Origin of the sequence: Streptococcus sanguinis (assembly GCF_001078705.1) — a bacterium.
GTDB lineage: Bacteria > Bacillota > Bacilli > Lactobacillales > Streptococcaceae > Streptococcus > Streptococcus sanguinis_D.
Genome location: NZ_CDMW01000001.1, coordinates 367,145 through 481,773, shown reverse-complemented (window position 1 = coordinate 481,773; position 114,629 = coordinate 367,145). Strand labels below are relative to the sequence as shown.

Sequence of the window (114,629 nt, the reverse complement as noted above, 5' to 3'; positions counted from 1 at the left end):
AAACCTCCTTCTGAATTTGGTATAAAGTTATACTCTTATTCTAGTATATTTTTAGAAATGAGTCTATTTTATTTGCACATCTGCAACTGAGAACGGCAAATTCTTTCAAACTGAGCTTTGAGCTTCTGGGCAACACCGAAGGAATCTAAAAATTCCAAGAAAGATAAGCATTCCTCAATATCACTCAGAGCATAGCTATTCCCAACCTTGTAGGAATAAAGAGCCCTATGATACTTAATCAGCATCCGATCATAAAGATCTGTCTCAGGGATTTTAGAATGGTCAAGATAATTGAGGAATCTCATAGCAACTAGCAAATGATTACTCTCTATGCAGACGCTGATAACATTAAGCAGCATCTTGATAATACGCCGGCGATTCTCCGGTAGATTATTATAAAATTGGGTGCGATTAATCATCTCACTAGCAAAGGTTTCCAGTGTTTCCAAGGTCAATAGATCCACACTATTAGTGAAGAGCCAGAGCTCATAACGCCCCCACTCCTCAACGGAAAAGAGATAATCGGTCAGAAATTCTATATCTTTCTTGCTAATCTGAAAATCTGGACTGCAGGAAGACAATACTGCTCTAACAACAATTGTATTGAGCCTATAGTTCTTCTTCTCAGGGAATTTTTCAGCCAAAGCTTCTGAGCTAGCCAAAATACTTTGGAGCTTGACAACATTGTTTTCCTGATAAGCATCAGCTACTTTTTTCGAGAAGAGCGCATCATCTGCCTCAATGTAGTTATGGTAAACATACTGGAACTCGTCTAGAGAAACAGCCATATTCTTCAAGCAGCAATAGAAAGAATCAAGCGTGATACCGCTGACTCCCCGCTCAAAACGGGACAATTGAGCCACTGAAATATCTCCGGCTGCCGCCTCTTTAAGAGACATGTTTTTTGATTCTCTAATGACTTTGAAAATTTTTCCAAATGTTTTCAACATACCGAACCCCCGGTTTCATATATGCAATAAAATTTTTTACTAAATTTAATATACTAGTAATATATTTCAAATATGTTACAAAAAAATTACTTTATATTTCCAAATAATACAAATAGATTAATTTGAAAGATAGGAATACTCAATATAGTGATTTTTTCTGAAAGTTATATGGTTTTCAAGAAAATATTGATTTTATAAGAATTTCAGAAGGGTTCAACCTGACAACTTGAAAACACTGGCTTTTTCAAAACTAGCCTCCTTACTTATACAAAAATAAACTTGGATGATCTAAGGTTTATAGATAACTGAAATAAAACTGTAACAAAATCTAAACGAATATTTTTTAGACATGAATGAAAGGAAGTAAAATGAATCCACCTAATGAACTAAAATAGATTTGACTAAAAAAAAGAGGGAATAGAATCATAAAATCCCCCTCTTCTATTCCTTTCCGTATCAATCAGGCCAATCAACCATGTGGTCATACCCTTCGTCTATGGAATAGCCTATACTACCACGATAAGAGTATTCTAGCAATGATACTGACCCTTCAGTCAAGTCTTGGTCACTGTCGTTCTTGTTTAACTGGACTAACTTTCCGTCCTTAATTTTAGCAAAAAATTGCTTTTTGCTAGTAACATTATCCTTGTCTGTCTCCTCTATCTCAAAGACATAGTTTCCTGTCTGAAAGAGGGAATAGTCCATATCATGCAAGAATTTTTCTCCTGAATCTGAAGCAAAGAGTCTTTGCTTCAGATTCAGCTCAATTCTAATACTGATCCAAACATCTTCTTTTTCTAGCAATTTCTCATCAGTAATATCAAAGAGAGAATTTAACTTGAAATCTTTTTCCTCAAAGCTCTTGGGTTTTGAGCGCTTAGGATTAGTTATGTACTCTACAGAAACCTCTGTATTCCCATAATGAGGAATGATATTAACACTCTCATCTATATTATCTAGACTTTTTTCTACATTTTCTTTCGTTTTGATTAGATTTTCTCGACTATTTTCCTTTTGGAGAATAACTCGCAGGATGGGAGAAGGTGTTGTTTTCGGATCAATAAACGCAGCTTCTTCAATGCCTCCTGCCTTATTGACTCGAACTTCTTCATAAAAAGAATGCTTGCCAATAGTTACTTTAAATTTCCCGATTGGGTATATATCATTAAAGTCTGGATTATTCGAATCTTCTTCCCCGTATCCACTTGGTACAGTCTCTACCTTAGCATCCATACCCCGCTTTTTGTACTCCTGCTCCAAGCTGCTGAGAACTCGGCTGGTTCGTGTTAGTTGGGGAATGATAGGCTGAAAAAAAGCTACAATCATGAGCAAAATTAGCATGCCATTAACCATATGCCCTGCCCAGAGCAGTGCCTTCTTTCTTTGTCCTTTGAGTCCATACCGAGCGTAAAGATAGCTGAGTAAAGACAAAATCGAGCATAGTGGCACAACCCCTATCAACCAGCGATAAGGTTCTATGGTTCGCGTATCTTTCAAAGCAGAGATGAATGGAAATAGCTGAAGCAACAGAGTCAGAATTAAACTGATTGGAGCCAGATGAAGCGAGTCCTTGCTTGTCTTTATACTCTGAATCAGCGAACGAAGGCTCAAAATCAGATAAATAAACAGATAGATTAGAACAACAAACTTAAAAATCATACTAAACATCATAAACTGCATTAATATGCTTGTCTTGCCTGAACTCAGAAATTCTATAGTAGATAGCATTAGAACTATAACTGCATAGCCACCCAAAGGGGCTATTATTATAGACAAAATCCAATTAACAATATAAAAAATTGCAAATAAATCTTTAGAGGCTTTTAGTTTTTTCATTATATTTCCTACTTACTATATTATTCGCCTATCATTATAGCACAAACAATAAAAAAACTGAGATTTCTCCCAGCTTTTACATATGCCTCAAGCGCTCCACCCGTTCTGAGATAGGAGGGTGCGTATAGAAGAGTTTCTTCAGTCCGCCTTCTTTCTTAGGGTCGCTGATATAGAGAGCTGCGCTGGCATCATCAACATGATGCTCCATAGGCTCGCTGCGATCCAGCTTAAGTAGGGCATTAATCATCCCTTGCGGATTGCGGGTCAGCTCTACACTGGAAGCATCAGCCAGAAACTCCCGCTGACGAGAAATGGCCAACTGCACTAAGGTAGCTGCCAAAGGTGCCAGAATGATGGCAATTAGCGATACGATAAGGAGAATAATTCCCAAACCACTATCGTTATCTCGATCATTACTACTGCGCCGTCCGCCACCAAACCACATCATACGACCAGCTAGGCTAGACAACATGGTAATAGCACTGGCCAAAGCCACAGCAATCGTTGAAATTCGAATATCATAATTGCGAATATGACTGACTTCATGGCCAATCACTCCCTCAATCTCCTCACGATTCATGATTTGCAAGATACCTGTCGTTGCTGCGACAGCCGCATTTTCAGGCTTAGAACCGGTCGCAAAAGCATTGGGAGAGGAATCCTCTACGATATAGACACGTGGCATAGGAATCTGAGCGACCATGGCCATATCCTGAACAATATGATAGAGCTCAGGTGCTTCCTGCTCAGAGACCTCACGAGCTCCGTTCATCGCCATGACAACCTCTGTAGACTGAAAAATCATCACTCCGGCATAAATCGCTCCAATAATCAAGGCTAGCAAGACACCACCAACAGCAGAGCGCAGCCAGAGATAGCCAATAGCTGCTCCAAGGAGAGCCAAGAGTCCGAAAAAAGCGATAAAGAGGAGCCAAGTCCTCCTTTTATTGCTGGCAATTTGATCAAATAGCATCTTAGTCACCTAGTCCAGTGCTGCCAAAGTCAACTTTTGGCACAGCCTTTTCTTCTTCTGGTGTCTTGAGGAAGTCCGCAGCTTTAAAGCCAAAGATTCCTGCAACAATATTGCTTGGGAAAGTTTCCAGCTTGACATTGTAGTTGCTAGTAACTGAATTATAAAGCTGACGAGAATAAGCAATTTTATTTTCAGTATTGGTCAGCTCTTCCTGCAACTTCAAGTAGTTGGTATTTGCTTTCAGATCTGGATAGCTTTCAGCTACTGCAAAGATTCCAGAAATCTGACGAGAAAGGGCGTCGCTGGCTTGCATGGCTTCGGCTGGTGAAGCAGCTGAAGCTACCTGGTTGCGCAGTTGGGTTACCTTTTCCAAGGTTGCCTGCTCGTACTTGCCATAGCCTTTGACCGTTTCCAAGAGGTTAGGAATCAGGTCATTACGGCGTTTGAGCTGCACATCGATCTGACTCCAAGCTTCCTGAGTTTGCATGCGGCTTTTAACCAAGGTATTGTACGCACCAACAACGAAGAATGCTAAAACCGCGACAATAATAAGAACAATAATAAAAGTCATGATATACTCCTCCAATTTTGATTAGACTTATTATATCAAAAAATAGTAGAAGTGTCTTTATTCTTGACATTGATTTAGAAAAGATGTACGATAAAGTAAAGAATAAACCGACTGTCAGTCGAATAAAGTTTTACTACCAAAAAGGATGCAAACATGGCCAATAAAAAAGACTTTATCTTAGATACTGCTCAGAAGCTTTTTATGGAGCAAGGCTTTGACCAGACCTCTATCTCCCAGATTTTAGAAGCGACTCAAATCGCCCGCGGTACTCTCTACTATTACTTTTCTTCTAAGGAAGAGATAATGGATGCCATCATTGAGCGAACCATTGAAAGAGCATTTACAGCTTCCCAAGCCTTTGCTGATAATCGTGGACTGACTATCATAGAGCGCTTGGTTGGCAGTATGGCTGCTCTGAATCTCAATCACCAAGAGGGAGAGGGAGTACTGCTGCATCTCAATCAGCCACAAAATGCGCTCCTGCACGAAAAGACCAATCAAATTCTTCTTGAACGAGCACCCCAGATTTTACTTCCCATCATCCAAGACGGTATCACTGCTGGAGATATGAGGACCGACTATCCCTACGAAAGCCTGGAAATGATTCTTACTTATTCGCTGCAAGCTTTTGGCAGCAGTTTTCAGGCTCTACCTCCAGAAAAACAGCAGCAAAAACTTCAGGCTTTTCTCTATCTTTTAGAAACTCTTTTCCACAGCCGGCAAGGCTACTTCAATCCCTTTCTATCTTTGATTCAGACTCAAAGCAGCTAGACAGCTAAGCACTAGATTCACTATTTACAATTACTTGACATTGCAAACATAAGGAGGCAACTATGAAACAATCAGGTTTTAGACTCTTTTTATTGATTTGGATTGGAAGTCTCATCTCGGAAATCGGCTCTGGTATGACTTCTTTCGCTTTAGGAGTTTATATCTTCCAGCTGACCGGTTTGGTTTCTGTTTCTTCTTTTGTTACGCTTTGTGCATTTCTGCCTGGTCTTTTGGTTACTCCTCTGGCTGGAATTCTGGCAGATCGCTATGACCGAAGATCGCTGATGGCCCTGGGAGATGGCCTGTCAGGCTTAGGCGTTCTCTGGATTTACTTTAGTCTGAAGAATCCTGCTTTGATTTTTATCTGTATCGGAGCTGCCATTAGTTCGCTCTTTTCAGCCTTGGTCAATCCGGCCTTTCGAGCTACGATTTCCGACTTGCTGCCGGAGGATCAGTTATCAAAAGCAACTGGTTTGTCCCAGATTAATGGCATTGCTCGCTATCTGATTTCACCAGCCTTGGCTGGAATGATTTTGGCGAGTGGACATATCAGCACGATTCTGTTGCTGGATTTTTCAACCATTTTCGTGACAGTAGCCTGCACCTTGCTCGCTCGTAGGGCCATTCACACACAAGTTTATAGCAGTGATAGTCGTTTCTGGGCGGATTTCCTTAAAGGTTTTCAAATCGTCTATAGAAAAAAAGGAATCTGGATTTTAGTCCTAGCTGGAACAGGCTTTTCCTTCTTTTTGGGAACAGTCCAAATCCTGCTTTCTCCCTTGGTGCTAGCTTTCGCAGACGCCAAAACAGCCGGCTTGGTCATGACCATCTCCAGCAGCGGGATGCTGATAGGAGGCTTGGTTCTGGGGATATTTGCTATAAAAAAACACTTCCATCGTATGCTCTGGCTATCTCTATTTCTACTGGGACTCTTCATGGTTGGGCTGGGAATGAAAGAAAACTTCATCTGGATTTGCAGCTTTGGCTTCCTCCTCTTTGCTGCCCTGCCTTTCGCCAATACAGCCATTGACTATCTGGTCCGCATTAATATTAACAAAGCCGATCAAGGCAAGACTTGGGGGACCATTGGGATTATTTCTCAGCTGGGTTATGTTCTAGCTTATGCCGGCATGGGTTGGGTAGCGGACACTCTTTTCAAGCCATCACTGACTTACTTTGGCTGGCTGGCAAATTCTGTCGGAAAAATCATCGGTGTTGGAGGAGGCAGAGGCTATGGTTTGCTCTTTATCCTATCCGGTATCTCTATCAGCATCGGTGCTTATCTGCTCTCCCGAGCACGTTCAGTAAAGGAGCTGGAATATGTTTCAACGCTTGATAAAAAATGATTTAAAAGAAAACAAAGTCAGCATGCTAGTCATCGGGCTTTTCCTTCTTCTGACTCTGACCCTAAGCTTTGCAGCTACACGCCTGACCGTCAGTCTGACTAGCTCGATTGAGCGCTTTGTAGAAACAGCTAAAAGTCCTCACCTGCTACAGATGCACAGCGGAAGCGTTGACCAAGAACGCCTGCAAAACTTCGTCCAGCAGCATCCAGAAATTGCCTCTTGGCAGCTGACAGACTTTGTCAATGTGGAAGGATCAGCCATCCGCATCAATGAGAAAAACTCACTTCAGGACAGCTCCCAGGATAATGGCTTTTCCAGTCAGAACCAAAACTTTGACTTTCTGCTGGATCAGAATAACCAGCCTGCCCAGCCTCAGCCAGGGCAAGTTTATATCCCCCTTTATTATTACAATAGCGGAAAAATCAAAATCGGCGACCAAATAAGGGTCGGCAAGCTACGGCTAACTGTCCAGGGCTTTATCCGAGATGCCCAGATGAATGCTGGCCTAGTCTCCTCCAAGCGCTTCCTCATCTCACAGACTGATTTGCAAACTCTGAAAAAAGAAGCATTTACATCTAATGAGAACCTGATTGCCTTTCGAGTGCATAAGCTTAGTCAGATCTCAGCTATCGAGCAAGCCTATAAAAATGCAGAGCTTGAGTCCAATGGGCCGCCCATGATTACCTATCCGACGATCAAGATGATTAACGGCTTCAATGATGCTCTAGTCATCCTAGTCATGGGGCTGCTGATTGTGACCATCATTGGCATCACCTTTCTCTGCATGCGCTTTGCCCTCTTGACCAAGATTCAAGAAGACCTGCAGCAGATTGCCGTTATGAAGGTAATGGGGTTGCCCCAAAGCTTTATCAGCAGGGTCTACCTGACCAAGTATTATTTCTGTCTGGCTCTAGCAACCATCGTAGGCTGGGGACTGTCCTTTCTTCTGAGTAGTCCTTTTAAAAAGCAGATGTCACTGTCTATGGGGCAAAGTCCGACGCCATTCTATAGCTATCTTTTGGAAATGCTAGTGGCTCTGTTGCTCTGTCTCTTAGTCTTCTGGCTGACTGCCCGGCCTCTCAGCTCTTTTAAGAAACTGACTCCCGTCCAAGCTTTAAGATTAGCTTCTTCCAACAGTCTGACCGAGACTCGTTCTACTCCGAAAATGGGATTACCGCCTATCCCCTTCTTAGACAGACCCTATTTCGCTCTGAAAATAATTCTCAGTCATAAAAAACTCTATTTGACTATCTTGTTCATTGTCAGTCTGATTAGCCTGCTTATCCTGCTGCCAGCCAGTCTCTATAGCACTGTGATGGATAAGAATTTCATCCAGTATATGGGAACTGGTCAGGCAGATGTGTTGGTTGATATTTCTCAGACTGAAGAAATCGATACCAAGGCTGCCCAGCTTCTGAAAGAACTGCAGGCAGACAAGGATATCGCAGAAATCAATCAGTACCAGAGCCAGAATTTCTCCTATCAAGACCAGCAAGGTCAGACTCAGCAGTTGCGGGTAACTCTGGGAAAACATGCAGGATTTCCAGTCAAATACAGCCAAGGCCGCTATCCTAAAAACGAGCATGAAATTGCCCTCTCCAAGCTTAAGGCAGAAGAGCTCAAGCTAAAAGTAGGAGACAGCCTGACCTTGACGGTAGACGGTCAAGCCAGAAAACTAAAAGTGGTTGGTATCTACTCAGACCTGACCTACGGCGGCAAGACCGCCAAGGCTGTCTTTGTGACAAAGCAAGCGCAAACACTCAATAGTCTGACGACCATCCACCTTAAAGATGCTAGCAACAAAACTCAAAAAATCAACGAATGGAAAAAACGCTATTCCAATTATAAATTAACCGACGTAGAAGACTTTTTCCATCAGACTTTTGATGACACTCTAGCCATGCTCCGCCTGATTCAGACCAGCGTTTTCTGGACAGGGCTCGGCATTGTCTTCATCCTAATGACTCTCTTTGTCTATATGATTTTCACCAAGGACCAAGCTGACTTGGCACTTTATCGGATGCTGGGATTTGGCAGTGAACGACTCAGGAGCCACTACCTGCTCGCCGTCTGCTTCATCTTGATGCTGGCTCTGGCAATAGCCGATCTGCTGCTCCTTAGTCTGGGGCAAGAAGTCTGCAGTCTGCTGCTCAGCAGCTTCGGTATCAGCAAACTCCAGCTCATCATCAATAAGTCCCTTACTTTTCTATGGATACCGCTGGCTCTGCTTCTTAGCGGACTCGCAGCAGCACACATCAGTCTCCGAGCGCTGAACAATCTGGAAATTGGACGTTATCTCAAGGAACATTGACCTTAAGCAGATAGCTTTCGAGCACTTAGTATTTATTTTACATCCGAGGAGAAGCCTATGTTATTAGAAGCACACAACCTCAGCAAAAGCTATCAGGAAAATCAGGAGCCCATTCTTCGTGATTTGTCGCTGGAGATTGAAAGCGGCCAATTCATCGCCATCATGGGGCCGTCTGGCTGCGGGAAATCCACTCTTCTCAATCTTCTGTCTACCATTGACAGACCTGACCAAGGCCAGATTCTTTACCAGGGACAGGACCTGCTAGCTATGAAAGACAAGGACTTAGACCGCCTTCGCAGAGAGGCTTTCGGCTTTGTCTTCCAGCAGGCAACCTTCCTGAAAAATCTCAATATCCTAGACAATATCTGCCTACCGAGTATTATTGGTAAGAAAAGCAGCGAGCGAAAGGCAGCCTATGAGCGAGCCAAGGAGTTAATGGCTCTGACCGGCATTAAGGACATTGCTCACCGCTCTATCCATCAGGTATCGGGTGGCCAGCTCCAGCGAGCCGGCATCTGCCGAGCTCTCATGAACCAGCCTCGAATCATTTTTGCTGACGAGCCGACAGGAGCGCTCAACTCTCAGGCTGGCCGTCAAGCTATGGAGCTCATGCAGCACTTCCACCAGCAGGGCGCAAGCATTCTCCTAGTGACGCACGATGCCAGTGTGGCGACCTATGCCGACAAGGTGCTGCTTATTTTAGATGGCAAGATAAAAAAAGAAGTTCTCTTTGACCAAACCACTAATCAGGATGAGCGGCGCCAGCTGCTCTTGGCGGAGCTCAATCAGATTGGCATATAAGAAAAGAGGCCCTTTGGCAGAATGCCGAGGACTTCTTTTTGTGATATAATAGGATGAATACTGACAAACAAGGATGAAACTATGACACCGCAAGAATTTTACCAGCTCTTAGCCCAGCAGGGAATCGAGCTGACCGACCGCCAGAAAGACCAGTTTGAGCGTTATTTTGAACTTCTGGTCGAATGGAATGAAAAAATCAATCTGACAGCTATCACAGAGAAAAATGAAGTCTACCTCAAGCATTTCTATGATTCAATAGCGCCCGTTTTGCAAGGCCTGATTGATAATCAAGAGCTTAAACTGCTGGATATCGGAGCCGGGGCTGGCTTTCCCAGTCTCCCTATGAAAATCATCTGCCCCCAGCTGGATGTGACTATCATTGACTCGCTCAACAAACGCATCAACTTCCTCAAACTGCTGGCAGAGGAGCTGGAGTTGGACAAGGTTCACTTCTACCACGGTCGTGCAGAAGACTTTGCTCAGGACAAGGCCTTTCGGGCACAATTTGACCTAGTCACCGCCCGTGCAGTCGCTCGGATGCAGGTCCTATCTGAGCTGACCATTCCCTATCTAAAAGTGGGTGGCAAGCTCCTAGCGCTCAAGGCTTCTAATGCTCCAGAAGAACTGGAAGAAGCAAAAAATGCCCTCAATTTACTCTTTAGCAAGGTCCAAGACAATCTCAGCTATGCCCTACCAAACGGGGACCCCCGCTTTATCACAGTGGTGGAAAAGAAGAAAGAGACCCCCAATAAATACCCCCGCAAAGCCGGCATGCCAAATAAAAGGCCCTTATAAGAAAAGAATCAGGCAAGGATTGCCTGATTTTTTATGTCATCTTCAATAATTCAATTTGCTTCAGCCGTTCTTTTTTAACAGCTTCAAAATTACCTGGATACATCTTGTTTATCACGGTAATAGCAAAATCTGCTGCCCAAAGACCATGATATTTAACATGGGGACTAGCTACAAGCTGAGCCATAGTTCGGTAGAATCTCACTTTAACTACATCTTCTTCCTTTTTTGCTAAACGTGAAATCTCAAAGCTCAGATTTCTAGCGGCATGATAAGAAGTCTCCCCAGCTAACCAGTTATCCATAGCGATAAGAGCCTGTTTCATCTCTTTTGTAAATACAAAATTAGTTAGTTCCGAAAGATAAGCAGCATACACCTGGCAAAATCGCACTACTTCTTGATGTGTTTTTTCTTCATAAACTTTAATAAAGGCTTTCTTCAGGTCTGGCGCGTCCTCTATTTTGCCCAAAGGTCTTTGATAAGCGTAAATATCCATATTTTACTTTCCTCCATCCTACCTCCACGGGTTATAAAAGCGGCCGTGATTGACTGCGAAAAGGACAAAGCAGAGCAATAGAAAGGCGACTGCCAGTGTCAGTACCAGCATATCTCGTTTGCTTAGAGCCTGATAGGTATACCAGGTCCGTTTTTTATTTTTCCCGAAACGGCGCAGCTCCATGGCTGTGGCAATAGTATTGATGCGCTCTAGCGAGCTGAAAATCAGCGGAATGATAATCTGCAGATTTCCTTTCACGCGCTGAGCCAGTTTAGCTTTCTTGGATAATTCCTGCCCCCGCGCTTCCTGAGACATCCTGATGAGGAAGAATTCTTCCTGCAAATCTGGAATATAGCGGAGCGTCAGACTGACCGCGTAAGCAATTTTATAGGAAATACCAAGCTGATGTAGGCTGGAAGCAAACTGACTGGGATGGGTTGTCATGAGGAAAATCACTGCCAGAGGTATAGTAGAAACATACTTGAGCAGGAGATTAAAGAGGTAGAACAGCTCCTGAGCTGTTAGATTATAAGCTCCCCACCCGGTCCAGAGGACATCTTTGGCTCCATAGATATCAACACCATACTGAGGCGCGAAAAGATAGACCATCACTAAGTTAAGAGCAGCAAAGGATGCCGCAAAGACTAAAACAAATGAAATGTCTCGGATGCGGATGTGAGACAGCCGAAAGAGGCAGAGGGACAGCAGGGCTAGCCCCAGCAAAAATCGGGTATCATAGCTGATCATGGCTGCCACTGATACCAGAACGAAGAAGAGCATCTTGCTGGCACCGGACAGAGCATGAATAAACGTCTCGCCTGCATGGTAGCCGATTAATTTTCGCTGATTAAGCATGCTTGTCCTCCTTTTTTCGCATATAAAACTCGGTCAAAGCCAGAGGGTCCGTTCCAATCTTCTCAGCCAGAGCAAAGATTGACGTTTCCTTTAGATAAGCCGCCGTAATCAACTCTTGATCTGTCAGCACCTGCGCAGGCGCCTTATCGGCTAAAATCTGTCCATCCACCACAACCACTGCCCGATCTGAGTAATCCAGCATCAGCTGCATATCGTGCGTAATCATGATAATGGTATGTCCCTGCTGATTGAGCTCGTCTAGAAAGTCCATCATCTCTGTATAATGGCGCTGGTCCTGACCAGCTGTCGGCTCATCCAAGAGGATAATCTCCGGATTCAGCACCAAGATAGACGCAATAGTCACCCGCTTCTTCTGGCCGAAAGACAGGGCAGAAATCGGCCAACTACGGAATTCATAGAGTCCACAGGTCTTGAGAGCTGCATGGACCCGCTCTTCGATTTCCGCTTCTGCCAGTCCGCGCAAGCGCAAGCCTAGAGCCACTTCATCAAAAATCATGGCTGCCGAAATCATCTGATTGGGATTCTGCAGGACATAGCCAATCCGCTCTGCTCGCTCCTTGATAGAGTCTCCTTTGATATCCTGCCCCTGCCAGCTATAGCTCCCCTCAGTCTCGATAAACTGACAGAGAGCCTTGGCCAGGGTTGACTTACCAGCTCCATTTTTACCAACGATGGATATCCGCTCACCCTCGAAAATCTTCAGGCTGATATCTTGCAAAATAGGCTTGCCGCCGCTCTGGTAAGCAAAGGAAACATGTTCCAATTCTAGCAAGGGATCCTGAGACTCTTTATCAGAGTCAGACCAGTCCCTGCCCTCAAAGGTCACATCTGTCAACTGCAGCTGATCCAAGTGGGACAATCCCTCCGCTTTTTCTACATCAACCCCTAGCTGGCGCAAGGTGGTAATGTAGAGCGGTTCGCGGATGCCATTTTCAGCTAGCAGTTGGGTTCTGAGCAGGTCATCCGGCTGTCCATCAAAGAGGATGAACCCATCATTGACAAGCACTAGTCGGTCTACTGGCCGATAGAGGACATCTTCCAAGCGGTGCTCGATAATCAGAGTCGTCGTTTCCGTCTCCCGATGAAGTTGGTCAATCAAATCAATGGTATCCTGACCCGACTTGGGATCCAGATTGGCCAAGGGCTCGTCAAAGAGCAGAATAGGACTCTCATCAATCAAAACTCCAGCCAGACTGACGCGCTGCTTTTGACCTCCTGATAGATCCTGAGGCCGATGCTTTAAAAGCTCTGATAAATCCAGCTTCTCTGACCAGGTTCGGACTTTTTCGCGCATGAGTGACAGCTCCATCACGTCATTTTCCAGCGCAAAGGCCAGATCTTCTGCTACACTAAGCCCAATAAACTGGCCATCCGTGTCCTGCAAGACCGTGCTGACTAGATTGGACTTATCATAAATGCTGGATTCAAAGGCTGGCTGCCCCTTAATCAAGAGCTGACCGCTGGCCTCTCCTTTATAAATGTTGGGGATAATCCCATTGAGACACTGGCCCAGCGTTGATTTACCAGAGCCAGATGGCCCAACAATCAGAACCTTCTCTCCCTCGTAAATAGTCAGATTGATCTGCTTGAGGGTCGGCTCAGACTGGGCCTGATATTGAAAGCTAAAGTCTTCAAATTGGATAATTGGTTTTTTCATCTTATTTCTCTATAGTGTCAGAGCGATTTGAATCGCTAGATTGGCAATCTTATCTTTTTCGTCTAAGTCTGCATGATTGGCCAGATTGCGCATATCCCAAGCTTCCTCAGACAAGTGGTCGGCTGCATAAAAGAACTGGCAGACGGATATCTCTCGAAAGGCTGCCAAAGCCGCTACAGCTGAGCATTCCATATCCACACAGATAGCTCCCTCAGCCTTTCTCAGGCGAAGTTTAGCTGGCGTCTCACGGTAAATGCCGTCTGTCGTCCAGACCTTGCCCTTGCTGTGGGAAATACCACGCTCATCCAGAAAAGCCGTCAAAAAATCTTTCAAGCCAAGATTGACTTCCTGCTCACGGCTAGCTGGCTGGTAGTGATAACTAGTCCCCTCATCACGCAGGGCCTCCGTCGGGATAATGACGGACGTTTCCTTAATCTCCTCATCCAAGATGCCGCAAGTACCGAAAAGAACCAGCTTCTTCATGCCAAAAGCAATCAAGTCTTCCAGAATAGCTACACAAGCCGAAGCTCCAACCGGGGCATTGAAGAGAGCCAGTTCCCGTCCATCCACGAAAACACGATAGATAGGAATTTCAATATTTGCCATGCTGGTCGTCGTAATCAGCTCATGCTCAAAATCCGCCAACATCCGCGCAAAAGTCTCTCTGGCAAAGCAGGAAACAGCCGTCTCCGGAAAGACTTCTATGGATTCATTCAAGTCCTCTGGATTGATGATGGCCTTGCGACTTTGGTCAAATTCTTCAAGTATCATAGGCTTGCTCTCTTATCCCTTTCTTCCTGATGAAAGAACCAGCAGAACTCTGCTGACTTCATCTTACCATTGTATCATAAAAAGGCGGTCTGCTGAACGCTGCCTGCATATTTTCTACATAGCCAAAGCCATAGGCAGGCTCTATAGCTCAAGTGAAGTGAGCACTTTGTCCAATGATTTTCCAACAAAAAAAGACTGGGCATAACTCCCAATCTCATCTTACATAAGGGCCGTTGCAGCAGTAATCAAGCCAAATACAATGCCCGGCATATTAGCCGCTGCCAAAGGAATGTCCCGCTTCTCTTTAAATAGACCATAAATGACCCAGAGAGTACAGTTTAGAGCAGCTACTGAAGGCTGAATAAAGTCACCCTTATTGCCAGCTAGATTATTCATAATCTGTGGGATATAGGAAACATACATCATAACAGACATAAAAGTAGCCACCCAGCCCAAGATTAACATGTGTTTTTCTTTCATTTCGTTCTCCTTTTTATAAAACTGACCTCTATTCTATAGCTTCTTTTTGAAATTTTCAAGATATTTTCAATAATGTTATCAAAACGAAAAGAGTCACAAAATTGTGAGAACTGCTTACAGACCTAAAAAAGCCGCCTTTTGGCAGCTCTGTTAAGATTCAAAAAGTAAATTTTCCTAGCGCTAAAACTTCGGTTCTCCTTCGGGAAGTTGATCCAAAATGGCTTCCAGTTCCAGCCGATTGAGTGGCTGAATCCGGATCTGACTGGAATCCAGATAGGTGCGGTGAGTGTCTGGAATTTTCTCCAAAAAAGCTTTTAAATCCTTTGTTGTCAGATATTTATAGCCCTGGGGACTGCTAGCATCCTCTATCAGGATATGAAGATGCCATTCCATGTCTTGACTATCACCGCTCTCAATCATCTCTTTAATCAGGTAGCCCTTGGGCATGGGCTGAGTCGGAAGGACTGTCTCCACTCCTTCTGCCAGAACATAGGAACCCAGGTATTTCCCACCCTGATCCTTATAATACTTCGGAGTAGAAAATTGACTCTGAACCTGCTGCATCTCGGCCATCTGCCTGCCAAACTCCTCCACAGGATCTTCAGACTTGAAAAGTTCCAGAAGCTTTTCCTGCGACATGTACAAATCATGAACATAGCCCTCAAAAACATGCATAGGCGCAGCTGCAACTCTGGCATCGTTCAGGCCGTAGAGAATATCCGCTTCAAAATCAATATTAAAAATCCCATCAGCCGTGTAAGTGGTACCGTATTCATCAACAATATCCTGCTTCATCTTCTGAGCCAAACGACTCATGAAGAGAATAGCCCCTTTCCAGTCGCCCACCGTTGATGGTGTCAAGACGCGGACCTGGTAGGTTTCCCGGTCTGGCAGGTAATAAACTTCAAACCCGCGGCCTGCCCCTTCCCAATAGACAGCCAGAAAAGTTCCGACCTGATCCAAGGATTGATAAGCCTTATCGCCCTCGAGGCCTACGACCTCAAGGCCTTCTACTAAGGAAACCAGAGACAAGGGTGTCTCGACCGCCTTATAGCTAAACAAGCCCTTTCGGTTCTGAATGTAAAAAGAAATACTCATACCATGCTCCTTTCTAACGACAAAAGCCTTTCAGAAAGCGAGAAAATGCAAAATCAAAACTCAATACAGGTACAAACTAGCTTTTCTCAAAGACTTTTAAGGATAAACTCCATTCTTAAAACGGACTCTGGTATTAGTATAACATTTTCGGAAGAAAAAGACGAAAAAACCTGTATCCATGAAGAGGCTTTCCGGAAATTGAAAGCTTCATCAATACAGATTCTAAGAATATATTTGAATTTTATAAAAAGGTAATGAATAAACTTCTAAGAGAACAAAACTCATTCTGAGTACTTCTTACTTTTTATCCTGCTGCGTCAGCTCCTGATTATAGGCCAAGGCTAGCTTGATCCAGTAAGACAGTTCTTTTTGTCCTTCGCCATCTAAATCAATATAGCCATGATAAAGCCTGCCTTTCATCACTGTGACACTGGCACCATTTTTAGGCAGGACCTGCTTTTCCAGTTCCTTACCGATACGTACCATGACAAGCTCTTGACTTCTCGAACTCACAGTAACGGTCATCTTACCACGGACCATAAAAGCCAAACCACCAAACATCTTCTTCTCTTCTACCTCTTCTTCAAAAACATGAGGAGGAAGTTCAGTAGCTAAAATGGCACGGACTTGCTGGGCTAAGGATTCACTATAAGCCATCCTTTCACCTCATTTCATCACATCCCAGCCGATACCAAAGCGGTCAATCAAGCGGCCATAAAACTCTGCGAAAGCTTGTTCCTCTAAAGGATAGAGAATTTGCCCACCTTCAGCAAGCTTGGCAAAAAGCTCATCGGCTTCTTCTCTACTGTCTGGGCTCAGAACTAACCATTGATTGGGCTGATGATTGCTAGGGATGGAAAGATCATTGAAGACACCAACATCCTCACCATGCAGGGTTAGATTTTCAGTATCCAAGGCAATCCAGGCAACCTTATCTCGTTTTTCTGCAGGAAGGTCAGCTGGATCCAGCATCTCACTGGCTCGGGCAAGTCCCTTTATCTCTATCTGAAAAAGATCTGCATAAAAACGAAAAGCTTCTTCGGCCTGACCATTAAAACTTAAAAACACGTCTAATTTCATTATTGTTCCTCCAATTTTTTATATCTGAGAATAGATCTCTAGTATCAGTTTATCAATTAGGATAAAAATTTTCTTATTCTCAATTGCGCTTGTTTGGCTAGGGAACGCATGATTAAAACTGGAAGATTAACTGTAATAGGGGGATCGCTGGGCAAGGGCCTGCGCATGCTGATTTCCTCTTGATAGATGCTATCGCCTGAAAAAGTGAGAGGCTCATCGCTGCCCCAGCGAAAGTTATGCTTCAAGACATAGTTTTTAGTTAGGCGTAAATCCTCCAGCAATTCACAGGCCAAAAGATAGTAGCGACCATCGGGTACATTTTCAAAAGTAAACCGTCTCTCCTGACTCAGTGCTACTCCAATAACTGGCTCTTCTTTGGGTATGCGGGTTTTAAAAAGCCCGACACAGCTAATGCGTGGTTCATACCCCTCAGGATAAGATAGCGCCACAGTCAACCGATTGCCACTTTTACAGTCGGGATCCTGATGCAACAAAGCTCCCTTCTCATCCAGCTGTTTTACCATAAAATCATAAGCTTTGGTTGATTCCTGATAATATTTTTTAGGCGAAAGTCCAGTATGCCGCTTAAAAGTATTGGAAAAACTGCCTATACTATCATAACCAGCTTCCATAGAGGTCTCGGTCACATTTTGCCGACCTTCCACAATCTCCTGAATTCCTTTTTCCATCTTAAGAGCTTCCATATATTGCTTGATAGAAAAGCCCATCTTTTTCTTGAAAGTTCTGGATAGATGGGAAGAACTATAATAGAAATGCTGAGCCAAATCGGTCAGACTCAGCTCTTCATCTGCATGCTGACGCAGATAGGCTGCCACTTCTTCCATGATAGCTTTAGACATAGACTTGCTCCTTTCCCATTTATTTAAGCTCATTATATCACATCATAAAGAAAGGACAAAAAATCAGAACTGTGGAAAGAAAATCAGAAATCAAGTGATGCTCCGCAAGATGTCCCAAGAACATGAGGAAATAGTCTTCTTTCCCAAATCCCTTTCCAACAAGTCTTTTACATGTAAATAAATGATAAAAAACTTTAGACGATTCAAGCGTCTAAAGTTTTTAGTTTTTCTTAGGAATTTAGAAACTTGCCTTACCATCAAAAATAGTCAGCTTATGCAAATTTTCCATGTCTGCAATAATGGGTCTAGCTTTTGCAATGAGGTTTTGAAAAACTTCCAAGGTCAGACTATCATTGTGAGCCTGCTCGCTCTCCCAAACTTCGTAAATATAGATGCTGTTGGGTTCATCTGCCTTCTCACCTAAGATATAGCAGAAACAAGTGTCAAGATTTTGCATTTCTTTGACAACTTCTTGCATGTAAGCAGTAAGTTCCTGCACCTTTCCTTCTTGGGCCATTAATTTCCCATAAACGCAAAATTTTTCCATTAGGATTTCTCCTTATTACTGAGCCACCAGTGTTTCCAAGCTTTCTCCAATCGCAGCCAAACGCTCCATCACTTCTGCCTGGCTCAGGCCGTTTTCAGCAACATAGCGATTGCGAGGGTGAACACGGCATTCATGAGAACAGCCACGGAGGTACTTGTCTTCATTTTCTTCTGAAGTCAAGATGCGGCGGTTACACTCTGGATTGCCACAGTTGACATAGCGCTCGCAAGGAGTACCGTCAAACCAGTCTTTCCCGATCACAACTGGATCAACATGGTTGATATCAACCGAGATACGCTCATCAAAGACATACATCTTACCGTCCCAAAGCTCACCTTGAACTTCTGGATCCTTACCGTAAGTCGCGATACCGCCATGAAGCTGACCGACATCCTTGTAGCCTTCCCGTACCATCCAGCCTGAGAATTTCTCACAGCGAACACCACCGGTACAGTAAACAACCACGCGCTTGTCCATGAACTTCTCTTTGTTATCACGAACCCATTGTGGCAATTCGCGGAAGTTGCGGATGTCTGGACGGATGGCACCGCGGAAGTGACCCAGATCATACTCATAGTCGTTACGAGTGTCTAGGACAACAGTGTCTTCGTCCAAGAGAGCTTCCTTAAATTCCTTAGGTGACAAGTAAGCTCCTGTCGTCTCCAGCGGGTTGATGTCATTATCAAAATCATTGTCTTCCAAGCCCAAGTGCACGATTTCTTTCTTGTAGCGAACAAACATTTTCTTGAAGGCTTGCTCGTTTTCTTCGTCAATCTTGAACCAAAGATCTTCCATGCCTGGCAGGGAATGCACATAATCCATGTATTTTTGAGTGGTTTCATAGTCACCAGAAACCGTTCCGTTGATTCCCTCATCTGCTACCAGGATACGGCCTTTAAGACCGATAGATTTACAGAAAGCCAGATGATCAGCTGCAAATTTCTCAGCATTCTCAATCGGAACATATTTGTAGTAAAGTAGGACGCGAATATCTTTTGCCATAAGATTTCAACTCTCTTTTCTCTATAAAATTTTCTGAATTTTTTAATTCATGTATTTATTATAACGCGAGAAGAAAAGCTGGGCAAAATATTTGTTTGAAAAATAGCAGAGCTGGAAAGTTTAAGCGAGAAAGACAACTTATCACTCTTCTTCCAATTGATCCAAATACTTTTCAAAGCGCTTTTTTTCTTCTATTATCTTACAGAATTTCAGAAGCAATTTCCACAAATCTAAACATCAAAAAGAGAAGGCCAGTTTGGTCTTCTCCAAATCTTAGCTTATCCGCAACCTAGCTCTGTTGACAAAGAGCCAAAGTCTTCTCAGTCGCTATGGCCTGCTTAAAATATAGTCAGAGGCAGAGACCGTTATTTCCCATACCTGGCCCAAAACTTATTTTTTAAATGCTTCCCAATCCTTCATAAATTGGGCTATTCCATTAGTAGTCAGTGGATGCTGCGTCATTTTTTCAAATAAATTATCCGGAATGGTCGCAATGTGAGCACCAAGTTTTGCAACAGCTTCAACCTGTGCTGAATTACGAATACTGGCTGCGATGATTTCAGCTTCAAAATCATAAATATCAATAATCGTGCGCAAATCTGCAATCAGTTGATAGGCATCTGTTCCGATATCTTCCAAACGTCCAACAAAAGGACTGATGAAGGTAGCTCCAGCTTTCATAGCCATGAGTCCTTGAGAAACTGTAAAAATCAAGGTAACATTCGTTTTAATTCCCTCTTTTGAAAGGACAGAGACTGCTTTTAAGCCTTCCGTTGTCATTGGAATTTTGACAACAACGTTATCAGCCCATTTAGCAATATCCCGTGCTTCTGCAATCATTTCAGCTGCCGTCAAACCAGTAACCTCTGCACTAACAGGACCACTTACAATCTCACAGATTTCTTGAATAACCGTTTTAAAATCGCGGCCTTCACGGGAAATAATTGTTGGGTTAGTTGTTACGCCATCCACAACACCTAATTCATTAATCTCTTTGATAGCCGCCACATCAGCTGTATCTAAGAAAAATTTCATACCACATGTCCTCCTAGGCTTCTTCATTTAAGCCTTTATTACAAATAGCACTTGTCATCACAACAAGTAGAACAAATACAACAATGGTCATCATAAAGGCCATCCAGCCAAACTGACCAATTTTACCTAAAATACACATTGGAATTCGATAATCCTTGAGCCTAAAGATTAAAAGGGCTATCTTTTACGAATCAAGAAGTGCAAAAATTGCAAGTCACAACCAACTCAACTGAAACCTTTTCTACCCAAATCATATCTATATCTTAGAGGTCCAGACATCCAGCCGTCAGGGCAGCTGATTTTGCGCTATAGGCACAATCATCAATAACACGTTGGAACTGGCTGAGTCACATAAGAACCAAAGACACTTTAAACCATTCACATCTTTGGTTGATCTTGATTCGTTGGCAACGAACTTACCGACTCCTATTTCCTATTATAGTACAAATTTAAAGCGTTTTCAAAAAAAGACTAGAAAAATCTACAAAATTCAGATTCGCAAGAGCTGTTCTAACATTTGCTCTTGTCTTTTAGCTCGTCTAAATATACCGTCTTATATTGTAAGTAGATTTAGGAAGTCATGAATTGCTTAAATTTTCCAGTTCCCAGTGGACAACTGTATGATTCACCACTAGCAAAAAAAGCCGCCTAGTCGTATAGGCAGCTATTCTTTGATAGAAACTACTATGATTAATCTTTTTTGAGACTTCCTGCGCGGGTGCGGGTGCGAGCGTAAGCAGTCAGCAGGACAGTTCCGATGACTGCAACCGTCGCAGAATTCACCAGAATCGCTACAATACTTTGAGCAATAACCTTATTGACCGGCTCACCAGACACAATCACGTCACCAATCGGGCCGATTAGCCAAGCGATTGCATTGGCTCCAAACTGAATCAAGTTAAAGCGAATAATATCCTTGACTTCAAATTTTCCTTCTTCCACTTGGAAGAATTTTCTAAAGAAGCCAACCAATAGACCAAAGACCCCGCTGCCAGCAATCCAGAACCACCAAAGTCCGCCACCACTCATAGCGTCTTTAATGGCATGGCCAATGAAGCCCATCAGGAAACCAACGATTGGTCCAAAGATGACGCTAAAAAGAGCTTGCAGAGGGTATTGGAGCTGGATGCTGGTATTTGGTACAGGCGTTGGAATATTGATCATTCCGATAACCACGAATAGGGCTGCTCCAATTCCTGTTGCGACTACGTTTCTGATTGTATTATTTTTCATTTTCTTCTTCCTTAATTTTCAATTCTTTTGATTTCAATATGCCATTGGGCACCGACACCAACATTGTAGGCCTTAGCAAAGGAACCTTGGTTAATCGCTAAGCCGACCCGATAGAGGGAGTTGATATAAAGGATAGGCTGGCCGATGCGGACATCCGCAAAGGACTTGCCATAGGTTACTTGGTTTTGATAAACCAGCATGTCATTGTTGTAGATGGTAACCTCGAAGCGGTCGCCAAATTCCGGTTTCAAGATGCAGAATTCCTCGCGGGTGATAGAGGTCCAGAGAGAGCCGAAACGGACATCCAGGATATCAATAGCTCCGCTGACATAATTCTCCGCAAGCGTAGTCTCTACTACCTGAATTTCGACGATGTCTTCAACTTTAAGCTCCGGTCCAACCTCTTCAAAGCTGATATGGCCGCTGGCTAGCTTAGCACCCGTATAGGCATAGACATCACGACCGTGGAAAGTATAGGAATGTTCCGTATTCTTACGGCGATTTTCCACCTCAGAAATCTCCCGAATGGCCTCAATGCCGACATGCTTCTTGATGAAAGACAGGGTGCCGTTATCAGGCGTAACGATGTACTGACCTTTTTTAGTCTTGGCTACCACACTCTTACGCTTGGAGCCCACACCCGGATCCACTACTGACACAAAGGTCGTTCCTGCAGGCCAATAATTAACTGTCTGAAAGAGACGATAGCTTCCCTCAAAGATATTGTAAGGGGTGATATCGTGAGTCAGATGATGAATTTTCAGAGTGGGCGACTCTTCTAGCGCCACTCCGATCATGGCTGACACAGCTCCATCCACCAGACCAAAGTCCGACTGGAGTACGAGTATATTGTTCATGTTTTCTCCTTAGTTATATTTTCAATGGTATTTAGGCCGAAGCTGACTTTGAAAGTCTTGCTTTGAGGATCTTCCTTCCTAACAGGGCTCCAAGTAAAGCACCCAGTAAAATGCTGGCTACAAACCAAAGGACTAAGCTGGGTTCCGGCTTAAGCATGACTTGCTCGATATAAGCCTGAGTCTTTCCTCTGGCAAGAAGACTAGCTTCATACTGCTTGGGCGCCAGCCACATTAGGAAAATAGGACCCGCTGTGCTAAAGCTGAAAACCATAAAAGACAGCAAGCTTCTAACAGTCTTTTGATAACCGCCTGACCGAGCTATCAGATCCGCTAAAACACCGCAAATCAAACCTGGTAGAAAGGCTCCAAAGCCATGTCGGCTAAGCAGAAAGAAGAGACCTAGCAGACAGCCTAGGCCGCTGATTAGACCGAAGGTCTTTATTTTCTCAGTGTAGAAGATGAACAGAACTCCGCCAAAGAAAGCTGTAAAAGCCGGAGCGTAAAACATATTGCCTGAGCGGTCAAATAGAAGCCCAACCAAGACGCCTAAAATCATGGCTAGGAAATAAAAGAGGTAAAAGAAGCCAGCCTGCTTCAGTTTGTCTTTTCTTATAGAGTATAGCATAAGTCTTCCTTTCCCGCTAGTCAGCTTTACTGTAACTGCCGATCAGCTCCTGAATGAGCTCTATATGTGTATAATAATCAGCAATTTTCACATTCTCATCTCCGCCATGGTCTCGACTATTAGCATTGCCAAGTCCAAAAGCTGCCATAGGAACCTCCAAGGCTTCATATACCGTGTGCATCGGACCAGTTCCAGCTGAGGTCGGCAGAACAGAAATGCCCTCTTGGTAGTAATCTTTGGCTAATTCGATAAGATTGAGAATGGAAGGCGCACTCATGTCGCTGCGATAGCTCATCTCTCCCAAGGTATAGGTCAGCTTAACCGCTGGATAGCCATTGTTATCCAGCTGCTGATGAATCTTGTCTAACACATCCTCAGGCTCCAGACCTGGCACCAGACGAACCTCCATCTTGGCATGGGCATCTGAAGGCAAAATGGTTTTAACCCCTTGGCCTTGATAGCCTGATCCGAAGCCTTCAATATTCAGCGAAGGCTCAAAGTAAAATCGACGGAGAAATTCCTTACGTTCGTCCAATAGAACTGGCAATTTCAAGCCATAGACTTGACTCAACTCTTCAGGAGTCCGCAGGGCATATTCCTCAATCAAGGCCAGCTCTCGTTCATTTGGCTCTTGAACCTGCTCATATATGCCCTCAACCAGGATGCGGCCGTCTGGACTGCGTAAGCTGGATAAAGCATTGAGCAAATACCAAGAAGCGGAATTGATAACCCCGCCGAAGCTGGAATGGATATCTACATCTGCACTTTTGACCGTCATATCGAAGGTAACAATCCCCTTGTTACCGCCCGAGATTTCCAGCTGACCTAGATTGTTGCGGCTGCCTTGCTCCCAGACCAGCAAATCTGCTCCCCGCAGGCGTTTGCGATGCTTGGACAAATATTTATCCAAGTCTGTCGAAGCAGACTCTTCTGCCCCTTCCATCATAAAAATGATATTGACCGGCAAATCACCGTGCTCTCGAATATACTTGCGAACAGCCGTCAGGCGAGCAGTAATGTGCCCCTTGTCATCATCCACTCCTCGCCCATACATAACCCCGTAATGAACCGACAGTGTAAAGGGATCATTGGTCCAAGGCTGGTCATCATCTGCCGGCACTGTATCGTAGTGGTTGTAGAAAATAATGGTCTTAGCAGCAGGATTTGAAGAAAGAAACTCCGCCAAAACAAATGGAGCAGTATAGCTATCGTCAATCATGACCTTGGCACCTGCAGCTGTAAAAATCTCTCCCAAATAGTTGGCTACTTCCTGCAAGCCAACCTGCTGGGCAAAGATTGATTTTTTAGAGATCAAGGTCCGCAGCACTTCAAAATAGTGCTGGGCTACCTCGTCGTTTTCAAATTTCTTGATTAGTTCAGTCTCAGTTGAGAAAGGCATGCGTTACTCCTATTAACAGCAGATAAAGGGCTGGGGAAATAAGCTTCCCCGCCCTTATCGTATTTCTTGTATCAAAGTCTAGTCAGCCAAATGCAGACCGAACTTGATGGGATTTCTTACTTGATATCTTTTGCATCTGGCAGGTAAGAACCGCCAAAGAATTCTTGTGAAAGTTTTTCAAGCGTACCGTCCTCATAGAGTTCCTTGATTCGCTTGTTGACAAATTTTTGCAGGTCTTCCTGACCGCTTGCAATAATCGGATAGACATAAGGCTGCTGGTCGCTTGGAAGTTCAATCACTTCTACATTATCCAAGCCTTGGTCTTTGATAATAGACTCTACCGTTATGCGCTCAAAAATCTTATAGTCCGTACGGCCATCATTGAGATTGGCCAAGATTTGCTGAATGGTTCCATCCGTATAATTGATTTTTGTCGGTTTGTCGCTATGCTCCTTGTTGTAGTCCTCTAGTTGCTGAGCTGTCGAAGTCCCCTGAACAACCTCAGTAGACTTGCCGCCAATGTCATCCAGCGATTTGATTCCCTCACCCTTACGGACAACTAAAACTGTTGGATTTTTCGCATATGGACTAGCATAGAGATATTTGTTAGCCCGTTCTTCAGAATAGCTGATATTATTGGCACCGATCTGGTAGCGGTCACTGTCTAGACCTGAGAAAATAGAAGCCCACTTGGTCTTATTGAAATTGACTTCATACTTGTCTGAATCCTTAAAGATAGCACGAAGGACTTCGATATCGTAGCCAGTCAGTTTACCGTCTTTATCCTCGTATGAAAATGGTTTGGTCGTTCCCACTGTTCCGACTTCTACCTTTGTTTTCTCTGTTTTCTTCTCACTTGATGATGAGCAAGCCACCAAGGCACCAATGGCCAAGACACTGACGGCTGCCAGAGAGAAGTATTTCAAGGTTTTCTTCAGGTTCATATTTCGAATTCCTCCTAAAAAGTCTTTCTTTATCATATCAAATAAGGAGAAACTTGACCATTATATATTTTTTATGGAGGTGATAGCTTTTCTTTATCAGCCTTGAGGCAGCCATTCACTAAACTTTCTGCCTGTAGTGCTGCAAGAGAAAGAGTGCACTTTCTACATAGTAAGGAACGGAAACTTTGAAGGCTTCGTCGTCAATGACCATGCTGTCGTGATGGAGATCAGGAGCATTTTCCGCACCATTTGAGCCGATAAAGGCAAAGACGCCTGGAAGCTCCTCCTGATAAAAGGCAAAATCTTCTCCAGCCGAGGATGGATTGGCAGGTAGGACCTCTGCCAGATTCTGTGAGTGTTCATAGAGCAGCTCAGCCAATTCGGGGTCATTATAGGTGACTGGCGATGTAGGCGCCCAAGAAATCCTGACTTGAGCCCCAAAATTTTCTGCTGTATTCTCTACAATTCGAATAAAGTCTTCCCTGATGCGCTGCTGCAAGGTTGGATTAAAGCTGCGAATGGTCCCTTCGAAAAAGCCCGACTGCGGCAGCACATTCCAGGTCGCTCCTGCTTCGATATGGGTCACTGACAAGACAGTCGCTTCAAAAGGAGACACAGTTCGAGCCACCAGAGCCTGTAAGTTTTGAATCATGCTGGTCAAGGTCAGTACCGTGTCAACACCCAGATCTGGTCTAGCCGCATGACTGCTGACTCCTTCTACCTCAACCTTAAATTTCTCAACACCAGCCATCATGGCTCCAGCCTTGAGTGCCAGCTGCCCCGCCTTAAGCTGTGGCATATTGTGAAAGCCGATAATAGCAGCTACATCGTCCAGCAGACCGGTCGCAAGGACCTGACTAGCTCCCTGTGCAATTTCCTCAGCAGGCTGAAAGATCAGACGAATCGTCCCTCTTAAATCTCCTTCCATGGCCTTGAGTAACTCTGCTGCGCCTAAAAGGCTGGTCTGGTGAAAATCGTGGCCGCAAGCATGCATGACACCTGGATTCTGACTGGCGTAAGGCAGACCAGTCCGCTCCAAAATGGGCAGCGCATCAATATCTGCCCTCAGAGCAATGACTGGCTTGCCAGAACCAATCTCAGCAATCAAACCCGTTTTCAGACCAGAATCTAAAATCCTAATCTCCAAATCTTCCAAATAGCCTTTTAGGAAAGCCGTCGTCTCAAATTCCTGCCCAGACAGCTCTGGATGCTGATGAAGATAATGCCGCGTTTGCATCAGTTTATCATAAAATTTTTTCATGGCAGACTCCTTCTAAAATAAACTCAAAATAAGTACCAGTTATTGAAAATTAGAATAAGATATTTCTATAATAGGAAGTTTTTGTAACGTAAAACGAACAAATTTATCAGCAAGAATCTGCTTCGATAAATCTGTTCGTTTCTTTCTATTAATGACTCTTTATATGATTAAAGAATCATTTTTTCTTTTAATAAGAATTTCCACTAAATGCTCGAACAAGCGATTTGTAGCCAATACTATCAGACGTATCAACTACCCACTTGCCATTTTTCTTGACTAATTTAAGTTCATAGCCTTCATTTTCCATGTACTTACTTGTCACTAACGGAATGCTGTCAAATTGACTTGGGGCTTGTTCTAAGATGTATTTTTCAGCAGCAGAGTATGCATCATTATAGTTAGAGTAATCAGCCTTATGTTCATCTGCAAATTTTGAAACTAGATCATAAGTTCGAATATTTTCCAAGCCAATTGTCTCAGGACGAACATAGACAATTGCGCTTTCAGGGAAGAAACTCTTCACTTGATAGCTAATCTTAGCACGTTTTGCATTCGCCTTAGTATAGGCATCTACAAATGTACGCAACTCTGCTTCAGAAGGTTTGTAGTAAGTGAATTCTTCTCCAAATTGTGTTGTGAAAGCTTTTGTAAAATCACTCTTGGCCTTAGCTAAATCTCCACCTAGAATAAATTCATCTCCCTTATCGGCATCTTTATTTTTCTTCTTATCATCTTTTTTATCTGCTAATGGGGTAAGGGTCGCAGAATTGGGGTTGTTGTTGCTAACATTTCCCGCATTAGCTGAGTCAGCTCCGTTTAAGAAAACTTGATCAACATATTGTTTAGCAAGCTCTTCAATTTTTTCAACATTATCAGGATATTTAGCAGCATCAACTTTAATAGTGACATCTTCTTTTTCTTTCGCATCTATATCAGTATAGAGAGGAGAATAATGAAGTTCGTACTTTTCTTTCGGATCTACTTCAAAAACAACATAGCCACTGATACTCTTGTTTTTAGAAACTTGTTCAAATGACATTGTTTTAAATTTATCATTTGAATCATAAACATTAAGTGGCTTAATTTTTTCATCATCAGAATTATATAGTGTAATATCTCCCTCAGAAAGACGGAGTTTCTTATCGCTCTTATTCTTAATTTCAACATTTAAAGCAAGATATTTTGAATCTGAAGACTCATCATTTGGTAAGACATAAGTACCGCCTTTTATTTTAACATCTACATCGTTATTACCGGAAACTCCATTCTCAATTGCTTTTTTAGTAAAGCTACAACCAGTAAGAAAAACAACCAAGACTGAAAGAAATAAATATCGAAAAACCTTTTGCATGATTTTCTCCTTTTTATAATATAAAATATAACATCAAAAAGAGCTGCTAATTATATCTTATTTGTATTGAAAAGATAACCATTAGTTACCAAAACTATAAAGATAGTCTGTTAAGAAAGTTAAGCATCTCTAATTAAAAACATTATAATTTAAAATTTATTTTACCATATTTGCCTATTAGTGTAAACCCTTTTTTTACACTTTGTTTACAAAACGCTAATACAAAAGATATATTTGTAACATCTCATCAATATTTTTTCTCAAACTAAAAAAGCCGATATAAACTCAGCTTCTTATAATTATACTGTAATCAGAATCCATCTACATTCGTATAGATTTTTTGGACATCTTCGTCGTCTTCTAAAACGCTATAGAGTTTTTCAAAGGTTTCGAGGTCTTCACCGGTCAACTCTACTTCAGACTGAGGAATCATTTCAAGCTCGGTTACTTGGAATTCTTGAATGCCAGATTCACGCAGAGCCACGATAGCCTTGTGAAGGTCAGTTGGCGCTGTATAAACAGTGATGCTTCCTTCTTCTGCTTCAACATCATCAACATCCACATCCGCTTCCAGCAGCTGTTCAAAGACACTGTCAGCGTCGTCCCCAGCAAAGACAATCACGCCTTTATTATCAAAAAGATAAGATACAGAGCCGCTAGCTCCCATATTACCGCCATTTTTACCAAAAGCAGCACGGACATTAGCTGCAGTCCGATTGACATTTGAAGTCAGAGTATCAACAATCAGCATAGAGCCGTTTGGCCCAAATCCTTCATAGCGGCCTTCAGTAAAGGTTTCGTCAGTGTTTCCTTTTGCCTTATCGATGGCCTTGTCAATGACATGCTTCGGCACCTGAGCCTGCTTAGCTCGGTCAATAACAAATTTCAAAGCTGTGTTAGACTCTGGATCTGGATCACCTTTTTTAGCCGCTACATAGATTTCTACACCAAACTTAGCATACACTTTTGAGTTTGCGCCGTCTTTGGCCGTTTTCTTTGCCACAATATTGGCCCATTTACGTCCCATTGGAGATTCTCCTTTTGATAAATTACATTTTTAATCTTTCTTATTATAACACAGGGAATCAGAAAAATCACTAAGAAAAAATGATAGCTTTTAGAAGAACCAGCTTGGTTTCTTTAACTTTACACCTATTTCTATTCCATAAAAAATCCAGTCGCTAAAAGAGCAACTGGACGGTACATTCTATTTCCCGAAACCGGCAGGTCTGTCATAACGGACCTTTACCGAAATCCATCAAAAATATCACTGATCATTTTTCACAATAGATAAATCCGGTTTGCACCTGCTTAAACAGTCAAAAACATCCTCTATTCTGCCATCTAAAAAAGTGACATCTACTCGAACGGACTTGCCATGATAAGGCTTGACATATAGGTAGTCTCTCCGATAGCGCCTGACCCCCAGTCGAAAAGAAGGCTGCCCATCAGAAGTTCTGCCCCAAGCCGGCCGGTAAAGGACACTTTCCAGCTGATTCCAAGCAAAGCTATGCTTTTTCAAGAAAGCACCTCGCACGGTTAGGCCCCATTCTGTTCCCGCAAGAACAAAGCACTTTTTACTCAGCTTGCGTCCTGCATGGATTATTATAAAAATTTCAAGTAGACTGGCTAAAAGAAAGGTAAGGAAAGAAGGCAAACCGAATGAAAAAATTCCTGATCCAGGCATGGCTTTATCAATTGAAAACAAGAGCAAGCAAGCTAAAACGCCAAAAATGATGCCAGAGACCAAAAGACAGATGCCAAGATGACTATGGTCAAATAGAGTCCTCTACGGTAGCGAAATGCAAACAATAAAGGCATGACTTTTCCTTTCTCAGCTAATAGTTTTGCTTATGCTTTACTGAGGCGCCTTAAATTCATCTTCCTCTACCTTATTCCAGTCAGAATATTGAGTATCTGTTTGAACATCCAAACTGCCTTCTTCACCTTTATAAGATAAACCTAACTTAAAGTCTTTTAAGAATAAGGTCTTTTTATCCAAGCGTACTTCTAACGTTTTATCCATATCAGCCTGAGTAACACCTGTCAGCTCTAGTTTGAATTCTTCACCAAAGAGCCCCAGCAAGTCAGCATTTTTACTGCTTAATTTAAAAACATATTCATCACCGCTTTCTTTTACAGTGACATCATCAGCCATTTGATAAAAGCCATCCATAAGTTTGAAATAATCGGGCTGAACATAATAATCTGCCCCACTTCCCATTTCTTTCTTAGACCATGTTCCATTTTTAGAAGAACGAGTATACAAAAGTTTATCCTGTCCGCCTGGCATAATCGCTTCTTGATAGCTCTCTTGACCGCTCTCTTTTCCATCTATTACTAAATGCCCCTTGGCCAGCTCATCTGTGCTTTTGTCATACAGAAGGTCTCCGCTCATCGTTTGAGTTTTATTGGAACCATCTACAGTGATGGATAGTTTTACCTTCATTTTCATTGAAGTTAGATCTTCATTCGCAGTTTCTGCTTTCTCCAAGAGTTCTTCAATATCGTCAGAAGAAGTATTCTTTTGGATCTCACGGGAGCTATTCTCAGTCCCACCCTGATTCTTTTGAGAATGCTTCTGCCCAATCAAGCCACAAGCACCTAAACTAAGCGTCAGCAAAGCTGTAAGGGCCATAAAGGTAATCTTTTTGAATTTCATGAATCTTCCTCCTTTGAGACATGGATAGGAAAGATAAGCATTCAATCAGCACAGCAATGTTTTATTGACCGAATGCTAGCTTTCATACCTACAGTCAAACCACTAAAAAGCAAATCATGCTCCTTAGTGAAAACAAGTTTATTTGTTTATTATACCATTTTTTATTTACCTTCGCAAACAAAGCAAAAAGGCTGAACATTCAGCCTTACTTGTCTTTCATAATCGGAACTCGTCCAAAGTTCTGTTCCTTAAGTGCAGGATTGCCTAGCTGATAGACCTTGTCGGCCTGCTGGGTCAAACTATCCCATGGCTCCTTGCCGATACGGCTGACCAATTCAACTTTTCCCTTAAGCTGGGACAAATGCTGGCGCCCCTGCTCGGAAAAGCCTAAGATATGAATAGCTGACGGAATCTCTTCTTGCCTAGCTCCGACCAGGATATAGGTCAGCAGACGCCGGACCCGAGCCTTGGTATAGCGCTTGGTCGCCACCTGCTCAACCAACTCTTCTATAGTCTCACTGTTTTTCAAGGCCTCTCTAATCCTAACGGCAAACTCCTGATTGACCTGATAAAAGTCCGTCAAATCCGGACAGGTCACTATCTGGTATCGAAGATAAGGAAAGAGGTCCGACCAGGTCACCTTGGGTGCCATTTCAAGCAAGTGGTAGGCTGGAGTGAATTTCTTGAGAAAGTCTGGCTGATCCAGATTCTGACGAAGGGCAGTTGCAGAGGCAAATTCTTGATTAGCTGATAAGGAATGGTAGCCAGCTCCCTGACGTTGAATCGGGCACAGTTTTATATCTCTTCCCGCCACAGCCTTGGCATAAGCCAAGCCCAAGATATGATTGGGAGTAGAGCCTGAGAAATTGAGCCCTGCAAATTCCTGCCACATGGCCTGAGTCTTCTGGGGATAGGATAGGGAATCAGGTAGGCTAGCCAGATAAGCATCCATCTGCTCTGCCTTTTCACCATAGACCCTAGAGATACTTTCATAATCCAACACTTCCTCAGTTCCAAACATTAGATGATCAATGCCCAGTCTCTCTAAGATGTCCACTGCTCCCTTAGCGAAAAAATCTGCCGCCTGAACGCTGACCAAGAAAGGCAGTTCAAGAACCAAATCCGCTCCCGCTTCTAAAGCCATCTGTGCCCGAGTCCACTTGTCCACGATAGCCGGCTCCCCTCGCTGAACAAAATTGCCACTCATAGCGATAATTTTCAGACCAGAAGCCTGCTCCAGCAGATATTTGTGCCCATTATGAAAAGGATTAAACTCTGCGATAATACCAGTAACTGTCATCTCATTTCTCCGCCACAAAGAACCAGCGAGCGCTCTTGTCAGTTGGCTCCTTGTCCTCAAAGTCCGCGTAAACCTTGACATTCTTAAAACCAGCCTGCTCCAGCAAGATATCATAGGTCAGAATCTCATAGGTCCGCTCCTCATGCACCTCATCATGGCGCGTGAAGCGACCATCCTCATCTTGGACAAAGAAGGTCAACTCATGTACGATGGAATGAGGCGGTTCGTCCGCATAAGAATCCCAGACCATAGCAAAGGTTTCAGCATTTTCGTGATAGGAATAGCCAGGAAAAACCTCGTCAATCTGGTAAATCGAGTGCACGTCAAAGATAAAACGACCGCCCTCATTTAGATGCTGGTAGACTTGAATGAAAACCTGACCGACATCGACTTCGTCTTCCATATAGCAAATCGAGTCCGAATAACAAGTCACCAAATCAAACTGACCGACGCCACTCAAATCCAGCATATTGCCCTGGATAAAGGGAATATCCAAACCGGCCTCTCTGCTACGTTTCTCCGCCAAATCCAGCATTTCCTGACTAAGGTCCAACCCCGTTACATCAAAACCAGCCTGCTTAAAATAAATAGACTGGATGCCCGTACCACAGGCCAACTCCAGCAGCTTTTTCTTATCCTTGGGAAAATGACGCAGGCTGAAATCTGTCCACTTCTCATACAAAGAATCATCCATAATCGCATCGTAAACCGACGCGAAGGTTTCATAAGTTGCCATACTTTTCCTTTCAAAAATAGCCCAGCCAGCAGGCTGACTGAGCTAAATTCTGCTTTCTGCCTAAGGGCAAAAAATCACTTGTTTTTTTCTTCCAATAAGGCTGCAACATCCACACCAGTCGCTTCGTGCCAGAGTTTTTCCAGATTGTAATGCGCCCGCATTTCCTCAGAAAAGACATGGACAACGATGCCGCCCAAGTCTAAGAGCACCCAGCCGCCAGCTGCGTCTCCCTCAACATGATCAGCAGAAACACCCGCCGCCGCAGCTTTCTCACGGATATTTTCAGCGACTGCATCCAGCTGACGACTGTTCATAGAGCTGACGATGACAAAGTAATCTGTCACAGTAGTCAGACCTTGCAAGTCCAAAACCACAATATCTTCTGCACGCTTTTCATCAGCCGCCTTCACGACCAGTTCCAATAATTCTTGTTCTTTCATAGTTCCTCTTTAATTTTCTTCTATTTCCTTCAAATATCCTATAAAGGCATTGTAGGTCTCCAAGGTCTGCGGATAGATGGGCATCCCTTTGTGAGCCAAATGCTCCACAGTCCTTGCTGTTTCATAGGCCACAGCTAGATTGAGTGACCGCTGGGCCAGCTCTCTTGCCTTTTCCACTCCCGGAAAGTCGCGGTTGTACTCAATGTAGTCGGCAACATAGACGGCCTTGTCCAACTCAGACATGGTGCCACTGCCCACTGTATGAACTTCGATGGCTCTTAGAATCTCAGCATCTTTGATGCCTAAATCTTCCTGAATTTTATAGATGCCCACCATGCCATGCCAGACATTATTGCCCCAGTTTTTCAGGTCAGGGTCCAGCTGATATTTGTCAATCAAGGATAGAAAATCCTCATCCGAGACCTTTTTGGCATAGTCGTGCAGGAGTCCTGCCAGACCAGCTTTTTCGACATCAAGACTGAAGCGCTCCGCTAATTCACGGGCAGCCTTTTCCACACCTAGACAATGCCGCAAGCGTTTCTCAGACATGACTGTTTCCATCTTAGCCAGCAAGGCCTCACGGCCCATACTGATATAGCTTTCATAGGTCATAGGTATAGCCCTTCTTTCTCGATATAGTCTAAGACTGACTGAGGCAGCAGGAAATTTGGAGTCCGTCCCTGAGCCAGAAAATCCCGCACCATACTGGAGGAAATATCCATAAGCGGCACATCCACCCAGATGACAGGGTAAGAAGTCCCCGCCTTGTAGCGCGGCCGCTGAACACCGACAAACTGAACCAGCTCAACCAGCTCATCAATCCGGTACCACTTGGGAAGATAGTCCACCATATCCGCACCGATGATAAAGTAATAGTCCGTATCTGAATGATGCTCTGTCAGGAGCTTCATGGTGTCGTAGCTGTAAGAAATTCCCTTCCGTTCCAACTCAATGGTTTCAATTCCTAGGCCTTCGATGCCCTCAATAGCCAGCTCCAGCATTTTCAGCCGATGCTGCTCATCAATGGTCTCTTTCTTATCCACATGCGGCGGTTCGTACTCTGGCATGAGCAGGACCTGATCCAAGCCCAACTGTTGGCGGACCTGATCCGCCACGACCAAATGAGCATTGTGGACAGGGTTGAAATTCCCACCTAGTATGCCAATCTGCTTGCGTTTTTTATCTTTAACTTCTGGTTCTAATTCCACCTTGGTAAAGGGGGTCAGTAATTCAATAGCCATAGGCTGACATCTCCACAGAAATTTTTCCTTAAATTTGCTTGACTTTGACAGAGAGTTTGCGATTTTCCTTCTTGCTGGACTGCTTATAGAGAATCAGGATCCGGCCAATCTTCTGCACAGTATCTACTCCGATCTCTTCTTCCAGAATCTCCGCGACCTCATGGATATTCTCATCTGTATTCTGCAAGAGCGTAACCTTGATCAGCTCTCGTGCATCCAGTGCCTGACGAACGCTGGTTTTGATTTGGTCGTTGAGTCCATTTTTCCCAATCTGAATGATAGGTTTGAGACTATGTGCCTGACTGTTGAGAAAGGCCCGTTGTTTTGATGTTAGTGTCATGTTCTTCTATAAGGCTTGAGACAGTTGGGACCTGCTTTTCCCCCACTGTTCATAGCCTTTTCCTTCCTTTTTTAAGGGAATTTCTTCCCCTTGGTGTCTTGAGTATTATATAATAGCTTTCCGAGTGACAACTGCCACACCCTCTGGCGCCCAGCCGGCTACTCGGGCAGGACCACTGACGCGAATCCAGCCCAGACCAGAGAAGACAATATCCGTCTTGTCCTTGATGGTAAATTCATGCTTGACCAAGGCCGGAAAGTCTTCCTTTTCCTTGCCAACTGGCGGCACCAAGAGACTGCCGACATGCTTGTCATAAAAGCCGCTGGCACCTTCCAACTTGGTCCGGTGGAGCTTGAGCTCATTGTCAAAATAAGCCGTGAAGCCTTGCTTGTCGCCTGCCACAAAGTCAAAGCGGCCTAGGCCACCCAAAAATAGGGTTTGCTCAGGATTGAGCTGATAGGTTTTGGGCTTGATTTCCTTTTTGGGACTAATGTATTTGAGATTCTTAGCAGAAAGATAGTGAGCCATCTGGTGACGATGGATAATGCCCGGTGTATCATAGATATGACTGCCGTCTGCCAAAGGAATCTCGATTTTGTCCAGAGTTGTACCCGGGAAACGCGAAGTCGTAATAATATCCTTATCGCCCGTAATTTCCTGAATGATGGCATTAATCAAAGTAGACTTGCCTACATTGGTCACGCCGACGACATATACGTCACGTCCCTTGCGGCAATACTCAATCTTGTCAATCAAGTCCTTGATGGCCAGCTTGTTCTGAGCAGAAGTCAATACCACATCGACTGGACGCAGGCCTTCTTCGTGAGCCCGCTCCGTCAGCCACTGGGTCACCTTGCTATCCTTGACCGACTTAGGCAGAACGTCCTTTTTATTCCCAACCAAGAGAACATCGTTTCCAGCAACAAAGCGAGGCAGACCAGGAATAACTGATCCATTAAAGTCAAAAATATCGACAACATTGACGACCAAAGCGTCGCTATCTCCAACCTCATGCAGAAGCCGTAGAAAGTCATCATCCGTCAGCTGAACATCGCTGATTTCATTGTAATGGCGCAGGCGGAAACAGCGCTGACAATAGAGTTCACCTGTCTCCAAACCTTTTTCTAGAGCCGACTGGGGCGTATAGCCTAGCTTGCCCTTATCTTCTGTCTGAATAGTGGCTCCGCAGCCGATACAGAGAAGTTCTTCCATGCTTAAATTCCTTTTTTGTATTGAATTGGGCCGTATTTTTCAGTGATTTTCTTGAGCACACGGCGTTCACGCGCCCGATTGATCTGAGTCTTGATAGAGTCATGCTCGACCAGTGGTTTAACCAAAATCGAACGAATCCTGGCTCGATGTGCTGCCCGAATATCCGTCATGAGCTGGTCGCCCACCATGACCACTTCATTTTTTTCAAAATGAAAAAGCTTGAGCACTCGGTCAATTCCCCAAGTGAAGGGTTTCATGGCCCAGTAGACATAGTCAATTTCAAACTTTTCAACAGCCCGCTTGACCCGTTTTTGGTTATTATTGGACACCACGATAATCCGAATGCCCGCGTCCCGCAAATCATGGAGCCACTTCTTCATCTCTGGGGTCCCGTCAGGATTATTCCAAGCAATCAAGGTGTTATCCAAATCCACCAAAACCGCTTTGATCCCCTGTCTTTTCAAACTCTCTACTGTCAAATCGTAAACTGCCTCGACCGCAAAGTCCGGCATATAATCTTCAATCGCCACATCTCTCTCCAAAAATTCGTATTCTCATTATTATAGCATAAAATGGGCTTTTTGGCACTCTTGGTCCTATTTCTTCTAGAGTGGCTAGGTGATGTGCCCTTTTCTATTTTCCAAGCAAATGAAAACAGCTCCCCAAGCGGGAAGCTTTATTTTAAAATGGGCAAAATTCATGCTCATAGTCTAGGCCAGTGGCCATCTTTTTCTTTACGTAATTTTAATTCATAAAATTCTTGAAGATCGAGAATAATACCGGTAGCACCCTCTGCTTCATCTTTTTTAATGTGAAGAACCTTAGAAAATTTCTGAAAATCCTTCTCCTCAACACCTGGGGCGATACGAATATCGACAGATTGCCATTCACCATCTTTCTCTTCGTAGCCTACTAAAGCAACTAGAAAATCTGTTCCTATTTTATACTCACCGGTTAATAACATTGCTATATCATTAAAAAGACCGTCGTAGTAGGTAGGATTCGACACTGCAAACAATATAATATCTTCTCTCTTGAGCTCTCCATCGACACTAGCTAGGGGAATCTCATCTACACGCTCAAGCATCGGAAGAACGGTTTCATGTTTTAATGAAGCAATGCTTAAAGAATTGTTGTATGGAGAAGATGGATTCATAATTTTGCTATAGCTATTCACATACTCTGCGACTCCTCCCAAAAGGAACAAGAAGAAATAACTAACTACAAATAGTAAAGTACGTGTTTTTCCGAAAAATAAGAAACAAATTAAGGAACAAATAATTAAAAATAATACAAAGAGAATAATTGTATGAGGGTGGGAAAATACTCTTATGAGATTATCATATGCAATTTCCCACAATTTTTGATGATATAAATTTAGATATTCTTCCACTATAGGCTCTCCTCTTACGCATTTTTCTTTGATTTTGAACAATTATTTGAAAACTTATGGTTTACTAATTACATCATTATATCATCTTTCAAGCTTTTTGACACCTTCAGCCTCAAGGGTTACAAAAAGGACAAAAGATGATATTATAGTGGTGATAGTATAAATGTTCTGGAGGTTTGTATGGCAGAAAAAAACAGACAGATGCAGGCTGTTTCCCCTCTTTTGCAAAAGATTATCAACTGGTCGTCCGCCATTGGCGCTCTAGGAACGGTGGCCTTTTGTCTTTGGGCATATTTCGCAGGCATTCTCCAGTCCAAGGAAACTCTCTCAGCCTTCATCCAGCAGGCAGGCGTCTGGGGTCCACCTCTCTTTATCTTCCTGCAGATTCTACAGACGGTCGTACCCATTATTCCTGGCGCCCTAACCTCTGTCGCTGGCGTTTTCATCTACGGCCATATCGTCGGCACCATTTATAACTATATCGGCATTGTCATTGGCTGCGCCTTGATATTTTATCTAGCGCGCACCTATGGTCCAGCCTTTGTCCAATCCGTCGTCAGCAAGCGCACCTATGATAAATACATCGGCTGGCTGGATAAGAGTAATCGCTTTGAGCGCTTCTTTATCTTCATGATGATTTGGCCCATCAGTCCAGCCGACTTTCTCTGCATGTTGGCTGCTCTGACCAAGATGACTTTCAAAAAGTACATGCTGATTATCCTTCTCTGCAAGCCCGTCACTCTCATCATCTATACCTACGGACTAACTTATATCATTGATTTTTTCTGGAAAATGGTCTCCAAATAAAAAGAAGTTGAATGAAGTTCAACTCCTTTTTTATTTATCCTTTTTTTGTTTCTTATATATAATGATTCAACTAGGAGAGGCTGCAGGACTTTTTCTTTTTTTGCAGCCATAAATCTTTAAGGGAAATGAGCGAGACAGCTATTAAAATCATAGCAATCCCTACCAGGTCAACGACATAAAAGCTCTCCTTCATCAGAAAAAAGGCAAAGAAAACCGCTGAAATAGGCTCAATGGAAGCTAGAAGACTGGATTTGACAGGACCTATCAGGGAAGTACACTTAAGAAAGACCGTGTAGGAAAAGATGATTCCTTTCAAAACTTTTGACATCCCAAACCTCTTTATATATCTTTGCTTATTACAACACAAACCATAAAGAAAAATCAGCCAGTTTTGACTGATTTTCGTCTCATGATTAAGCAAAGATTTTATTCTGGCGATACCAAAATCTTGATCTGCGCCTTGTCCTGAGTCAGCTCAATAAAGCCTTCTTGCACAATATCCTCCAGCTTAATCTTCTTGGTCACAAGCTTGTCAGCAGAGAAATAACCCTGCTCCATCAGTTCCAGCACCTTAGGGAAAATATGCCGATAGGCGATAATACCCTTAAGCGATTTTTCTTGAATGGCAAATTCATTAGGGTTGATGCTAGCTTCTCGTTCCCAGATAGAAACCACCATACATTCTCCGGCCTTGTGGACAGCAGCTAAAGCTTGTCCCAGCACAACCGGCACCCCAGTCACTTCATAAGACACATCTGCCCCGCCACCAGTTAAACGATGAATAGCAGCTACCACGTCTTCGCCTTCTTCTGGACGCACAATGATGGCCCCAAGCTCCTCAGCCTTGGCTTGGCGTTCTGGAGATAACTCGACACCATAAATCTTAGAGGCACCGGCTGCCCGCAAAGCCTCAACTATCAAGAGACCGATTGGCCCCAAACCGAAGACCACCGCTGTATCGCCCGTCTTAAGAGCTGACTGACGGACTGCGTAAACAGCCACAGCAGCAGGTTCTGTCAAGGCTGCCTGCTCATAGCTAAGGCTGTCTGGAACTTTGTGAACAATGTCTCCGTCCAAAACACAGTATTTGGCAAAACCACCGTCTGCCGCCAAACCGACAAAGTTTAGATTAGGGTCCAGATTGTAATCACCGACAAGATTATGCTTAGCCAAAATGGGCTCAACTGTCACCCGGTCGCCAACTTTGACCCGTGTCACAGCACTGCCGACCTCAACAATCTCCCCAGCAAACTCATGTCCTAAGGTTACAGGCGCTTTCTGACCAGAGTAGACATGCTCTGTTTCTGTCGGAATAAAAATCGGTCCGTCCAGATATTCATGCAAGTCAGTTCCACAGATTCCTGTATACTTGACCGCAATTTTGACCTGATGCGGTTGGACTTCCGGTACATCCACTTCTTCAATACGGACATCTTTAGCGCCATACCAACGCGCAGCATTCATTTTTGCCATAAACATACCTCGCTTTATAATTTGTTAGTTTAATTGTAAACCCTTTCAGAAATCTTGTCAAAAGATTAGCTACATTTTCAAAAAATAACATACAAAAAACCAGCATCAGCTGGTCATAGACTTATTCTGCAATTCTAGCCGTATAAAAAGGCAGAAGGAAGAGGAAGCTAATACACAGAATCAAGAGAATCACACGGAGCCATCCGCCAAATAGAAGAGCCACCACTAAAGTTCCCAAATAAACAGAAAAGTTAGTAAAATTAGTTTCAATCAGCAAGGTTTGGCCTGCTTTAACTGTCACTGGCTTGGTTTTCATAGGAGCAGATCCCGCACGGACTTCTGCTTCATTAGCTGCAATTGGAAAAACAGCCTCTTCTCCGTTTTTGATTACGCCAACTTTCTGGCCATTAATAAAGATTGGAAATTTCCCAATAATCCCAACAAAACCTGTCTCGCGTTTAATTTTAATTTCTGACATAAAAACTCCTTTGTTTTTTCTATTATTTTAACATAACTAATGGCTAAATAAAAGGCTGTTATATTAAAAAAACTAAGCTATTAGTTGTCTATAACATAAGAAACATATGGTCGCCTCTATTCCTTATCTCTTAATTTGACTGCTTGATATATGACTTTTACTATTTTCAAATATATAAACATAATAAGGAATATTTGCTGAAACATTCTCACACCTGTCTACAATTACTTTTTTATTCACTAATCACTCCAGATCTACCATGATTGAATTCGTAATGACAAGTAATCGTTTTTTGTCAGAGAATTCTAATATCAGCTCAAAATGGCCTTTGCTATTAATCATCACATCTACATTAGTTGAACAATCTTTTTTAAAACCATACTTTTCTTTTAAATTATTAAAGTATTTACTAGTATCTACAGTATCATAATCAATCCTTTTCATACCTGTACCAGGATGTTTGGCCATATAATCAAAAATAGATAGCTTTTTAAAAAATTGAGGTTCTAATTTCAGATTTAAAACATCTAAATCATACTCTTGGGGAACCTCCTTATTATATTGTAATTCTCTGTTATGATAATGAACAAGAAACTCCGTAATTTGTCCCCCTTGCTCAATTGCATATTCTCCCGTATTATCAGGTTTTAAATAAACAATCCTTGATATTTTACTATTAGCATTTTCATCTATCATAAAAATTTTACTGCTATATAATTTTACATTTGAGAAATCCTTCTTTTCTTCTGCTAAAAAGTCAAAAAGTGGCTGAAACTCCTTCTCTAATTCGTACTGTTCTTTTGTGCGATTTTCTGGTATTTTCTCTCCACATGCACTTAATCCTATCATTATCAATATTCCAGCTAGTAGGAGAATAATTATTTTTGAGACTTGTTTCATATCTATAGCTCCTATGTTTTTTTCTATTTTATCATATTTATTCTCCACAACAAAAACCAGCCTCTTGACTGGTTTTCTACTTATTTCTACAATTTCTCCAACTCTTCATTGAGCAGTTTTTGTGCTACTTGTGGGTTAGCTTGACCCTTGGTGGCCTTCATGAGCTGACCGATCAGGGATTTAGCAGCATTCTTATTGCCGCCTTTATAGTCATTGATAGCTTTTTCATTGTTGGCAAATACTTCTTGGATGATTGGAAGAAGCTGGGCAGGATCTGAGATTTGAATCAGGCCTGCTTTCTGCACATACTCTTTAGCAGAGCCGCCATTTTTGGCTAGATGAACAAAGACCTTCTTAGCAATCTTAGAGGAAATCGTTCCGTCTGCAATCAGAGCAATCATCTCAGTCAGATTCTCAGGTGTCAGCTCAATCTCAGAGATAGTCTTGCCTTCGGCATTGAGGTATTGAGCCACTTCTCCTTGGAGCCAGTTAGAGACAGCCTTAGCGTCACCACCTGCGGCAACAGCTGCTTCAAAGAAGTCTGACACAGCCTTCGTCGCTGTCAGCTGCTTGGCATCGTAGTCAGACAGACCGTAGTCACCCACATATTTGGCACGTCGTTCTTTTGGAAAGGCTGGCAAGCTGCTACGTACTTGCTCAATCCAAGCATCCTCAATCTCAAAGATCGGTAGATCAGGCTCTGGGAAGTAACGGTAGTCCGCTGAACCTTCCTTAACTCGCATGAGCAGGGTTTCGCCAGTTGCTTCGTCGTAACGACGGGTTTCCTGACGAATTTGACCGCCACTGCGTAGGATTTCTGCTTGGCGTTTTTCCTCAAATGCCAGACCCTTACGGACAAAGTTGAAGGAATTAAGATTTTTCAGCTCAGTCTTGGTACCAAACTCTTTCTGGCCGTAAGGACGGATAGAAATATTGGCATCAACCCGCATGGAGCCCTCTTCCATCTTGACATCCGAAATACCCGTGTACTGGATGATTTCCTTGAGGGCAGTCAGATAGGCATAAGCTTCTTCTGGACTGCGCATATCTGCTTCCGATACAATCTCAATCAGCGGCACACCTTGGCGGTTGAGGTCCACATAAGAGTAGCCATCGCTGCCGTGGGTATTCTTTCCAGCATCTTCTTCCAAGTGGGCCCGCTCGATACGGATTTTCTTGGTCGTGCCATCTTCTAGCTCAATCTCAATCCAGCCATTGTAGCCAATCGGCTCATCAAACTGAGAAATTTGATAGGCTTTTGGATTGTCCGGATAGAAGTAGTTCTTGCGGTCAAAGTGCATCTTCTGGTGAATATCCATGTTCAAGGCCAGAGCAGCCTTGATACCATAGTCAATGACACCCTTGTTCATAACAGGCAGGACACCTGGGAAGGACCAGTCAATGATATTGGTGTTGGCATTGGGATCCTCACCGAAGTGAGCTGGAGCCGGTGAGAAAATTTTTGAATTGGTCTTCAATTCAACATGGACTTCCAGTCCGATAACTGTTTCAAAGTTCATTATTTTTCACCTCCAAAGATAACTGGCTGCTGTTTGTGATAGTCAGTCGTCGCTTCAAATGCTGCGGCTGCCTGATAGATGGTCGCTTCATCGAAGTGGTTCCCAATCAACTGCAAACCGACTGGAAGACCATCCGCAAAGCCAGCCGGGATTGAAATGCCAGGCAGGCCGGCCAGATTGACTGGAATGGTCAAAAGGTCAGCCAGATACATGGCCACTGGATCTTGGTTTTGACTGCCCAAGTCATAAGCTACATTTGGTGCAGTTGGACCTAAGATCAAGTCATATTTTTCAAAAACCTTGGCAAAATCCTGCATAATCAAGGTCCGAACCTGACCAGCTTTCTTGAAGTAGGCATCGTAGTAACCAGATGACAAACTGAACGTTCCCAGCATGATGCGGCGTTTCACCTCGTCACCAAAGCCTTCGCTGCGAGATTTGACATAGACATCTTCTAGATTTTCAATTCCTTCTGCGCGGTAGCCATAGCGAATACCGTCAAAACGCTGCAGGTTAGAGCTGGCCTCAGAGGAAGCAATAATATAGTAGACTGCCACGCCGTACTTGCTGTGGGGCAGGCTCACTTCTTCAACGATTGCACCTAGGCTTTCCAAGTGCTTCGCCGCTGCCAGAATCGTTTCCTTGACCTTGCTGTCAATTCCCTCACCCATGTATTCCTTAGGCAGGGCAATCTTCATACCCTTGATGTCTTGGCCAATCTTGCTGGTAAAGTCTGGCACTGCCTCTTGTGATGATGTAGAGTCCTTAGGATCATTACCAGAAATAACATTCAAGAGCTGGGCATTTTCCTTAACTGTCTGAGAGAAAGGCCCAATCTGGTCTAAAGAAGAACCAAAAGCAATGAGACCAAAACGAGAAACCCGTCCGTAGGTTGGCTTGAGGCCTACTACACCGTTAAAGGAAGCCGGCTGACGAATGGAACCACCCGTATCTGAACCCAGTGACAGACGGACCTGACCAGAAGCAACCGCAGTCGCTGAACCACCAGATGATCCACCAGGAACCTTGCTGCTGTCCCAAGCATTCTTAGTCGTCTTAAAGTGAGAGTTTTCGCTGGATCCACCCATGGCGAACTCGTCCATGTTGGTCTTTCCGACGATAATCATGTCCTTACCGTAGAGTTTCTCCACGCTGGTCGCATCAAAAATTGGCTTGTAATTGTAGAGTATCTTGGAGGCAGCCGTCGTCAACATTCCTTTGGTTGAGATATTGTCCTTAACTGCCAGCGGAATCCCACTCATGAGATTCTCGGCGTCAATGCCCTTGGCGTCTAGAGCCGCAGCCTGAGCCAAAGCTTCCTCTTCGCTGACAGTAATGAAACTATCCACAGCTGCTTCGCGTTCTTTGATGTCCGCCTGAGTTGCCTGAGTTAGCTCTACCGCAGAAATTTCTTTCTTGACCAGCAAATTATGCAGCTCTTCAATGGTCTTGTGATTAAAAGTCATTAGGCATCTCCTCCGTCATCTAGGATGGCAGGCACTTTGATGTAGCCCCGCTCTTTTTCAGGTACATTTTGGAAAAGCTCTTCCCGATTCCAGCCTGGTTGAGCCACATCTTCTCGCATGTAGTTGATATTGGCAGCTACATTGGAAGTGAAAGGCACACCCTCTGTGTCCACTTCATTAAGCAATTCGACCATGTCGACAATCTTGGTTAAGGTCGTCGCAAACTCAGCCGTTTCTTCTGGTGAAAAAGCCAGTTTTGACAGCTTAGCAACGTGACTTACTTCTTCTTGAGTAATCTTCATCTCTGATTCCTTTCATAAGATATGTGAGCTTTAGCGACTGAAAATAACAATTTCTAGATGATATCTTTATTTCCAAGCTTCAGCTCACCTTTACTTTGACAAGCCAGGGACGCTCATTTATTTGCCATCCGCTAGCTCTTTTCTTCAGCTTCTTCCTGCCATTCTTCAGGAATTCGCATCATTTCATTTTACCATATTTCAGGCTAATTCTTCAATTCCAAATGCAGTTCTTTGAGTTGTCTTTGATCAACCAAACTTGGGCTTTCCAGCATAGGATCAAAGCCAGTACCATTTTTTGGAAAAGCGATGACTTGGCGGATATTTTCTTCCCCAGCCAAAATCATAACCAAGCGATCTAAGCCCAGAGCCAAACCGCCGTGTGGCGGGAAGCCGTACTCCAAAGCTTCTAGGAAGAAACCAAAGTCCCGTTCATAGTCTTCTCGGCTCATGCCCAATAGCTCAAACATAGCCTCCTGAGCCTTCCGATCATGAACCCGCAGACTCCCCCCACCAATTTCATAGCCGTTCAAGACGATGTCGTAAGCGTGACTGCGGAATTGGTCTGGCTCCTGTCCATCTTCAAAGATTCCCTGTGTGAAAGGATGGTGCATGGCTTGATAGCGGTTTTGGTCTTCATTCCACTCCAGCAGCGGCCAATCCACAACCCAGAGAAAATGAAGCAAACTCGGGTCAATCAAATCCAAAGCTTTTGCGACTTCTATGCGCAGATGTCCCAAAGCTTCCTGAGCCCGACGCTTCTTAGCCATGACTAGCAGGATGAGGTCTCCCTCCTTGGCCTCAAAACGTGCCAGCAACTCCTGACTTTCAGCTTCAAAGGTACTAGCCAAATCACCAACTAACTGGCCATTTTCAATCTTGAGACTGGCAAAACGACTGCAGCCAAATTCCTTCATTTCCTGATAGTAGTGACTCAGCTGTTTCTTGCTAAAAGCACTAGCCGCATCTGGCACACAGATTCCCATCACTTCCTCTTGGTTATCCAAGGCTTTCTTGATGAGAAGCGAGTCATTGGACTGACACAAATCCGTCAAACTCTTTAGCTCCAGACCAAAGCGTGTATCTGGCTTATCAGAACCAAAGCGGCTCATAGCCTCTTCATAGCTGATAGTCGGAAAATCTTCTGTCAACTCTAAACCATGAGTTTTCTTAACAACAGCCTTGAGCATAGCTTCAACCAAAGCTCGGATTTCTTCCTCACTGGCAAAACTCAGCTCCAAATCCACCTGGGTAAACTCTGGCTGACGATCGCCCCGCAAGTCTTCGTCACGGAAGCATCGAACAATCTGATAATAGCGCTCGAGGCCAGCTCCCATCAGCAACTGCTTGAGCATCTGCGGGCTCTGTGGCAAGGCGTAGAACTGATTTTTAAAGACCCGGCTAGGCACCAAGAAATCCCTAGCCCCTTCAGGTGTTGACTTGGTCAGATAAGGCGTCTCCACTTCCAAAAAGTCCAAACCATTCAAATATTCCCGAATGGTTGAGGCGACCTGGTGGCGTAGTTTGAGGTTGTGTGTCATCTTCTCGCGCCGCAAGTCCAGGTAGCGGTATTTTTGACGCAGGTCTTCCCCTGTATAGGCATGTTGAGCCAGCTCAAAAGGCAGGGCCTTGCTGCTAGCAATAACCTCAATCTTCTCTGCCCTCAGCTCAACCTTACCAGACTTGATGGCCTTGTTGACAAAGCGTTCTTCCCGCTGAACTACTTGCCCCGTCACTGCTATGACATCCTCTTTGCCAATGTCTTCCAGCTTAGCAAAGTCTTCAATCTCACCGCCAACGAAGACCTGAAGCAAGCCCTCGCGGTCCCGCAATTCAATAAAGGCTAGCTTGCCGTGATTACGGATATTGGCCACCCAGCCAGTTGCGGTCATGGTCTGTCCGACCTGCTCTAAACCATAGTTTCCGATAAAAATTTCTTTCATGTTCTTTCCCTCTCAAATCAATTAGTAGCTCCGTTTTGCTGTTAAAGATATTTGAAGCATTCTTCTATCGTCTTCACTTGACCTACTGCAAAATAAAAAGCTTTCGTCTCTAAAACAGACGAAAGCCGTGGTACCACTGTTATTCGCTGCCCTAAAAGGCAGCCTCTGAGCTCGTAACGTGAGCGACGTTTGTGCTTAATCACACAAAAGATTACGAAACATGTTCTTCGGTTTTTGCTTTCTTGGTGCTGCTCTCAGCTATCAGCACTCTCTGTACAAGTCAGCAAGCCTACTCTGCTTCTCTTTTACTCTTAAATTGTATCTATTATAGTCGAACCCAGGACATTTTGCAAGTGGTTTAAGGCAAATTTGTGATTTTCCTCTGACAGAGAAGCCACTGCCGGCTCTACCACCTGAATCTGATAACCAAGATTATAGGCATCAATCGCTGTATGCAAGACGCAAATATCCGTCAAGACCCCAGTCAAAATGACCGTATCTACCTTTCTTTCCCGCAAGCGAATATCTAAATCCGTACCGGAAAAGGCAGAATAATGGCGCTTATCCATCCAAAAGACCCGCGAATCTGCTTGATGCTTGTCATAAAAATCAGCCAAAGGACCATAAAGATTGCGCCCGCTAGTCCCTTTGATATTGTGAGGCGGGAACAACTTACTCTCAGGGTGAAAGACATCATTCTCATCATGGGCATCAATAGCAAAGAAGATATAATCGCCTCGGTCAAAAGCTGCCTCCGTCACTTGAGCAATGGCTTCAGAAATCGCCTGAGCGGGCGCTCCTGCTGTCAGCTTGCCCTCATCTGCGACAAAATCAACTGTATAATCAATGGAAATCAGTGCTTTTGGCATTAGTAGTCCCTCTTTTTAATTTCATCAAAGACATCTGGAATCAGGACTTTTAGATAAGTTCCTTTCATCCCCAGCGAACGGCTTTCAATAATCCCAGCACTTTCCAGCTTACGCAAGGCATTGACAATCACTGAGCGGGTAATCCCAATACGGTCAGCAATGACAGATGCTGTCAGCTGGCCTTCATTGCCAGTCAGCTCGCCCAGAATAGCTGAAACAGCTCTCAGTTCTGAGTAGGACAGGGTATTGACTGCCATAGTCACTGCTGTCCGGCGGCGGATATTTTTCTCATCCTCTTCCCGCTGGAAGTTAAGCAGCTGGATACCAACCACTGTGCTAGCAATCTCAATCAAAATCAGATCATCGTCCGCAAATTCCTTGTCATTGCGCCAGATAATCAGTGAGCCTAGACGAATTCCTGACACATGAATAGGAGCAATGGTTGTCAGCCCGTCTGGAAACTCATCCTTGGTCTCCACTGGGAAAATCGTCAAATCATGTGCAACCGGCAGATTAGCCTCTGTTTCATAGATCAGATTAGCTTCGTGAACGTATTCCTCTGGGAAATTCTTATCCTGGAAAAAAGCTTCCACACGGTCATTATTGGTCTTGTAGCGCATGAAATAGCCTAAAAGACGGCCCTTGCTGTTGATAATGCAGGCATTACAGTGGATAATATCAGCCAACTGACGCGTAATAGCATTGTAGGGCAGTTCTTCCTGCATCTGCTCCTCTGAGCGCTTCAAAATAGACGTAATTTTTCGTGTTTTTTCTAGTAAATTGGCCATGTTTTTACCTCGTATTTATTGGCTTCATTGTAACATAAAAGCAGTAAAATTTCAATAATTATCTGAAAATTTTTTATTGAAAAACAATTACATACAATTCGATAAAATAAAGAATTTTTCAAGTATATGACTTGATATATCAAGTCATATTAAACAAAAAAACAGTCAAATTTTTGACTGTTTTTGATTGATTTTGTTCTTTCTAATCAAGAGAACGTTTCTTGTAGAACAATTTCATAGCCATGATCAAAAGCATTTGGCCTGCCAGAAGAAGCCAAGAAGAGTTTTCTCCTGTCTTAGGTAAGACATGACCTGAGGCAACTGCCTGTTTATGGTTTACAGGGCTAGCACTTCCAGCAGTTCCAGTTCCAACAGTTCCACTTTCAGTAATTCCAGTTCCAGTAGTTGAAACAGTCGTATGTTGAGGAGCTCTTGCTTGTCCAGCTGGCTGAGATTGAACTAAGCGCTCCTCTGTGTGAGCCAAAACAGATTGGTAATAGCGAATATCTTCTTCCTTGTTTTGCTCAGCATAAGTTTGAGCTAGCAAGTCGTATGTCGCCTTAGCTTGTGCTTGAACCGCAGTTAAAACTGCTACTTTTGCTTCTTGATCTGTTTGAGCTGTAAGAGCTGCTTGGTAAGCTGCCTGAGCTACGGCTAGCTTGCTTTTAGCTTGTTCCAAGTTTTCTTCTGCATTTTCAAGATTTGACAATGACTCTTTAGCTGTTTGCAAGGCTGCTTCAGCTGCTGTAAGAGCATTTTCAAGTTTAGTCTGTCTTTCTTTTGCTGCATTCAAAGCCGCTTCTAGCTGATCCAACTTCTCTGATTCAGTTTTTAGAGCTTCTTGAGCTGCGGCAACTGTTGCTTGAACAGCAGTCAGAGCTTCTTGAGCCTGAGTTAATTTGTCCGCTTTAGTCTTGTCATCCAAGTTTGAGTTTTGCAGGGCCGCTTGTGCTGCTGCCAAAGCTGCTTGATCAGCTGCCAACCTCTCTTGGGCTGCGGCAAGAGCTGCTTGAGCCTGAGCAGTTGCTGACTCACCTGCTTGAGCTTGCGCCTGAGCCAGTTGCTGGTTGGCTTGCTCTAAAGCTGCAACTCTCCGATTATAAGTAGACTGGGCAACTCCCTTAGATGCCAGAGCCAGTTGATTAGCCTTGAAGGCAGCGTCATAAGCGGTTTGTGCCTTAGCTACTTCCTGCGGATCTACTTTTGCTGTTGGAGCTTTTCCTGTAATAGGGCTGGCATTGAAGTTCTTTTTGCTAGCATATTTGACTTGATCTTCTGACACCATGGTGAAATGAGCCATAGTGATGTCGCCTTCCATTGAGAAATCAACTCCCAGATAGTTTTTCTGGCGACCAGTATTGAGACCAGAGATAGAGGTAGCATGCAGCCATTCATAGCCATTAAACATGAATTCAACAACAGAATCGTAGATTCGTCTCTTCATTTCAGCTACACTCATTTGACTAGCATTTTCTCGCCAGATATAAGCGTTTTCATAGTACTGGAGACCTTTGCTTTCCTGGTCAGCACTTGTGGTCATCAAACCATATTCACGCGCTACGCGATTAATTCCTCGAGCGTCGTGATGGTATTTCTCCATCAAATCCCAGTTCCAGTTGTCTTTACGGTATTCTGTTGCCACCTTATCAGCGAAATCAATTGAAGATGGTGTCACAACTACTTCACCTGTTCCCATCTGAGCACGCAGCTGGTTGATGAGTTCTGAAGCAAACTGTGAAAGTTCCTGACGAACATTCTGTGGAATATTATTGGTATCAATCAAAGCTTTGCTATCTGTAGGATCTGCTACATAACGATTGAGAGCCTTAGCATTGGCATTAAGTGCAGCCAGTCTATTTTCAATCTCTTTAGTTTTTTGCTCTGATAAATTCGGTGCAATTAGCTCTCTCAAGGTTGCAATGTATTCCGGAGTCATAGACACACGGTTTTTATTGCTAGAAGCTTCAGTAGTAATTGTTCCAGCTTGAGCCTTTTTCAAAGCCTGTTGAGCTTGGTTCAAGTCTGACTGAGTCTTCTCAGCTGCAGCAGTTTTGTCCTGCAAGTTCTTCTGAGAAGCATCACGAGCCGTCTTAGCCTGAGTCTGGTTGGTCTGAGCTTTTGCAACCTCAGCCTGCTTCTGACTGTCAGTCTGACGAGCTGTAGCTACTTTTGCTTGAGCTGTTTCAACAGCAGACTGATCAGCTGCCACCTTATCTTGGGCTGCTTTCACATTCTTTTCTGCCTTAGCTGTAGCTTCACCGCTTAGGTTGGCCTGAGCTTCCTTCACGTCATTTTGAGCTTTAGCAAGGCGTCCTTCTTGAGTTTTCGCTTGCTCTTGAGCTTCTTTAGTCTTGGCTGCCTGAGCATCGCGCTCAGCTTCAGCCATCTTAGTTGCTTGGTCAGCTTTAGCCAGTTCTGACTTATTGCTGTCCACTTGAGCTTTTTGATTGCTCTCTTCTTGCTTAGCTGTTTCAATAGCTTCCGGACCAGCTTTATCAGCTGCCTCCTGTGCCCGGTTAGCTTCAGCTTGTGCTTGCTCGACCTGACTTTGAGCCGCAGCAGTATTTGCCTGAGCTTGAGCCAAATCAGCTTTCCCTTGTGCAACATTGCTGTCGGCTTCTTGTACAAGAGCCTGAGCAGCGTCTACCTGTTCTTTCGAAACAGATTCATCCTTCTGTGTGTTTTCTGCCTGTGGTTGGCTTTGACTAACGGGCGCATCAGAATAAGACTGATTATCAACTAATTGATCAGCCTGAACTCCTTCTGCGAGCACCAAAGACAATGCCGCTGCACTGACAGAAAAAGCACTAAGTGTCTTTTTCATTGTCAATATAATCTCCTCCACTTTTTCATCATTGTTAAAAACATTGACAAACACATTCTACCATGTTTGTCTTCTGGAAGGAAGACGCTAACACATTTTTTTAAGCATTTTTGGACAGATACATAAAAAATGTTGGACAAAATCCTAAAAAATGTCGGTAAATCTACCTATAATTTTTACCAATAGACCTCAAATTCGGTTTTCAGAGCATCTTAATTTTTTTATTTTTGCAATTCAAAGACAGCCATTAAACTAAAAAATATGTAAGATAGATAAGAAAAAGACCGGAATAATTTCCAGCCTTTTTATAACATCCACTTATTAACGGCGATATTGGCGCAAGAAGCGCGTCATTTTTTCTTGGATTTGAGCTAGCTCATCTACTCGAGGCAGATAAACGATTCGGAAATGATCTGGGTCTTTCCAGTTAAAGCCTCGTCCATGGACGAGAAGGACTTTTTCCTGCTTGAGGAAATTGAGCACAAACTGCTCATCATCGTCGATGCGATACATGTTACGGTCAATTTTCGGGAAAATATAGAGTCCGGCTTTAGGTTTTACAGCTGATAGCCCCGGGATATCCTGAATAGCCTGATAGATGAAATTACGCTGCTCATAGATACGGCCACCTGGCAAAAGCAGTTCATCCACAGATTGGTGACCGCCAAGTGAGGTTTGGACGACCTGTTGAGCCAAGACATTGGAGCACAGGCGCATGTTGGAGAGCATATTTAATCCTTCAATATAACCTTTAACATGATGCTTAGGCCCAGATAGCACCATCCAGCCAACCCGGAAGCCTGCAATACGGTGCGACTTGGAAAGACCATTCATGCTGACACAGAAGATATCAGGAGCCAGACTGGCCACAGGGGTGTGGACATTACCATCCATCACCATGCGGTCATAGATTTCATCCGCAAAGATAATGAGATTATTTTGGCGAGCAATTTCCACAATTTCCAGCAGCAGTTCCTTAGGATAAAGCGCTCCCGTTGGATTGTTAGGGTTGATGATAATGATAGCCTTGGTATTAGATGTGATTTTTGACTTGATATCGTCAATATCTGGATACCATTCTGCCTGCTCATCACAGACATAGTGAACAGCATTCCCACCAGCCAGACTGACTGCAGCCGTCCAGAGTGGGTAGTCTGGCATTGGCACCAGCACCTCATCCCCGTCATCCAGAAGTCCCTGCATGGACATGACAATCAGCTCGCTGACGCCATTTCCCAGATAAATGTCATCAATATCTACATTAGGAAAATTCTTAAGCTGGCAATACTGCATGATAGCCTTACGGGCTGAAAAAATTCCCTTGGAATCAGAGTAGCCTTCACTGTCACGTGCATTCATAATCAAATCATGAATGACCTCATCTGGAGCGGTAAAACCAAATTCAGCCGGATTCCCAGTATTGAGGCGGAGAATCTTTTCACCATTGGCCCGCATGCGCATAGCTTCATCCAAAACTGGACCGCGAATATCATAGGCAACATGTTCCAACTTGCTGGACTTGTCAAATTCTTTCATTCTTATTTTTCCTCTATTCATCAGAATGTTATCATTATACCACCAGAAAAAGCGATTGACAACAAAAAAAAATAAGCTCACTTTTCACGCGATTATGAAGCGATTTATAAGATAAAGAGCACTATTCCTTTTCTAACCCCTCAAAGTAAAGGAATCTTTTTCTGCTTGCAATTTTCTGACAGCATTTCCATTTTATCTTTACTTTTTTTCTGAAAAGGGTTACAATAGAAACAAGAAAATAGTTGCAAATCACTCGGACGTTATGGACTGATTGATTTTTAGTCAGCCCAATCATTCTGTGAATGATACGACGTCCTTTGCCGACCATTTTAGAGGAGGTAGCTCTATGACTCAGAAATATGAAAATATTATGGTTGCTGTAGATGGTTCTCACGAATCCGAACTAGCTTTTGAAAAAGGTGTAAACGTGGCTCTCCGAAACGGCTCTCGTCTCACTATCGCCCATGTCATTGACACCCGGGCTTTGCAAAGTGTCTCAACCTTTGATGCAGATGTTTACGAGGACTTGCAGGAAGATGCCAAAAAGCTGACAGCTGAGTTGAAAGAAAAAGCTCAAAAATCCGGTATCAAGTATGTTGACATTGTCATTGAGATGGGCAATCCCAAGACTCTCTTGGCTACAGATATCCCAGAAGAGCACAAGGTAGATCTGATCATGGTTGGTGCTACCGGTCTCAATGCCTTTGAACGGCTGCTAGTCGGTTCTTCCTCCGAATATATCCTGCGCCACGCCAAGGTTGACTTGCTGGTGGTCAGAGACCCAGACAAGACTTTATAAAAACTAGAGCAGATGACTGCTCTAGTTTTCTTGTTTATGCTAGATATCTTTTCACTCTATTAGCTTTTTCTTCAAATTCACTCAAATTTTTAAAATATTGGCTTTCCTCCGGCTTTCCGTCTGGAGTTAATATTACATTTTCTTTCGTTTGACTAATCCAAAGCTTATGCGATTGATAAAATATTTCAAATTCTTCTCCTCTGTCAATCGTTTTAATTATTTCTTGATATGTAATTTTGTCCATCTTAATCTTTATTCCATTTCTGAAGACTTCGTTTACATTAAGAATATTCACCATTATATTATTTTTTACCGTTCCAGTAAATAATCAGCAATTGTATTCGTCAAATCTGATATGACTTCATTAACTGTTTTTCTTGCTTCAAAGTCGTTATGCCAATAGTGAATATCTGATAAACCACCGCGTGGTGGAAAAAGTTCTTGATAAAGAGTAAATTTTTCCCTTGTACTTAGCTCGTCATTGGTATTCAAAGATTTTTTTAAATACTTTAAATCCTCTACTTGCGGATGAACGTTTTTAATTTTATATTGCTCAATTATTGATAACAAATTATCAATTGCTTTTAAAACTGTTTCTAACATACTATCTTCCTCCTCAATGAATTATTGGCCATGAATCTATGACCTCCACACCATCTAAATTCCATGGTGAATCAATGAAAATTTGCTCTTTATTGAGCCCACCTTGATAAATTCCTCCTTGACTCCCTACAGGACCGTCATAGATAGTAGTTCCTTTAGGAATCTTTATTTTATAGACTTTATCAATTGCAGACCGACCACTATAGGAACCATATGGGAGTTGAGGACCAAGCACCGGCTGACTCCCCACACTCGGAATTTCCCCTTTAATCCAGTCTTTTCCTTTGCCGATGGCTTCGGGGATTGTTGTATAAGGTTTATTATAATACTGGTTATACCCCACATAAGCAGAATACAAGGCAGCTCCCCAGCTAAGTTTTTCGGTGATAGGATAGAAGCGGTTATACCATTCAGCTGTTTGAATTTCTTCCGCTGTTGCTGGCTCAAGTGTATTCGGATTGATACCTTCTTCAAGAATGTAATGATTGAACTTCGCCATGTAATTCGGGTCACGCCAGCTAAGTATTTTCTGACTGTCCGTCAGGAAGTAACGGTCAATTGCATAGCTGTGATTAGCACTCTCAGTCTCTGATATGAATATACCGCTATATGAATCATCAAATTTTTTACCTTAAGGCAACTCCATAAAAATGTTTTCCATTTTTTAATTTTACACTATGTAAACTTGAAAACTCTTGACCTTACCGCCAACAACATGTTTTTGAACATCACTTTCCCACCAAGGAAGGACGTCTTCTTCCAAAATTTCTAAAAATAAGTCTTTAGAAGATAAGTCATCTTTTAAGAAACCATCATAATTTTCAAAAATAAAAGTGTATTCTTCAGCTTTTAACCATGATAAGTCTGTCAGCCAATCCGTAATAGATGACCAATTATTCGCATCAGGAAGGCCGACATGTTTTTCAAGAAAACGGAATAGCTCTTCTTTGTTTTGGATCTGATTCCCATCAAAAATTTCTACAAAGCCGCTGAAAGGCAATAGGTCTTGCAATTCAAGCTTTGTAATGTAATGAATTTTGTTTTTCACGATTTCAAACCTCTATTCTATTTTTTTAAATGTTTTATAATGGTCTTCTGTGTAGTAGACACTGCCATCACTTCCCCTTACAAACCTCTCGCCATCTCTTCCTTGGGACGGGAGTTTATTATTGACATCAAATTCTTTATAAGTGATTGGAGTATTGTGCTGATCAGTAGCTGGCAAAACATTATCAGCATTTCTGAATTTTTTCCCTGCTGCAGTTCCTTCTGTCTGACCTTTAAAATTACCTTCCCAACCTACCTTTGTATACTCATTGTAAGAATTTTGTGCATTATCAGGTAAACTAGAGTAATTTAATTTAGGAATTCCAGTATTCATTTCAGCATTCGGCATCACCGGCTGACTCCCCACGCTCTGAGTCCTTACCGCATCCTTAATCTGATAATACTCATTAATCTGGGCATCGGCCCTTTGTGTTTGTATATCCTTATTATAAGCCCGAGTACTCCAAGCTGCTGCCCCTACCATTAGGAAGTCATAACCCGCTTTTATACTCGGTGCGTACTTGGTATAGTTTGTAGCATAATTCAGGAGTTCCTCATCAGCCTCTTTGCCTGTGACTGGATCAATGCCAGTTCTAGAGATATATTCAAAACGTTTTTGCTCAAAGTTAGGATCGTGTTTGCTTAACAAATCTATGATACGAAAAGGGCAAGGAAAGCATCCTACCCTAAATTCTTTATACTATATCAATCTTCTAAAATCACAGGAAAAATATCTTCCCCTCTGTGCATTTTTTCTTCCATTTCTTTCCACTCTAAAACCAATTTATTAAGCTCATTTGTAGGAATAAAGCATGGACCACCTAATATTTCTTCCTCAAATTGGAAGTATACTTCCGTTATTTCGTTGCCAATTTCAATCCCTAAAAGATTACCATCAAAAGCATATTCTTCCATACTCCCAGAAATTACACTCTCCAAAGCTTCTCGAACATCCAGATAAAAATCCGTGACTTCTGTAATCATAAAGGTTGTTATAATTTTATAATCTTCTCTATTATACAATACCGTAAGTGCATTTCTGTTCTCAACACTTTTAAATAATTTATATTCTCTTCTTAACATCTATAAACCTTTCTACTCTGAAACAGTTGGATAAGCTGTAATAATTTTTCCATCATCAGTAAGAACCATTCTAATTTTAATTCCTTCCTTACTATTGCCGACATAAACACCTCTTGAACCTTCTTGATAAATCTTATTACTATATGCCTCATTAATGGCATCTACAACCTCCTGCGGGCTCATATGGTCAGGGAAGAAGGTTGATTTCCCTCCATTAGCTTTCTTAAAAGTTCCATTTACTTCAACTTTTGCCTCATAAATCCCAGCATCACTTAAGGTCGGCCCTTTCGTACCTTCGATAATATTTCCAGAAGTCCCTTCTACCATATCATAATGATAGCCTCCTGCTCGACCTTTTTTATTTATATCACCTTCAAAAATGTGAATCTTAGACTTCTCAGTAAAGTTATCTGTGTGTTTAAGATTCACTAAATCATCCATACTGTAGGTTTTAATCTCAACCACCGGCTTACTCCCCACACTCGAATTTCTCACCGCATCCTTAATCTGATAATACTCATTAATCTGGGCATCAGCCCTTTGTGTTTGTATATCCTTATTATAAGCCCGAGTACTCCAAGCTGCTGTTCCTACCATGAGGAAGTCATAACCCGCTTTTATACCAGGTGCGTAATTAGTATAGTTTGTGGCATAATTCAGGAGCTCCTTATCAGCCTCTTTGCCTGTGACTGGATCAAGGCCCGTTTCAGCGATATAGTCAAAACGTTTTTGCTCAAAGTTGGGATCATGTTTACTGATAGGATTTTGGCTATCCAATTCTTGATAGCGAGCAGCCAGATATATATCATTCGCCTCATCTATTTCGGATGAATAATAGTTATGATCTAGAATCGGAGCTATAGGACTAAATTTTAATCCAGGATAATATTCTTCCAGCTCCTTATGGTTCATTCGGTCAATCTTTGCTTTGAAAAATGGATCCACCTTCTGCAAAGTATACTTACTAATATTGGTTTCCCGAGGTAAATCTTTTACTTCTTCGTACCTCTTAACAACGGCTTTTTCAAGTTTAATCCTATATTCAGTCTTGCTTTGCTTATAGAATGGACTGTTTAAATCGCCACTCTCTTTTGCTAAAATAATTTCAGAATAATTATGATGTAAATCATCGTAATCCATCTCAGCAATTCTATCAAACTCTGTCTTCTTGGCATTTTGCCTCTTCACTTCCTCAATCATCTCCTGCCGCTTAGTCCATCCAGAATTGATGGTAGCTTTCCAGCTGAGATCAGCATCTCGGCGCGGAGGGAGATAAGTCTGAGTCGACGCATCCCAGCTCTGACCTGCCTGAGATAGACCCGTAGATGCGGCTGCCAAGTAAGACTCAGCCTCCGCGAAGATAGTTGGCGAACTCTCATTAAAAGCAAGCAAATTATCCAGAATCTCTTGGAAAACTTGCCTAGCACTTTCTGCAACAGCGATGGAAGCGCTGAAATCAACAATAGACATACCCTTATTATTTGAATAGAGTTGCGATTTGCGTTCCAACTCAGCCAGTTGCTGTTCCGCAAAACGAATTTTCTCTTCCAGTTCTGATTGGCGCTAGCTCTTACCGTCTACTTCTGCCGTGTAGTTACTAACAAAATTTTGACAAGCTAAGGCTATCGCTTCCTGATAGAGAATGACTCCCTGAACAATCGGGATGACAGTTCCAACAATATGATTTTTGGCAGAATCATAGGCTTTACCTGTTAGTTCATCCTCATTATGAAAAGCTGATAAAACGCTTATTAATTTGAGATTCTGCCCCAAACATTGTTCAACCGCTCGCCCAAGGCTTTCTGCCTGCGTTCGAGCAGCTTCTAAATACATATCAATACTCATCTTTACTCCTCGACAGCTAAGGCACGCTTCTCTTGGTATACTTCCTCTAGCTGATTTTCTGCATTTTGATGTTCTTTCCGCAGTTTGTGTATCTGTTCCTCTATATCAAGTTTTAACTGTCTGGTTCGATGAGAAAAATCTAGCTGACAGTCTGCTATCTTACTGTAATATCGGCTTCCTTCGAAATCATAAGACAGATCATGAAACCACGTCCCCATAGAATCCAACTGACATAATACATCTTCTTCTTGAGCTTTTGCCTGTCCCAACTTTTGATAGAGTTCCCATTCATGATCAGCAAGCCTCCGCTCCTTGGCCAACAAGGCAGTCCACCGCTTATCTTCCTGCATTGATTATTCCTCCAAAGTAGTCAAGGTATTCAGACCTAAATCTTTTTTAGTGACTGTCGGTTCCTTTTTAGGCGGTAAATAGTTAGTAGTCAGACTTTGACGAATCATAGCATCCTTATCCTCAAACTCTGCTTCTACACTATGAACATTCTGAATAATACTTGTAATGTGTGCCCCGAGCTGCCCTTGTAAGCTTTCAACATGTGAAATCCCTGCATTTGCATTAGAATTTCCAGCAACAGTTGTCTGCGAATCTCGAGTAATAGCTATCATCTGCAGGAAATTTGCATCCCCGATTGCTGTTGCATGACGGGCTGCTGTTGATAGGTCGCTCTTAACTTGGTATTGATCCATCCGTCCTCTCCTCTACATTTTTTTCTTATTGTACCATAAAATAAAAAAAGAGCAAAAAATTTCTGCTCTTCAAACATTTATTCTTTGCTTTCTTCTTTCTGCTCTATGGTACGTTGGTAGGCCTGAATCTGTCGTTCCAGTTCTTCTTTGATAGCTCCTTCGGGAGCGTATTTTTCTTCCCAATCATCTGGTTTTAGGATTTTATGAGTGACGGGGTCAAAGTGAGCCTTCCCGTCTGGGAAAATCTTGCCCATATTAGCCCGATGGACAATATCGAATAGTTGCTCTGGATCTACTCCCATCAGGACAAAGCTGCCATAAGTGAAGTATAGAGTATCAATCAAGGCATCTACCTGACCGACTAGAGAAACCTCAGCCTGACTCTTGGAGCGAACCTTATCAGCAGCCTTGTCAAGCGCTTGATGGAGGTAGGCTACAGAACTGTCAAAGTCTTCCTCTGAGTCACTAGCTGCTCGCAGAAACTCGACCAGCTCTTCCAGCTTAAAGCCTGCCCGATAGCGAGCGTCCTGAGGCGACCAAGCAATCGGCTCTTCCTGAGTGCTTTCATCCATAACACTATGGAACTCTTTTACCTTATTAAAGTGATGGTCGCTGCTGGTAAAGACCTTTTCTCTCGCTAGGATGCCAAAATGCTCCAAAGCCTTATGAATCCCATCCTGACTATTGCTGCTGGTTGTATGCTTGGCCACTTCCTTGACCGAGCTGGTTCCATTTCCCATAGCAATGGAGAGGCCAACTCCCGATAGCATTTCCAAGTCATTGTCAGAGTCACCGAAGGCCATGACCTGATGAATGTCAAAACCGTATTCCTTGCCAACTCGGCGAATCCCCTCTAGCTTAGACGTGTCTTTATTGATAATATCGACCGCATAGGGGCTACTGCGGGTAAATTTCAAATCTGGAAAGTCCGCTTCAATCTTACGGCTTTCTTCTGGACTGGCCAAAATCAAAGCTTGGTAAATCGGCTCCTGAATCAGCTGCAGGAGATCCTTTTCATGCTGGGGCAAGGCCTTGCTGATGACTTTATTAAAACCATGACTAACTGTTCGCGCCATTCGCTTAGGGATGAAGCGGCTAGTCCACTGGGAGAAAGGGCTCATTCCAAAGGACATAATCTTGGAGCCCAGCATAGCCTCAGCTGTTCCCAAGGAAATTTCTTTCCGATGCTTCTTAGCATAGGCGATTAAATCCCGCAAACTCTGCTTGTCAATGGGACTGGCAGAAATTACCCTGTCTCTTGAAAAAATGTACTGGCCATTATAGGTCACAGCAAAATCTAAGTCCAATTGCTCCATAAAAGGTTTGACAAAGAAAGGACCACGGCCTGTTGCCAAACCGACCAATATTCCTTGCTCCTTTAAACTCTGAATAGCCTTTTCTGTAGATTTCAAAACCGTTCGACTGTCATTGACCAGTGTCCCATCAATATCAAAAAAGACGGCTTTTACTTCCATTGATTTTCTCATTCTTTCCTTTTATGATACAATAAATTATAACACAAAAATGGCATACAATCACATGAATTGCAGAAAAGAAAAGCTGGAGTAATATCTATGCAACGGAATTGAAAACTCCATGAAAATATAATGTTAGTTTTCGGACCTGCATCATGACTACAAGGAGAAAAAGAATTTATGACAAAGAAAATCTTGGTCCTGCATACAGGAGGAACTATTTCCATGCAGGCTGACGGCTCTGGGGCTGTCGTCACCAATGCTGATAACCCTATGAACCATGTGACAGTTCCGCTTGAGGGGATTGAGACGGAAGTCATTGACTTTTTTAACATTCCCAGTCCTCATATCACGCCCCAACACATGCTCAAACTTTACCAGAAAATCAAAGCCAGTGCTAACCAATTTGACGGAGTAGTCATTACTCATGGGACAGACACTTTAGAAGAGACGGCTTACTTTCTGGATACTATGCAGCTGCCGAAGATTCCAGTCGTTCTGACCGGAGCTATGCGCAGTCCCAATGAGCTGGGGAGCGACGGAGTCTATAACTACCTGACAGCCCTGCGGGTGGCTAGTGATGAAAAAGCCAGTGATAAAGGCGTGCTTGTCGTGATGAATGACGAGGCACATGCTGCCAAGTATGTAACCAAGACCCACACGACCAATGTCAGCACCTTCCAAACGCCGACTCACGGACCGCTCGGCTTGATTATGAAGCAGGAGATTCTCTATTTTAAGACAGCGGAGCCTCGAGTCCGCTTTGACTTGAATAGCATTTCTGGTCTGGTGCCCATCATTCCAGCTTATGCCGGTATGAAGACAGAACTTCTGGACATGCTGGATTTAGACAAGATAGACGGCCTCATCATAGAGGCATTCGGTGCTGGCAACCTCCCCAAGGAAGTAGCTGACAAGCTGGCTGATATGATAGCAGCCGGACTGCCAATCGCTCTGGTCTCTCGCTGTTTTAACGGGATCGCTGAGCCAGTCTATGCTTATGAAGGAGGCGGCGTCCAGCTGCACCAGGCTGGTATCTTCTTCGTCAAAGAGCTCAATGCCCAAAAAGCCAGAATCAAACTGCTCATCGCCCTGAATTCCGGACTCAAAGGTCAAGAACTCCGAGATTATATGGAAGGCTGAGAGAAAAAGTCCCTATTTATTTTCTTTAAATCAAAAAGTGCTAAGTTTGCTTAGCACTTTTTTGATTCTTTCATATTCTAAAACTGGGCAAATCTCATTGAATTGCTGTGCTTAGAAGATAATCTCAAACAGAGACTCTAGAATTTCAAAAATATAATCACTTACCATAGGTCACCTCCATTTTCTGAGCTTGCTTAAATGTCTTCGGATAGCGGACTTTGATTGCAACTTTCATAGCTTTTACCTCGCTTATCATTAATTCTTTAAGAACAAAAACGAAACTCTTGGAGTGTTTAGCTTCAAGTTTGGTCCCTAATCTTTTTGTTCTTACTTGGATATAAGGATACAGCCCTAAACTTAAGAATCTCTTATAGATTTCTTAGGGAAAGCTTATAGTCAAAGAAGTCCAGCAATCTCTATCTACTACTTGAAATGAACAAGCCTTTTCAGTCGCATACAAAAAACTTCACCAATCGGGTGAAGCTTGTGATTTGTTAGGAGATTGTTGATGAAAAAATTCTAATTTATTCTGCTTCTTTGAGTAACTTATACCTCGTAGGTCTTCTAGTCTTCAAGCTTTGGCTACAGGATTTTAAGGGATGTTTACATTGTCATTGGTCCTACCTCTTTCTTTGATTTGACAACAGTATAATCCCTCAAACTTAAAGCCTACTTATAAATATCTTGTAGGAAACTTAATCCAAAGAACTCTTAATCTAGGTAATCTCGCTTGTCCAAATGAAGAGCAATCAAGTGCCAACTAGGATCTGTCCGCCAGTTCGAATCAGCTGTAATCTGGCTGGCAACCTTTCTGGCTTCTTCTAAAATCGGATAATCTTCTACGATGTCTGCCACTTGAAACTCAGGAATACCAGACTGCCGAGTGCCAAAGATTTCTCCGGAACCTCGCATTTTCAGATCCTCCTCAGCCAGCAGGAAACCATCGGTCGTTTCAGTCATGATTTTCATGCGGCGCTTGCCCGACTCCGTCTTAGGATTGGCAACAAGGACGGCATAAGACTGCTTGTTCCCCCGGCCGACACGGCCTCTCAGCTGATGAAGCTGGCTGAGCCCAAAGCGGTCTGCGTCCATGATGATCATCACCGTAGCATTGGGGACGTTGACTCCGACCTCAATGACCGTGGTAGAGACCAGAATATCAGTCCGTCCTTCCTTGAAGTCCTGCATAATCGCCTCTTTTTCCTCGCTCTTCATCTTGCCATGAAGCAGAGCCACTTGGGCCTGCCGACCAAAATAGGCTGTCAATTCTTCTTCTAAGGCAATGGCATTCTTAAGATCCAACGCCTCAGATTCCTCAATCAAGGGAGAAATAAAGTAGACCTGAGCACCCTTGTGGAGTTCTTTTTTTAGCCAGTCGAGGACTACTTCCAGCTGCTCATGCTTGACCCAGCGGGTGATGATAGGCTTGCGTCCTGCCGGCATCTGGTCAATAATGGACACATCCATATCACCAAAAGCTGTAATAGCAAGGGTTCTGGGAATAGGAGTCGCCGTCATCATGAGGACATCAGGATTGTCCCCCTTTTCCCGTAAAATCCGGCGTTGCTCCACCCCAAAGCGATGCTGCTCGTCAATGATGACCAAGCCCAATGCATGGTAACGGACTCCTTCCTGAATCAGGGCATGGGTTCCGACAATCATGTCCACCTGACCCTTTTCAATTGCTACCAAGGTTTCCCGGCGTTCAGCTGCTTTCATTCCCCCAGTAAGTAGGGCCAGCTTCAATTCTGGAAAAAGCTGAGCTAGGCTGTCAAAATGCTGCTCAGCCAAAATTTCTGTTGGAACCATCAGAGCTGACTGAAAGCCTGCTGTATAAACAGCATACATAGCCAGACCAGCGACTACAGTCTTTCCACTTCCCACATCCCCCTGCAGCAGGCGATTCATGTGCCCAGGAGACCGCAAATCCTGCAAAATCTCTGTCAGACTGCGCTCCTGAGCTGAAGTCAGCTCAAAAGGTAAGCTCTTCTTTTTCACGGCCACAGCATCCGACTGCCAATCAATTTTTAATCCATTGCTGACAGCCTTGGTTTCTCTCTTTAAGACCTGCAGCTGCATTTGGAAATAAAAAAGTTCTTCAAATTTAACCCGCCGAAGAGCCTGCTTGTAATCCGCCAAGTCCTTTGGAAAATGCATAGCCCGCACAGCCTCAACTCTGCTCACTAGCTGGTAGCGTTCCAGCAGGGGCTGGGGCAGATTTTCCTCTAAGAGCAAGTCCAATCCTTGGTCAAAGGCAGTCTTAATCAGCTTGACCAGACTGGCCTGACTAATTCCCTGAGCCAGCCGATAGACAGGCTGCAAGTCCTCTTCTACCTGAGCCAGAAGTTTCATGCCAGTCAGACTGGCCTTGGCTTTGTCCCACTTTCCAAAGACAGCTATATTAGCTCCCACTTCAATCTTGTCTGCCAGATAAGGCTGGTTAAAGAAATTAACTGCCAGAGCGACTTCCCCCTGCTTGATGGTGAAGCGCAGCCGGTTGCGTTTGTAGCCGTAATACTGGACATTGGCTGGAGTCACGACCTGACCAGAAACAACTGCCTTTTCTCCATCCTCCAAGTCTAGGACGTTCTTACTCTTAAAATCCTCATAACGAAAAGGAAAATAAAGCAGCAAATCCTGCAAGGTCTCTAGACCCAGCTTGGTAAATTTTTCTGCTGATTTCGGTCCCACACCAGGCAGAACCGTCAAAGGTTGGTGTAAATTCATAATTCCTCTTTCAGTTCTGATACTGCTGCGGTGCTGACATCACAGACAGGTGGCCAAGCTAGAACATTATCAAATACTTCAAGCGGTTCCCTGCATTAATCATCTTAGTCTTTATAGACCCTCGGTACACGGTCACTAATCAGGCAAACCACCTCATAGTTAATGGTGCCACGCTTTTCTGCCACATCTGTCGCCGTAATGGTCTCCGCTCCGCTATTTCCAATCAACACAACTGGAGTGCCAAGGGGATAAGCCTGAGGCAGGCGCACTGTAATCTGGTCCATGGAAACCCGGCCGACAATAGGACAGCGCTGACCATCAATCAAGACATCAAAGCCCTGCATATCGCGTGTCCAGCCATCCGCATAACCCAAAGGAATGGTGCCAATCCACTCTTGAGACTTGCTCGTATAGGTGGCTCCATAGCCAACATCTGCTCCAGCCTCTACTTCCTTGACATGTACCAATTCTGAGACCAGTGACAGAGCCGGCTTGAATTCATAAGGAAGTTCCAAAACTCTTCCGCTGGGGTTGAGACCATAGATGATATCCCCTAGCCGAACGGCATTTAGAACGGTCTCGCTGTGCCAGATAGAGGTGGCGGAATTACTAGCATGGACAAGAGGAGGAACACTGTCCAGCTCAGATAAGATCTGATGAAAACGAGCCAGCTGGGCTTCAAACTTATGGTGGTCCGCTTCATCTGCCGTTGCAAAGTGGGTAAAAATTCCCTCCGCGACAGCCCCAGCAGCCTGCAAGCGATGGATTGCCTCCTGAGCTTCCTGACTATCTCGAAAACCAATCCGCCCCATACCAGAGTCAATCTTGATATGAAAATTCAATCCAGTTAAATCTTCGTTAGCGGATAAAGCTAAGTCTAGCCATTCCAGACTAGCCACAGTCAGAGAAACTCTTCCTTGTCTAGCTAGCGGAAGCGCAGCCAAATCTGACACTCCTAGCACCAGAATTTTTTTTCCAATACCAACTGAGCGAAGCTCCAAGGCTTCATCGATATTAGACACACAAAATCCATCTACGAGGGGCTCAATGTGCTTAGAAACCTCAATAGCTCCATGGCCATAAGCATCGGCCTTGACAACAGCCCACTTCTCTGTCGTCTGAGGCAGATGGGCACTCAGTTGTCTAATATTAAAAGCAATGGCAGCTAAATCAATCACTGCCTTACTGGGTCTATGCAGACTAGCTTTCATCATTTTCCTCCAAAATAACGCTGGCCGTAACTAGCCCAGCAGCATGGCTGAGCGAAATCCAAACCTTGCCAGTAAAAGGTGACCGGCTGAAATAAGGTGCTCCCTGACGGTCGTTTAAAATCTCCAAATCCTGAAACCTAAGCTTACCGATACCGGTTCCCCAAGCTTTAGAAAAAGCCTCCTTGGCAGCCCAACGACCAGCCAGAAATTCAATTTTCCGCTTACCAGATAACTCCTCAAAACGAGAAAGCTCCGCCTTGGTCAGCACTTTCTTTGCAAAGCGGGCATTTTTCAGATAGGCTCGCTCAATGGCAGCCAGTTCTTCTATGTCAATTCCGTGTCCTTTTATCATATCATTATCTGGAAAGGCGACAAAACTCAGCTGGACCGCCAGCTGAGTTCGTCTTCACCCGACAGTTAGTCCTCTTTACAGGTCAAGACTGTCCCTTTCAATTTTCCTTATTTATCTAAAGTGTTGTAAATTTCTTCAATGAGCTGAACAGTATTGTCCCAGCCTAGACAAGGGTCTGTAATGGATTTACCAAAGACTTCCGGCTCATTTTGCCGACCATCTTCCAGATAAGACTCAATCATAAAACCACGAACCGCTCTCTTAATCTTTTCGTTCCAATCCCGATTCAGCAAGGTCTGACGCACAATCCTAATCTGTTCCAGATACTGCTTGCCAGAGTTATCGTGATTGGTATCGATGACGATGAAAGGATTCTCCAAGCTCATCTTTTCGTAGTAGGAAATGGCATCCAGCATATTTTCATAGTAGAAATTTGGGATATTTTTACCATATTCATTGGTTGCCCCACGCAGAATAACGTGTGCCAAAGGATTCCCAGAGGTTTCTACTTCCTGGCCGTGAAAAAGGAAAGTCTGCTTATTTTGTGCCGCATAGACAGCGTTAAACATAACACCCAGATTGCCAGAAGTTGGATTTTTCATGCCGACTGGAGCGTCAATACCTGATGCCACAAAGCGGTGCTCCTGGTCTTCAACCGAGCGTGCCCCCACAGCATGATAGCTGACCAAGTCGTCTACCAGCACAAGATTGGACGGATAGAGCATCTCATCAGCCGTCGTCAGACCAGTCTCTGTAATGACGCGGTAGTGCAGCTGACGAACTGCCTGCAAACCATTGATAAGACTAGGTGCTTTAGAAGTATCAGGCTGATGAACCAAGCCCTTATAGCCATCCCCATTGGTCCGCGGCTTAGCAGTATAGACCCGCATGACGATAAAAATCTTGTCCGCGACCTTCTTCTGCAGCTCTGACAAACGGCGGGCATACTCCAGCACAGCCTCTTCATTGTCCGATGAGCAAGGGCCAATCACCAAGAGAATACGCTCGTCTTCCCCACTGAGAATCTCAGCTAGTTCTTGGTCTCGCTTGTTTTTATGAGCCAAGGCCTGACCAGTCAGTCTGGTTCTGGACTTAATCTGCTCAATGTCAATCTTCTGACCTTTTTCAATAAATGCCATACTATTTTCCTAATGTATCATAAATTTCACGAACCAGCTGTTCTGTATTTGCCCAACCCAGACAAGGATCAGTAATGGACTTGCCAAAGACTTCTGGTTCGTCCTGACGACCGTCTTCCAGATAAGACTCAATCATAAAGCCCCGTACTGTAGCCTTAATCTTTTCATTCCAGTCCCGATTAATCAGAGTCTGGCGAACGATACGCACCTGCTCCAGATACTGCTTACCAGAGTTATCATGATTGGTATCAATGATGATAAAGGGATTTTCTAAGCCCATTTTTTCATATTGAGCAATGGTGTCCAGTAGGTTATCATAATAGTAGTTTGGAATATTCTTACCGTATTCATTGAGGGCACCGCGCAAGATGGCATGCGCCAAGGGATTACCAGATGTTTCTACTTCCTTACCGGAAAAGAGGAAACTCTGCTTGTTCTGAGCTGCATAGATACCGTTAAACATGACATTGAGATTGCCAGAAGTCGGATTTTTCAAGCCGGTTGGCAAATCTGCCCCACTAGCCACAAAGCGATGTTGCTGGTCTTCGACCGAGCGAGCTCCTACAGCCATGTAAGAAATCAAATCATCTACCAGAGGCAGATTTTCTGGATAGAGCATCTCATCAGCTGTGGTCATGCCTGTCTCAGAAATAACCCGATAGTGTAGATTGCGGACTGCCTTGATTCCGTTAATCAGACTAGGAGCGGCTGTCGCATTAGGCTGATGAATAAGCCCTTTGTAGCCATCTCCGTTCGTCCGAGGCTTGGCAGTATAAACCCGCATGACCATGAAAATACGGTCTTTTACTTCTTCTTGGAGAGCAGATAGACGCTTGGCATACTCCAGCACCGCTTCTTCATTATCTGAAGAGCAGGGACCAATGACCAAGAGAATGCGGTCATCCTGACCACGCAGAATTGCTTCCAACTCTCGGTCACGCTTTTCCTTGCGAGCGAGCATGTCGCCTTCTAGCTTAGCAAGTTGGCGAACTTCTGCCACATCAATGGGTTGACTGGTTGCTTTAAAGGTCATCTATTCTCCTTCTTTTATGCTTACTTTTTACGGCCGTGACAGTTCTTGAACTTCTTGCCAGAACCACATGGACAAGGGTCGTTTCTCTTTACGTTAGACAAGTCTATATTATTAGGTATATTTGGCGCCTTAGCAGAGATATTGCGGGTAGCTGTCGTACTAATAGCACGCTCTGTCCGTGGACGCTCTTGCTCATGAATCTGCGCTTTCATCATCAGACGAGTCACATCAAACTCGATGGATCCAATCATGTCGTTGAACATACGGAAGCTCTCCGCTTGGTATTCGACAACTGGGTTATTTTGTGCATAACCACGCAATCCAACAGCATTGCGTAGCTGGTCAAGGGCATCAATATGATCAGTCCACTTGCTGTCCACTACGCGCAGAATCAAGACCTTCTGGAATTCACGCACTGCTTCTTCGTCTCGCAGTTTAGCAATCTGACTGTCGTAGACTTCCAATGCACGTTCAAACAGATAATCTTTGATTTCTTGGTCAGACTTGCCTTCCAAATCGCTATCTGAAATAGAATCTTCTGAAACCAAGTTATACTTAGCAAAGTTTAAAATCGCTTCAATCTTATCATCCTGATCAGAGCGGCTGCTGCCATCAACAATACGGTTGATAGTCCGTTTAATCATAGCCTGGATTTCAGGACTGAGGTCACGGTCAGCAGTAATGACATCGTGGCGCTCGGCATAGATAATTTCCCGTTGCTCACGCATCACATCGTCATACTGCAAGACTTGTTTCCGCGTATCGTAGTTATTTCCTTCGACACGCTTCTGAGCTGCCTCTACCTGACGGGTCAGCATGCCAGACTTGATAACAGAATCTTCATCGTCAAAGTTCAGCCGTTCCAGCAGGGCCTTGATCCGCTCTGAACCAAAGCGGCGCATAAGCTCATCTTCCAGTGACAGGTAGAACTGTGACTCACCTGGATCGCCCTGACGTCCTGAACGTCCACGCAGCTGATTGTCAATCCGGCGGCTTTCATGGCGCTCTGTACCGATAACGCAGAGACCGCCCAGTTCGCGAACACCTTCACCCAACTTGATGTCGGTTCCCCGTCCAGCCATATTGGTCGCAATGGTAACCGCCCCACGTTGGCCGGCGTTCATGATGATTTGCGCTTCTTTATAGTGATTTTTCGCATTAAGAACTTCGTGAGGAACCCCAGCTTCCACCAATTTCTTAGAAATATAATCACTGGTCTCAACCGCAACAGTACCGACCAGAACTGGCTGGCCTTTTTCATGACGCTCTTTAACATCCTGAACAACTGCCTTGAACTTAGAATCAATACTTGGGTAGAGCAGGTCAGAATGGTCAATACGTGCTACCGGACGGTTGGTTGGAATCGGAATAACACGGATGTTATAAGTTTCGCGGAACTCTTCTTCCTCTGTCTTAGCTGTACCTGTCATACCGGACAGCTTCTTATACATACGGAAGAGGTTCTGATAAGTGATAGAAGCAGAAGTCTTTGTTTCTTCCTGAATCGGCACACCTTCTTTGGCTTCAATCGCTTGGTGGAGACCGTCAGAGTAACGGCGTCCTTCCATAGTCCGACCAGTAAACTGATCGACAATCAGAATTTCCTGATCTTCACTGACCACATAGTCAATGTCAAGGAGCATGATGTAGTTAGCTCGCAGAGCATTGTCGATAAAGTGAGTCAGGGCAACATTTTCAATATCGTAGAGATTGTCCAGCTTGAAGTAGCTTTCTGCCTTGTCAATACCTGAGTCAGACAGACCAATCGTCTTAGACTGAACATCGATGATGTAGTCGTCCTTATCCAGAGATTTGACATAGTGGTCAGCCATATGATAAAGCTGGTTGGTATCTGAAGAAACCGGTCCGGATACGATCAATGGTGTCCGAGCTTCGTCAATCAGGATTGAGTCCACCTCATCGACCAAGGCATAGTTGAGTGGGCGCTGTACCATGTTTTCAGCGCGGACTACCATGTTATCACGCAGATAGTCAAAGCCGATCTCAGCATTGGTTGAATAGGTAATGTCGCAAGCGTATGCTTCTTTCTTCTCAGATGGAGATTTAGCTGCCAGATTGATACCGACAGAAAGGCCCAGCCAAGAGTAGAGTTCACCCATTTCGGTCGCGTCACGCTCAGTCAGGTATTCATTGACTGTGACAACGTGCACTCCTTGGCCTGCAAGGGCATTTAAGTAAACTGGCATCGTCGCAGTCAAGGTTTTTCCTTCACCAGTACGCATCTCTGGAACGTCACCATGATGGAGAACGATCCCCCCCATAACCTGTACCTTATAAGGGAAAAGGCCCAATACCCGCTTAGCTCCTTCACGGACAACCGCAAAAGCTTCAAATAAGAGCTGATCTAAACTTTCACCATCAGCATAGCGTTTCTTGAATTCTTCTGTTTTTGCCTGAAGTTCTTCATCAGATAAGGCCGCCATTTCGTCTTCATAAGCCAAGACCTTGTCAGCCATTTTTTCTAATTTTCTTAATTCACCTTTATCATTTTCAATGATAGTCTTTAAAATATTCGCCATTTTTTTCCTTACTATATAATAATCTTTCTGATTTTTAGAATGTTCTTTTCATTATAGCATGTTTTCCTATATCTTTCAAGAATGAAAAAAGCAAAAAAGCTCCATCAGACTGTGCTTACAGAACTGGGAGATGGCAGGATATTCGAGGATAATTTGTGCATGATAAACCATGCTCCTTTCAATCTATATTTTTCCCCTCTCAGTTTTGAGCAAACTTCAACATCATAATTGTATAGCATTTGGATTTTTTAGGGTAATCTTTAATTCGCACCTGCATGGCGTGATTTATTCGCCTAGTAGCTTACGGAACTAGACAGACTGACAGTTGCTTAAACGAAAACCAGCACCTAAAGTGTACTGGCCCTAAAAAGTTAGATTTTTGTGTCTAACTTTTGTAGTGCAATACAGAGGCACTGGTTTTTATATGGGGATACCATCCGTTTTTTACTTCCCCTTAATGGGGAATCAAACTATTGAATCCAATAGTTCAATCTTCCGACAAACTAGCCTTGCCAGTCAGCCGGATAGGTCACATAGATAAAGCGGGCCTTATCTCTGACAGAGAACTGAATGTCGCTACCTTTAGGGATAAAGAGTATTTCGCCAGGGCCAGCTGTCATGACTTCGTCACCAACGATAATATCAAGACGCCCTTCAATAACATAGTCCACTTCATCATAGTCCAGATGCCAAGGGAAAGTTGTCTTTTCCATGGTCATCAGACCCAAGCCCAATCTTGGGCTTTCGTCTAAGGTCAGCAAGTCTCGTGTATAAACTTGATGGCTCGCATCACCTGTATCCAAGCGATCTTCTGGACGAACATCTAGACCTGGCAGGGCGATAGAAGCCACTCCTGCCTTGCTGACTTTCTTCCCACCATCTTTAGTGGCTAATTCTTCCAATAAAATCTTACGAACCAATGTTTCTAGGTCAGAACGATTAATATCTGCCATACTTCATACCTCCAAGTCTAGGCTTCCTTCTTCGTTAAGAAGAAAGCCAGTAATACCGCTGTGATACCGCCGACAAATTTACCAATCATCATCGGCACAATCATTTCCGGTTTTTGACCAGCTGTGAAGCCTAGGTGATCTCCGATAACAAAGGAAGCAGATACGGCAAAGGCTACGTTGATAATCTTACCGCGTTTGTCCATATCCTTCATCATCTGGAACATGGCAATGTTATTAGCCAGAGAAGCTACCAAACCAGCTGCACCAACTTCATTCATTCCTAGGGATTTTCCGATAGCAGAAAGCGGTTTGTTGGCTACCTTGGTAAAGACAGCTACCAGACCAAAGGCCCCAGCCAAGGTTACGGCAATCGTTCCTACAACTTCAAAGGCTTCCTTCAGTGTATCAGCACCTTTTGGATAAATGCTGATGAGCCATTCATTGCCAGTCAGGAGCTGAGCTGCACCAAAGGCCAAACCAAGCGTTGCCAAGATAACAATGATCTGACCAAACACTTCAAAACCTTTGATCATGGCATTAGGTGCCAAAAGCAATCCTACGAAAATCAGAGCTGATACAATGATAATCGGGATAAGATTGACAACCAAGGTTCCAAAAGGCAGACCTGGCACGAAAATTCCTCCGAGAAGACAGCCAATCGGAACAGTTACCAAACCGTATAAGATTCCGCGAGCCAAAAGCGGACGGTCATCTTTTTCGATAATACCCAAGGCAACTGGAATCGTAAAGACGATGGTTGGCCCCATCATAGAGCCCAGTACAAAGGCAGCAAAATTTCCTACCGCCGGATCCTGAGCCAGACTGAGAGCCAGAGGAGCTCCTCCCATATCATTGGCAATGAAGGTTGTCGCAAAGATTGACGGGTCAGCGCCCACCAAGCCATACAAAGGCACGACAATCGGTTTCAAGACATCCGCCAAGAGGGGAGCGATTACCATAATCCCAGCCATAGACAGAGCCAAAGCTCCCATAGCCATGATACCTTCTTCAAATTTTTCACTTAGTCCTAGTTTGCCACCGATACATTTATCCACTGCACCGATCAGCATGAATAGAACCATGATATAAATGATAATTTCATTGATACTCATAACATTACCTTAGTTTCTAATATTCTTCATCACTGTGATAGTCAACCTTGTCAATGATAGCCACAACAACCATATCCACAGGTATATTTACCTTATTCAGGCTCATACGGGCAGAACTGCCAGTGGTTACCATTACTTGGTCTCCTTCGCCTGCACCGATGCAGTCGGCCACAATAAGCAGAGCTGGGTCACTTTGATGTTCATTTAGCTGCCGTTCGACCACTAAAAATTTCAAACCATTTAAATTTTCGTCTTTTCTAGTCGCCCAAAGGCTTCCTTTTACTTTACCAACAAACATCTCTACCCACTCCTTTATTCTATGATTTCTATTTTTTGACGTTTTAGATAATCTCTCGCCAAGGCTGTCACAATCATTCCTTTTTCTATTTTAAAGCTTCCATTTTCAGGTAAACCCATTTCTCTCAGCTTTTTCTCTGTCAGCAAAACCGTCTTAATCGGAGCCTTAGCCTTCTGGCTGACTTCTTCTGTCACCGCCCGCTTTTCAGCCGGACGAGGCTCTTCAGCATGATTGCTTTCTAGGAGTGCTAAGAGTTGGCCTTCTTTATAAAATTGCAGACCGTAGCGGATCAGCTTTTCGCGCTGTCCCTGCAGTTCCTGATACAAGTGCACTTTAGAAGATTGCTTGTACTGCTGAATAGCAAAGGCGCTGTCTGACACTAGGACTTTTTTGCCTTTCAAAAGACTCTTTAAAATGACTGCTTCCTCTACCGCTAAAGGGCAAAGGGATGAGAGTCTCAGAAAAGCATCAAAGCCAAGTGTCTCAACAACAACAATCTCTGCTGTGCAAGAATCTTTTACGACTTGAAAGCCTTCCCCTTCTAATAAGTCAGGAATCTTATCGCCTCCAATGACATATACTGAGGGTTCCTGAGGCTTTTTCTTCAACTTTTCCATCAGGCGGTCTGTAATCAAATCTACTAAATGATCTAGATTTTCCATTCTTTACCTACCTTTTATTTGCTCATAGGACTTATTTTTTAATAATCCGTCCGCGTGTTCCTTTTTTGAAACCACAAGCATTGGCTTCATCGTAGTCAATATGCATATAGGTCGCAAACTTGGGACTAACACGGATGACCACATCATCAAAAATCAGCGGACGAGCACCTTCTACTCTGACTTGTACAATCTCGTGATTTTTTACATTCAGACGTTCGGCATCTTCCGGTGTCATATGAACATGACGCTTAGCTACAATCAGGCCCTTATCCAGACAAACTGCCTTGTCCCCATGAGCCAAGATGACACCCGGTGTTCCTTCAATATCACCACTTTCGCGAATGGGAGCCTTGGTGCCCAGCTGCAAACAATCGGTCAGGGAAACTTCTACCTGAGAATGTTTGCGAACAGGTCCCAGAATAACCACATTGTGAAAAGCGCCTTTTGGACCGACAACTGTCAGCCTTTCTTGACTAGCGAACTGGCCTGGCTGTGATAGGTCTTTTGCTTTTGTTAATTGATAGTTGGGACCAAACAAGGCTTCCAAATCTTCCTGACTCAAATGGACATGACGTCCGCTCGCCTCTACCTCAAATGACCCCTGCAATTCTTCCTGAACTTTATCAATTACTTTATTTACCAAATTTTCTAAAGTCATTGCTGTTCTTCTTTCTCTTGTTATTAGCTTGCTATCAACCAGAGCAAGACTTCAATTGATTTTAATAATTGAGAAACCTTACAAGCAAATTGATCTCTGTCACCATCAGCAGCCTGCTCCAATTCTTTGCGCAGGAGGGTCGTTTCGATATATGTTTCATAGCAATTCAGCTGCCAAGTCGGCTCCTGATAACTCATCATAACCGTTTCTTGATCGAGCTGTCGACTGACCCGAATGGCCTGCAATTCTGCATTGCTAGGCAGGTCTGTCTGGTAATCAGAAATATCATCCAGAATATGCTGGCCAACGATTTGTTCTACTATATTCAATAGTTGGCCAACTTGCTCACACTTTTCATCCTGAAAAGCCTGATGCAAATCTCTCTGGTTCTTCAAAAAGCAAGTATAAAGTTTAGTCAGTCTAAATAGTCGTGGATACACAGCAGAGTCCTCAAGGTTTGTAATCGGCACCCTGATAGCATCAGCAGCTGAGTCTGTTTTCCCTTTGGTCTGACCTGAAGAAATGATTCGAATATGGTGATCATTGAGAAAACCTCTGGCTGCTGGCGTCAGTTTTTCATCTTTGTTTAATTCAAAGACACCGTTATCAGCGAGAACGGATTCTCTATAAAGCTTTCTAATCTTAGCTTCTGTAAAAACTGACATGTATTCACATCCTTCTACTCCGTTGATACTCTGTGAAAATCAATCTGATACTCTTCGAAAACCAATATTTCCTTTTAAGTATAGAGCTACTGCCCATAAGCTTCATTTTCACTGAGTATTCTATTTGCCTCAGGGGCCTGTATCAGGCCTAAACGCTACAATACAGGCTCTTTCAGCAAATATTTATCTGTCCCAGATTATTTGGGCAGAATAACTTCCACTTCAGCATGTGGACGTGGAATTACGTGAACTGAAATCAATTCACCAACGTTTTCAGCTGCAGCTGCTCCAGCATCTGTCGCTGCTTTGACTGCGCCTACATCACCACGAACCATTACAGTTACCAATCCAGCACCGACTTGTTCTTTACCAATCAAAGTTACGTTAGCGGCTTTGACCATTGCATCAGCTGCTTCGATTGCGCCGACGAGTCCTTTTGTTTCTACCATTCCTAATGCATTTGCGTTTGCCATGTTTATTTCCTCCGATTATTTTCTTGTTTTTAGATTTATATGAAAGTCTGTAATCTTATTCTTGATGAGGCAAGATTACTTCTACTTCTGCGTGTGGACGTGGGATTACATGAACTGAAATCAATTCACCAACGTTTTCAGCTGCAGCTGCTCCAGCATCTGTCGCTGCTTTGACTGCGCCTACATCACCACGAACTAAAACTGTTACCAATCCAGCGCCGACTTGTTCTTTACCAATCAAAGTTACGTTAGCGGCTTTGACCATTGCATCAGCTGCTTCGATTGCGCCGACGAGTCCTTTTGTTTCTACCATTCCTAATGCATTTGTGATTGCCATGATTGTATCCTCCAATTTTAATGTTTAATATTGACTATTTTAGTTTTTCCAATACGCGTTGAACCAACAAGGTTACCAGTTCTTCTTCGTTTGATCCGTCAACTGCTACTGCTTTTGGTTCTTCCACTGCCATATTTTCTGCTTGTCGCAGGTCTGACAGTTCAGCTGTTCCGTAAGCTACACGACGTATATTGAAGAGATTGAGCGGGCTGACATTATCAGATGTCGCGCTGCCACCTACTGCTCCACACCCCAAAGTAAAGGCTGGGAAGAGACCAGTCGTTGCACCGACACCACCCAGAGCTGCTGGCGTATTGATCAGCAGGCGAGATACTGGTTTTTTCAGTGCAAATTCACGAATAATTTCTTCGTTTTGACTGTGAATAGCAAGAGTGTGGCCTGCACCTTCATGATGCAAGATCTTAATACTCAGCTCACAAGCTTCCAACCAGTCCTTGACAGTGTAGAAGCCTAAGACTGGAGCCAGTTTTTCCATAGAATATGGATACTGCTTGCCGACACCTGTTTCTTCTGCAATCAGAACACGAGCGTCTGCCGGAACAGAGATACCAGCTAATTCAGCAATCACCTGAGGTGTTTTACCAACCATCTTCGGATTCATCGCACCACTCGGTTGGATAATGAAAGCACCCAGTTTCTTAGCATCTTCTGCTGGAACAAAGTAAGCACCTTGTTTCTTGAACTCTGCTACAACCTTTTCCTTCATATCTTCTTCGACGATGATAGATTGCTCAGATGCACAAATCACACCATTGTCAAAGGTTTTAGAATCCAAAATCTGACGAACTGCTTTTGGCACATCTGCTGTTCTTTCGATGAAGGCTGGACCATTACCAGGACCTACACCGATTGCTGGTGTACCAGATGAGTATGCTGCTTTGACCATGGCATTTCCGCCAGTCGCCAAAATGAGATTTGTATCCTTGTGTCGCATCAACTCATTGGTAGCTGCGATGGATACCCGATGAATCGCACTGATGGCTCCATCCGGACAGCCAGCTGATTTAGCAGCTTTCTTGATGACTTCAACTGTTTCCTCAATACTCTTAAGAGCATTTGGGTGAGGTGAGAAGACGATACTGTTTCCTGCCTTCAAAGCGATCAAAGCCTTATACATAACTGTTGATGTCGGGTTGGTTGATGGAATCAAGCCAGCAATGACACCGACTGGAACTCCAACTTCCAAGACTTTCTTTTCCTTGTCTTCGCGGAGAACCCCAACAGTTTTCATATCCTTGATTTCTTCAAGAATACCTTTGGAAGCAAGAGCATTTTTCAATACCTTGTCTTCCCAGCGGCCAAAGCCAGTTTCCTGAGCCGCCATTTTTGCTAGGCGTTCACGCTCATCATAACAAGCTTTCGCTACTACTTTTACAATGGTATCAATTTGCTCTTGGCTCATTTTAGCAAGTTCTTGTTGGGCTTTCTTTGCATCCCGAATCAAATTCCTTACTTCCTGAATCGATACCAAATCTTTATCTTCTAAAAACATCCGCAATTACTCCTCTCCTATTGTTTCCATCAAAGTCTCAACGAGAAGTTTCTTGTTGGCAAATTTTATTTCTTTCTTGCTGAGACGGATACCTTCTTGATGATAGGCAAGGCTTCGTAGTTCGACGACTTTTAGTTTTTCCAGTTTTTCTCTGGTGTAGGTCCTTGTCTCTCCTTCAAGCTTCTCTGCTGGTTTAGCCTTAGTTTCCTTTACAGGCTGAGGCTTTTCTTCGATTTTTTCTGAAGGGATTGTTTCCGCCGTAGAAGCAATCTCCTTTTTAGCTGTTTTACTATTTCTCTTTGGTGCAAAGAGAATGTCTGTCTGGTTATCCAACCTAGAAATTACATGGCTGGCCAGATAGTAAGGTTTATCCTGTACCAACTCAACTGCCGCATCAACCGCTGAGCGGACTGCACTGACATCGCCTATCAATTGAACTGTGTTTAAACCAGCTTTGACCGTTTCAATATTAAGCAATGATACATTGGCAGCCTTCAAAGCCGCATCTGCCGCAACTACAGCACCTAGATAACCTTTTACTTCAATTAAACCTAGTGCTCTATCTGCCATTTAATCAACTCCTAATCAATAACTTTTAGGATCATTTGCTACTGCGATGACTGCATTCGCAAATGCGTCGCAGGCAGCTCGGCAGGCTGACTGTGATCCGACCAGAAGTCCGCCGGCAAAGTTGGTTTCGCTCGGTGGTCCATAGAAGGCTCCAACTTGCACATCCGCCGCTTTCAAAGCCGCATCCAGTGCCACCATAGCTTCACCCGGTGGAGCAATCAAGTAAGCAATCGCTGTTCCTTCTTCCGCATTAGCTCCCTCTGACAGGTAAGAGCCCGCACGAGAGATACAATGAGCAAAATAAGGAATGCTGTCATCATCATTGGCACTGTAGAAGCTAGCCCCATTTTCGATTTCATAGACTGCTACATCCAGACCGCTGCGAACTTCTTCTGGGTTTGGACCAGCCAAGATACCGATGACTTCACCAGCCAGCTTAGTTGAAGCGTTGCCTGCACCAGCGTACATACTGCGAGCATAGACTACTTCGACATCTGCTGCCTTGGTTGCTTCATCCAAGGCTACATAAGTGACATCATCACAGTCAGAAGTGATAATTCCCAGGCTTCTGTGATGTGGTTTAAGCTCCAAAGAAGCTGCCAAACCTGCATCCACGTTCGAAATCAGAAGGGCACTTAATACACTTGCACCTAATCGATCATTTTTCAAAGCCACTACCTCCTATTATTTCAAATCAATTCCTGATTTCTTATTATCAAGAATCTTCTTAATGATTTCTGCTACATAGGCTCCAGCTTCAACGGCTGGTGTTCCGCCTTTATGAATATTGGAAACAACGGTCCGTTTCGCTTCTGGCATACCAACTGTTGGCTTGTAAGCCAGATAAGCACTCATGGACTCAGCTGTTACCAGACCTGGACGCTCACCAACCAGCATACAGATAACTTCTGCACCAGTCAGTTCTGCGATTTGGTCCATAGCTGCAACCCGAGCATGCTTGATAAAGAGTACTTCGCCAAAGTCCAGTCCGAACATTTTCAGACCTTGCTTCAGAGCTGGGAGGAAGTCTTTGACGTTAGCCTCGATAGCTGATGAGCTAAGACCATCACCAACGACAATCTGAACTTTGGCATTAGGTTTGCATTTTTCCTTGATAATCGCCTGCTGATCTTCTGGGAAGATGCGGCCAAAATCTGGACGTGTCAGGTACTCATCCTTAGTAACTGCCTTTGTCTGTACAGGAATGAAGCCCATTTCCTTGATAAAGTCATCTGAAACATAGGAGAAGACCGCATCCTGAGCTGCCGCATGGTCTGCTCGGAAACGCAGAACAGTTTGTGTCTTGTAGCGATCACCTGCCCGCCACAAGCCCAGACGTGCCGGAGTAAATTTCTTAATCTTCCGGTAGGCTTCTTCATTGATGGCATTCGGAATCAAGAACTGTTCCTGGATATCTACTTCTGTTATATCTGGAATGACGCCATCTTCTATCACTGAAGTGTCTTGTTTGACTTCTTCCTGCAGAGAAACTGCAGATTTTTCAACTTTATTCTGGTCAGTCGCTGCTGTTTCTTTAGCAGCTGAGTCGCCGCCCATCTCATTTAACAATGAGCGAATCATTTCTTTTAATTGCAATTCATCCACAATGATTTCCTCCTTGCTAATTTTGTCTCATAAAGATGGAGCCGTCTCCGCCGATTTCTGTCAGGTGGCCATCTTCCATCAAGCCCATCTTTTCCATCCACTCTTCAAATTCCTTGATTGGACGTCTATTGAGAAGTGAACGCATGGTTGCTGTTTCATGGTAACCAGTTGTTTGATAGTTAAGCATGATATCGTCACCATGAGGAATCGCCATGATGTAGTTAACATTAGCTGCTCCGAGAAGAACCAAGAGATTTTCAGCGTCGTTTTGGTCAGCCTTCATGTGGTTAGTGTAACAGATATCACAACCCATTGAGATACCAGTCAGTTTGCCCATGAAATGGTCTTCCAAACCAGCACGGATAACTTGCTTAGAATCATAGAGATATTCAGGTCCGATAAATCCAACAACGGTATTTACCAAGAATGGATCGAAGCGTTTAGCGAAACCATAACAACGAGCTTCCATAGTCACTTGGTCTGCTCCATGGTGAGCGTCAGATGAAAGTTCAGAACCTTGACCTGTTTCAAAGTACATGACATTCGGTCCAGCAGCTGTTCCCACTTTCAGAGCTGTATCCCAAGCTTCCTGAATGATTTTAGCATCAAAACCAAAGGCTTCATTTCCTTTTTCAGAACCAGCGATAGACTGGAAGACCAATCCTGTCGGAGCACCTTGATTCATGGCTTCAATCTGAGTAGTAACGTGAGCCAGTACACAGTGCTGAGTTGGAATCTTGTACTCTTCGATGAAGTCGTTAAACTTATGCAAGACCCGCTTGACGCTTTCTACTGAGTCGTCTACTGGGTTCAATCCTAAGAGAGCATCCCCACATCCATAGGCAAAACCTTCCATAGTAGAAGCCATAATCCCGTCTGGATCGTCTGTGGTATGGTTTGGTTGAAGACGAGAAGAAAATGTTCCCGGCATACCAATTGTTGTATTAGCATGTTTGGTAATGACAATCTTATTGGCAGCTACAATCAAGTCCAAGTTGGTCATCAACTTAGCAACCGCTGCTACCATTTCAGAAGTCAACCCACGAGACAGCCACTGAATATCTACGTTCTTAGTCTTGTTATCCAAGATCCACTCACGCAATTCTTCTACTGTCCAATTCTTAATCTTTTCGTAAGTACGAAGATTGACGTCGTCAATGATAATCCGTGTTACTTCATCTTCTTCATAAGGCACTACCGGATTATTGAACAAATCAGACAGTTTCAGCTGAGCTAGTACAACCTTAGCAGCGACACGCTCTTCAGCAGATTCTGCTGCTACTCCGGCTAGTTGGTCTCCGGATTTGTACTCATTGGCTTTGGCCAGCACTTCTTTTACGGATTTAAATTCGTAAAGCCGACCAAACAATTTTGTTTTCAAAATCATGGATTACTTCCTCCTTTGTGTAAATAAAAGTTTAATTAAACACCAATGTTTTCACGACAATCGGTAAGACCGATCCTTCAATGACTGGATTACCAATATCGATATAGTCGCCATTTTGAACATCCACTGAGTCAATGCAAACAAATGGATAATCCTTAGGCAACTGAGCAAAGAGACATTGACCTAAAACCTTGGCCATATCTTCTCTGACAACCACTAGCAACGGAATTTTCTTTTCAATGCTTTCGCTCATTCCCTTGACAATAGCCTCTGCGTATTCCAAAACCCGGGCGAAGCTTGGGCTTTTTTCTCCATTGATTGCCAAAGCCACCTGCTGGACTTCATTTTCCAGTGTGAACCAGGCCACCTTGTCCCTGATAATCTGCTGCAGTCCCTCCTTATCCTCATGCTCATCAGAAGCAGCCAGTTTGAGAACTGGAATGTTCTTAATAGGAAGGATATCGGAGATGTAGGTAATGGTACTGCCGCTGACATCGGTCGTATGGCTGCCCGCTCCAACAACGGTTGCCCGGATGGTCTCAGCTGACTGGATGACTTTCTTTTGATCAAAAATCTTGGATTTACTCAGCGCCCTGCCTAGCAAGATACCGATATCCCCATAGCGGAAATCATCCGCCGAGGTCGTTTCCAAGTATATTCCATCAGCTACACCACCAGAGAAAGATACGCAGTGGAGATCATAGTTCAACTTGAGACCGTGGTTGGTCTGTAGGAGCTCATAGTAAGGACTGTGATTGTCAATTCCTACAGACTGTTCTAATACGGAGACCATTTCTTGAATCAGCCGATCCAAATCAGCCCGATGGACCGTTTCACCAACTGCCAGCTGAAGCCCCTGCTCTGCAATGATAGTCTGCAGTTTTGGAGCAATATAGCTAATCCGCTGGGTCTGCGGATCCATCTTTATCAGCCGACCTCCGATATCAAAACACCCTGTATCAATCACATCTCCTTCTCGGAAGACTGCCAGATTGGAAGTCCCCCCACCAATATCAATATTGACGACTGATGTATGATGCTCTTGAGAGTACTGATGGCTGCAGGCCCCTTTACCTGCGATGATGCTCTCAAGGTCTGGGCCAGCTGTCGCAACGACAAAGTCCCCAGCATAGCCACTCAGTGCTTGGAGCACCTGACTGGCATTTTCCTTGCGAGCCGTCTCACCAGTAATGATGACTGCTCCCATCTGAATATCTTTTTTCTGAATGCCTGCTTTCGCATACTCATTCAGAACAAAGTTTTTGATCTTATCCACCTCAATCAAGAGTTGATCCGAAATTGGTGTGAAGATAATTTCACTTTTATAAAGAACTTTTTTATCTGTAATATAGACACGAGGAATAGTAAACACAGAAGCAATATTCTCGATGGTAAGCTCTGAAAGGATCAGCTGTGTAGTGGCTGTCCCGATATCAAGCCCCACACTCAAAATTTTATCTGACATACTAAAAACCTCCAAAAAAAGACGCTCAAAGCAATGCAAACAAACAGAGTTCATTTACATTCTTCAAGCGTCATTGCTTTTTTCGACTGACATCATTGTTAGTCTGGTAGTATTTATTTTTTAAAACGAATGGTCGTTATCGTCCCCTCATGGTCTGAGTGGATAGACAAGGTTCCAAACAATTTTCCTTGGACAAAGCGCTCCACCAAGAGCAGACCCAGATGATTCTCAAAGGAATGCTCTTGATTGTAACCGCTACCATTATCCAGTACTTTTAAAGTTATTATATCATTTTTAAGTCCAACCTGCAAATGGATTTGCGGTTTTTCTAGATTTTTTTTGTCCTTAAAAGCATGTTCATAGCTATTCTGCAGTAATTCATTGACGATTAGCGCCAGTGAAGTAGCCCGGCTGCTGTCAAGACAGAGTTCCGGTTCCAAGCTGTAGGTCAGGGCTATTTCCCTATGCCCAGAAAAACAGCGCTGAACATTTTCGATAACTTTCTTCAGCAGATGCTCAATCTGAATGCTGTCATCCTGCTGAGAAGACAGGAGCTCGTGAGTCGCCGCTATGGAGAGCACACGATTCATACTGTCATTAAGAGCTTTTTTGGTGTCTGCTCCTGGACTTTGCTGAGCCTGTAGTCGCAGCAAGGAAACAACGGTTTGCAAGTGATTCTTTACCCGATGGTTCATTTCACGAATGGTAGTTGTATGGGTTAAGAGCTGCGCTTCCTTTTCCTTGATGTCTGTAATATCCTTACAGATCATGACCACATTTTCACTCTCAGCCAGCAGGTAGCGCTTGACCAAAAAGCAATAAGTGCCATAATGTACCTCAACTTGGTGAGGTTTTTCTTGAGGGGCTTGCGGTCCCAGTTGCTGGATTTCTTCAAAAGGCAGACTGTCTAAGACCAGATTGCTATAGTGCATTCCCTCAATCGAGTCCATATAACCTAGCTTATAGCGATAAGAATCAGCAGCAGCCTGATTGAAATACTTGAGATAGCCCTCCCGGTCAAAGATCAGACAAGCTTCATCTATATAATCAAATAAAACAAACTGCTCTTGCGCTGTAATCTCAGGATTGCTCCGTAACTCAAAATCGTCGTCCTCTTTATCTAAAGAAAAGTGGTCCGGTAAAGTCTGAGGAGCATTTCTTTCGATAATCAGCGTTCCAATGACCCGCTCTTCTCTCACTATCGGAAAGACCGTCTGATGGATGGCTAAGCCCTCCTGCGATCTGGCCGAAAGCCCTATCGAAGGAGCACCCGTCTCCAAGGTCCGGATAACACCTGGCTCATTTTCCAGATAGGCCATAGCACCCACGACCGAGTTTTCGTACAAGCTGAGCTTGCTTTCCGGCTTTTTATGAAAGATGACAATGGCATGTTCCGAAAAGATATTCTTTACGTCAATGAAGACATCTTCATTTGCATAAGCTGAGTTTTTCAATAATTCGTCAGCCTGTTGGACAAGATGCTCGATATCAGCCTCATCCAAATTTGTCTGTTCCTGACAAAGCTGCTTTATCTTATCTTTATACATCATTACACATCATCTTGGAGCACCAGCAATTTAGCAATCTCAATCATCGGCACTCTCTTTTGCATACTAATTGTCCGAATGCGTTTGAAAGCTTCTGGCTCTGACAAATGATCACGAGCCATCAGTAGGCCTTTGGCCTTTTCAATCACAATCCGATCGTCTATCTTTTTCGACAGCTTGACCATTTCATTGGACATCTGTTGTAGCTCGCGGCCTTTCTCAATGCAGACCTCTACCATCGGAATCAAGGACTTGGCATCCAAAGGTTTAACCAAATAAGCACTAATGCCATTGGTTTTGGCCTTTTGGATATAGTGCTCATCACTGTAGGCTGACAGTAGAATCACGCTATAAGCCAAGGCATCTTCCAGTATCTTCTTGCCTGCTGTCAGACCATCCAAAAGCGGCAGTTTGATATCCATCATGACCAAGTCACAACGATATTTCTGACACAAATCAATAGCCTCAAAGCCATCAGATGCTTCAGCTACCACTTCATAATCGCCAGCTTCTAAGATCTTTCGAATATCTAATCTTACGATTGGATCATCATCAACAATTAGAATTCTGCCCTTCATACTTCCCCTCGACAGTTTTATTTTTATGTCCGAGTTACGACCGTGCTGGAGAAACCTAAAATCTCTTCCAGACCTTGTAAAACGGCAATGAGAGCTGCCTCAACAGAAGAAACGTCGCCTGTCATCACAACAGAGCCGCTGAAACGATCCACAAAACCAACTTGAACATCCGCAGCCTTGGTCGCAATATCAACCGCAATGATAGCCGCTTCACTCGGAGTGATCGTCAAGATTCCAATCGCATCCATAATCTCTGCCTGTAATCCCAACTTCTCAAAAATGACTTCATCGGGATTGGCGATAAGGTGCGCCAAGGTCACTTGTTTCCCAGGAACGTATTCCTGTATCATTCTTTGTTTTTCTTCCAATTTAGTAAACCTTCTTCATGATTTTAAACGTTCAGAAGTGTACTGCATGCTCTTAATCATTATACAATAATTTTGGCATAACAGCAATTCAGAGGATTAAAACGCTTTCTCTAATACTTTAAGCAGTTCTTCTGCCGTAGGGACACGAGGGTTAGTCGGAGTACAGCCATCATGCAGGGCAGCTTCTGAAATTTCTACCTTGTACTGAGCAAAGACATCTGCTTTCACACCGTATTCTCTCAGAGAAGTTGGCATCTCCAGCTTTCTCTGCAGCTTCTTGATAGCTTCAACCAGCTGCCTTACTCCTGAAACAGGGCTTGAAGCACTGCATCCCAGTAGTTTGGCAATATCCTGATAGCGGCTGGCTACAGTCTTGTCCACTGCCTGCCGGCCCCGATTACTGAGATCGATACCAGCATTATACTGAATGACATGGGGCATTAAAATACTGTTTAAACGACCATGAGGAACATGGAATTTGGCACCTGCCGCATGTGCCAGACTATGGTTGATACCCAAGTAAGCTGTATTGAAGGCCATACCTGCCAGAGTGGATGCTGCGTGCATCTTTTCACGCGCTTCTACATCCTGACCATTTTTGTAGGCTTTAGGCAGATATTCAAAGACTAGCTTAATTGCCTTTTCAGCCAAGGCATCGGAGAAGTCGGTTGCTTCAGTGGATACATAGGCTTCAATAGCGTGAGTCAGCACATCCATTCCTGTATCTGCTGTGATGTTGCTAGGAAGAGACATTACCAAATCCGCATCCAAGATAGCAACATCTGGCAGAATTTCACTGGTCACCAAAGGATACTTGGTGCCTTTGTCTGCATCTGTGATAACAGAAAAGTCGGTCACTTCAGATCCAGTTCCACTTGTCGTCGGAATGGCAATGAGAATGGCCTCTGAGAAGGCACCCTGCTTCTTGGCAAAATAATACATAGCCTTGGAAGCATCAATGGCAGAGCCTCCGCCAATAGAAAGCACAATGCTGATTGGCTTGTCTCCTGCACTCTTGATACCAGCCACAACTGTTTCGATTGGCGGATCAGGCACAATATCCGTGAAAACAACAATATCATTGCTGTCATCAAAGTTGGCTAAAATAGCATCCAGCGTGCCAGATGTCTTCAAAAAAGGATCGGCAACGACTAAAATATGCTCGTTTTTATAATGGCTTAATTGCTGCAGAGCGCCCTTGCCCACATGCAATTCAGTCTTATAGGAAATCTTATACATCTTTTCTCCTTTCTGTTGTATCTGTTTTTAAACAAAAAGAAGCTATATGAAAATAAGACTGCTCCCCTACACACGTCACAGCATTTTCATATAGCTTCATTGCTTATTTATCTTCAGTACCCCTTTGTACTATATTGAATTATAACACAAAAGCGCTTTCATGGCAATAAAAAAGTCATTAATATAAGAAGTTTTTAGTGCCGCTTCTCCTTGCAGAGCCAAGCTTATTTGAAGGATTAAATTTTTATTAAAATTTGATTCGTTTTCCTTGTAATTACCTGTGAAAGGTGTTACAATCTAGTTACTAGGAAATTGATTTTAGTACTTTTAAGGATATGGAAGTCTGGTGCAAATCCAGCGCGGTCCCGCCACTGTGATAAGCTTTTCGGCTTTAAGTCAGGTCTTTATTCTTAAATTTTAGTAGATTTCATGCCTCGATGTAAGGTAGTGATGTCAGTTTGGAACAAACATTTTAGCTTAGTTTCCATTATTGACTCTACGTTTAAGTACGTTAATTTTCTAAAGATGAGGTTTTTCTTGTCTTTCTGCAAAGGAGCAGAGTCAATAATTGGAAAGCTAGTGCTAATCAACGAAGCTTAGCATGAAGATACAATGATGTATAGGCTGCTTTCTTTTTCGAAGATTAAAATAAGTTCTGTCCTTACAAGACTCGGTAAAGTCCGAATTGGAAAGACAGAACTTTTTCTGTTTCTTTTTATCACTGGCGCTTGCTTGCCCAACGCTCAACATCCGCCTTGGTGATATTGTGGAAGACCTTGGCACCTCTTTCATAGGCCACATCTTCTTGATGTTTGGTAAAGTTGATTACTCGAGCCAAGGCAAAGAAGTAATCTGACAGACGATTGACAAAAATTAGGACATTATTGTTAATTTCCGTAGTCCACATGGTCCCTACGATGTGACGCTCTGCCCGTCTTGCAATGGTCCGAGCCACATGGATCATGGAAGCAATCTCGTCGCCGCCCGGCAGGATAAACCTTTCCAAAGCTGGTGGAATTTCTGCGTAGGTATCAATCCTCTCCTCAATCCAGTCAATCAGCTGCTGATCGACCTTATAAGGGTAAACTCCCTGAGGCGTAGAGAGGTCTGAACCACAGTCAAAGAGATAATGCTGCAGCTGGAGCAGCTCATCTCTCAGCTTATCATCCTTGTCCAGCTTGGTAATGGTATAACCAATCCAAGAGTTAAGCTCATCAATGGTTCCGTAAGCATTAACTCGTTCTGCATCCTTGGCGACACTTTGGCCGCCAACTAGCTTAGTCAAGCCCTTGTCACCTGTTTTTGTATAGAGTTGCATATTTTTCCTCCTTTAAGTCACATTTTTGCGAATATCAACATAATCTTCTTCTTTCAAGCTACCTTCTGCAAAGGTTGGCATATGCTCCATGGTATAAACAGCATTTTCCAGCAGAAAGAAAGCCAAAGGACAGCCCGAGCCTTCACCCAGTCGCATGTCCAGCAAAAGCATGGGCTCCAGTCCTAAAAAGTCACTGACCAGTCTGTAGGCAGGCTCTGTCGAAACATGGGAAGCAAACGTATAATCCAAGACATGAGGAGTCAGCTGATGGGCAATCAGAAGCCCCGTCAGAGAGATAAGACCATCCACTACACAAGGCAGCTGATAGCGGGCGCAGGCAAGATGAGTGCCTGCCATAGCCAGCATATCTAGCCCACCAAGCTTAGCGGTCAGATCCAGAATATCTCCATAAGGAGCGTGGCAATCCAAACACCGCTGGATAACGGCAGTTTTATGAGCCTTCATATCCTGAGTCAGACCAGCTCCATAGCCTGTGACGTCTTCTGCTTTGAGACCGAGAACTGCCGCAATGACAGCAGCCGAGGTGGTGGTGTTGCCAATCCCCATTTCCCCTGTTCCAAAGAGACGAAAGCCGTCTTTGATCAAAGCCTCTGTCTTCCTGTAGCCGACTAGAATTGCCGCTATAGCCTGCTCGCGAGTCATGGCCTGCTCCTCGAGCATATTGCGTGTCCCATGACAGACCTTGTCCCTATTCTCCTCAAAGATATCCTTCTTGCAGCCAATGTCTACCAGGCAGATGTCTGAACCAGCATGCTTGGAAATAGCACACAAGCCTGACTTCCCTGCTAGAATATTGCAAGCAACAGTATAGGTCGTTTCTTGAGGATTGGCAGAAACGCCTTCAGCCACGATGCCATTATCTGCCACGTAGACGAGAACAATCTTCTTCTCCAAATCAATCGAACCAGAAAACATGGCATGCAAGCGAGCATAGATAGTTTCGAGCTTTCCCAAGGAACCTGGCGGCTTTCCTAGCTGATCACAGTAGCGCTGGCCTTCTTGAAGCTTGTCTTTATCTATCGGAAGAATCTGCTCAATAATTTTTTCTAAGTCTTTCAAACTAGTCTGTCTCCTCCCTGACCGGCTGCACCCCTTCAAAAATAATCCTGCTCAAGGTCCGAGTCTGATAATAAGCCCCACTGGCTGAGCGAGCTAGTTCAGCCTCTAGCTTGGGCAAGATTTCTAGCTGTTCCCTGTTCAGCAACAGACCAACCAATGTACCACTATGGGCAACATTGAGGCCTAAACACTGGTGTTCTTTTACCAAATTCAGTAATTCTTTCAGATAGGGTTTGGGCAGCCGTTGGTTATTCAACAAAGCACTATAGCTCGCTAAATGGCCAATCTTTTCCAAACTCTTCTCCTGACAAGCCTCCTGAAAGAGAGGAAACAAACGCTTGGACTCCTCAGCCGGATAGCTAGGACTGTCCTTCATCCGAACCAAGTCAAGAGTTGTCACCATCTCCACAGGCTCCAAGATATAGACATAGAGCTCCGGTCGCCAGTCTGTCTGCCAGACCACTTGACCAGTCAGGGGATTAATGACCGTCCAGTCCGCAAAAGCCACCGAGTCAGTAGGCTCAATCTTGGCACAGAGATGAGTCAAATCTGATGCCTTTAGAAGCTGCTTTTGTCCCAGAGCAGATACTTGCAGGCAGCTAACCATATCTGCTGTACTGCTGGAATAGCCCTTGCTGACGGGCAGGTCTGACTCCTGGACAAAGGAGAAAGCATTGGCCTTAGGCAGGAGCTCTAAAGCTCGCCTTACCTTTTCACCTTGGGCTTGCCTTGCGAGAGACGAAGCCCCGTCCAATCTCACTCGACTGCGCTTCTCAATCCCATAGGAGAGCAGGACCTCCTGCTCTCCTACTATACCTTGAAATAACTCACCGCAGGAACCTGGACAGGAAACGATGCCCTTAGTCATAAGCTGCCTCTTTCGCCAAGACCTCTGTCAGACAAGCCAGAAGCTGTTCATTTTCCTGATGGCTGCGGATGGCTATGCGGTAATGTCGGTCTGTCAGATCATGATAATTTTGACAGGAACGGATAAAAATCTTTCTCCGCCGAAGCTCCTGACGCAGGTCCAGCCGACCTAAATATTCAAAGAAGATATAGTTGACACTAGGCTTGACCGGCCGAATCTGTGAAAATGCAGTCATTCCTTGAAAAAGGAAATCTCTTTCTACTCGAAGCCACTCCTTGGTAGCTTCCTGATAGGCCTGATCCTCCAAAAGGACAGGCAGGGCGTGATCCGCCATAGCATTGACCGACCAAGGAGCGCGGTTCCCCTCTATCTCATCAAAGCAAGTTGGATGACAGCTGAGAGCATAGCCTAGTCTCAGACCAGGAATAGCATAAAACTTGGTCAGAGACCGCACCACTACTGCATTTGGATAGGCAGCCAGACGTGAGACGAAGCTATAGTCCTCCTCATCGTCCAGAAAGTCTATAAAAGCCTCGTCCAATATCAAAAAGATTTGCCGCTCCTGCAAGTAGTCAGCTAGCTTTTCTAACTCAGTACGCCGAATCAAGCTACCCGTCGGATTATTGGGATTGCAGATGAGCACAGCGTCTCCTGCAGTCAGTGAATCCAAGGCTGGCAACATGTCAGCTAGATTCCACTCATAGGATGGGGAAGGGAGGCTAAAGCGCTCCACCTTGGCCTGCACTTGCAAGAAGGCTTTTTCATATTCCATGAAAGTAGGGCTCAGAGTCAGGACTGTTTTTGGACGCAGGAAGCGGGCCAGCTCATAAAAGACTTCTACCGCACCATTTGCCAGCAGGACATTGTCCTTGTCCAGCCCATGATGCTGGGCCAAGAGCTCTCTGGAGTGGTTGTAGCTGATGTCTGGATAATGAACCAGCCAATCAATGGACTCGGTCAGACAAGCCCTCAGCTTTTGAGAAATCCCCAAAGGATTGATATTGGCACTGAAATCCAGACAGTCTTCTAAAGAAAAACCCAATTCCTCAGCCAAAGCTGCCGCATTTCCCCCGTGCTCTACTTCCATAAATAGACATTCCTTCCTCGTTTCCTTGTTAGAATCTAGTATACCATATTCGACTTCTCGTCCCTAGTCTGCCTCCAGATAAGCCTGAAGACGGTCAATTCCTTCATTTTCCGTCGCTGATATTTCAAAAATTTCCTTGGCTCCAGCCGCTTTCAGCTGCCGCCGTGCTTTTTCAATCTGTTCTTCCTTATCAGCCATATCAATCTTGGTGACAATACCAATCACTTCTTGATTGAAGAGGGAGGAAAAGCCCTGAGGAAAGGTCTGCATCTGATTGGAAGCTGCGACCAAGAGACCAATCACATCGGCATCTGCACCCGTCACGTTCAAGGCATTATAATACCTACGATGCTGGAGAAATTCTCCAGGAGTATCAATGATGGTATCATGAAACTCAACCGCCTGAGTCTTATAGTAGGTCAGCTCCAAACCCTTTAGTCGCTGGGTCAGAGTGGTCTTACCCACTCCGACCGGACCGACAAACATGATTTTTTTCATATCTTGCATCCATTCCTCTCTATGACAGGGGACTGCCCGCTATTTGCTGAGCTGGGCTTCCTTGCTATCTAGTTTGATAGTTTCCCTGCCATTGAGCAGTACACCTTTATTTTCATCGCGGCCTTGCAGATAGTAAAGGGCATCGTCCTGACCGTAAGTTTCAATTGCCTTAGTTTGCAAAAGACCGATTCCCTTGCTAGGATCTCTCAGAAGATTGAAGATGATGCCCATTTGCAGTTTAGGGAAGTCCTTGAGCATAGCATAGTCGCCATTACTGTCACCGGCAATTAGGATTGGTTCTTGATTGTCATGATTGACAGCAATTAGCTTCTTGATGGTTTCTGTCTTGCCCTCACCTTGAGTCTGAGCATAGTTAGTATCATATTCTGGCTGAATCACACCCTTGTCATCCTTTTTCAGGCGCATAGCCGTGACATTTTCCTTAGGAATATTGTAGCCATACTTAGAATTGCTAGCATAAGGGATAATCACATCGATATAAGATGCTGAGCAGATATAGACATCAATACCGTTGGCCATCAGAGTCTTGTAGAGATTTTGCATTTCCTTGACTGAGCGAACACCCCGCTTGAAGGTTACACTGACTTGGCCAGACTCACCTTTCAGGCTTTCAGGACTTTCCCAGGTTTCAGAAGTCAGCTTGTCCTCAAGAGCCTGGTCAATAGACTTTTCAGATAGGGCTTGAACTTCTTCAGAAGTCATACCTGCATAGAGGTAAGTCACCCATGGATAGCTAATATCTGAGCTGAAGGTGTCACCAATCGCTTCGTAAAGATAGCGAAGTTTAGCAGCAAAGTCTTGGTATTCATCAGTCTTTTTGACTTCTTCCAGAGACTTATCCCCTTTCATTCCCTTATAGCTATTGTAAATAGCTGTGTAGTCAGAAAGCAAGTCAGCCGCAATCTTGTCAATATTCACTGGCTCACCATCTTTGTTATGGTAATCCTCAACAAAATCGTCGCTCGGTATATTGGTCCGTACTGCTTGGTCAAATTCTTCCGGCGTCATCTTAAAGGCTAGATTTTCAATTTGATAGGTAAAGGTCGCTTCGCCAATGTCGTTAATGACTGTCGTATTATCCCAGTCAAAGACGGCATAAGGTTTTTTATTTTTATCATAGCTAGAGCTGGTGTTCCCATTCTCCTTGATGAGCTTAGTCAGGCGGGCATAAAGCTTGTCTTCCCAAACGCCCTTATCCAAAGTCTTAGCCTTGTCCTTATCCGTTGTCTCCGTCTTAGCCGAGGATGACTCAGTCGTCGTCTTATTATTCCCCGCTTGACAAGCTCCCAGAAGCAAAGCCAAACTACAAAGCAGCACAATTCCTTTTGTCCGCATAGAAACAATCCTCCATAAAAAAATAATAGTGCGCAAAAAAATGGCATAGAAAACCCCTTTGATTCTGAAACACTCGCTTCATTGCGATCAAATCAGGCTTCCTTGCCATTTTCTATACTGTTATTATATTATAAACTATCTGGCAGACTTTGTCAATGAAGCGCTTTCAATTTTGTAAAAAAATAAAGGCAGAGAAAAATTATTTCTCTACCTTAGCAAAGTTTTAGAATATAAACGCCATGACTGTTTAACTACATAGGAGATATTCGGAACACCACTCAACTTTTTGTCAGTTACTAAAAACACCTCAAATCAGTTCATCACTTTTCGGATGCTTCTTTATATAAATAGCTGCATAAACAGCATCTACCATGACAGCTGGCAAAGTCAAGGTCAACAAAATTCCCAATAAAACACCAAAAGTAATCTGAATATAGCCTGTTAGGAGGGAGGGAATGATTGTTGCCCCAGCAAAAGCTACAGCAAAATTATTCCACCATGTTTTCTTTCTATCTCCCTTTTTCACTTGATTAAAAGCCCAGACTTTTCCTTGATTCTTTGGGAGATAGTACCAAGCATAGAGACCACATGCAAAGATAAAAAGAAGTAATATAAAGATAACATAAATTAGAGTGAGAGGGGATTGATATATCTCCTTGCCTCCTATAGGACTACCGTCTGAAATAACCATTAGTAAACCAATAAAATTTAGACCTATCACTAAGCTTAACACTGTGAGGGCTATTAAATAATATGTTAAAACCTTCCATGCATTTATTAAATAGGGAATAAAAGAAATGATAATACCCAATATATTCACAAGACCGCAAAGCAAAGAAAGCCCTTTAAAGATACCTAGGTAATCTTCATAACTTCCAACCAAATACATAAAACCGCTTAATGCCAAACCAATCCATGGATATAATTTAATATAACCTAAACTGACACCATGTGTGATCAAAGGACCATGGTATCTTTCTCTTTCTATATTAGTAATCTTTGCTTTATCTTTCATATTCACCTTCACCATTAACTAAACCACCCTCCTACTGTTTTTAAGCGATCATTGCTTTTCTCAACTCTTCTTTTGCTTGTTGAACAATAAATAACTGTTCATTCTCTTTGGCCAATTCCTCAAAACATGTCAGCGCCTTTTCTTCATCACGATTGAGCTGCGCATTAATGCCTTTGTAGTAAAGATTAAACAAATAAGAAAACTTATTTTTAGCAGTATGAGTCTCAAAAAAGGGATTAGGCTGTTTATTTATTACTAAATCATGAATCGCCTGCATTTCTTCTAGCAAAGAATCTTTGAGCTTTAAAAGGGATTTTCTATTGGTCGCCACTCCTTGCAAACGAGACAGCCAATATTGATACTTCTCTTCGTCTGCTAAATGAATAGAACACAGTATCAATTGTCTAAAAATCGTTAACTGTCTAAAAGTTGTTACTTTCTCTAAACTATGATTTGAAATCGTTGTTTCTAATATACTCAGAGCATCCTTAAATCTTCCTTCGGCAAGCTCTATCCTACATTTTCTAAATGTAGTAAAATAGATAGTTTCCGTTGTTTTCCCAGGTTTGCAAATCCCTACAAAGTATCTATATGCATCCAAATCAATATCCTCTAAAAATAGATTATTGGTTCGGAGTGCCCATTGTATTTCTCCATAGATGTAATAGGCTAAAAGAAAAACAAAAGCTATCCAGTACCATACGCTGTCAGACTTTAATTTGAGCCATATATAAACTACAAAAATCCAGAAAATAATACCAGAAATAGATTTATAAATACTTTTTTTCTTCAATGCTTTATAGCGCTGCTCACCAGTTCCTTGTCTTTGCATCAGCTAACTCCTTCTATCGTTGATTTTCCCTTAACTTGAGTTTCTTGTAGCGATTACTACCTTCTTGAACAAAAAGAATTATACTATAGTAATATTTTTTCTTCAATTAGCAACTCCTATACTGATATTTTTGTTTCTTCTAAACTTCTCAGGATTAATTACTCTTATCCATTCTACATTTTTCTTGATAAACAATCCAGTTATAAAGGATACGTTCATATCTCCAGCTTCCCTCTTAATAAAAAAAAGGAAATTGTTTCTTCGACAATCCCCTTTAATTCTACCATTTTTCAGGCACTTGATTTCTCCAGCCTGTGAAAACTTGTGCATAGCCCAATAGATACAAGGGCGTCAATGCGATACTCAAGCCTACCAAGGCAATAATCATATAAAGTCCTGACAGCATAAACAAGCGAGTGATGACTGCTACTGCTGCTGACAAGCAGCACAGGACGATGGCATGAATCTGCAAAATGTTAATCTTTTGTTTCTGTTCAAAATATCTCAATTTTGAAACGATCACCATCTGATAGAGCAAATTAATCAGCTGGTAGGAGAAGCTGAGTATGATAAAAATCATAAAAAATGCTAAGTAGTTCTCACCAAAAAAGATGGAGCCCCAAAAGAGTAATTCAAAATGAAGAAATAGGTAAGAGCTGGTCGGAATGAGCTGCAAGGCTTTGGTATCAAAAAACTTTTGGAACAATAAGAAGGCTAGCAACAAGATAGCGATGTGCCCAATCGTAAACTGCATGACCATCATGCTCCGCTCATGAATCTCACCGTGTAGGAAAATCGAAACGATAAATACCAGTGAGATAAAAATTAACTCAATCAAACCGGCTTTATAAAAATCCAAATTTTTGATTGGACTATCATCCGTAATAAGGACATTCAAAAACTCATAATATCTCTTTTTCATATTATACTCCCATTTATTAAAAAAATTCCCTAAACTTTACGAAACTTTCTATAAAAAATTCCGCATTTCATTATATCATATAGGCTATAGGATTAGGAAGTCTTATAAAATATTGGTATATCTTTAGAGGGAATAGACCTTTCTCAATCATTCGCCAAGTTGGCATTTTTCCGCTATAATAGTAAGGATGAAGATCAAAGAAGAAATTATTAACTTAGCAAAAGACATTGGGATTTCTAAGATTGGCTTTACGACAGCGGATGATTTTGACTATCTGGAGAAATCGCTGCGCTTGGCTGTAGAAGAAGGGCGAAATTCAGGATTTGAACATAAAAATATCGAGGAGCGGATCAAGCCCAAGCTCAGTCTGACCTCGGCCAAGACCATCATCTCTATCGCCGTCGCCTACCCCCACAAGCTCAAGCAGCAACCTCAGAAAACGGCCTACAAGCGAGGGAAATTCACCCCTAACAGCTGGGGGCTTGACTACCACTATGTCCTGCAGGATAAACTAGATCGGCTGGCCAAGGGAATCGAAGAGCTAACCGCTGACTTTGAGTACAAGGGTATGGTGGACACGGGTGCCTTGGTCGATACTGCTGTAGCCCAAAGAGCAGGAATCGGCTTTATCGGCAAGAACGGCTTGGTCATCTCCAAGGAATTTGGCTCTTATATGTTTTTAGGAGAGCTAATCACCAATCTGGACATCGAGCCTGATCAGCCTGTCGGCTACGGCTGCGGAGACTGCAACCGCTGTGTGACAGCCTGTCCTACTTCCTGCCTGATTGGTGACGGCAGCATGAATGCCAAGCGCTGTCTGTCCTTTCAGACTCAGGACAAGGGCGTCATGGATCTGGAATTTCGCAAGAAGATTAAGACTGTCATCTATGGCTGTGATATCTGCCAAATCTGCTGTCCCTATAATAAAGGCTTGGACAATCCGCTCGCAACAGAGATTGACCCCGACCTTTCTCATCCGGAGCTCCTGCCTTTCTTGGAGCTTTCCAACGGTCAGTTTAAGGAGAAATTCGGCCATGTAGCCGGCAGCTGGCGGGGGAAAAACATCCTGCAGCGCAATGCCATCATCGCTCTGGCCAATGCCAATGATCGCTCTGCCATTCCCAAAATGCTGGAAATTATAGACAAGGGGCAAAATCCGATTCATGTCGCTACGGCTATCTGGGCTCTGGGTCAGCTGGTGCGTGAGGCCCATCCAGAAATGATAGAATTGGTCATGGGCATCAAAAATCCAACTCCGCAAATCCAAGAAGAGCAAGGCCGTTTCCTAGAGAAATTTGGCCTAGAAGAAAAGCTTGTGATAGAAAACTAAACCGCCGAGATTCTTCAAATCTCAGCGGTTTCTTTATTTTTCTTCTTGTTTGCGGATTTCTTTGATAATGGAGCCCATCTTGACTGACTCGTCGCTGAAATAGCGGTAAAGCCGGCCATCTCCGTCTCCCATGTAGCTGATAGGAGAAAAACGGTCACTGCGGAAAGCATCATTCTCATCAATCAAGTCTTCATCAACCACGCGCCGAGTGACACGGGCGATGACATTGGTCAAGGCACCGCATTCGACCATATCCAGCACCTGACACTCAATGGACACAGGGCACTGGTCTACAAGCGGAGCATCCACGGTCTCGCCGATTGTGTAGCTAAGACCAGTTAAGGCAAACTTGTCCTTGCGGCTGTTGAAGCCAGCAATCTCAGACTCTCTGGTCAAATCCTTCTCTGGGACATTGACTGTGAATTGCTGGTGCTTGGTAATCTCTGTAATGGCATTTCCCTTGGTACGCATGGCAATAACCATCATGCTGCCCAAGGAATAAACCGAGCTTGAGGTTGAAATATTATAGCCGTGCACATCGTCCTTATAGCCTAAAAAGAAGACTGGAAAGCCGAAGTAAAGTTTTCTCGTTTCAAAAGTACGTTTCATATATGTTCCTTTATGTTAAATTTTAAGATTAATCAGCTAACTGAGCTATTTGTCAGCTAAAATTTCCTACTAGCCTATCAACTTTTTTGTCACAGGGTGACGAGCCTGGATAGGAAGCGCAAAATCCTTTATCTCGTCAACGATTTCCCCGTCTGCCATGACCAAAATCCGGTGGCAAAGCGCATAGCTCAGCTTGAAGTCATGAGAGATGAAGACATAGGTCAGCTGGTATTTCTCCCACAAATCATACAGGAGGCGTAACAACCTGCCTTGAACAATGGGATCCAGACCGCTCAGAGCCTCATCAAAGATGAGAATATCTGGCTTCAAGAGCAGACCGCGAGCGATACAAATCCGTTGGAGCTGGCCGCCACTGAGCTGGCGTGCCAGCTGACTCAGAAAGCTTTTGTCTAGACCGACGTCTTCTAGAATGGCTTCTATCTCTTCTCTAGCCACATCCTTTGGCAGAGCCTCTGTCAAGACCTGCTCGACTGTAAAGTGCGGATTGACCGAATGAAGAGAGTCCTGAAAAACCAGCAAGATTCTTACACCTGACTTTTTGACTGAGTAGGGCTGGCCATCCAGCAGGATCTCACCCTGACTAGGTTTTTCTAGGCCAAGCAGCAATTTCGCCAGTGTGCTCTTGCCACTGCCGCTCTCGCCCATCAGGCCGATAATTTCACCCTTCTGGACAGAGAAGTTACAGTCTTTGACAACCATTTTACCATCGAATTTTTTAAAAACATGTCTACATTCCAGCATCTTGTCTCACCAACCGTTCGTATGGATTTCCTAAGATAAGGTCTTGGCTATAGGGTTGCGAAGGATTTTCGAGGAGCTTGTCCACTTGCCCTTCCTCCATGATGGCCCCCTGATACATGACAAGCATCTTGCCTCCCAGCTCTCGCGCTAAATGATAGTCATGTGTTACTGTGATGAGGGTCTTTCCTTTAGCCAGCTGCTCCTTTAAGATAAGGATAATCTGCTCTCGATTGTGGATGTCCAGCGCCGAAGTAGGCTCATCCAAAATGATGGTCTCTGGCTCTAGGCAAAGCAAGATAGCCAGCATGACCCGCTGCAGCATACCGCCGCTGAGCTCAAAAGGATATTTCTTCAAAAGTTCTTCCGGCTCTCCCAGTCTGACCTCCTTCATAGAAGCTACTGCCTTAGTCAGACAAGCGCTCTTTGAAATCTTGCTATGGCTGCGCAGGGTTTCCCAAAAATGGCTTTGAATGGTTTGAAAAGGATTGAACATAGCCATCGGATTTTGAGACATATAGGCCACTTGACTGCCTCGTAGCTGCTGCCAAGCTTTGAGAGAATTTCGCTCCAGATACATAGAGCCATAGTGAACTTCACCTTGCATGCTCAAGGATGAAGGCAGTTGGCCAATCAATATCTTGGTTAAGAGGGTTTTGCCAGAACCACTCCCCCCAATGATGACCAGAGACTGACCCGCCTCCACTTCAAAGCTGATGTCCTGCAGAATGGTCTTTCCCTCAATCTGGGCTGTCAGTTGCTTTACTGCTATTTTTTCCATATCTGTTTCCAGCCTTTCTCTTCAAAGCATTCAGCAAATAGATTAAAGGCGACCACAGTCAGAAAGATAGCCAGTCCGGGCGCCAGCATCATCCAAGTTGCCGTTTGAAAATGGCTTCTAGCATCATGCAGCATCATACCCCACTCGGTAATGTTGGGCTGGACACCGATTCCCAGAAAGGAAAAGCCAGAAATCATGAGAATGATATTCCCGATATTCATGAGCACGATAATCAAAATAGGCTTGTAGATAAAGGGCAGGATATGAGTTTTGAGAATATGAATCTGAGAGAGTCCCATGGTCTGGGCAGAAATGACATAGGCTTCCTCCTTGGCACTCTTGACCAGATTGGCCGTCACCCTTGCATAGTAGACCCACTCTATGATAACAATGGCTAAAATCATATTGGTCATTCCCTGTCCTAATATCCCAACTGTAGCTAGAGAGAGCAGGAAGCTAGGAAAGGCAGAAATGACATTTGCAAACCATAAGAAGGTCGCTTCAGCCTTTCCTTGGTACCATCCAATCAGCAAGCCGACTGCCACACCGATGACCACTTCCAGCAGACTGATGGTCAGGGATAAGAAGAGGGAGTATCGGGCTCCATGAAGCAGACGAGACAAGATGTCTCTGCCCAGCTGATCCGTTCCCAATATATGAACAGCATCAGGTGGCATCAGTTTATTTGAAATCTCTACATGCTGAGGATCAAAAGAGGATAGATAGGGTGCAAAGAGAGCGCAGATGAAGAGGGCCAGCAAAATGACACTTGAAAATATAAATCGTTTAGACATTGCTCCTCCTTTTTCTGACTCTAGGGTCGATCCAGAGCGTCAGCTGCTGGGTTAGAATATTATTTCCCAAGAATAATAGGCCAAATAAAAGCATACAGCACTGGATGATGGGTAGATCCACAGCCTGCAAAGCATCTACAAAGAGAGAGCCGACACCATTCCAAGAGAAGACTTCTTCGACAATCAAGGAGCCTGTCAGAAGATAGACCAAGGTCAGGCTCAGGCCTGTCGCAATGGCTGGCAGGGAATTTCTCAAGAGATGATTCTTGACCAGGAAGAACTTGCTGACTCCGCGCAGGAGGGCATTTTCAACATGGACACTCTTCATCTGTTCTATCACGGCCTTACGGATCAAGGCGGTATATTGGCCAATCAATGACATACTAAGGGTCAGACTGGGAAGAATCAAGCTGCTAAAATCCTGCTTGCCCGAAACTGGCAGCCATCTGAGCTGAACAGCAAAAACCACAATCAGCATGTAACCTAGCCAAAAGCTGGGCATGGAAACGCTGGAAAAGGATAGAAAGCGATTGACCTTATCAAAGAGAGAACCCTTGTAGACTGCACTAAAAATTCCCAAAGGAATAGACGTAAGCAAAATGAGGGCAAAGGAAGTCAAGCCCAGAGAAAGGGTGGACTGGAAACGCTCCAACACCAGGGGCAGGACAGGAACCTTTAATAGATAAGATGTCCCAAAATCCCCACGAAGAGCCTTAGTCAGCCAGCCTAGATACTGCTGGGGCCAAGGTTGATTGAGTCCCAGATATTCTCTGGCTTTTTCCAAGGATTGAGGAGTCACTTGAATCTTAGATATTCTTAAATAGTTTTCTGCTTGATCCGCCGAGGACAGCTTGGCCAAGAGAAAGGTCAATACTGAAATCATCAAGAGGGCAGCAAAGAGAGAAACTATTGTTTTAAATAAATCTTTTTTCATATTTCTTAAAAGAAAAGGGGCGGCTGCTAAGTTTTTAACCTTGGCAGCACTACTCCCTTTATATGCAAATTTGTATGTATGAAGTTAGCTTTTATTTTTTCTCAATATAGCGCAGTGGGAAGGCATTTTCTTCTGGAGCAAAGCGCATGCCATCAAGTTCTCCCTTGCGATAGACAGAGACAACAGATTGGTAAGTGATTGGGATATAGATAGCTTCATCATGGAGCATAGTGAGAACTTTCTTATAACCTTCATCAACTTTTGCTTCGTCTGGCTCAACCAGAGTCGCCTTGATAATGCTGTCCATTTCTGACTTAGATGGCAGAGCTTCTAGGGCAACATTTTCTGGGTGACCATGGTCAGCTGGTGAAGTCAGGGCAGTCATCCAAGCATGCGGATCCCAAGGTGCTCCCCAAGAGAAGGTCAGCATCAAATCAAAGTCGCCAGTCTTAATATTTTCCCAATAGTCATCTTCTTCCATAGCTTTGAGCTGAACGTCAATTCCGATTTTCTTCCATTCGCCTTGGAAGTACTCAACCAAGTCCTTGTCTGTCGCCTTAGACGAAATATAAGGAACATTTAGGCTTAATTTCTTGCCGTCTTTTTCACGGATACCGTCAGAGCCCTTCTTCCAGCCTGCTTGGTCCAGCATCTTTTCAGCCAGCTCGATATCATACTCATACGGAGTGATATTGGCATCAGAGTGCGGTGTAGACTTAGAGAAGATAGTATCAGCTGGTGTTTCTGTTCCGCGGAAAATGTCTTTCGCGATAGACTTCTTATCAACCGCATGGTTCATCGCCTGACGGACAGTCTTGTCTTTGAAGATTTCTTGCTTGGCATTCAAGAGCATGAGGCGGCTGGACATTGGCTGAGATACATCTGTCGTGTACTTGTCATCCTTGGCATACTTGGCAAAGTTATCCAAACCGATAACGCCATTTCCATAGAGCAAGTCTACATTTCCAGACTCAAACTCCAAAGCACGGGTTTGTGGATCTGGGATAATCTTGACCGTTACTTCTTTCAATTTAGGCTTTTCACCCCAGTAATTTTCATTACGGACAAAGGTGATGTACTCATTTGCCTTCTTGTCTTTGACAACCCATTGACCAGTTCCGATTGGCTTTTTGAGGTTATCCTTAGTTGTGTCATCTCCGTCAGGGAAGGCCGCATCAGCTACGAAGCGGATCGGACGAATCATTGATAAATCATAGAGAGTCGCACTGTAAGCTTGTTTGAGCTTGATTTCAAAGGTATGCTCATCGACAACTCGGTAGCTTTCCAGTTGGTTGGTAAAGTCAAACCAAGTGTGGTTTTTCTTATTTTCCTCTGAAAAGACTGTATCGAAATTGCGTTTGACATTCTCTGCATTAAAGTCAGAGTCGTCTGAGAATTTTGCCTTTCTCAGCTTGAAGGTATAGGTTTTACCATCTTCACTAATATCCCAGCTTTCTGCCAAGGCTGGCTCGATTTTCCCATTGTCACCATAGCGGACAAGGCCTTCATAGACCATATCCTGAATGACAAATTGGTCTGGATTGTAGCGGTGAGGATTGACATCCCCAAAGTCTTCGCCCCAGACCATAGTGAGTTTGTCTTTCTCATTGACCTGTTGGGAAGAGTTTGAGTTTTGCTGGCAGGCTACCAAGAATAAAGGCAGCAAGAGGACAACTAATAAAAATAATTTTTTTCTCATTTTTATTGAATCACTTTCTTGTATTCATATTTTTTTGTTTGCAGTCCCAAGAGACAGGAGGCTGCATTTTTTTAGCTGTTGATTTTTTGATGATCAACTCATGCGATTGTACTTGCTGTTGAGAACATCCCCGAACTTGGTAAAGAGGAGAATGGTCAAAATCAGCAAGATACAAGGAAAGACCACAATCCAAGGGGCTTCCTGAATGTAAATCCGGCCGTCATTGATCATGGCTCCCCACTCAGGCGACGGTGCCTGAGCTCCCAATCCGACAAAGCTGAGACCAGCGATTTCCATGATAATGGTGCTGATGTCAAAGCTCATGGTCGTCAGAATCTGCGGAAAAAGACTGGGAAAATAATAGTTTTTCAGAGTTGTCCAAAAACTATTGCCATACATTTTAGAGGACTGGATATAGGGTTCATTTTTCAGCTGCAGGGTCATGGAACGCATCAGGTAGGCATACTTGGTCCAGGCTGTCAAGCAGATAGCGATGAGGGTTTGCTGGAGGCCGATGCCCAAGATACTGACGATGGCAATGACCAGAATGATGGATGGAAAAGCCTGAAAGGCCGTGATAACCAGCAAGATGAACTGGTCGAATTTCCCGCCGATGAAGGCGCTAGTCACCCCGATAAAGGAGCCCACCGCCGCAATCAGCATTAGAATCATCAGGGCTGGTAGGACTGTTTCCGCACCTCCGCTTACTGCACGCGCAAAGACAGACCGACCCAGAGCGTCCGTTCCGAACCATTCACTGCTGCTCGGTCCTTGCAGGGCTTGTCCCAGATTGACCTTGGTCAAACTGTCACCCAAGAGACGAGGAGCCAAGGAGGAGAGGACCAAGGCCAGGACGATGAGACCGCCCAAAATCAGGAGTTTTCGATTGATTTTTTTATCCATACGAACCCTCCTTGCTTGCTTTTAGTTTCTTCACGCGCGGTAGCAGTTTGGGATTTTCCTGAGCCAGTCGGATGCGAGGATTGAGCCAAACCATGAGCAGTTGAAAGACTAGATTTACAGTCAAGACACCAGCTGTGATAAAGAGAACCGCCCCCTGAATAAGGGGATAATCCCGCTTGGCGACTACTCCAATCAGCATCTTACCGATGCCTGGCCAGGAAAAGAGGTGCTCGATAATAGCTACACCGCCTAAGAGCGAGCCCAGAGAAAGGCTGACCAAGGTCAGAAGAAAGGGCAGAACATTGTAAATCACATCATGCAGTAGGATATGTCCCTCTCGAATCCCCCGACCTCGCGCACCTTCGACTTCTGGCGAATGTAGCACTTCTATCAAAGCAGTTCGCAGCTGCGGGATATAGCGAGTAGACATAATCATGGCAAGTGTCATGACTGGCAGGACTAGGCCCAGCTCATTAGCCGTTGCCTGAATGGGAAACCAATGCAACTGAACGGAAAAGATCAGAATCAGGATAATTCCCATAACAAAGCTAGGAATGGCATTCAGGAAGGCCAGACCTGCCATCAGGAAGCGGTCGATAGGCTTTCCAGCATGGTAGGATGTGTAGAGAGCTGTCGGCAGGGAAATCCCCAGAGTCGCTAGCAGGGTATAAAAAGCTAGGTAGACTGTATTGGGAAAATAGAAAACCAGCTGCTCCCAGACCGAAGCTCCAGAATTATAGGTCACACCAAAGTCACCATGGACAATCCTGCCCAGCCAGGCCAGATATTGCTCCATAAAGCTGCCATTCAGTCCCATCTCTGCCCGCTTGATTTCCAGCAGTTCCTTGGTAAAAGGAATGCCCTGAGCATTGAGGATGCTCTCAGCCGGATCTCCCGGTGCTAGATAAACCAGTAAAAAGGAGATAAAGCTGACGCAGAGCAGGATGAGGACGAATTGCAGAATAGTTTTGATAATAAATTTAATCATGCGCCTCCCTTTCAGATGTCTGGTAGCTTCCAGGCTTCTTGCTAGCTACAGCCAACAGCACTTCGCCTTGGTGGACGACCAAGGTCGCTTTCTGGTAGAGGACCAGACCGTCTTCCTTGGCAGTCACCTTTTCTAAAATATTGCCATAAATATCACAGATTTCACCGATGACCTGACCAGCCTGTACTGTTTGATTGGGCCGAACAAAGCACATCCAGCAGCCCGACCTCTGACAGGTCAGGTAGTAACTGTCGTCAAAGATCAGCGGCGCCTGCTTATAATAGGGCATAGTCCCTTCAAAAAGATAACGCGCAACTTGCTTGACCGACTCCTTCATGGCCAGCACATCCTCTGGCAGACAGGTGCCGTTTTCTCCCCGCTCCAGCAGGATGCTAGGCAAACCATAGTCCACCGAGGCAGCGTGATAAAGATTGCCGCGGTCCTGAGACTGGTAGATAATCGGTGTCCCAGAAGCCTGCAGCATCTGATAGGACTTCTCCATTACCTCTGGATTTGCCCGCAGAGAATAGTAACCATGAGGGGTCAGCAGTTCTTCCCGATTGCCACTGTGTAGGTCAATGAGGAAATCACTGACGCTAAAAACCTGGCTCTCAATCACAGACCGAATCTGATAGCTGAGGCTGGAAACTGGCTCTTGGTCCTGAAAAATCCTGTTCAGATTGAGGCCGTCCTCAGGTACAAGTGTCGTCTCCCGAGCCCAGAAGCCGCTGACATTGACTGCATGCAGGAGGAGGACAGAGCCTTGAAAGCTAAAGTCCCACTCATGCGCCAAGTCCATCAGCGCTTTAACCCCTACATACTCGCAGCCATGGACTGCAGCACTGATGGTCAGCAAGGGCTGGGAGGCCTGTCCTTTGAGCAGAGTGTACTGGATAGCCAGCTCATCTGTGATGGGCAGACTGCCTTGATAGCTACTGCAAGGAGCCATAGAGTCTAGTTCTTGCTTAATCCTCATCTTTATCCTCCCTGTACTGACTGAGCAAGAGCTTGGTATAGTCACTCTTGGGAGCAGAGACGACCTCTCGCATGCTGCCCTTTTCTTGCACGATTCCGTCCTTGAGGACGATTAAATCCTCAGCAAAATTGCTAACCAGAGCGATATCATGTGAGATGAAGAGAAAGGAGGTCTGCGAGCGTTCCTTGATATCTGCCAGCAGCTGCATGACCTCATACTGAACGGTCACATCCAGAGCACTGGTGATTTCATCGCAGATAAGCACATCAGGATTAATCAGCAGGGCACGGGCAATGGCGGCCCGCTGGCATTCTCCTCCACTCAGCTGATACGGCAGCCGCTGAGCAAGCTCAGGTGTCAGACCGACCGAAGTCAGCAAGTCATGGATGGCCTGCTTTCTATCTGACGGTTGCTGATAGAGAGAGAAGTTTCGACAGACCTCTTCTAGGCTCTGCTGAATGCTGCGCTTGGGATGAAAGGTCGACTGGGGCTGCTGGGCGATGTACTGGACCCGAGCATAGTAGTCCCTATCCTTGTAGGCAGAGACTGGCTGGCCCAGTAGAGTCAGCTCCCCTTGGTCTGGCTTTAAAAAGCGGCAGATGAGTTTGGCAATGGTACTCTTACCTGAACCTGATTCACCGACCAGACCCAAAGCCTGTCCCTTTTCCAAGCTAATGTCAATATCAAAGACACCGATTCTCCGCTCGCCTATCTGACTGTACTCGTAGGTCAACTGGCGACCGATCAATACTTGATTCATAACTGCTCCCCTTCTCTAAACTCTGCCAGCTTAGGCACAGCCTTCAGCAATTTCTGGGTATAGGCCTGCTCAGGATGGCGGAGAACTTGATGGGCTGGACCACTTTCGACAATCTGCCCTTCTTTCATGACGACTACCTTTTGCGCTAGATGCTCAGCTACACTGATATCATGTGTGACAAAGAGAATGGCCATGTTTTCCTCCTGATGAAGCTTGCTCAAGAGATCAAGCAACTTCATTTTCGACAGGACATCCAGAGCGCTGGTCGGCTCATCAGCCAGAAGCAGTTTGGGCCTGCTGGCTAGAGCTAGCGCCACACCGACCAGCTGCATCATACCACCGCTGAGCTCGAAAGGATACTTATTGACGACTTTTTCAGGCAGCAGTCCCACCATTTCTAGACATTCCTCCAAGGGACGGAGATTTGCTGCTTGCTGGCCCTGATTTTTCACCAAGTCCTGATAATGCTTTTTGATCTTACGACGGTTATTGAAGCTGAGACTGGCATGCTGACTAATCCAGGCCACTTCTCGGCCTACAAAAGGCAGATAAATGCGATGGTTCTGGGGATGAATTTCCTGCCCCTCAAAGGTAATACTGCCCTCTGTCACTGTCAGCCCCCTAAGAGGGAGGCCCAGCAGCATCTTGAGCAGGGTAGACTTGCCACTGCCGCTCTCGCCCACAATCGAAAGGGACTCCCCCTCTGCAAGAGAGAGGGAGACCCGATCGAGAATGACTTTATCTGCTGACTGCACCAGCAGATCTTTCATTTCCAGCATGTTTTATTCCTTTGATAGTTTGTTGCTGACATGGTAGTAGTCTGTTGGATGGGATTCCAAACCAGAGACGGACTTGTCCATTACCAGAGCGACCTTGAAGAAGCCGATGATGGTAAAGCCGTAGTCCTTATCCATGATTTCTTGGATTTCCTTGCTGAGCTGATTGCGCTTAGCTGGATCAGTTTCAGTCGCCAGCTCTTCGATTTTCTTGTCTGCTTCTGGGTTGCTGTAGTGACCGATATTGGCTGTACCATTGGTCTTAACGGCACTGTTGAAGAAGGCATATGGATCACCGATAGGAGCTGCTACCACCGCGTAAGGTGTGAAGGAATAGTCCTTTTCACTGGCAACGGCACTGACTTCAACTTTCTTAATAGTCGCTTCGATTCCGACTTCCTTGAGTTGTTGTTGGCTTGCTTCTACAGCCAGCGGCATTTCAGGCAGACGAGTAAAGGACAGCAGCTCAATGCTGACTTTTTGACCGTCTTTTTCACGGTAGCCATCGCCGTCAGTATCCTTGTAGCCAGCTTCATCCAAGAGTTTTTTAGCTTTTTCTACGTTAAATTCATGGACGCTCTTTTGCAGGGCAAAGGCAAATCCTTTAGGGAAAGGGCCAACAGCTGGCACAGCTGAGCCTTTAAAGAGGGATTCAGAGTAGGTTTTCTTGTCTACCAAGGTATCTAAAGCCTGACGGAACTTGTCATCTGCTACGTAAGGATTTTCAAAGTTATAGTAGTAAGCTAGGTAGCGGGAACCTTCTACTTCAGAAATTTTGTAGTTCTTATCGGAAGCATAGGTACTTAGATTTGCATAAGGCAGACCATAGACGGCATCAACTTCCTTAGATTTGAGGGCTGCAGAAATAGCTGTCGGATCAGAGAAGTATTTGATCTTCAGATTAGCAACTTTTGGCTTGCCATCCCAGTAGTCATCATAAGCCTTGAGCTCTGCTCCGCTCTCAGGAGTGTACTTGGTCACCATGTAAGGGCCAGTTCCGACAGGAGCCTTGTCAGATGCACTCTTGCCAGTCGTATCGACAATGGCGGAGTATGGCTCTGCCAAGAGATTCGCCATGATTGGCTGCACAGCCTTTGTCTTGATGGTCACGGTTTGACCCTCCGCAGAGATACTGTCAATGCCCATATCTGATGCTGCCCGTTCGCTGGTCTTAATCAAGCGTTCCAGAGAGGCTTTGACCTTTTCACCGGTCATTTTTTCACCATTTTGGAAGGTCACCTTATCCTTGAGGGTGATTTTCCACTCTAGGTCTGAGACTGCTTCGATTTTCTCAGCCAGCCAAGGTTTTACCTCAAGTTTGTCGTCCATCTTAAAGAGGGTTTCTCCCACTCCGTAACGGACCGTGAACCAGCCATTGTATTCCGCTGCTGGATCCACATTTGCTGGAAACTGGGTATAGCCGATGGTTACAGTCTTGCTGCCACTATCGCCAGCAGGTTCGCTGGTTTTGCTAGGGTTTACACAGGAGGCTAGGGCTAGGCCTGCCAAGGCTAAAACCATTATTTTTTTAAAATGTTTCATAAATATTCAAATTCCTTTTCTATTTTGTAAACTACTTTAAGACGGTCTGTCCTAGTCAAATCTAGATACTATTGGCTCTCTGTCTAAGGTGGTTCAGTGTCCTGCAGATGAGAGAGCAAACGAGTGAAAAACAAATGATTGCTCATTATTTGTCCTCCTTCTAGCTGGTATGTCTTAATCTTTTCCTTCCAGATAGCTTCGAGCATCTTCGACAAAGGCAGTTGGTAGAGCCAAGTCAGCCTGCAGCTCATCACGATAAGCTCGGATGACTTCTGCCTCCCGGCCAGAGACAACCTTTTCTGTCCAGTCTGGGTCTAGGAGCAGAGCCTTGCCGAGGGCAAAGAGCGGAATCCCCGCATCCAATACTCGCTGGGCATCCTGCTTGGTCTCTATCTTACCGACACCAATCAGGGGCACTCTATCATTAATTTTTCTGATAATTTTCTCAATCACTGGCTCCGAGTCCTGAGAATCTCTGATAGACGAGCGCCAGACATCAGAGGTCGAAATATGCAGATAGTCCACCTGATGATAGATAAGCTGCTCCAGCAACTGCAGGGTATCATAAAGCTGGATACCTGGCTCTTCAATCTCTTCTGGAGAAAAGCGGTAGCCAATCAGGAAGGGGCGGTCAGCCTCTTCTTTGACCAGCTGCTTAGCTCTTTTCAGCAAGGTCTTTGGAAAGCGCAGGCGGTTGTTAAGACTGCCGCCCCACTTGTCCTTACGGACATTTGAATGAGGAGAGACAAACTGCTGGATCAGATAGGTATTGGCGCCATGAAGCTCGACTCCATCAAAGCCAGCCTGAATCGCCCGTCTGATAGCTGACAGAAAGTCCTCTATCACCTGCTCCACTTCAGCGTTCTTGAGCGCCCTTGGCCCTGCCAAATAATCGCGCGGAGCCTTGACAGCGCTGGGTGCTACTGGCTGACCGTCAATCAAATCAGGCAGAACCATACGACCACCATGATAGAGCTGCACAATAGCTAGAGCCCCTTGGTCCTTGATGGCCTTGGCCAGACGGCTAAGCCCCTCAATCTTATCGTCCTCGGCGCCACTGAAGCTCTCCGCAAAGGACTTGCCCAGAGGATGGACATAGGTACTGCCAGTAATGACCATGCCAACCGACCTAGAGCGGCGGGCAAAAAAGTCGATATCTGCCTGAGATACATAGCCACCCGGCTCCCTAGCGCAGATGGTCATAGGAGCCAAGACAACACGATTGCGCATGGTCTGGCCATTTTTAAAAGTAAATTTATCCTGAATCTGTGTATTCATCTGGTCACCTCTTTCCCAAGATAAATCATGTTGTTTGTTTTTAATTAATAAAGCCTTAGAGTAAGGTCGCCTGCCAATTCTGGTCGCGTTCTTCCAAGAGCAGCACTCGTCCTTGGGGGACATCAATGTTCCAAAAAACAGCCTCTCCATCAACCAAATGCTGGTAAATCAAGCGAAGGACTCCCAAATGAGCCACTAGAGCGATTGAGTCCTCAGTACTATCTAGCAGGCGGTCTGTTGCTGCCCAGACTCTGGTCTGAAAGTCAGCGAACACTTCTGCCTCAGGAGGCGTGACCTCAAAAGGTTCCTCCAGCCAAGCCTGCCAGACTTCTGAAAAAGCCGCTTCAATCTCATCAGCTGTCAAACCTTCCCATTGTCCGAAACCTCGCTCGTCAAAATCAGCTATGGCCTTGACTGGTCTGTCTGGAAAAGCTAGCTGGGCTGTTTCCTGTGTCCGTTTGAGACAACTGGTGTAAATCACATCAACTGGGTGCTCCTGCATCAGCAGAGCCAGCTGCTTGGCATCTTTTTGGCCTTGTTCGTTGATAGAGACATCATGGCTGCCGTAGAAACAGCGCCTGCAGTTGTAGTCTGTCTGACCGTGCCGCATCAGATACCATCTTTTCATCCTAGCACCACCAATCCTAAGAGATAGAGGAGCTGGGCAATTTCGACATAGGCTCCTAACGTATCGCCTGTGTGACCGTCAATTTTATTATAAACGAAACGACGATAGCCGATTGCTCCCAGAAATACCAAGCCGTAAGCCAGAAGGCCTCTCCAGCTGAAAACCAGCAGAGACAGGAGCAAAGGCAAAAGCTGGGCAAGCAGGATATGACTAGTTTTACTGCCACTGAAGAAATTCCCCGAGCCGCCGCCTTCTCTAGCATAGGTCATCCGGTAAAGCTGTAGGCTCAGACCGGCCTTGCCAATCATGGTCAGACTAGCCACGATAAACCAGCGAGGCTCTGGCAGATAAGGGTAAAGAACCAGCATCAGAGCATAGTAGAGAATGAGTGCCAGAACGCCATTGCTGCCAATCCGACTGTCCTTCATAATCTCTAGCATCCGCTCCTTCTTACGAGAGGAGAAGAGACCGTCTGCCGTATCCGCCAAGGCATCTAAGTGAAAGCCGCCCGTCAGCAGAACATCGAAAGCAAGGGTCAGAACCCAAGCGACCATCCCTGGCAGAACTAGGCTCGTCAGGAAATAAAATCCTCCTGAAATCAGCCCCAGCAAGAGGCCAAAGAGGGTCAGAAAAGGAAGTCCCCGTCGCAGATAGGAAATATCCACTGCCTTTGGAATCACAATCCGGCTAAAAAATTGGGTATAGATAATCAATGCCTTTATCATTTCAACTGCTGAGCGAGGCCGCAGATGACTAGATAAGCCTCACTCGCCTCCTTTGCAATCAGTTGGTTAATCTTGCCCTGCACATCACGGAAAAAACGACCTAGTCTGGTCTCTGGGACAATGCCCAGGCCAACCTCATCCGTTACAATCCAGCACTCAGCATCAGTCTGATGGATTGCAGATAGGAGCTCTTGCCATTCTTCTTCCAAGAGCTGCAGCAGGAAAGACTGCTCCTGACGGCTGAGAAAGTTTTTTTCCGTCAGCTCCAGCTTGTCTGGAAAATGCTGGGCAATTAAATCAAAGAGGCGATTGCTGGTCAGAAGGGTGGCACAGTCCAGCAGGTAAACTGGATGCGACTGCTCTCGTAGCCAGCCCGCCAGACCTGCATACTGTTCCTGAGTTGTCCAGGAAGAAGGCCGCCGTTCTTGGTGCAGCCGAATCCGCTCCTGCCATTCTGGATCCTCTCCTCGAGGTAGGCCAGTCGCAATGTAGCAGACTTCCTCTCGGTTCGCTAACTGCTCCTCCGCAAATGCCGACTTACCGCTTCTGGCACCGCCTGTCACTAACACAATCTTAGCCATTTGCTTCTTCTTTCATTTCTTGAAATGCCTGCTCAAAGGCTGCCAAGGTATGGTCTAGATCCGCTCTAGTATGAGCACTGGACATAAAATTGGTTTCATACTGAGATGGCGCCAGATAGATGCCCTCTTCCAGCAAGAGACCGTGCAGTCGTGCAAACTGTGCATGGTCAGCCGCCTTAGAATCCTCAAAGTTACGAACCGGCTTCTGACTGAAGAAGAAGCCAAACATGGTTCCCTTGGACACGACTTGCAGATTAATGCTGTACTTATCGGCTAGATTTCGTAAGCCATCACAGAGGTAGCTTGTTTTCTCTTCAATCTCAGCAAATAGCTCAGGTGTCAACTGTTTCAGGGTTTCGTAACCAGCCGTCATGGCAACTGGATTGCCTGATAGGGTACCAGCCTGGTAGATGCTGCCCAGAGGCGCCACCTGATCCATATAGACGGCCTTGCCGCCAAAGGCTGCGACTGGGAAGCCGCCACCGATAACCTTGCCCAAGCAGACTAGATCCGGCTCTGTCTGATAGAGGCCGACTGCCCCCTGATAATGAGCTCGGAAACCACTCATGACCTCATCCACGATGAAGAGAGAGCCGTATTCCTGAGTGAGGGAGCGAATAGTACTGATAAAGTCCGCATCCGCTGGAATCAAGCCCATATTGCCCGCAACTGCTTCTAAAATGACACAGGCAATGTCGTCTCCGTGCTTTTCAAAGCAAGCTTTGAGAGCATCTATGTCATTGTATGGCAAAGCCAGAGTTTCCCCAGCTACCTGAGCAATGACTCCGGCAGAATCAGCAATCCCAAAGCTAGCCAAGCCTGAACCAGCCTGAACTAAAAAGGAATCGCTGTGACCGTGATAGCAGCCGATAAATTTGACAATTTTAGAGCGCTTGGTCACTCCACGCGCTACCCGAATGGCACTCATGGTCGCTTCCGTTCCCGAATTGACCATCCGCATTCTTTCCATGAAAGGCAGACGCTCCTGCACCAGCTGGCCGAGAGCGATTTCTCTAGGACTAGGAGCACCAAAACTGGTCCCCTCCCAAATGGCCTCCTCAACTGCTGGTAACACATCCTTAGGAGCATGTCCCAAAATCATAGGTCCCCAAGACAGGACGTAGTCAATATAGCGGTTGCCATCAACATCATGCAGATAGGCTCCGCTGGCTTTTTCGATAAAAAGCGGATGACCACCCACAGCCTTAAAAGCCCGGACAGGACTATTGACCCCGCCTGGAAAGAGCTTTTGAGCCTCTGTGAAATATTGGTTGGAATGTTCTCTCTTCAAGTTCGTCCTCCTTATCTAGAAAACTGCTGTTCTTTCGCAGTCTCTATCCTTCTCTCAGATAGCTGGCCGCATCCTTGGCAAAATAAGTGATAATCAAGTCTGCACCAGCCCGCTTCATACTGGTCAAAGTTTCCATGACAATGGCTTTTTCATTGATCCAGCCCTGCTGAGCTGCTGCCTTGACCATGGCGTATTCACCGCTGACATTATAGATCACCAGAGGCAGCTGGGTTTCCTGGCGCAGCTCTCTAAGGATATCCAGAAAGGCCAGAGCCGGCTTAACCATGAGAAAGTCTGCTCCCTGCTCCTCATCACTCTTAGCTTCTCTAAGAGCTTCCAAGCGATTGGCCGGATCCATCTGATAGGTCTTGCGGTCGCCAAAGGCCGGAGCACTCTCACCTGCATCTCGGAAAGGTCCATAAAAGCTAGAGGCAAACTTAATCGCATAGGACATGATGGGAATGTCTTCAAAGCCCGCCGCATCAAGCCCCTGACGGATAGCCGCCACAAAACCGTCCATGGCATTGGAAGGCGCAATAACATCTGCTCCAGCCCTGGCTTGGCTGACAGCGACTTCTGTCAGTCTAGTCAGAGACAGATTATTGTCCACTTCCTCCCCTCGCAAAATACCGCAATGCCCGTGACTGGTAAACTCACAGAGACAGGTGTCTGCAATGACGACCGTCTCAGGGAAATGCTTCTTGATCAGACGGATAGCTTCCTGCACAATGCCATTTTCAGCTGAAGCCTGACTGCCTATTTCGTCCTTTTCTGACGGAATGCCAAAGACGATAAAAGCCCGAATGCCCAAGTCCACACATTCCTGAACTTCTGGCAGCAAATCCTCGAGGGAGAACTGATAAACTCCCGGCATGGAGGCTACTTCTTGCTTTTCAGTCAAGCCTTCCTTGACAAACAAGGGTTGGATAAAATCATCCACAGACAGATTTGTTTCTCTAACCAGCTGCCGCAGACCGCTGCTTCTTCTCAGCCTGCGATGTCTATAAAATTCCATGCTTCTTCTCTTCTTTCTTGATTATTTCCTTGACCATTTCCTCAACAGAAGGACTCTGGGGCTGGTAGTCTACCCCATAGCCCGATTCCCTCACTGCCTGAGCCGTTGTCTGGCCAATCACTGCAATCTGATGACTGGATGCTAGATGGGGCTTAATAGCACAAAAACTCTGCCAAGCCGATGGACTGGCAAAGGTCCAAATCACATCCTCCTGGGACAGATAGATCTCGAGCTGGTCCTGACCAGCAGGATTTGAGGTCGTTTTATACATAGGCCAAGCCCAGACCTCATGACCTGCTTCTTTTAACTTCTCAGCCAGACTGGGATTGGACAAGCTGCTTTGGGGCAGCAAAATCTTCTGCGTTGGCAGAGCCAAATCCAGCCACTCCTGAATAAAGTCAAGACCATAGTGGCTGATGGCCTGAAAATCACAGTCTCGGCCTAGTTTGTCCAGCGCCTGACTGGTCTGCGGCCCAATGGTCGCAATCTGGAAGTCCGCTTTCAGATAGGGACTGAAAGCCTCTACTGCGACAGCGCTGGTAAAAAAGACCCAGTCGGCTTCTGGTAGAACTGCTTGGATAGCTTCTGGCAAGGGCAGAGACTGACAGCGGATGAGAGGGACATGATGCGTCTCAAATCCAGCCCGTCTGATTTCTGCTAGCCAGGCTGAATCTGGCGCCTGCTCTCTGGTAAAGATTATTTTTTTAACCATGGCATTCCTACTGCTCCCTTATCGGCTAACTGGCGCACAGCCTGCTCTGCCAATTCCTGACCATCCTGACCTTGAAGGCTGACAAAGACACATTGGCCATCCTCCTTGGCTAGCATGGCCTCTAGCTGATAGCCCTGACCGCTTTTCTGGGCAAAAGCAGCGATAGGGAAGGTGCAGTCCGCATTCATCTGAGCCAAAACTGCCCGCTCAACTGCCACTTCAGCAGCTGTCTTCTCATCCTGAACAGTTGCCAACAGTTGCCGCAGTTCCTCATCCTCTTCCCGGCATTCCACCGCCAAAGCGCCCTGAGAAATAGCCGGCAGACAAAGACTGGTCTCTAAAGGCTGAATGTGAAGACGGCTTTGGTCCAGCCAGCCCAAGCGTTTAAGACCGGCCATAGCCAAGACAATCGCGTCGTATTCACCTTCTTCCAGCTTCTTGATACGGGTATCAATGTTGCCCCTCAGTGGCTTGAACGTCAAATCCGTCCTCTGAGCCTGCAGCTGAACCTGTCGGCGAATGCTGCTGGTTCCTATCAGAGCGCCCTTAGGCAGGTCCGCCAGCGTCTGGCCAGCTTGACGGAAAATCAAGCAGTCCCGAACATCTTCTCGCCGACTAATCGCACCGAGCGCACAGCCCTCAGCTAGCTTAGCTGGCATGTCCTTGAGACTGTGAACCGCCATATCAATCTCACCAGCCAAGAGGGCTCGTTCGATTTCCTTGACAAAGACTCCCTTACCGCCAATTTCCTGGAGGCTGACATGGGTCAGACGATCGCCTTTCGTGGTATAGGGAACGAGGACAAAGTCCCGCTCTGGATGGAGCTCCTTGAGCTGGTCCACTAACTGCTGGGTCTGGGTCATGGCCAGCTTACTCTTGCGGGTTCCTACCTTAATGACCTTCATCTTTTCCCCTTTCTCTGTGCAAGCCAAATATCTTGGCAATCAAGGCAATGTCATAGTCTGAATGCTCTCCGACTGACAGCTCTTTGAGCTGCAAGATTGGCTCCTTCAAGACTTGGTTGATAATACTCTTCATGTGCTTGGAAATCTGCTTCTGCTCCCGCTCGGTCAAATCTGGAATCTTGCGATTAAGGCTTTCCATAGCCGAAGCTTGAGCTTCCAAAGCCTTATCCCTGATTTCCTGAATCAGAGGAATAATGCCCAGCTGCTGACGCCAGTCAGCAAACTTGACCAGCTCCTCATCAATCTCCAAAGCAATCCGACCGGCAATCTCCTGCCGTTCTGCCTTATATTGCTCCAGTTGATTGGTCAGATTTTCGATATTATAG

The 114,629-nt window shown here is 44.4% G+C and carries 118 protein-coding genes, 2 pseudogenes and 1 riboswitch (1 of these 121 cut by a window edge); of the genes and pseudogenes, 9 read left to right on the top strand and 111 right to left on the bottom strand.

Annotated features, from left to right (window positions below; all coding sequences use genetic code 11):
• Positions 1-68: 68 nt before the first annotated feature.
• The 4 genes from SSV_RS02605 to SSV_RS02590 form a co-directional block, all read right to left on the bottom strand.
• Complete coding sequence (locus SSV_RS02605) at positions 69-950, bottom strand: helix-turn-helix domain-containing protein (RefSeq protein WP_072073566.1); 882 nt, start codon at positions 948-950, stop codon at positions 69-71.
• 456 nt (positions 951-1,406) lie between these two features.
• Positions 1,407-2,786, bottom strand: coding sequence for an ABC transporter permease (locus SSV_RS02600; RefSeq protein ID WP_072073565.1), 1,380 nt, complete (start codon positions 2,784-2,786; stop codon positions 1,407-1,409).
• A 76-nt stretch (positions 2,787-2,862) separates the two neighbouring features.
• Positions 2,863-3,759 carry a zinc metalloprotease HtpX gene (gene htpX / locus SSV_RS02595; RefSeq protein ID WP_072073564.1) on the bottom strand — a complete coding sequence of 299 codons (897 nt, stop codon included), beginning with the start codon at positions 3,757-3,759 and terminating at the stop codon, positions 2,863-2,865.
• Between the two features lies 1 nt (position 3,760).
• Positions 3,761-4,330, bottom strand: a complete 570-nt coding sequence (locus tag SSV_RS02590; RefSeq protein WP_072073563.1) for a LemA family protein — start codon at positions 4,328-4,330, stop codon at positions 3,761-3,763.
• A 153-nt stretch (positions 4,331-4,483) separates the two neighbouring features.
• On the opposite strand from SSV_RS02590, the gene SSV_RS02585 reads away from it, so the two are divergent.
• The 5 genes from SSV_RS02585 (at position 4,484) to rsmG (ending at position 10,354) form a co-directional block, all read left to right on the top strand.
• Positions 4,484-5,101 (top strand): TetR/AcrR family transcriptional regulator, encoded by a 618-nt coding sequence (locus tag SSV_RS02585; RefSeq protein WP_072073562.1) that lies wholly within the window; start codon positions 4,484-4,486, stop codon positions 5,099-5,101.
• Positions 5,102-5,163: 62 nt separating this feature from the next.
• Positions 5,164-6,447, top strand: coding sequence for an MFS transporter (locus SSV_RS02580; protein ID WP_072073561.1), 1,284 nt, complete (start codon positions 5,164-5,166; stop codon positions 6,445-6,447).
• On the top strand, positions 6,422-8,758 hold the full coding sequence (locus SSV_RS02575; RefSeq protein WP_072073560.1) for an ABC transporter permease: 2,337 nt from the start codon (positions 6,422-6,424) through the stop codon (positions 8,756-8,758). Before SSV_RS02580 ends, SSV_RS02575 begins: the two co-directional genes overlap by 26 nt.
• A gap of 57 nt (positions 8,759-8,815) precedes the next feature.
• Positions 8,816-9,559: an ABC transporter ATP-binding protein gene (locus tag SSV_RS02570; RefSeq protein WP_072073559.1), complete on the top strand. Its 744-nt coding sequence runs from the start codon at positions 8,816-8,818 to the stop codon at positions 9,557-9,559.
• 81 nt (positions 9,560-9,640) lie between these two features.
• Complete coding sequence (rsmG, locus tag SSV_RS02565) at positions 9,641-10,354, top strand: 16S rRNA (guanine(527)-N(7))-methyltransferase RsmG (RefSeq protein WP_072073558.1); 714 nt, start codon at positions 9,641-9,643, stop codon at positions 10,352-10,354.
• Between the two features lie 31 nt (positions 10,355-10,385).
• Here the strand turns inward: rsmG and SSV_RS02560 are convergent, their stop codons facing one another.
• The 31 genes from SSV_RS02560 to SSV_RS02400 form a co-directional block, all read right to left on the bottom strand.
• Positions 10,386-10,847 (bottom strand): putative immunity protein, encoded by a 462-nt coding sequence (locus tag SSV_RS02560; protein ID WP_072073557.1) that lies wholly within the window; start codon positions 10,845-10,847, stop codon positions 10,386-10,388.
• Between the two features lie 18 nt (positions 10,848-10,865).
• Positions 10,866-11,702 (bottom strand): energy-coupling factor transporter transmembrane component T family protein, encoded by an 837-nt coding sequence (locus SSV_RS02555; RefSeq protein WP_072073556.1) that lies wholly within the window; start codon positions 11,700-11,702, stop codon positions 10,866-10,868.
• Complete coding sequence (locus tag SSV_RS02550; RefSeq protein WP_072073555.1) at positions 11,695-13,380, bottom strand: ABC transporter ATP-binding protein; 1,686 nt, start codon at positions 13,378-13,380, stop codon at positions 11,695-11,697. Before SSV_RS02550 ends, SSV_RS02555 begins: the two co-directional genes overlap by 8 nt.
• 9 nt (positions 13,381-13,389) lie before the next feature.
• Positions 13,390-14,151: a nucleoside phosphorylase gene (locus tag SSV_RS02545; RefSeq protein ID WP_072073554.1), complete on the bottom strand. Its 762-nt coding sequence runs from the start codon at positions 14,149-14,151 to the stop codon at positions 13,390-13,392.
• 219 nt (positions 14,152-14,370) lie between these two features.
• Positions 14,371-14,631 carry a SemiSWEET family transporter gene (locus SSV_RS02540; RefSeq protein WP_002898091.1) on the bottom strand — a complete coding sequence of 87 codons (261 nt, stop codon included), beginning with the start codon at positions 14,629-14,631 and terminating at the stop codon, positions 14,371-14,373.
• Between the two features lie 180 nt (positions 14,632-14,811).
• Positions 14,812-15,729, bottom strand: a complete 918-nt coding sequence (locus SSV_RS02535) for a DUF4299 family protein (protein WP_072073553.1) — start codon at positions 15,727-15,729, stop codon at positions 14,812-14,814.
• Between the two features lie 297 nt (positions 15,730-16,026).
• Positions 16,027-16,386, bottom strand: coding sequence for a TfoX/Sxy family protein (locus tag SSV_RS02525; RefSeq protein ID WP_072073551.1), 360 nt, complete (start codon positions 16,384-16,386; stop codon positions 16,027-16,029).
• A 9-nt stretch (positions 16,387-16,395) separates the two neighbouring features.
• Complete coding sequence (locus SSV_RS02520; RefSeq protein ID WP_072073550.1) at positions 16,396-16,809, bottom strand: VOC family protein; 414 nt, start codon at positions 16,807-16,809, stop codon at positions 16,396-16,398.
• Between the two features lie 56 nt (positions 16,810-16,865).
• Complete coding sequence (locus SSV_RS02515) at positions 16,866-17,669, bottom strand: helix-turn-helix transcriptional regulator (RefSeq protein WP_072073549.1); 804 nt, start codon at positions 17,667-17,669, stop codon at positions 16,866-16,868.
• A gap of 238 nt (positions 17,670-17,907) precedes the next feature.
• Positions 17,908-18,216: a putative quinol monooxygenase gene (locus SSV_RS02510; RefSeq protein WP_072073548.1), complete on the bottom strand. Its 309-nt coding sequence runs from the start codon at positions 18,214-18,216 to the stop codon at positions 17,908-17,910.
• 15 nt (positions 18,217-18,231) lie between these two features.
• Positions 18,232-19,218 (bottom strand): oxygen-dependent tRNA uridine(34) hydroxylase TrhO, encoded by a 987-nt coding sequence (gene trhO / locus SSV_RS02505; RefSeq protein WP_002915762.1) that lies wholly within the window; start codon positions 19,216-19,218, stop codon positions 18,232-18,234.
• Between the two features lie 390 nt (positions 19,219-19,608).
• Positions 19,609-20,253 (bottom strand): fructose-6-phosphate aldolase, encoded by a 645-nt coding sequence (fsa, locus tag SSV_RS02495; protein ID WP_072073546.1) that lies wholly within the window; start codon positions 20,251-20,253, stop codon positions 19,609-19,611.
• A gap of 690 nt (positions 20,254-20,943) precedes the next feature.
• Entirely contained in the window at positions 20,944-21,486 is a 543-nt protein-coding gene (locus SSV_RS02490) for an ECF-type riboflavin transporter substrate-binding protein (protein WP_002900998.1), read from the bottom strand.
• An 11-nt stretch (positions 21,487-21,497) separates the two neighbouring features.
• Complete coding sequence (locus SSV_RS02485; RefSeq protein WP_072073545.1) at positions 21,498-22,343, bottom strand: SAM hydrolase/SAM-dependent halogenase family protein; 846 nt, start codon at positions 22,341-22,343, stop codon at positions 21,498-21,500.
• A gap of 31 nt (positions 22,344-22,374) precedes the next feature.
• Positions 22,375-22,968, bottom strand: a complete 594-nt coding sequence (locus SSV_RS02480; protein ID WP_072073544.1) for an MptD family putative ECF transporter S component — start codon at positions 22,966-22,968, stop codon at positions 22,375-22,377.
• A 16-nt stretch (positions 22,969-22,984) separates the two neighbouring features.
• Positions 22,985-24,367, bottom strand: a complete 1,383-nt coding sequence (locus tag SSV_RS02475; RefSeq protein ID WP_072073543.1) for a M20/M25/M40 family metallo-hydrolase — start codon at positions 24,365-24,367, stop codon at positions 22,985-22,987.
• A 116-nt stretch (positions 24,368-24,483) separates the two neighbouring features.
• Positions 24,484-25,311: an amino acid ABC transporter substrate-binding protein gene (locus SSV_RS02470; protein ID WP_072073542.1), complete on the bottom strand. Its 828-nt coding sequence runs from the start codon at positions 25,309-25,311 to the stop codon at positions 24,484-24,486.
• A 118-nt stretch (positions 25,312-25,429) separates the two neighbouring features.
• Entirely contained in the window at positions 25,430-26,572 is a 1,143-nt protein-coding gene (locus SSV_RS02465) for a M20 peptidase aminoacylase family protein (RefSeq protein WP_072073541.1), read from the bottom strand.
• Between the two features lie 187 nt (positions 26,573-26,759).
• Positions 26,760-27,923: a DUF4352 domain-containing protein gene (locus SSV_RS02460; RefSeq protein WP_072073540.1), complete on the bottom strand. Its 1,164-nt coding sequence runs from the start codon at positions 27,921-27,923 to the stop codon at positions 26,760-26,762.
• 310 nt (positions 27,924-28,233) lie between these two features.
• Entirely contained in the window at positions 28,234-28,950 is a 717-nt protein-coding gene (locus SSV_RS02455) for a YebC/PmpR family DNA-binding transcriptional regulator (protein ID WP_002901009.1), read from the bottom strand.
• A 240-nt stretch (positions 28,951-29,190) separates the two neighbouring features.
• Positions 29,191-29,610, bottom strand: coding sequence for a hypothetical protein (locus tag SSV_RS12350; protein WP_072073539.1), 420 nt, complete (start codon positions 29,608-29,610; stop codon positions 29,191-29,193).
• A gap of 171 nt (positions 29,611-29,781) precedes the next feature.
• On the bottom strand, positions 29,782-30,585 hold the full coding sequence (locus SSV_RS02445; protein WP_072073538.1) for a DUF6612 family protein: 804 nt from the start codon (positions 30,583-30,585) through the stop codon (positions 29,782-29,784).
• 205 nt (positions 30,586-30,790) lie between these two features.
• Positions 30,791-31,885: a nucleotidyltransferase gene (locus tag SSV_RS02440; protein WP_072073537.1), complete on the bottom strand. Its 1,095-nt coding sequence runs from the start codon at positions 31,883-31,885 to the stop codon at positions 30,791-30,793.
• A gap of 1 nt (position 31,886) precedes the next feature.
• Entirely contained in the window at positions 31,887-32,621 is a 735-nt protein-coding gene (locus SSV_RS02435; protein WP_072073536.1) for a class I SAM-dependent DNA methyltransferase, read from the bottom strand.
• Between the two features lie 74 nt (positions 32,622-32,695).
• Complete coding sequence (gene rsfS, locus SSV_RS02430) at positions 32,696-33,061, bottom strand: ribosome silencing factor (RefSeq protein WP_072073535.1); 366 nt, start codon at positions 33,059-33,061, stop codon at positions 32,696-32,698.
• A gap of 9 nt (positions 33,062-33,070) precedes the next feature.
• A complete protein-coding gene (gene yqeK, locus SSV_RS02425; protein ID WP_072073534.1) occupies positions 33,071-33,673 on the bottom strand; it encodes a bis(5'-nucleosyl)-tetraphosphatase (symmetrical) YqeK in 603 nt (200 codons plus the stop codon).
• Complete coding sequence (locus SSV_RS02420; protein WP_072073533.1) at positions 33,670-34,302, bottom strand: nicotinate-nucleotide adenylyltransferase; 633 nt, start codon at positions 34,300-34,302, stop codon at positions 33,670-33,672. The genes yqeK and SSV_RS02420 overlap by 4 nt, the downstream gene beginning before the upstream one ends.
• A gap of 28 nt (positions 34,303-34,330) precedes the next feature.
• Positions 34,331-34,642: a ribosome assembly RNA-binding protein YhbY gene (yhbY, locus tag SSV_RS02415; RefSeq protein ID WP_002896287.1), complete on the bottom strand. Its 312-nt coding sequence runs from the start codon at positions 34,640-34,642 to the stop codon at positions 34,331-34,333.
• Between the two features lie 105 nt (positions 34,643-34,747).
• Positions 34,748-35,854, bottom strand: coding sequence for a ribosome biogenesis GTPase YqeH (gene yqeH, locus SSV_RS02410; protein WP_072073532.1), 1,107 nt, complete (start codon positions 35,852-35,854; stop codon positions 34,748-34,750).
• 2 nt (positions 35,855-35,856) lie between these two features.
• Positions 35,857-36,384: a YqeG family HAD IIIA-type phosphatase gene (locus tag SSV_RS02405; protein ID WP_176693534.1), complete on the bottom strand. Its 528-nt coding sequence runs from the start codon at positions 36,382-36,384 to the stop codon at positions 35,857-35,859.
• 173 nt (positions 36,385-36,557) lie between these two features.
• Positions 36,558-37,247, bottom strand: a complete 690-nt coding sequence (locus SSV_RS02400; RefSeq protein WP_141640125.1) for a hypothetical protein — start codon at positions 37,245-37,247, stop codon at positions 36,558-36,560.
• A gap of 180 nt (positions 37,248-37,427) precedes the next feature.
• On the opposite strand from SSV_RS02400, the gene SSV_RS02395 reads away from it, so the two are divergent.
• Complete coding sequence (locus SSV_RS02395; RefSeq protein ID WP_072073531.1) at positions 37,428-38,054, top strand: TVP38/TMEM64 family protein; 627 nt, start codon at positions 37,428-37,430, stop codon at positions 38,052-38,054.
• A 70-nt stretch (positions 38,055-38,124) separates the two neighbouring features.
• On the opposite strand, the pseudogene SSV_RS02390 reads toward SSV_RS02395, so the two are convergent.
• From SSV_RS02390 to SSV_RS02330, 12 genes and pseudogenes are all read right to left on the bottom strand, one after another.
• Positions 38,125-38,358: pseudogene (locus tag SSV_RS02390) on the bottom strand (EamA family transporter); the annotation flags it as partial.
• A gap of 122 nt (positions 38,359-38,480) precedes the next feature.
• Positions 38,481-39,527, bottom strand: coding sequence for a 2,3-butanediol dehydrogenase (locus tag SSV_RS02380; RefSeq protein ID WP_042762971.1), 1,047 nt, complete (start codon positions 39,525-39,527; stop codon positions 38,481-38,483).
• A gap of 121 nt (positions 39,528-39,648) precedes the next feature.
• Positions 39,649-40,005, bottom strand: a complete 357-nt coding sequence (locus SSV_RS02375; protein ID WP_072073530.1) for a hypothetical protein — start codon at positions 40,003-40,005, stop codon at positions 39,649-39,651.
• 243 nt (positions 40,006-40,248) lie between these two features.
• Entirely contained in the window at positions 40,249-40,953 is a 705-nt protein-coding gene (locus tag SSV_RS02370; RefSeq protein WP_255297032.1) for a hypothetical protein, read from the bottom strand.
• A 38-nt stretch (positions 40,954-40,991) separates the two neighbouring features.
• On the bottom strand, positions 40,992-42,425 hold the full coding sequence (gene gatB, locus SSV_RS02365; RefSeq protein WP_072073528.1) for an Asp-tRNA(Asn)/Glu-tRNA(Gln) amidotransferase subunit GatB: 1,434 nt from the start codon (positions 42,423-42,425) through the stop codon (positions 40,992-40,994).
• Positions 42,425-43,891, bottom strand: coding sequence for an Asp-tRNA(Asn)/Glu-tRNA(Gln) amidotransferase subunit GatA (gene gatA / locus SSV_RS02360; RefSeq protein WP_072073527.1), 1,467 nt, complete (start codon positions 43,889-43,891; stop codon positions 42,425-42,427). The genes gatB and gatA overlap by 1 nt, the downstream gene beginning before the upstream one ends.
• The gene (gatC, locus tag SSV_RS02355) at positions 43,891-44,193 is read right to left on the bottom strand and encodes an Asp-tRNA(Asn)/Glu-tRNA(Gln) amidotransferase subunit GatC (RefSeq protein WP_002896305.1); all 303 of its coding nucleotides are present in this window, start codon (positions 44,191-44,193) and stop codon (positions 43,891-43,893) included. The genes gatA and gatC overlap by 1 nt, the downstream gene beginning before the upstream one ends.
• Before the next feature lie 203 nt (positions 44,194-44,396).
• Positions 44,397-46,133: an aspartate--tRNA ligase gene (gene aspS / locus SSV_RS02350; protein ID WP_072073526.1), complete on the bottom strand. Its 1,737-nt coding sequence runs from the start codon at positions 46,131-46,133 to the stop codon at positions 44,397-44,399.
• Positions 46,134-46,444: 311 nt separating this feature from the next.
• On the bottom strand, positions 46,445-47,002 hold the full coding sequence (locus SSV_RS02345) for a cysteine hydrolase family protein (protein ID WP_072073525.1): 558 nt from the start codon (positions 47,000-47,002) through the stop codon (positions 46,445-46,447).
• Positions 47,002-47,790, bottom strand: coding sequence for a GTP-sensing pleiotropic transcriptional regulator CodY (codY, locus tag SSV_RS02340; protein ID WP_072073524.1), 789 nt, complete (start codon positions 47,788-47,790; stop codon positions 47,002-47,004). The genes SSV_RS02345 and codY overlap by 1 nt, the downstream gene beginning before the upstream one ends.
• Positions 47,791-47,992: 202 nt before the next feature.
• A complete protein-coding gene (locus SSV_RS02335; protein WP_072073523.1) occupies positions 47,993-50,614 on the bottom strand; it encodes an SEC10/PgrA surface exclusion domain-containing protein in 2,622 nt (873 codons plus the stop codon).
• 321 nt (positions 50,615-50,935) lie between these two features.
• Entirely contained in the window at positions 50,936-52,150 is a 1,215-nt protein-coding gene (locus SSV_RS02330) for a pyridoxal phosphate-dependent aminotransferase (protein WP_072073522.1), read from the bottom strand.
• A gap of 346 nt (positions 52,151-52,496) precedes the next feature.
• Here SSV_RS02330 and SSV_RS02320 point away from each other — a divergent pair, with 346 nt between their 5' ends.
• Entirely contained in the window at positions 52,497-52,949 is a 453-nt protein-coding gene (locus SSV_RS02320) for a universal stress protein (protein ID WP_072073521.1), read from the top strand.
• Positions 52,950-52,983: 34 nt separating this feature from the next.
• Here SSV_RS02320 and SSV_RS02315 read toward each other — a convergent pair whose 3' ends face one another.
• The 10 genes and pseudogenes from SSV_RS02315 to SSV_RS02270 form a co-directional block, all read right to left on the bottom strand.
• Entirely contained in the window at positions 52,984-53,193 is a 210-nt protein-coding gene (locus tag SSV_RS02315; RefSeq protein ID WP_141640124.1) for a hypothetical protein, read from the bottom strand.
• A 65-nt stretch (positions 53,194-53,258) separates the two neighbouring features.
• Positions 53,259-53,552 carry an ABC transporter gene (locus tag SSV_RS02310; protein WP_072073519.1) on the bottom strand — a complete coding sequence of 98 codons (294 nt, stop codon included), beginning with the start codon at positions 53,550-53,552 and terminating at the stop codon, positions 53,259-53,261.
• A gap of 13 nt (positions 53,553-53,565) precedes the next feature.
• Entirely contained in the window at positions 53,566-54,051 is a 486-nt protein-coding gene (locus SSV_RS12155; RefSeq protein ID WP_255297031.1) for a hypothetical protein, read from the bottom strand.
• 171 nt (positions 54,052-54,222) lie between these two features.
• Positions 54,223-54,600, bottom strand: coding sequence for a barstar family protein (locus SSV_RS02300; RefSeq protein ID WP_080983533.1), 378 nt, complete (start codon positions 54,598-54,600; stop codon positions 54,223-54,225).
• A gap of 12 nt (positions 54,601-54,612) precedes the next feature.
• The gene (locus tag SSV_RS12135; protein ID WP_080983532.1) at positions 54,613-55,248 is read right to left on the bottom strand and encodes a ribonuclease domain-containing protein; all 636 of its coding nucleotides are present in this window, start codon (positions 55,246-55,248) and stop codon (positions 54,613-54,615) included.
• Positions 55,249-55,304: 56 nt separating this feature from the next.
• A complete protein-coding gene (locus tag SSV_RS02290) occupies positions 55,305-55,682 on the bottom strand; it encodes a hypothetical protein (RefSeq protein ID WP_072073518.1) in 378 nt (125 codons plus the stop codon).
• A gap of 12 nt (positions 55,683-55,694) precedes the next feature.
• Positions 55,695-57,527 (bottom strand): annotated as a pseudogene (locus SSV_RS02285) (EndoU domain-containing protein).
• A 2-nt stretch (positions 57,528-57,529) separates the two neighbouring features.
• Positions 57,530-57,877: a DUF3958 family protein gene (locus SSV_RS02280; RefSeq protein ID WP_072073517.1), complete on the bottom strand. Its 348-nt coding sequence runs from the start codon at positions 57,875-57,877 to the stop codon at positions 57,530-57,532.
• A gap of 3 nt (positions 57,878-57,880) precedes the next feature.
• Positions 57,881-58,231, bottom strand: a complete 351-nt coding sequence (locus tag SSV_RS02275; protein WP_072073516.1) for a TIGR04197 family type VII secretion effector — start codon at positions 58,229-58,231, stop codon at positions 57,881-57,883.
• A gap of 77 nt (positions 58,232-58,308) precedes the next feature.
• Positions 58,309-59,706: a Cof-type HAD-IIB family hydrolase gene (locus SSV_RS02270; RefSeq protein ID WP_072073515.1), complete on the bottom strand. Its 1,398-nt coding sequence runs from the start codon at positions 59,704-59,706 to the stop codon at positions 58,309-58,311.
• Positions 59,707-59,886: 180 nt separating this feature from the next.
• Between SSV_RS02270 and SSV_RS02265 the strand changes: the two genes are divergently transcribed.
• A complete protein-coding gene (locus SSV_RS02265; RefSeq protein WP_072073514.1) occupies positions 59,887-60,849 on the top strand; it encodes an asparaginase in 963 nt (320 codons plus the stop codon).
• A 711-nt stretch (positions 60,850-61,560) separates the two neighbouring features.
• Here the strand turns inward: SSV_RS02265 and recG are convergent.
• The 33 genes from recG to SSV_RS02090 form a co-directional block, all read right to left on the bottom strand.
• Complete coding sequence (gene recG, locus SSV_RS02260) at positions 61,561-63,576, bottom strand: ATP-dependent DNA helicase RecG (RefSeq protein ID WP_072073513.1); 2,016 nt, start codon at positions 63,574-63,576, stop codon at positions 61,561-61,563.
• A gap of 104 nt (positions 63,577-63,680) precedes the next feature.
• Positions 63,681-64,787, bottom strand: coding sequence for an alanine racemase (gene alr / locus SSV_RS02255; RefSeq protein ID WP_304362501.1), 1,107 nt, complete (start codon positions 64,785-64,787; stop codon positions 63,681-63,683).
• Positions 64,777-65,139 (bottom strand): holo-ACP synthase, encoded by a 363-nt coding sequence (acpS, locus tag SSV_RS02250; RefSeq protein WP_072073511.1) that lies wholly within the window; start codon positions 65,137-65,139, stop codon positions 64,777-64,779. The genes alr and acpS overlap by 11 nt, the downstream gene beginning before the upstream one ends.
• A 107-nt stretch (positions 65,140-65,246) precedes the next feature.
• Positions 65,247-66,278, bottom strand: coding sequence for a 3-deoxy-7-phosphoheptulonate synthase (locus SSV_RS02245; RefSeq protein ID WP_072073510.1), 1,032 nt, complete (start codon positions 66,276-66,278; stop codon positions 65,247-65,249).
• Between the two features lies 1 nt (position 66,279).
• Entirely contained in the window at positions 66,280-67,311 is a 1,032-nt protein-coding gene (locus SSV_RS02240) for a 3-deoxy-7-phosphoheptulonate synthase (protein WP_002919532.1), read from the bottom strand.
• A 20-nt stretch (positions 67,312-67,331) separates the two neighbouring features.
• Positions 67,332-69,851 carry a preprotein translocase subunit SecA gene (gene secA, locus SSV_RS02235; RefSeq protein ID WP_072073509.1) on the bottom strand — a complete coding sequence of 840 codons (2,520 nt, stop codon included), beginning with the start codon at positions 69,849-69,851 and terminating at the stop codon, positions 67,332-67,334.
• Positions 69,852-70,354: 503 nt separating this feature from the next.
• On the bottom strand, positions 70,355-70,804 hold the full coding sequence (locus SSV_RS02225) for a cupin domain-containing protein (RefSeq protein WP_072073508.1): 450 nt from the start codon (positions 70,802-70,804) through the stop codon (positions 70,355-70,357).
• A gap of 17 nt (positions 70,805-70,821) precedes the next feature.
• Positions 70,822-71,916 carry an ethanolamine utilization protein EutH gene (locus tag SSV_RS02220; RefSeq protein ID WP_072073507.1) on the bottom strand — a complete coding sequence of 365 codons (1,095 nt, stop codon included), beginning with the start codon at positions 71,914-71,916 and terminating at the stop codon, positions 70,822-70,824.
• 16 nt (positions 71,917-71,932) lie between these two features.
• The gene (locus tag SSV_RS02215) at positions 71,933-72,214 is read right to left on the bottom strand and encodes a EutN/CcmL family microcompartment protein (protein ID WP_011836570.1); all 282 of its coding nucleotides are present in this window, start codon (positions 72,212-72,214) and stop codon (positions 71,933-71,935) included.
• 14 nt (positions 72,215-72,228) lie between these two features.
• Complete coding sequence (locus tag SSV_RS02210) at positions 72,229-72,876, bottom strand: ethanolamine utilization protein (protein ID WP_011836569.1); 648 nt, start codon at positions 72,874-72,876, stop codon at positions 72,229-72,231.
• A gap of 31 nt (positions 72,877-72,907) precedes the next feature.
• Positions 72,908-73,534 (bottom strand): ethanolamine utilization phosphate acetyltransferase EutD, encoded by a 627-nt coding sequence (gene eutD, locus SSV_RS02205; protein ID WP_002896361.1) that lies wholly within the window; start codon positions 73,532-73,534, stop codon positions 72,908-72,910.
• A 23-nt stretch (positions 73,535-73,557) separates the two neighbouring features.
• The gene (locus SSV_RS02200) at positions 73,558-74,199 is read right to left on the bottom strand and encodes a hypothetical protein (RefSeq protein WP_072073506.1); all 642 of its coding nucleotides are present in this window, start codon (positions 74,197-74,199) and stop codon (positions 73,558-73,560) included.
• Between the two features lie 197 nt (positions 74,200-74,396).
• Positions 74,397-74,672: a propanediol utilization microcompartment protein PduA gene (gene pduA, locus SSV_RS02195; protein WP_002896373.1), complete on the bottom strand. Its 276-nt coding sequence runs from the start codon at positions 74,670-74,672 to the stop codon at positions 74,397-74,399.
• 55 nt (positions 74,673-74,727) lie between these two features.
• Complete coding sequence (pduA, locus tag SSV_RS02190; RefSeq protein ID WP_072073505.1) at positions 74,728-75,009, bottom strand: propanediol utilization microcompartment protein PduA; 282 nt, start codon at positions 75,007-75,009, stop codon at positions 74,728-74,730.
• Between the two features lie 34 nt (positions 75,010-75,043).
• Positions 75,044-76,522 (bottom strand): acetaldehyde dehydrogenase (acetylating), encoded by a 1,479-nt coding sequence (locus SSV_RS02185; protein WP_072073504.1) that lies wholly within the window; start codon positions 76,520-76,522, stop codon positions 75,044-75,046.
• A 6-nt stretch (positions 76,523-76,528) separates the two neighbouring features.
• Positions 76,529-77,092, bottom strand: a complete 564-nt coding sequence (locus tag SSV_RS02180; RefSeq protein ID WP_072073503.1) for a BMC domain-containing protein — start codon at positions 77,090-77,092, stop codon at positions 76,529-76,531.
• A gap of 15 nt (positions 77,093-77,107) precedes the next feature.
• Positions 77,108-77,761 carry an ethanolamine utilization microcompartment protein EutL gene (gene eutL, locus SSV_RS02175; RefSeq protein ID WP_032913438.1) on the bottom strand — a complete coding sequence of 218 codons (654 nt, stop codon included), beginning with the start codon at positions 77,759-77,761 and terminating at the stop codon, positions 77,108-77,110.
• A gap of 15 nt (positions 77,762-77,776) precedes the next feature.
• Positions 77,777-78,697, bottom strand: coding sequence for an ethanolamine ammonia-lyase subunit EutC (gene eutC, locus SSV_RS02170; RefSeq protein WP_002915828.1), 921 nt, complete (start codon positions 78,695-78,697; stop codon positions 77,777-77,779).
• A gap of 16 nt (positions 78,698-78,713) precedes the next feature.
• Positions 78,714-80,084, bottom strand: a complete 1,371-nt coding sequence (locus tag SSV_RS02165) for an ethanolamine ammonia-lyase subunit EutB (protein ID WP_072073502.1) — start codon at positions 80,082-80,084, stop codon at positions 78,714-78,716.
• A gap of 31 nt (positions 80,085-80,115) precedes the next feature.
• A complete protein-coding gene (eutA, locus tag SSV_RS02160) occupies positions 80,116-81,549 on the bottom strand; it encodes an ethanolamine ammonia-lyase reactivating factor EutA (protein ID WP_002903901.1) in 1,434 nt (477 codons plus the stop codon).
• A gap of 113 nt (positions 81,550-81,662) precedes the next feature.
• Entirely contained in the window at positions 81,663-83,099 is a 1,437-nt protein-coding gene (locus SSV_RS02155) for a sensor histidine kinase (RefSeq protein ID WP_072073501.1), read from the bottom strand.
• On the bottom strand, positions 83,099-83,674 hold the full coding sequence (locus tag SSV_RS02150) for an ANTAR domain-containing response regulator (RefSeq protein WP_072073500.1): 576 nt from the start codon (positions 83,672-83,674) through the stop codon (positions 83,099-83,101). Before SSV_RS02150 ends, SSV_RS02155 begins: the two co-directional genes overlap by 1 nt.
• A 23-nt stretch (positions 83,675-83,697) precedes the next feature.
• Positions 83,698-84,042, bottom strand: a complete 345-nt coding sequence (locus tag SSV_RS02145) for a BMC domain-containing protein (protein WP_175859722.1) — start codon at positions 84,040-84,042, stop codon at positions 83,698-83,700.
• A gap of 96 nt (positions 84,043-84,138) precedes the next feature.
• Complete coding sequence (locus SSV_RS02140; protein WP_072073498.1) at positions 84,139-85,281, bottom strand: 1-propanol dehydrogenase PduQ; 1,143 nt, start codon at positions 85,279-85,281, stop codon at positions 84,139-84,141.
• A 310-nt stretch (positions 85,282-85,591) separates the two neighbouring features.
• A riboswitch (adenosylcobalamin (AdoCbl) riboswitch) is annotated at positions 85,592-85,740 on the top strand.
• Between the two features lie 259 nt (positions 85,741-85,999).
• Positions 86,000-86,599 (bottom strand): cob(I)yrinic acid a,c-diamide adenosyltransferase, encoded by a 600-nt coding sequence (locus tag SSV_RS02135; RefSeq protein WP_002915832.1) that lies wholly within the window; start codon positions 86,597-86,599, stop codon positions 86,000-86,002.
• A gap of 12 nt (positions 86,600-86,611) precedes the next feature.
• Positions 86,612-87,679 (bottom strand): nicotinate-nucleotide--dimethylbenzimidazole phosphoribosyltransferase, encoded by a 1,068-nt coding sequence (gene cobT, locus SSV_RS02130; RefSeq protein ID WP_176693531.1) that lies wholly within the window; start codon positions 87,677-87,679, stop codon positions 86,612-86,614.
• Between the two features lies 1 nt (position 87,680).
• On the bottom strand, positions 87,681-88,547 hold the full coding sequence (locus SSV_RS02125; protein ID WP_072073496.1) for a GHMP family kinase ATP-binding protein: 867 nt from the start codon (positions 88,545-88,547) through the stop codon (positions 87,681-87,683).
• Positions 88,540-89,634: a threonine-phosphate decarboxylase CobD gene (gene cobD / locus SSV_RS02120; RefSeq protein WP_072073495.1), complete on the bottom strand. Its 1,095-nt coding sequence runs from the start codon at positions 89,632-89,634 to the stop codon at positions 88,540-88,542. The genes SSV_RS02125 and cobD overlap by 8 nt, the downstream gene beginning before the upstream one ends.
• A 63-nt stretch (positions 89,635-89,697) precedes the next feature.
• Entirely contained in the window at positions 89,698-90,132 is a 435-nt protein-coding gene (locus SSV_RS02115) for a EutP/PduV family microcompartment system protein (protein WP_072074901.1), read from the bottom strand.
• Between the two features lie 39 nt (positions 90,133-90,171).
• Positions 90,172-91,488 carry an HAD family hydrolase gene (locus SSV_RS02110; protein ID WP_072073494.1) on the bottom strand — a complete coding sequence of 439 codons (1,317 nt, stop codon included), beginning with the start codon at positions 91,486-91,488 and terminating at the stop codon, positions 90,172-90,174.
• 307 nt (positions 91,489-91,795) lie between these two features.
• A complete protein-coding gene (locus SSV_RS02105; protein WP_072073493.1) occupies positions 91,796-92,518 on the bottom strand; it encodes a hypothetical protein in 723 nt (240 codons plus the stop codon).
• Between the two features lie 25 nt (positions 92,519-92,543).
• Entirely contained in the window at positions 92,544-93,335 is a 792-nt protein-coding gene (locus tag SSV_RS02100; RefSeq protein ID WP_072073492.1) for a hypothetical protein, read from the bottom strand.
• A 280-nt stretch (positions 93,336-93,615) separates the two neighbouring features.
• Complete coding sequence (locus SSV_RS02090) at positions 93,616-94,257, bottom strand: lantibiotic ABC transporter permease (RefSeq protein ID WP_072073491.1); 642 nt, start codon at positions 94,255-94,257, stop codon at positions 93,616-93,618.
• Between the two features lie 187 nt (positions 94,258-94,444).
• Here SSV_RS02090 and queG point away from each other — a divergent pair, with 187 nt between their 5' ends.
• Positions 94,445-95,587: a tRNA epoxyqueuosine(34) reductase QueG gene (gene queG / locus SSV_RS02085; RefSeq protein WP_072073490.1), complete on the top strand. Its 1,143-nt coding sequence runs from the start codon at positions 94,445-94,447 to the stop codon at positions 95,585-95,587.
• Positions 95,588-95,620: 33 nt separating this feature from the next.
• Here queG and SSV_RS02080 read toward each other — a convergent pair whose 3' ends face one another.
• The 21 genes from SSV_RS02080 to hemA all read right to left on the bottom strand — a co-directional run.
• Entirely contained in the window at positions 95,621-96,196 is a 576-nt protein-coding gene (locus tag SSV_RS02080) for a flavin reductase family protein (protein ID WP_072073489.1), read from the bottom strand.
• A 69-nt stretch (positions 96,197-96,265) separates the two neighbouring features.
• On the bottom strand, positions 96,266-96,958 hold the full coding sequence (locus SSV_RS02075; protein ID WP_072073488.1) for an ABC transporter ATP-binding protein: 693 nt from the start codon (positions 96,956-96,958) through the stop codon (positions 96,266-96,268).
• Entirely contained in the window at positions 96,945-97,736 is a 792-nt protein-coding gene (locus tag SSV_RS02070) for an ATP-binding cassette domain-containing protein (protein ID WP_072073487.1), read from the bottom strand. Before SSV_RS02070 ends, SSV_RS02075 begins: the two co-directional genes overlap by 14 nt.
• Positions 97,724-98,530 carry an ABC transporter permease gene (locus tag SSV_RS02065; RefSeq protein ID WP_072073486.1) on the bottom strand — a complete coding sequence of 269 codons (807 nt, stop codon included), beginning with the start codon at positions 98,528-98,530 and terminating at the stop codon, positions 97,724-97,726. The genes SSV_RS02070 and SSV_RS02065 overlap by 13 nt, the downstream gene beginning before the upstream one ends.
• Complete coding sequence (locus SSV_RS02060) at positions 98,523-99,464, bottom strand: ABC transporter permease (RefSeq protein ID WP_072073485.1); 942 nt, start codon at positions 99,462-99,464, stop codon at positions 98,523-98,525. Before SSV_RS02060 ends, SSV_RS02065 begins: the two co-directional genes overlap by 8 nt.
• Before the next feature lie 91 nt (positions 99,465-99,555).
• Positions 99,556-101,163: a nickel ABC transporter substrate-binding protein gene (gene nikA / locus SSV_RS02055; protein WP_072073484.1), complete on the bottom strand. Its 1,608-nt coding sequence runs from the start codon at positions 101,161-101,163 to the stop codon at positions 99,556-99,558.
• 93 nt (positions 101,164-101,256) lie between these two features.
• On the bottom strand, positions 101,257-102,066 hold the full coding sequence (locus SSV_RS02050; RefSeq protein ID WP_072073483.1) for an ABC transporter permease: 810 nt from the start codon (positions 102,064-102,066) through the stop codon (positions 101,257-101,259).
• Positions 102,059-103,054: an ABC transporter permease gene (locus SSV_RS02045; RefSeq protein ID WP_072073482.1), complete on the bottom strand. Its 996-nt coding sequence runs from the start codon at positions 103,052-103,054 to the stop codon at positions 102,059-102,061. Before SSV_RS02045 ends, SSV_RS02050 begins: the two co-directional genes overlap by 8 nt.
• Positions 103,047-104,030, bottom strand: coding sequence for a M14 family metallopeptidase (locus SSV_RS02040; RefSeq protein ID WP_002898236.1), 984 nt, complete (start codon positions 104,028-104,030; stop codon positions 103,047-103,049). The genes SSV_RS02045 and SSV_RS02040 overlap by 8 nt, the downstream gene beginning before the upstream one ends.
• Entirely contained in the window at positions 104,020-104,790 is a 771-nt protein-coding gene (locus tag SSV_RS02035) for an ABC transporter ATP-binding protein (protein WP_002898237.1), read from the bottom strand. Before SSV_RS02035 ends, SSV_RS02040 begins: the two co-directional genes overlap by 11 nt.
• Positions 104,787-105,569 (bottom strand): ATP-binding cassette domain-containing protein, encoded by a 783-nt coding sequence (locus SSV_RS02030; protein ID WP_002898238.1) that lies wholly within the window; start codon positions 105,567-105,569, stop codon positions 104,787-104,789. Before SSV_RS02030 ends, SSV_RS02035 begins: the two co-directional genes overlap by 4 nt.
• 3 nt (positions 105,570-105,572) lie before the next feature.
• A complete protein-coding gene (locus tag SSV_RS02025; protein ID WP_072073481.1) occupies positions 105,573-107,108 on the bottom strand; it encodes an ABC transporter substrate-binding protein in 1,536 nt (511 codons plus the stop codon).
• A gap of 174 nt (positions 107,109-107,282) precedes the next feature.
• Positions 107,283-108,386: an NADH-dependent flavin oxidoreductase gene (locus SSV_RS02020; RefSeq protein ID WP_072073480.1), complete on the bottom strand. Its 1,104-nt coding sequence runs from the start codon at positions 108,384-108,386 to the stop codon at positions 107,283-107,285.
• Positions 108,387-108,441: 55 nt separating this feature from the next.
• Complete coding sequence (locus tag SSV_RS02015; protein WP_072073479.1) at positions 108,442-109,014, bottom strand: histidine phosphatase family protein; 573 nt, start codon at positions 109,012-109,014, stop codon at positions 108,442-108,444.
• On the bottom strand, positions 109,011-109,739 hold the full coding sequence (cobS, locus tag SSV_RS02010) for an adenosylcobinamide-GDP ribazoletransferase (protein WP_072073478.1): 729 nt from the start codon (positions 109,737-109,739) through the stop codon (positions 109,011-109,013). The genes SSV_RS02015 and cobS overlap by 4 nt, the downstream gene beginning before the upstream one ends.
• Positions 109,736-110,320: a bifunctional adenosylcobinamide kinase/adenosylcobinamide-phosphate guanylyltransferase gene (gene cobU / locus SSV_RS02005; protein WP_072073477.1), complete on the bottom strand. Its 585-nt coding sequence runs from the start codon at positions 110,318-110,320 to the stop codon at positions 109,736-109,738. The genes cobS and cobU overlap by 4 nt, the downstream gene beginning before the upstream one ends.
• Entirely contained in the window at positions 110,313-111,611 is a 1,299-nt protein-coding gene (gene hemL / locus SSV_RS02000; RefSeq protein WP_072073476.1) for a glutamate-1-semialdehyde 2,1-aminomutase, read from the bottom strand. Before hemL ends, cobU begins: the two co-directional genes overlap by 8 nt.
• A 43-nt stretch (positions 111,612-111,654) precedes the next feature.
• Positions 111,655-112,626 carry a porphobilinogen synthase gene (gene hemB / locus SSV_RS01995; RefSeq protein WP_072073475.1) on the bottom strand — a complete coding sequence of 324 codons (972 nt, stop codon included), beginning with the start codon at positions 112,624-112,626 and terminating at the stop codon, positions 111,655-111,657.
• The gene (locus SSV_RS01990) at positions 112,613-113,338 is read right to left on the bottom strand and encodes a uroporphyrinogen-III synthase (RefSeq protein ID WP_072073474.1); all 726 of its coding nucleotides are present in this window, start codon (positions 113,336-113,338) and stop codon (positions 112,613-112,615) included. Before SSV_RS01990 ends, hemB begins: the two co-directional genes overlap by 14 nt.
• Positions 113,323-114,243, bottom strand: a complete 921-nt coding sequence (hemC, locus tag SSV_RS01985) for a hydroxymethylbilane synthase (RefSeq protein WP_072073473.1) — start codon at positions 114,241-114,243, stop codon at positions 113,323-113,325. Before hemC ends, SSV_RS01990 begins: the two co-directional genes overlap by 16 nt.
• Positions 114,230-114,629 carry the 3' portion of a glutamyl-tRNA reductase gene (gene hemA, locus SSV_RS01980; protein ID WP_072073472.1) on the bottom strand. Its footprint extends 854 nt past the window's final position, so 400 of the gene's 1,254 nt are visible here — the last part of the coding sequence; its start codon lies off the right edge, out of view; its stop codon occupies positions 114,230-114,232. Before hemA ends, hemC begins: the two co-directional genes overlap by 14 nt.

What these genes read in the sequence shown, in the direction of transcription:
- SSV_RS02310 (WP_072073519.1), bottom strand. Translation starts at nt 53,552, where the DNA reads ATGTTAGAAACAGTTTTAAAAGCAATTGATAATTTGTTATCAATAATT.
- SSV_RS02440 (WP_072073537.1), bottom strand. Translation starts at nt 31,885, where the DNA reads ATGACAGTTACTGGTATTATCGCAGAGTTTAATCCTTTTCATAATGGG.
- SSV_RS02110 (WP_072073494.1), bottom strand. Translation starts at nt 91,488, where the DNA reads ATGCGGACAAAAGGAATTGTGCTGCTTTGTAGTTTGGCTTTGCTTCTG.
- gatB (WP_072073528.1), bottom strand. Translation starts at nt 42,425, where the DNA reads ATGAACTTTGAAACAGTTATCGGACTGGAAGTCCATGTTGAATTGAAG.
- acpS (WP_072073511.1), bottom strand. Translation starts at nt 65,139, where the DNA reads ATGATAAAAGGACACGGAATTGACATAGAAGAACTGGCTGCCATTGAG.
- SSV_RS02560 (WP_072073557.1), bottom strand. Translation starts at nt 10,847, where the DNA reads ATGGATATTTACGCTTATCAAAGACCTTTGGGCAAAATAGAGGACGCG.
- SSV_RS02075 (WP_072073488.1), bottom strand. Translation starts at nt 96,958, where the DNA reads ATGCTGGAATGTAGACATGTTTTTAAAAAATTCGATGGTAAAATGGTT.
- SSV_RS02375 (WP_072073530.1), bottom strand. Translation starts at nt 40,005, where the DNA reads ATGTCAGAAATTAAAATTAAACGCGAGACAGGTTTTGTTGGGATTATT.
- alr (WP_304362501.1), bottom strand. Translation starts at nt 64,787, where the DNA reads ATGAAAGCTAGTCTGCATAGACCCAGTAAGGCAGTGATTGATTTAGCT.
- fsa (WP_072073546.1), bottom strand. Translation starts at nt 20,253, where the DNA reads ATGAAATTTTTCTTAGATACAGCTGATGTGGCGGCTATCAAAGAGATT.
- SSV_RS02015 (WP_072073479.1), bottom strand. Translation starts at nt 109,014, where the DNA reads ATGAAAAGATGGTATCTGATGCGGCACGGTCAGACAGACTACAACTGC.
- SSV_RS02270 (WP_072073515.1), bottom strand. Translation starts at nt 59,706, where the DNA reads ATGGAAGTAAAAGCCGTCTTTTTTGATATTGATGGGACACTGGTCAAT.
- nikA (WP_072073484.1), bottom strand. Translation starts at nt 101,163, where the DNA reads ATGAGAAAAAAATTATTTTTATTAGTTGTCCTCTTGCTGCCTTTATTC.
- SSV_RS02220 (WP_072073507.1), bottom strand. Translation starts at nt 71,916, where the DNA reads ATGAGTATCAATGAAATTATCATTTATATCATGGTTCTATTCATGCTG.
- SSV_RS02040 (WP_002898236.1), bottom strand. Translation starts at nt 104,030, where the DNA reads ATGAGGATTAAGCAAGAACTAGACTCTATGGCTCCTTGCAGTAGCTAT.
- SSV_RS02065 (WP_072073486.1), bottom strand. Translation starts at nt 98,530, where the DNA reads ATGTCTAAACGATTTATATTTTCAAGTGTCATTTTGCTGGCCCTCTTC.
- SSV_RS02245 (WP_072073510.1), bottom strand. Translation starts at nt 66,278, where the DNA reads ATGGCATTTATTGAAAAAGGTCAGAAGATTGACATTGAGCAGATTAAG.
- SSV_RS02150 (WP_072073500.1), bottom strand. Translation starts at nt 83,674, where the DNA reads ATGAAGGGCAGAATTCTAATTGTTGATGATGATCCAATCGTAAGATTA.
- SSV_RS02395 (WP_072073531.1), top strand. Translation starts at nt 37,428, where the DNA reads ATGGCAGAAAAAAACAGACAGATGCAGGCTGTTTCCCCTCTTTTGCAA.
- SSV_RS02545 (WP_072073554.1), bottom strand. Translation starts at nt 14,151, where the DNA reads ATGATACTTGAAGAATTTGACCAAAGTCGCAAGGCCATCATCAATCCA.
- pduA (WP_072073505.1), bottom strand. Translation starts at nt 75,009, where the DNA reads ATGGCAATCACAAATGCATTAGGAATGGTAGAAACAAAAGGACTCGTC.
- SSV_RS01990 (WP_072073474.1), bottom strand. Translation starts at nt 113,338, where the DNA reads ATGGTTAAAAAAATAATCTTTACCAGAGAGCAGGCGCCAGATTCAGCC.
- trhO (WP_002915762.1), bottom strand. Translation starts at nt 19,218, where the DNA reads ATGGCAAAAGATATTCGCGTCCTACTTTACTACAAATATGTTCCGATT.
- secA (WP_072073509.1), bottom strand. Translation starts at nt 69,851, where the DNA reads ATGGCGAATATTTTAAAGACTATCATTGAAAATGATAAAGGTGAATTA.
- SSV_RS02535 (WP_072073553.1), bottom strand. Translation starts at nt 15,729, where the DNA reads ATGAGTATTTCTTTTTACATTCAGAACCGAAAGGGCTTGTTTAGCTAT.
- SSV_RS02185 (WP_072073504.1), bottom strand. Translation starts at nt 76,522, where the DNA reads ATGTTTTTAGAAGATAAAGATTTGGTATCGATTCAGGAAGTAAGGAAT.
- SSV_RS02165 (WP_072073502.1), bottom strand. Translation starts at nt 80,084, where the DNA reads ATGATTTTGAAAACAAAATTGTTTGGTCGGCTTTACGAATTTAAATCC.
- SSV_RS02580 (WP_072073561.1), top strand. Translation starts at nt 5,164, where the DNA reads ATGAAACAATCAGGTTTTAGACTCTTTTTATTGATTTGGATTGGAAGT.
- SSV_RS02335 (WP_072073523.1), bottom strand. Translation starts at nt 50,614, where the DNA reads ATGAAAAAGACACTTAGTGCTTTTTCTGTCAGTGCAGCGGCATTGTCT.
- SSV_RS02045 (WP_072073482.1), bottom strand. Translation starts at nt 103,054, where the DNA reads ATGATTAAATTTATTATCAAAACTATTCTGCAATTCGTCCTCATCCTG.
- SSV_RS02275 (WP_072073516.1), bottom strand. Translation starts at nt 58,231, where the DNA reads ATGGATCAATACCAAGTTAAGAGCGACCTATCAACAGCAGCCCGTCAT.
- SSV_RS02115 (WP_072074901.1), bottom strand. Translation starts at nt 90,132, where the DNA reads ATGAAAAAAATCATGTTTGTCGGTCCGGTCGGAGTGGGTAAGACCACT.
- SSV_RS02470 (WP_072073542.1), bottom strand. Translation starts at nt 25,311, where the DNA reads ATGAACCTGAAGAAAACCTTGAAATACTTCTCTCTGGCAGCCGTCAGT.
- SSV_RS02330 (WP_072073522.1), bottom strand. Translation starts at nt 52,150, where the DNA reads ATGAAAGAATTTGACAAGTCCAGCAAGTTGGAACATGTTGCCTATGAT.
- SSV_RS02135 (WP_002915832.1), bottom strand. Translation starts at nt 86,599, where the DNA reads ATGCAACTCTATACAAAAACAGGTGACAAGGGCTTGACTAAGCTAGTT.
- SSV_RS02600 (WP_072073565.1), bottom strand. Translation starts at nt 2,786, where the DNA reads ATGAAAAAACTAAAAGCCTCTAAAGATTTATTTGCAATTTTTTATATT.
- SSV_RS02345 (WP_072073525.1), bottom strand. Translation starts at nt 47,002, where the DNA reads ATGCCAAAAGCACTGATTTCCATTGATTATACAGTTGATTTTGTCGCA.
- SSV_RS02125 (WP_072073496.1), bottom strand. Translation starts at nt 88,547, where the DNA reads ATGACTAAGGGCATCGTTTCCTGTCCAGGTTCCTGCGGTGAGTTATTT.
- cobS (WP_072073478.1), bottom strand. Translation starts at nt 109,739, where the DNA reads ATGATAAAGGCATTGATTATCTATACCCAATTTTTTAGCCGGATTGTG.
- SSV_RS02105 (WP_072073493.1), bottom strand. Translation starts at nt 92,518, where the DNA reads ATGGTGAAGGTGAATATGAAAGATAAAGCAAAGATTACTAATATAGAA.
- rsfS (WP_072073535.1), bottom strand. Translation starts at nt 33,061, where the DNA reads ATGAAAGAACAAGAATTATTGGAACTGGTCGTGAAGGCGGCTGATGAA.
- SSV_RS02490 (WP_002900998.1), bottom strand. Translation starts at nt 21,486, where the DNA reads ATGAAAAATAATACAATCAGAAACGTAGTCGCAACAGGAATTGGAGCA.
- SSV_RS02030 (WP_002898238.1), bottom strand. Translation starts at nt 105,569, where the DNA reads ATGCTGGAAATGAAAGATCTGCTGGTGCAGTCAGCAGATAAAGTCATT.
- SSV_RS02475 (WP_072073543.1), bottom strand. Translation starts at nt 24,367, where the DNA reads ATGCCTTTCTCAACTGAGACTGAACTAATCAAGAAATTTGAAAACGAC.
- SSV_RS02515 (WP_072073549.1), bottom strand. Translation starts at nt 17,669, where the DNA reads ATGTCTAAAGCTATCATGGAAGAAGTGGCAGCCTATCTGCGTCAGCAT.
- SSV_RS02020 (WP_072073480.1), bottom strand. Translation starts at nt 108,386, where the DNA reads ATGAATACACAGATTCAGGATAAATTTACTTTTAAAAATGGCCAGACC.
- SSV_RS12155 (WP_255297031.1), bottom strand. Translation starts at nt 54,051, where the DNA reads ATGGCGAAGTTCAATCATTACATTCTTGAAGAAGGTATCAATCCGAAT.
- codY (WP_072073524.1), bottom strand. Translation starts at nt 47,790, where the DNA reads ATGGCCAATTTACTAGAAAAAACACGAAAAATTACGTCTATTTTGAAG.
- SSV_RS02590 (WP_072073563.1), bottom strand. Translation starts at nt 4,330, where the DNA reads ATGACTTTTATTATTGTTCTTATTATTGTCGCGGTTTTAGCATTCTTC.
- SSV_RS02265 (WP_072073514.1), top strand. Translation starts at nt 59,887, where the DNA reads ATGACAAAGAAAATCTTGGTCCTGCATACAGGAGGAACTATTTCCATG.
- SSV_RS02480 (WP_072073544.1), bottom strand. Translation starts at nt 22,968, where the DNA reads ATGCTATACTCTATAAGAAAAGACAAACTGAAGCAGGCTGGCTTCTTT.
- gatA (WP_072073527.1), bottom strand. Translation starts at nt 43,891, where the DNA reads ATGACTTTTAATCACAAGACCATTGAAGAGCTGCATAATTTGCTGGTC.
- hemB (WP_072073475.1), bottom strand. Translation starts at nt 112,626, where the DNA reads ATGGAATTTTATAGACATCGCAGGCTGAGAAGAAGCAGCGGTCTGCGG.
- pduA (WP_002896373.1), bottom strand. Translation starts at nt 74,672, where the DNA reads ATGGCAAACGCAAATGCATTAGGAATGGTAGAAACAAAAGGACTCGTC.
- SSV_RS02155 (WP_072073501.1), bottom strand. Translation starts at nt 83,099, where the DNA reads ATGATGTATAAAGATAAGATAAAGCAGCTTTGTCAGGAACAGACAAAT.
- SSV_RS02420 (WP_072073533.1), bottom strand. Translation starts at nt 34,302, where the DNA reads ATGGCTATTGAATTACTGACCCCCTTTACCAAGGTGGAATTAGAACCA.
- SSV_RS02455 (WP_002901009.1), bottom strand. Translation starts at nt 28,950, where the DNA reads ATGGGACGTAAATGGGCCAATATTGTGGCAAAGAAAACGGCCAAAGAC.
- SSV_RS02465 (WP_072073541.1), bottom strand. Translation starts at nt 26,572, where the DNA reads ATGAAAAAATTTTATGATAAACTGATGCAAACGCGGCATTATCTTCAT.
- SSV_RS02445 (WP_072073538.1), bottom strand. Translation starts at nt 30,585, where the DNA reads ATGAAATTCAAAAAGATTACCTTTATGGCCCTTACAGCTTTGCTGACG.
- yqeK (WP_072073534.1), bottom strand. Translation starts at nt 33,673, where the DNA reads ATGACCTATGAAAGCTATATCAGTATGGGCCGTGAGGCCTTGCTGGCT.
- aspS (WP_072073526.1), bottom strand. Translation starts at nt 46,133, where the DNA reads ATGAAAGAAATTTTTATCGGAAACTATGGTTTAGAGCAGGTCGGACAG.
- SSV_RS02200 (WP_072073506.1), bottom strand. Translation starts at nt 74,199, where the DNA reads ATGTCAGTTTTTACAGAAGCTAAGATTAGAAAGCTTTATAGAGAATCC.
- SSV_RS02080 (WP_072073489.1), bottom strand. Translation starts at nt 96,196, where the DNA reads ATGAAACGTACTTTTGAAACGAGAAAACTTTACTTCGGCTTTCCAGTC.
- rsmG (WP_072073558.1), top strand. Translation starts at nt 9,641, where the DNA reads ATGACACCGCAAGAATTTTACCAGCTCTTAGCCCAGCAGGGAATCGAG.
- SSV_RS02435 (WP_072073536.1), bottom strand. Translation starts at nt 32,621, where the DNA reads ATGGCAACTTATGAAACCTTCGCGTCGGTTTACGATGCGATTATGGAT.
- eutA (WP_002903901.1), bottom strand. Translation starts at nt 81,549, where the DNA reads ATGTCAGATAAAATTTTGAGTGTGGGGCTTGATATCGGGACAGCCACT.
- yqeH (WP_072073532.1), bottom strand. Translation starts at nt 35,854, where the DNA reads ATGGAAGAACTTCTCTGTATCGGCTGCGGAGCCACTATTCAGACAGAA.
- SSV_RS02180 (WP_072073503.1), bottom strand. Translation starts at nt 77,092, where the DNA reads ATGGCAGATAGAGCACTAGGTTTAATTGAAGTAAAAGGTTATCTAGGT.
- SSV_RS02140 (WP_072073498.1), bottom strand. Translation starts at nt 85,281, where the DNA reads ATGTATAAGATTTCCTATAAGACTGAATTGCATGTGGGCAAGGGCGCT.
- hemC (WP_072073473.1), bottom strand. Translation starts at nt 114,243, where the DNA reads ATGAAGGTCATTAAGGTAGGAACCCGCAAGAGTAAGCTGGCCATGACC.
- SSV_RS02090 (WP_072073491.1), bottom strand. Translation starts at nt 94,257, where the DNA reads ATGAAAAAGAGATATTATGAGTTTTTGAATGTCCTTATTACGGATGAT.
- SSV_RS02605 (WP_072073566.1), bottom strand. Translation starts at nt 950, where the DNA reads ATGTTGAAAACATTTGGAAAAATTTTCAAAGTCATTAGAGAATCAAAA.
- SSV_RS02585 (WP_072073562.1), top strand. Translation starts at nt 4,484, where the DNA reads ATGGCCAATAAAAAAGACTTTATCTTAGATACTGCTCAGAAGCTTTTT.
- SSV_RS02210 (WP_011836569.1), bottom strand. Translation starts at nt 72,876, where the DNA reads ATGGAAAATCTAGATCATTTAGTAGATTTGATTACAGACCGCCTGATG.
- cobU (WP_072073477.1), bottom strand. Translation starts at nt 110,320, where the DNA reads ATGGCTAAGATTGTGTTAGTGACAGGCGGTGCCAGAAGCGGTAAGTCG.
- SSV_RS02240 (WP_002919532.1), bottom strand. Translation starts at nt 67,311, where the DNA reads ATGACCTTTAAAGCAACCAGTCAACCCATTGATGTGGCAGAAGTTCGC.
- SSV_RS12350 (WP_072073539.1), bottom strand. Translation starts at nt 29,610, where the DNA reads ATGCCTGGATCAGGAATTTTTTCATTCGGTTTGCCTTCTTTCCTTACC.
- SSV_RS02280 (WP_072073517.1), bottom strand. Translation starts at nt 57,877, where the DNA reads ATGCAGGAAGATAAGCGGTGGACTGCCTTGTTGGCCAAGGAGCGGAGG.
- SSV_RS02485 (WP_072073545.1), bottom strand. Translation starts at nt 22,343, where the DNA reads ATGAACAATATACTCGTACTCCAGTCGGACTTTGGTCTGGTGGATGGA.
- SSV_RS02060 (WP_072073485.1), bottom strand. Translation starts at nt 99,464, where the DNA reads ATGAAAAAAGATTTATTTAAAACAATAGTTTCTCTCTTTGCTGCCCTC.
- SSV_RS02100 (WP_072073492.1), bottom strand. Translation starts at nt 93,335, where the DNA reads ATGCAAAGACAAGGAACTGGTGAGCAGCGCTATAAAGCATTGAAGAAA.
- SSV_RS02570 (WP_072073559.1), top strand. Translation starts at nt 8,816, where the DNA reads ATGTTATTAGAAGCACACAACCTCAGCAAAAGCTATCAGGAAAATCAG.
- SSV_RS02025 (WP_072073481.1), bottom strand. Translation starts at nt 107,108, where the DNA reads ATGAAACATTTTAAAAAAATAATGGTTTTAGCCTTGGCAGGCCTAGCC.
- yhbY (WP_002896287.1), bottom strand. Translation starts at nt 34,642, where the DNA reads ATGACACTAACATCAAAACAACGGGCCTTTCTCAACAGTCAGGCACAT.
- SSV_RS02510 (WP_072073548.1), bottom strand. Translation starts at nt 18,216, where the DNA reads ATGGAAAAATTTTGCGTTTATGGGAAATTAATGGCCCAAGAAGGAAAG.
- SSV_RS02555 (WP_072073556.1), bottom strand. Translation starts at nt 11,702, where the DNA reads ATGCTTAATCAGCGAAAATTAATCGGCTACCATGCAGGCGAGACGTTT.
- SSV_RS02540 (WP_002898091.1), bottom strand. Translation starts at nt 14,631, where the DNA reads ATGAAAGAAAAACACATGTTAATCTTGGGCTGGGTGGCTACTTTTATG.
- SSV_RS02050 (WP_072073483.1), bottom strand. Translation starts at nt 102,066, where the DNA reads ATGGATAAAAAAATCAATCGAAAACTCCTGATTTTGGGCGGTCTCATC.
- SSV_RS02460 (WP_072073540.1), bottom strand. Translation starts at nt 27,923, where the DNA reads ATGCAAAAGGTTTTTCGATATTTATTTCTTTCAGTCTTGGTTGTTTTT.
- SSV_RS02520 (WP_072073550.1), bottom strand. Translation starts at nt 16,809, where the DNA reads ATGAAATTAGACGTGTTTTTAAGTTTTAATGGTCAGGCCGAAGAAGCT.
- htpX (WP_072073564.1), bottom strand. Translation starts at nt 3,759, where the DNA reads ATGCTATTTGATCAAATTGCCAGCAATAAAAGGAGGACTTGGCTCCTC.
- SSV_RS02035 (WP_002898237.1), bottom strand. Translation starts at nt 104,790, where the DNA reads ATGAATCAAGTATTGATCGGTCGCCAGTTGACCTACGAGTACAGTCAG.
- SSV_RS02070 (WP_072073487.1), bottom strand. Translation starts at nt 97,736, where the DNA reads ATGGAAAAAATAGCAGTAAAGCAACTGACAGCCCAGATTGAGGGAAAG.
- gatC (WP_002896305.1), bottom strand. Translation starts at nt 44,193, where the DNA reads ATGAAGATTACTCAAGAAGAAGTAAGTCACGTTGCTAAGCTGTCAAAA.
- SSV_RS02380 (WP_042762971.1), bottom strand. Translation starts at nt 39,527, where the DNA reads ATGGCAAAAATGAATGCTGCGCGTTGGTATGGCGCTAAAGATGTCCGT.
- SSV_RS02575 (WP_072073560.1), top strand. Translation starts at nt 6,422, where the DNA reads ATGTTTCAACGCTTGATAAAAAATGATTTAAAAGAAAACAAAGTCAGC.
- recG (WP_072073513.1), bottom strand. Translation starts at nt 63,576, where the DNA reads ATGAATTTACACCAACCTTTGACGGTTCTGCCTGGTGTGGGACCGAAA.
- SSV_RS02215 (WP_011836570.1), bottom strand. Translation starts at nt 72,214, where the DNA reads ATGTTTGTTGGTAAAGTAAAAGGAAGCCTTTGGGCGACTAGAAAAGAC.
- SSV_RS02320 (WP_072073521.1), top strand. Translation starts at nt 52,497, where the DNA reads ATGACTCAGAAATATGAAAATATTATGGTTGCTGTAGATGGTTCTCAC.
- SSV_RS02225 (WP_072073508.1), bottom strand. Translation starts at nt 70,804, where the DNA reads ATGGCAGATATTAATCGTTCTGACCTAGAAACATTGGTTCGTAAGATT.
- queG (WP_072073490.1), top strand. Translation starts at nt 94,445, where the DNA reads ATGAAGATCAAAGAAGAAATTATTAACTTAGCAAAAGACATTGGGATT.
- SSV_RS02315 (WP_141640124.1), bottom strand. Translation starts at nt 53,193, where the DNA reads ATGGACAAAATTACATATCAAGAAATAATTAAAACGATTGACAGAGGA.
- cobD (WP_072073495.1), bottom strand. Translation starts at nt 89,634, where the DNA reads ATGGAAGTAGAGCACGGGGGAAATGCGGCAGCTTTGGCTGAGGAATTG.
- SSV_RS02290 (WP_072073518.1), bottom strand. Translation starts at nt 55,682, where the DNA reads ATGTTAAGAAGAGAATATAAATTATTTAAAAGTGTTGAGAACAGAAAT.
- SSV_RS02550 (WP_072073555.1), bottom strand. Translation starts at nt 13,380, where the DNA reads ATGAAAAAACCAATTATCCAATTTGAAGACTTTAGCTTTCAATATCAG.
- eutD (WP_002896361.1), bottom strand. Translation starts at nt 73,534, where the DNA reads ATGACTTTAGAAAATTTGGTAAATAAAGTAATTGATAAAGTTCAGGAA.
- SSV_RS02525 (WP_072073551.1), bottom strand. Translation starts at nt 16,386, where the DNA reads ATGGCTTATAGTGAATCCTTAGCCCAGCAAGTCCGTGCCATTTTAGCT.